Below are 113,099 nucleotides of genomic sequence, written 5' to 3'. Positions count from 1 at the left end.
GTACCCAACCTCCCGCACACGTTTCCTCACCGCGCGCCCGCTTGAGGTTATGGGCAGGCTTGCGAACGACGCCTACCACCTCGTTTACGCGGATGTCTCGCCGATCGAGTTCACCGCGGTTATTGATGCCGCCTGGCCGCTCCTCAGCGAGGGCGGCACGCTGATTCTCGCCGACTCTCTGCTGGACGGTACCGTCAGCGATTCGACACGCAGGGACCGCGAAACCGAGGCAGCACGAGAGGCAGATAGGTACGTGAGCAGCCTCGCCGCCGACCACGGAGCGCTCGTAGCTCGCCTGCCTCTCGACGGTGGCCTGACCATCATTACGAAGCGCTAGCTCTACGTACGCACGAACAAGGCCCGCTCGAACTTCGCTGAGCTTCGAGCGGGCCTTGCCTATGAGTGTCAGTTATTCCTGAACCACCTGATTTTTGCCGACGACCACTACGCCGTTGTCCGAAACAGTGTAGCGTTTGCGGTCCTTTTCAAGGTCGACGCCAATAATTTCACCGTCAGCTACATAGACGTTCTTATCGAGGATGCAGTGGCGGACCACCGCCCCTTTACCGATGCGCACACCTGGCATCAGCACAGAACCTTCAACGGTCGCGCCTTCCTCAACACGCACATCCGTGGAAAGCACTGAATTGCGTACGGTAGCGCCCGAGATAATTGATCCCGACGCCACCATCGACTCCTGTGCGATACCTCCCACGACAAACTTCGCTGGTGGAAGGTTGCCGTCCTCTGTGGAGTGAATCGGCCACGTCGAGTTGTACAAGTTGAACACTGGGTACGAAGAGATGAGGTCCATGTGCGCCTCGTAGAAAGAATCAATCGTACCGACATCTCGCCAGTATCCCTTGTCGCGCTTTGTCGCGCCGGGCACTTCGTTCTGCGAGAAGTCGTACACATTTGCTTCGCCCTTGCGCACGAAGTACGGGATGATGTCGCCACCCATATCGTGATCAGAGTCCTCGTTCTGCTCGTCCTCGAGCAGCGCTTGAATCAGTGGTTCCGTAGAGAATACGTAGTTACCCATCGAAGCGAACGTCATATCCGGATCGTCCGGGGTTCCTGGTGGATCCGCGGGCTTCTCCAAAAACTCGGTGATGGTGCCGTCCTCTTCGGACTGGATGCAGCCGAACGCCGTAGCTTCTGATCGAGGCACGCGGATACCGGCCACCGTTGCAGCCTTGCCTGACTTGATGTGGTTCTCCACCATCTGCGAAGGATCCATCCGGTAGACGTGGTCTGCGCCAAAGACCAGCACGTAATCCGGCTTATCGTCGTAAATGAGGTTGAGCGACTGCACAATCGCGTCTGCAGAGCCGTTGTACCAGCGCTTGCCACGACGTTGCTGCGCCGGCACCGATGCGATGTACTGCGGAGTCGGGCCAGATACGTTCCAAGCCGTCGCCACGTGCCGGTCCAGCGAGTGCGACTTGTACTGTGTCAACACTGCGATTCGCATGTACCCAGCGTTGACCAAGTTCGACAGAACAAAATCAATTAATCGATAGTTGCCTCCAAAAGGAACGGCCGGTTTAGCTCGGTCCGCGGTCAACGGAAACAGGCGCTTCCCTTCGCCACCGGCAAGGACAATTGCAAGTACTCTAGGCTGACTTCTCACGCTTCCGAGCCTATTGAAAACTTCGTGACCTTGCAGCCTTTTGCCTCCTAAAGTGGGCAGCGCTACATTTCAGTTTTTGCTTTCCTGCACCGACGTGAATTCGTCACTATGCTCGGGCGGTATGAGAGTCGGAATGATGACCAAAGAGTATCCTCCCGAGATTTACGGGGGAGCCGGAGTCCACGTCACAGAGCTCACTCGCTTTATGCGGGAGATCGTTGACGTCGATGTTCACTGCATGGGCACTCCCCGCGACATGAAGGACGTTTACGTCCACGGGGTTGACCCTGCCCTTGAAAACGCGAACGGTGCCATCAAGACCTTATCGACGGGCCTTCGGATCGCCCACGCCGCCAACAATGTTGACGTGGCTCACTCCCATACGTGGTACGCCGGGCTCGGTGGCCACCTCACAGGCCTTCTCTACGACATTCCGCACGTTGTCACTGCGCACTCTCTCGAGCCTGACCGCCCTTGGAAGCGCGAGCAGCTCGGCGGTGGCTACAACGTTTCCTCGTGGAGCGAGAAGAACGCTTTCGAGAATGCGGACGCAGTCATTGCCGTTTCCGCGGGTATGAAAGAAGCCATCCTTCGTGCCTACCCGAGCATCCCGGCGGACAAGATTCACGTCGTACTCAACGGCATCGATCCGGCAAAGTGGTACCCCACCGAGGGAACCGTCCTGACAGACCTCGGTGTAGACCCGGCGAAGCCGATCGTCGCGTTCGTCGGTCGAATCACGCGCCAAAAGGGCGTCGCGCACCTCCTCAAGGCGGCGTCGCACTTTGAGGAAGACGTCCAGCTCGTGCTGTGCGCAGGTGCGCCTGATACACCGGAGATCGCCGCAGAGACGAAGGGGCTCGTCGAAAAGCTACAATCTGAGCGCGATGGTGTGTTCTGGGTACAGGACATGTTGCCGGCAGAAAGATCCGCGAGGTCTACTCCAGAGCCGACGTCTTTGTGTGCCCGTCAATCTACGAGCCGCTTGGCATCGTGAACTTGGAGGCCATGGCGTGCGAAACCGCTGTCGTGGCATCTCGCGTGGGTGGTATCCCGGAGGTCGTCGTGGATGGTGAGACGGGTGTGCTCGTTGACTACGACAAAACGCAGCCGGAAGCCTTCGAGCGCAATCTCGCCGAGGCAGTGAACCGGGTGGCTGGTGACAAGGATCTCTCCCGAAGGCTGGGCCAAGCTGGCCTGACGCGCGCCCGCAATGACTTCTCTTGGAAGACAATTGCGCAAGACACCGTCAAGATCTACGAACAACTCACGAAATAACGCAGGGGTGAACACCACTTAACGATGAGTACTTTCCGACCAGAACTTCACGTCACCGCAGACAGTGGCATCCTCGAGGGGCCAGCTGGTGTCATTTTCGACGGGCGCGAAGGAGAAAACAATTGGCATATTTTCTACCAATACCGCCCCACACCCGAAGCCCCGAGCCGCTGGGGCCACAACGTCAGCGACGGCGACCCGTTTAGCTGGGTCGAATGCAACGATGCCATTGTCCCCGCCGGTGGCGAATCCGCGGTTCGAGCAGGTGCCGTAATTGGTGCGCCGGAAGGCATCTACCTGTATTTCACTTCAGCAACTGCTGCCGGCAACACCATCCAGCTCGCCCACGCGCCTGAGCTGGAAGGGCTGTGCGATGAACTCCTCGAAGATACAAACGCCACACCTGGCGTGCAGCGACTTGGCGATATCGTCGAGGACACGCCTGAGTACAACAACTTCCGCTCGCCCTGCGTCGTTCCTGACTGGAAAGATGACGAGCGCGAGGAGCACGATGGCTGGCTCATGCTGGCGATCACGGGCAGCGTCGATACGCCGAAGCCAGTCGTGCTTCGCTCTATCGATGGCGTTGAGTGGCGCTTCGAAGGACCTCTCACTTTTGATGGCGACCCCGGAATCGACCTCGATGAGACGCTAGTAGCGCCACGTATTTGCAGGCTCCGCGATGAAGTTGATTCCAAGATCTACGACGTCTTCTTCTTCACGCTTGAGCGCGGTGGCAAAGACCGTTCGGCCTACATCATCGGCAAGCTGGAGAACAACACGTTCCGGGTAACCACACCTGCACAGGCGCTCGATTTCGGGCACGATTTCACTCGCCCCCGCAACACCAACTACCTCCCGGTTGCGATGGACCCGGCGCAGCGCTACCAAGGCACCTATCTCTTTGGCTTTATGACGCCCTCTGGCCGCCAAGGGTCCCCGACGAAAGAGCCGAACTGGGAAACCGAAGGCTGGGCAAATACGCTCACACTGCCACGCTATGTCACGCTCCAGGATGGTCACCTGTACCAGGTACCTGCGCCAGGGCTCCCCGAGGCGGTGAGCACGACGCGCGGCGCCCATTTGTGGACTGCGCTATGCGAGATCTCCGCAGGTGGCAGTGTCGTCGCTGAGATTGTCGACGGTAATGGTGAGGTCGCAGCTCGGGTCACCCATGCTGGCGACAAGCTCACCGTCGATCGATTCGATGGCCAAGTTGCGGAAGCCGAAATCGGCGAGGACGAGGAAGATACCATCACGGTTATCGTGGACGGTTCGACGCTCGAGGTCTATGCCGACGGCGGTGCAGTAGTGATGTCCTCGCGCATCTGGCCGGAGAACGGATGCATCGGCATCCGCTCCCGCGCAAAGGGCGACGCCAGCATCTTGAACGAGTGGCGTCGTAGTCGCTAGGTGCTTCCTGAGCGGAACGGCTTACGCCTTGCGCAGGCGCACGAGCTGTGCATGCGCGGTTACGGTCATGTGATCCGGCAGGGCGTCAAGACGACGCGCCAACTCGCCCCGCTCAATGTGGCGGGCGGATGGGCTCATTCCGACCTGGGCCGCGATAGATTCGCGGTCCAAACGCATCGGGAAGACAAGTTCCTTTGGGTCTTCGGCCAGCTCCAGGTGGCCCTCTGACTGCTCGACGAGGCGGTCCAGCTTGCCGGGCTCGACGCCTAAGATACCGAGGGGTTCACGCAGCTCATCGAGGTGGCCTTGATCCGCAATGAGCGCTACAACCTGGCCGTCATCCGCAAGCACGCGAGCGAATTCTGCTGGGTTACGCGGGGCAAACACCACGGTAATCGCGTGGATGCTCCCGGTCGCAATTGGAAGCTGTTGCCACACATCGGCCACAATCGAGCCGATTCGCGGATGTGCCTTTGCAAGATACTTCGCAGCTGGAACCGAGATATCAAGTCCGACGCCGCGCGCGCCAACCACGGAGTCCAGGGTGTGCGACAGGTAGTAGCCGGTCCCCGCGCCAACCTCGAGGATCGCCGGGTGGTCTTCCTCAGGCGCGCTGAGGTCAAGCACGTGTTCTACGTGCTCCGTCATCGCTTCAACGAACGGGGCGAAGTGCCCCTGCGACAAAAATGACTCGCGGGAGAGGACCATCTCCAACGAGTCACCGACATGTTGCAGACCTTTTCCGCTCGCCAGCGTAACGTAGCCCTGCTTCGCCACATCGTACGAGTGGCCACTTTCGGAAACGAGGCGTGAAAACTCCTCTTCACCACAAAGAGGAGTAAGGTCTATAGGATCTGCCAGCACATCAATTATGTCTTTGAGCATGCTGGATATATTACCTTAAGTTTAGAGAATTCTTATCCTACGGCTTCAATCAGCAGATTTCCGAGCTCAGTTGCCTCTTCCTTGCTCATCTCGATGACCAGGCGGCCGCCCCCGTCGGACGGAATTCTCATGACAATCTTCCGGCTTTCTTCTGCGGCTTCCATTGGTCCATTACCGGTGCGCGGCTTCATTGCTGCCATCTGTCGCTTCTCCTTCAGTCAAAACGTTTGTATCCAATACTACGCTGTTTTCGGTTAGCTGACTGATAGTCGGAGCAAAGCCGTACTTTTCACCGAGTGCGGTAAGCAGGTCATCGACCTGGTCCATCCGGTAGCCACGGTGCACCACTTCAAGGTGCACGTCTCCAATGTTGCCCTCCTCAACTGCGAGCCGGTTCGCGGACTTGACGTCCTCGGTCTCCATCATGGGTGGCAGCTGTTCGCCGCGCCCAAACAGCTGGCTAAAGAGCAAGAAACCAAGCACGCAAAAAACGGCAATGGCGATAATCAGGATGATCCAAGAAAGCATGTCATCATACTAGCGTTCAGCGCTCAGAATTTCGCACCAGGGCGGCCGTTGCCTCGTCTTCTGTTCGGAACCTAGCTGTCCGGATACCAACGCCCTGTCGAGAATTGTCGACGCCACCACGTCCGCCATCGGCCCCAGCTCCTCAAGCGGGCGGTTGCGGTGTACGCGAGTTCCAAGATCCGCTTCCGCAATAGCATTGCGTCCATACCTGGCGAAGGTGTCGATGAGCAGCCCCGACTCAACGCCGTATCCCGCCACGAACGGCAGGCGCAGCGCTGTATCTCGCCGTATTGCATATTCGCCGGCCAGTGGCTGACCAATATCACTCAATGCTGGGAAAAACCGTCGTAGCAAAGGCTTTGCAGTCAGTTCCGTGACACGCCCGCCGCCAGAAGGCCGCCCGTCCAGGGATCTTTTGTAACGAGCTTTCACAAGGTGGATCTCCGGGGTCTTGAAGGGCTCGATGAGTGCATCAATCCACCACGGCTCGAGGGAGGTGACGTCGGCGTCGATAAACACGACGAACTCTCCGCGCGCGGCCTTCACACCGCGCCACAGTGCTTCGCCCTTGCCTTCCTGCGGTTCAATCGCGCTGACCTCGCGCCAGTTCACCACACGAGCCCCCGCCCTGGCGGCAAGCGTCGCGGTGTCGTCGTGTGAATCCGAGTCGATGACCAGTACTTCCCCATCGCGCCGAACTGCATCTGCAACGCAGCAGCGTCGCACAACGTGTCCGACGGTTGCGGCCTCGTTCAGCGCCGGGATGACCACACTGACGCGCACTACGCAAGCCCCCGCACGGTATTGATCGGTGGCATATGTCCCTGGATGGCGGCGGTCATTCGGATCACGTCGAGGGTTTCGGCGACTTCGTGGACGCGAAAGGCTGCGACACCGCGTGCGGCGGACCACGCTGTCGCTGCGAGCGTCCCTGCGACTCGCTCGCCAACTGCACGGTCGAGCGTCTCGCCGACGAAGTCTTTGTTGCTCAGCGCCATGAGCACTGGCCACCCTGTTGCGACGAGCTCGTCGACTCGGCGCAGCAACTCCAGTCCGTGGAAGGTGTTCTTGCCGAAGTCGTGCGTTGGGTCGATCATCACGAGATCTTCGGGCACACCGCAAGCAACGGCGCGCTCGGCGAGCGCTGTGGTTTCCCGGATGACGTCGGCGACGACATCGTCGTAGTGGACGCGGTGTGGGCGTGTGCGAGGTACCGCACCGCCGGTGTGGGAGCAGACGTACCCAACGCGATGCGCCCCGGCGACCTCGACAAGCTCGGGATCGTAGCCAGCCCAGGTGTCGTTGATTAGGTCCGCACCCGCCTCGATTGCAGTCTGTGCGACGTCGGCGCGCCAGGTGTCCACGCTGATGCGTATTGACGGGTGCCGGAGGCGGATGCCCCGGATGACAGGGACGACGCGTTCGATCTCCTCTGCGGGGTCGACTTCGTCGCCGGGACCTGCTTTTACCCCGCCGACGTCGACAATCAACGCTCCCTGCGCGATCACCGTATCGGCTCGATCCAGCGCTTGCTCTATCGCGAACGTTGCTCCTTTGTCGTAAAACGAATCTGGCGTCCGGTTGATGATCGCCATAACCTCTGCGATGCGGCCAGGCATCTCTTAGACGTCCTCGTTGTGAGCATCTCGCAGGCGCGCGTCTGTCATCACCTTATGTGCGTGCACGATGTGCGCGATCGCGTCGTCGACGGAGTCGGTGACGTAGAACAGGGATTCATCGCCCGGCGAGATGAGGCCGCGGCCAAGCAGCTGCTCCTCAATCCACGCAACCAGGCCGGACCAGAACTCGGTACCCATGAGCACTATCGGGAAGTTGGTAACCTTTTGGGTTTGCACCATCACGAGCGTTTCGAACAGCTCGTCCATGGTCCCGTACCCGCCCGGCAGCGCGATGAACGCCTGCGAGTACTTCAAGAACATTGTCTTGCGCGCGAAGAAGTAGCGGAAGTTCAGGCCGAGGTCGACCCAATCGTTAAGCGTTTGCTCGAACGGCAACTCAATGCCGAGCCCCACCGAGATGCCGTCGGCATCGTGGGCACCGCGGTTCGGCCCCTCCATCAAGCCTGGACCGCCACCAGTGATGACCGCGTATCCCGCCTCGACGAGCGCCTTGCCTACCTCGCATGACAGCGCATACTCTTCCGTGCCTTCGTTGAGGCGTGCGGAGCCAAACACAGTGACCGCCTTCGGCAAGTCGCTCAGTGCGTCGAAGCCTGCGACAAACTCAGACTGGATTCGCATCACACGCCACGGGTCCGCGTGCTTCCAGTCGTGATCGCTGTAGCCCAAGGACTCCAGGAGGCGACGGTCGTGCGTCGTCGGCTGTTCGGTGTCCTCGCTTCGCAACATGATTGGGCCGCGCAGTTTTCGCTCCTTGTCCGGTCGCGGTGACTTGTGAGGTGCCATGGGTCCTTCCTTCCTCAAAACACGTTGAGTTCGACTCTGCCAAAAACTTATATGCTAGGCCAACCCCTCCCCCGCTTGTCGTCCGAGTCCGGCCCTTTGTGACTGTGCGTTTAAGATGACAAGCATGTTACAAGGAGCGCAGGCCACAGGTATTGCCAATATTTCGCTGGACGGTACGGTACTCGACACCTGGTACCCTTCCCCTTCACTTATCGACGACCCCTCCGGCCTCACTTCCGGATCCCGCAGAGTCAGCGCGCACGAACTTGGGGACGCATTCCTCAGCCTGGTGGGCATGGACTCGGACCGGCTCGTCGAGCACGTGCCGGTGCGCACCACAATCGCGGACCTGTCCCAACCCCCTGTGGATGCCCACGACGTATACCTTCGGCTCCACCTGCTCTCCCACCGCCTGGTGCGCCCCTTCGAAGTCAACATGGAAGACTGCCTCGAACACCTCGAGCCGGTGGTATGGACGAATAAGGGTCCATGCTTGGCGGATAACTTCGAATTCGTGCGAACTCGCCTGCGTAGCAGGGGCAACATCCATGTCTACGGTATCGAACGGCTTCCCCGCATGGTCGACTACGTGGTGCCGACTGGGGTCTCAATCTCTGAGGCGGAGCGCGTCCGCCTCGGGGCCTACTTGGCTCCAGGAACGTCCGTGATCCGTGAGGGCTACGTCTCGCACAACTCCGGAGCTCTTGGACCGGCAAAGATTGAGGGGCGGCTCTCCTCCGCTGTCACGGTTGGTGAAGGTACCGAGGTTGCGTTGTCGGCGGTGCTGATGGCTGCGCGCGGCAGCGGACATAACCGGATCCCGCTACGAGTCGGACACAATTGCACGCTTCACCCCGCATCGGGTGTAATCGGGGTGGATCTCGGGGACAACTGCGAGATCGGTGTCAATGTGATGCTGGAGCCGTCGACAATTATCTACGACACAAGAAATGAGACACACATTCCAGCAAGTGAGATTGCTGGTCAGAGTGATATCAGCATCCACCAAGAGCCGGCAAGCACCACGCCCGTACTGCGCGCGCGAAACAGCTAACGCTCTACTTTTACGGGCCGAATTCGCAGAGCACGGGGCGACACAACTGCGAATGATAGGCATGAAAGTACATGAGTGTTTAAGGTAATTGCCATGTCTTTGAAAGCTTCACCGGTTGTGGCCCCAACTCGGGCGTCGACATCGTTACAGCGCGGACTGAAGACCCGGCACCTGACCATGATGGGCCTCGGCTCAGCAATTGGCGCCGGGCTCTTCCTTGGCACTGGTGTGGGTATCGCCGCAGCAGGCCCCGCTGTCATCATTGCGTACATGATCGCTGGCGCAATCACCGTGTGCATCATGCAGATGCTCGCGGAGATGGTTGCCGCGCGCCCTTCTTCGGGCACGTTTTCTACCTACGCGGAGCAGGCCTTCGGTCCGTGGGCAGGCTTTGCCATCGGCTGGCTCTACTGGTTCATGATGATCATGATCATGGCCGTCGAGATCACCGGCGCTTCCGCCATCATCGCATCATGGCTCGCGGTGTCTCCGTGGATCCCGGCGCTGACAGCGATTGTTATCTTCACGGCGATTAACTTCGCCGCAGTGCGAAACCTCGGCGAATTCGAGTTCTGGTTTGCCCTGATTAAGGTCACCGTGATTTGTCTCTTCCTCGCCCTCGGCGTGGCGCTGTGGCTGGGGCTCCTGCCGGGAACGTCGTTCGTCGGCACAACGAACATTGCCGAGTTCGGGTTCATGCCGAACGGCTGGGGTGGCGTCGCCACGGCACTGCTCGCAGTTGCGTTCGCATTCGGCGGTATTGAGCTGGTCACCATCGCGGCGGCCGAATCTGAAGACCCCGAGGTTGCCGTGCACTCTGCGATCCGCTCCATCATCTGGAGAATCGGCGTCTTCTACATCGGATCCGTGTTGCTCATCGTCTTGCTGTTGCCATACGAAGACATCGGTGGGGCGAACGACGCTTCCGAGTCCCCGTTTACCGCCGTGCTGCACTTGGCAAACATTCCGGGCGCCGTAGGCATTATGGAAGCCGTCATCGTCATCGCGCTGCTCTCCGCGTGCAACACACAGATCTACGGCTCTTCCAGGTTCCTCCACAACCTGGCCCTGCGCGGCGACGCCCCCGAGGCTTTCGCACGCACCGACCACCGCGGCGTACCGATGCGCGCCGTCGTGCTCTCCGTGTTCTTCGGCTTCGTAGCTGTCGCACTACAGTACTGGAATCCCCCTGGACTGCTCGCATTCCTGCTCAACGCGGTAGGCGGCTGCCTGATCGTGTTGTGGTTCGCCATCACATTCTCGTTCCTGCGCATTCACCCGCAGCTCGTGAAGCGCAACGAGATCACGCACGTTCGCATGTGGGCTCCAGGAGTCTTGCCGTGGGCAACGGTTGTACTGGCGGGAGCCATCGTGGTGCTCATGCTGACCAACCCTGACGGCCGCTTCCAAATGTTCGCGGTAGCAGTCGTCGTGGGCATCATTTCAATCGCTGGCGTCCTCTGGACCCGCACCGACACTTTCCAACAACGCGCTAAGGACGCCGCCGAGAGGAACATCCGATGACAACTCAACGCAACACTGAATCCGACGACGCCACGCTGGGCACCGGCCTCAAATCGCGTCACCTGACCCTGATGGGTCTGGGCATGGCGGTAGGCGCCGGTCTCTTTCTCGGAGTGGGCGTCGGCATCCGGGCCGCAGGCCCCGCCATCTTGGTCGCATACGCGATCGCAGGCCTGATTGTTATCTCGGTTATGCGCATGCTCGGCGAGATGGCTGCAGCCCGCCCGTCTTCCGGCTCGTTCGCGACGTACGGGCGCCAGGCGTTCGGCCACTGGGCCGGCTTCCTGTTGGGCTGGCTCTACTGGTTCCTCCTCATCATGGTTGGTGGCGCCGAGATCACCGGCGCAGCCGCAATTATGTCTGGCTGGTTTGGCGTCCCCCAATGGGTTCCAGCGCTGGTCACAGTGGTATTCTTCGCTGTCATCAACCTCGCGCAGGTGAAAGGCTTTGGCGAGTTTGAGTACTGGTTCGCCATGATTAAGGTCGCCGTCATTATCCTCTTCTTGGCCATCGGCGCCGCGCTCTTCCTCGGCATCCTCCCCGGCCACGACTTCGTCGGCCTGGACAACGTCCGAGAGTCGGGCTTCATGCCGAACGGCTTCGCCGGCGTCGCCGCTGGGCTGCTCGCCGTGGCGTTCGCCTTCGGCGGTATCGAGGTTGTCACCATCGCGGCGGCAGAGTCGGAGAACCCCGCGCAGGCCGTCAAGCGCGCGGTCAACTCCATTATCTGGCGCATCGCACTCTTCTACATCGGAAGCATCATCGTCATCATCTTGCTGATCCCATACGCACAGATCGACGGTGCCGACTCCGCTGCAGATTCACCATTCACCCAGGTGCTCAGCATGGCAAACATCCCAGGCGTCGTCGGGTTCATGGAGGCCGTCATCGTCCTGGCGCTGCTCTCCGCGTTCAATGCCCAGATTTACGGCACGTCTCGCCTCGCCTACCAACAGGCGCTCGAAGGCGACGCGCCGCGCTGGCTTCGCGCCACGAACAAGAACGCCGTCCCAATGAACTCCGTATTGGTGTCGATGTTCTTCGCCTTCGCCGCAGTCGGCCTGCAGTGGTGGAACCCACCAGGGCTGCTCGACTTCCTCATGAACGCCGTCGGCGGCTGCCTCATGGTCACGTGGGTAATGATCACGCTGAGCTACATCCGACTGCACCCGCAGATCAAGAACTCCGCAGTGCAGGTACGCGGAGCGACCTGGGTTCCGTGGGCAACGCTGATTGCCCTCGTGGGACTCACCATCCTCATGCTTTTCGACGCCTCCACTAGAGGCCAAATTATCGCGGTCCTCATCGTCTCCGCGGTATTGATCGGCGCATCTTTCCTGGTGCGCCCATCCAAGGAAAGCGTCTAACAGGCAAGCAAAACTAGGAAGACGCGGACGTTTTCGGAGCTGCTTTCGGCTTCGAAAACGTCCAAATTTTATTAATGATGTAGTTCACCGGTGTCGCGATCAGCGTCGCCAGGCCCTGCGACCAGTAGGACTTCGTGCGAAGACCGGTGGAGTCGTCGAAAATGCTGTCCGGCAAACCAATTGGGGAGTTCGGGTTCATAAACAACGTCAAGAACACCAGCGAAACAACGAATGCCATCACGCCGGTGGTGAGGAACGGGAAAAACCCGCGGATCCACGAACGCCGCTGCGGGCCCCGGAAGGTCCACGACCTGTTGAGCTGGTAGTTCCATGTGTTCGCCACGAGAAACGCCACGGTAGCAAGCACGTGATACCAGCGGACGTTAAAGCGGGTGCCGAAAAGGTTGAAGAAGATGTCGCCCTCATGCAGATTGAAGCCGACTTCGATCGCTTTCTTGGTGAGGTAGAACACCAAAAGATTGACCAGGACGCCGGAGCCTCCCACAATGCCGAAGCGCAAAAACTCGCGCAGGCTTCGAAGCGCACGCATCCCACGATGCTCTGTTGGAGTGGTCACGTGTTACTCCGAGAGTCGCTGTGCGGCCTCAGCGATGGCCTCGTCGGAAGCCGTGAGGCCAACTCGAACATGCTGCGAGCCGCCAGGGCCGTAAAAGTCCCCTGGCGCAACGAGGATTCCACGCTGCGCGAACCAGTCGAGCGTCTGGCGGGCATCTGCGCCTTCCCTGCGTGTCCACAGGTACAGCCCGGCCTCGGAATGCTCAACGCTGCACCCTGCCGCGAGCAGCGCGCGCAAGAGTGTCACCCGACGGTTGGCGTAGCGAAGCCGCTGGAGTGTTTCGTGCTGATCGTCGCGGAGTGCAGCCAGCGTTGCTGCTTGGATTGGTCCTGGCACCATCATTCCGGTGTGCTTGCGCAACAGCAGAAGTTCTTGCACCAGCTTCTCGTCACCAGCGATGAAACCGACTCTGTAAGAGGCCATATTCGATGTCTTTGACAGCGAATGCAAGACCAAGAGGTTGGTGTTGTCACCACCGCTGACCGCCGGGTCAAGCAGCGATACCGGCCTGCGGTCCTCATCCCAGGCAAGGCCCATGTAACACTCGTCTGAGGCGATGATCGCGCCGGTTTCCCGCGCGTAGTCAACCCATACGCGCATCTCCTCTGCGGAGAGGACGCGACCGGTTGGGTTGCTCGGGGTGTTTAAGAATACTAGCGACGCACCATCGACTGGAACGTCAGATCGCACGACCTTGCATCCCGCTATGATCGCGGCCACCTCGTAGGTTGGGTACGCGATCTCCGGGATCACCACTATGCCACCGCGCAGGTTGAGCAGGGTTGGAAGCCACGCGACAGCCTCCTTTGTGCCGATGACGGGAAGCACAGCGTCTGTGTGCAGGCCCTGAATGTTGTATCGGCGCTCCAGCGAGTCGGCAATCGCTTGGCGTAGTTCCGCCGACCCCTGCGTCGGCGGGTAGCCAGGCGCAGCGGCATGCTCAGCCAGGGCAAGCTGGATGGAAGGGTCGACTGAATCTACCGGTGTCCCGACCGAGAGGTCAATGAGTCCGCCGGGATGGCTGGCTGCCTTCTGCTTGACATCGAGGATGGTATCCCAAGGGAACTCCGGTAGCTGCTCCTCTAAGTCGGCGCGATGGTGCGTGCTCATGCAGGTTTAACCGTCCTGGTTCTGCGGTGGTAGCGCCTCCACGAATGGGTGGTCGAAATCCTGTGGCCCAAGCTTTGTCGCCCCGCCTGGCGATCCGAGCTCGTCGAAAAAGCCGACGTTTGCGTCGTAGTACTCGGCCCATTCCTCCGGGGTGTCATCCTCGTAAAAGATGGCCTCTACCGGGCAAGCTGGCTCACATGCACCGCAGTCGACGCACTCGTCTGGGTGAATGTAGAGCATGCGCTTGCCCTCATAGATGCAGTCGACTGGGCATTCTTCGACGCAGCTGCGGTCCATTACGTCCACGCATGGTTGAGCAATCACATAAGTCATGCGTTCCAGTATGTCACTTTCGACCGAAAAGGGGCCAAACGCCCCCACCCAAACCCGCAAAAAGGAGCAGCAGCGTCAGCGGGCTCGCGGGGAGCACGACCGCTCCCCGCGCCGGGAGAGCGATAAGCAGAACAAAGAAACCTACCACCCAAACAATGAGTGGAACGAGCTTGACCAGCAGATGATCTGACCACAGCGCCGCAGTCTTCGTGAGCACCGCATTAAAGAGCGCAGCGATGACTACCGTAAACGGCACCGCGATTCCAACAATACGTGTGTCCAAGTTGACAGCTTCTAACAAAAGTGAAATGAGCGCGCCGACAGAAAGCCAGATGAGACCTGCTGCTTTCTCGCCGCGGGCAATGTCCGCCTTGAAACGGGTTTCAGTCATCGCTCAAGTCCGCTGAGCACATCCGACGTGTCGACGACCGCTTCGCCACCGCCCAGTTGGAAATGCTCCCACGGCTGAATCGGCTGCACAATCAAGTTGGACAGCGCGTAGTACATGACTGGCCCCTTGCCCAGCACCGCGTGCGGGTTCGTCGCGCTGGTCCGCCCGTCCGCAACCCAGATTTGTGTCGCATGCGCCGCCATCGCAGCGATTTTGGCGCTGTACGCCTCAACGTCCAGGCGCACCGAAACATCGACGCTGTCCACGCCGTCGAGCTCGCCAGGCTTTGGCAAGCGCCAGCCTTCAGGCGCGACCTCAGGCAAAAGTGCGTCGGTTTCCTCCCTCCTGCGCACTGCCCACAGGATGCGCGGGATATCAAACTCCTCAGCGGCCTCGTGCACGATCTCGTGCGCACGAATATGATCCGGGTGCCCGTACCCACCGTCGGGGCCGTAGGTCAAAACGAGGTGTGGACGCTCCCGGCGCAGTACTTCCAGCAGCGCGTCGACTGCGCGACGCCCGCTATTGACAAATGCACGTGGGTTCTTGCTGGCCTCCGATCCCGCCATCCCACTGTCACGGAAGCAACCAGCGCCACCAAGGAACTCACCGCGGACGCCGATCGCCTGGAGCGCGCCGTGCAGCTCCGCAATGCGGAACCCGCCTAGCTGATCACCATGGTCATTCGTCAGCAGTTGATATGGCTCTCCAATGACCTCGCCTTCCTCCCCTAACGTGCAGGTCACCACTAATACGTCTGCGCCGCGTCGCGCGAGGTCAAACAGCGTTCCGGCCATGGTGATGGACTCGTCGTCGGGGTGCGCGTGCACGGCGAGCACCCGGTAGCCCTGTAGGTCACGGGAGTTGTGCATGATTAATCCGATCTCCTTCGTTTCGTTTCGGTTGCAGGCGCCACGAAGCGGCCGTCGATAAGCCTGCTTTCCAGTTATTCAAATCTGCATCCGGCCCGATGATGCCCTCCCCGAGGGCGATAATACGACGCTCGCGCGCAATCGGCATCCATAGTGCCTCTTGCTCGAGCACCTCATTGACCGCCTCGGTGGCCTGCTTAAGCCCGTACGAACCGGCCAAGATTTCTTTCGCAAGCCCCACCGACTGAGGTTCACAAAAACCGGCGAGGTTGCCTGCACGAGGGGCGCCAGCGACGCAGTCCAAGCGACTCGCAGCATCCGGCAAATTTTCCGGATCGTGTTGCCACGCCACCAAAACATCAACGGTATTTTCCTCGAGACCTGAGCGAATCAGCGAACCGAAATCCGTCGCGACAACTCGTGCCGACACTCCACGATCGTGCAGCATGTCCGCCATCGATCGAGCCGCTGCTACCGCTGCAGGATCTGCAAGATCGGCACCAATGCGTATCGCACCGTGAGCCGCAACGTGTTGATACACCGCGTGCGGCTCATGCGTGCTCACTTGACCGTGCTTTGCAACCGAAACATCAGCCGTGCGGTCCAACGCAATGCTTGCAAGCAGCGGAACGTCGATCAGCGAACGAAGCTCCGAACGAACCTCAGGCGACATCCCAGACGTCGCAGAAAGCACAGCGCCTAGCACCCGTGGCGTATCGAGCATCCGCGTCTGCACACCCGGTACCAGGCTGAGCACGCGCCCGGTCGTCTCGCTAGGAACCCGATCCACAAACACCAGCTGGCCGGTGCGCAGCTGATCTGCAATCTGGGTGGTCCCGCGTACCGCGTGCAGCGTCAAAATATCTATCTTGGCAGGATTCGCCGCCCAAAACCGATCATTGCGGTTCAGCGTAATCGTTCCACGACCACGGTCTACCCCGCGCACCATGTACCGGCCAGCAGAAACCGGAATCGTGTCGCGCAGCGCCACCCCGAAATCAGAGCCGTCGGCTGCAAACACATGCGCCGGCAGCAAGTGGTCGAAAAGGCCACGCCAATCCGCAACCGGCTCAGCGAAGTCAACGTCGACGACCTTGCCCGTCGCGCCACTGACACGCACGGCATCGATCGCGCGATACCCGGCCGGATTTCGCACTCCTGGCGTGTCCCGCATCCCCCGCCACAGGTACACAAAGTCCGCACCGGTCACCGGCGTGCCATCAGACCATTGCGCGGTCTCGCGAATGATGTAGCGCACCGTCATTGCACGCGGCGATTCTGAGAGCACCGTCGCCCCATTGAGCAGTGCGGAATTTCTCACCCCATCATGAAATGCGCTGGGAAGCACCAGATTCGCCACACTCTTCACAACCGCAGATTCATCAGCGATAAGGTGCGGGTTCAGCCCGTTTCGGAGCGAATCCACACCAACCTCCACCTGGGAGCGCACGCGAGTCTTGCCCTCCGGTCGAGCGGAAGTAGTCGTGGAATCCTCTTGCTCGTACATCTCACGAGCAGCAACATCGTTCGGATCAACGAGAGGCGGCGGGCCAGGCGACGCGGCACATGCAGAAAGCGCAACCACGCCAGAGCACGCAAACAGCGCCACGCCGACTCGCAGTGATCGCGAGCGACGTGGCGCTGAAAAGATGTGCGGATTCATCGCAGTAGATACTACCGCACCAGTGCGTAACTACTTATTGCGCTGCTTTGCACGTGAACGGGCACGGCCACGCTCCGTGGAGTCGAGGATGATCTTGCGCACGCGCATCGCCTCCGGAGCGACCTCAACGCACTCATCCTCGTCGCAGAACTCAATTGCCTCATCCAAGGACAGCGTACGGGCCTTCGCCAACGTGACGGTCGCGTCGGCGGTTGCGGAGCGCATGTTCGTCAGCTTCTTTTCCTTCGTGATGTTGATGTCCATATCCTCATCACGGTTGTTCGCACCAACGACCATGCCCTCGTAGGTCTCTGCACCAGGCTCCACGAAGAAATCGCCACGGTCCGCGAGTTGCGTCAGCGCGTACGCGGTGACCTGGCCAGAGCGGTCAGCGACCAGCGAACCGGTCGGACGGCCCTTGATCTCGCCCGCCCATGGGCGGTGCTCAATCGAGTAGGAGTTCGCAATGCCAGCGCCACGGGTCTCGGTCAGAAACGTCGTACGGAAGCCAATCAGGCCACGAGCCGGAACATCGAACTCCATGCGAACCCAATCGCCGGAGCCCGTGTTGCCCATTGCCGTCATCTGGCCCTTGCGGGCCGCCATCAGCTGGGTAACAGCACCCTGGTGTTCGGAGGGGACGTCGATAACCATGTGATCGTACGGCTCGTACACCTTGCCGTCGATCTCCTTGGTCACGACCTGTGGCTTACCAACGGTCAGCTCAAAGCCTTCACGACGCATCGTCTCGATCAACACGGTCAGGGCCATCTCACCGCGTCCTTGCACCTCCCAGGTATCCGGACGCTCGGTCGGCAACACCTTGATGGAGACGTTACCGATAAGCTCCTGGTCAAGGCGCGCCTTGACCATGCGGGCGGTCAGCTTATCGCCACCGTTGCGACCAGCCATCGGCGAGGTGTTCACGCCGATGGTCATCGAAATTGCAGGGTCATCGATCTTGATACGCTCCAGCGGCTCAATGTGGTCGACATCGCACAGCGTGTCACCAATCATGATTTCGTCGATGCCGGAAACAGCGGCAATATCGCCAGCAACTACGCCGTCCTTCGCCGGAACTCGGTCGAGCCCCTCGGTGACCAGCAGCTCGGCAATCTTCACGTTCTTCACGTGCTGCTCACCCTCGGCGTCATAGTGCACCCAAGCAACAGTGTCGCCCTTCTTGACGGTGCCCTTGTACACGCGAATCAGCGCGATACGGCCCAGGAACGAAGAGGAGTCAAGGTTCGTGACCTGCGCCTGCAGCGGTGCATCGATCTCAGCGGAAGGCTCCGGCAGCACGTCGTAGATGACGTTGAACAACGGGAGCAGATCATCATTGTCAGGCAGATTACCGTTGCCTGGGTTCTCGAGCGAAGCCCGGCCAGCGCGACCCGACGTGTACAGCACAGGGAGCTCGAGCAGGTTCTCCGCGGCCTCTGCTGCCTCCGGATCCTCCAGCCCCGCACCAAGCTCGAGCAGCAGGTCCTGGGCCTCTTCAACGACTTCGTCAATGCGGGCATCCGGGCGGTCGGTCTTGTTTACACAGATGATGACCGGCTTCTTCGCTTCCAACGCCTTGCCCAGCACGAAACGAGTCTGCGGCAGCGGGCCTTCGGAGGCGTCGATAAGCAAGACAACGCCGTCAACCATGGACAGGCCACGCTCGACCTCACCACCGAAGTCGGCGTGACCCGGCGTATCGATCACATTAATAACAAGGTCTGTACCGTTCTTGCCCTTCCCCTTGCGGCGGATAGCGGTATTCTTCGCCAAAATGGTGATGCCACGCTCGGACTCGAGCTCGCCGGAATCCATCACGCGGTCACCGTGTTCGCCGTGGTCAGAGAATACGCCGGACTGCTCCAGCATTGCGTTGACCAATGTAGTCTTGCCGTGGTCAACGTGAGCGACAATCGCTACGTTTCGAAATTCAGGATGCGACACTGAAACCGGTGCTCCTTCGCATAGGTGGAAATAACGGTTAAATGCTACTCGCAAAGCACAAAACATGCACCTTGTAGCCCGCTCCCCACTTGCCCCTGTTACAAAAGTGACTATTGTGACTAGGGTTATGGCTTTTCGACGGCCACCCTACCTGTCATGCGAAGGAAAGTTAGGTCACCACGTGCGCCCCTCCCACTTCACGCGTCGCGCCGCGATCCGCCTTACTACGCTCTGCGCTGCGTGCGCCCTCGTTACTGCACCACTCGCGAGCGCTCAACAGCCCAGCATCCCGTCATCTCTCTCATCCGCGGTTGATGGACTCGGACGCCCCACGAACAACACCGTTGCTCGCGTCAACCAATTCGCAGATCAACCCTTCGTACCGCCACAGGTAGCTAACGCACTGCGCACCGCCGTAAACTTCTTCGCCGGTACAGGCGAACTTGGCGGCCCGCCACTGCCAAAAGACGCACCGGCGTTTACGCAGTTCTACTGGCCGACGGTCTCTAGTAACTGCATCGGTCCAGGCCTGCACTCCACGGCCTCCGCACTCGTTGTACCTGGACCCGCACCCGCACCAGCCCCAGGCGCCAAAGCTGGGGAAGCCACATTCGTGTTTACCGCCCTCGGTACTCCACCAGCGGCAGAGCGTCAAGGCCTCATGAACGCGTACTGGATCAACCTCAACTCCGGCAAGACCGGTGTAACGCCGCTTGCGAATAATCAGATAAACCCAACAGGACCAACCACCCTGTCCGCAACCGCAAAAACAGGGCCCGGCAAAGTCCTCGCAGTGATCAATGGTGCCGCGCGCACCGAAAACAATGTCTGTCACTTCGCCCCAACAGCAGCACAGTTCAACGTAAGGTAGCCAGCCTATGACCGTCGATCTTCATCCAGTGAAGCAGGAAACCTTCGACATCTCCGCGAAGGTCAACACCGATCCGAAGGGGTTCCTGCGCCAGGTGGATGTCTTCACGACGACCAACTTCGGCCTCTACATGGCCCGAGGCGCAAACCACCCACGGTTTGGATACTTGGAAAGCTGGCTGCTTCCATCGCTTGGTCTCCGCGCAAACATCTTCCACTTCCGCCAAGGCATCGATGTACAACAAGATTTCTACTTCGACGTCGCAGATATCACCGAAACAGATGGCGTCTGGCAGACGCGCGACCTCTACGTCGACCTAGTGTCCCTGACCGGACGTCCGATCGAAGTCCTTGACATCGACGAGCTTGCCGCGGCGACGTCCGCAGGGCTTATCACTGCAGAAGAAGCTGAACGCGCCATGGAAGTGACCCTCAACGCCGTCGAGGGAATTACCCGCCACGGCGACGACGCGATGCGGTGGCTCTCCAGCCTCGGCATCGACCTCACTTGGGCAGAGCGCGTCACGCTCACCCCGGCTGACTAACGCCGCTCAATAGTCACGTCGAAGTAAACGGCACCTCGCCTAGCTCTGTGCTCCTGCTCCTGGGCCGCCCACATATCCCAAAACGGCGCATACCCTGGGTCACGCTGCAACGCCCGCGAACGACGCAGCGACTCTGCCGCCTCTACCCACAGCGTGTTCACACAGCCACGCGCCCGCGCCGCCGCGATCGACGCCTCGGTCACTGCACCAACGCCCTCAATAATAAGGTCGCCTTCTGGGTCAAGGCTGACCCACTCCCCGCGGCGTTGACGCTCCCAGTCCCAACGCCAGTATCCCGGCTCATTGAGCGAAAGTACATCCCGCTCCACAATTCTGGATCCTTCTTCAAGCCCGCTCCAGCCAGGATAAAACTCATCGCAATGCACCACTCGAACGCTGAGCGCAGCACCAATTTGTTCAGCCAATGTGGTTTTGCCGGCGCCGGAGGGGCCGTCGATAAGCAGTGTGTAAGCCATGAGCTACGAGACGCTCCACACTGGCCGGAAGTACCCAGTGGCAACTGAAAGCCCCAGCGCGACGCACGCGACAGCGATGCATACAACCATGACAACCCAATCGCGCCTGGTAAGCCGCGACTCTCGAGCCCACGTACGCTTTTGCGGGCCACCGAATGCGCGAGCCTCCATCGCGGTGGCAAGCTTGCCTGCCCTGCGCAGAGACATCACCAGCAAGCCGAAAGCCAACGAAAACCAATACTTCACGCGTCCCGTATCCGCGATACCTCGGGCACGACGCGCCATCCGCATCGCCTCAACATCCTCACGAAGTAGCGTCAACATACGAAACGCAGCGACTGATCCCAGAACGAAGCGCTCTGGCAGCTTCAACACCTGGGACAGCCCATCGCCAAGATCCGTTGGATCCACGTGCGCAGACAACACAATGACGGGCAGCGCAATGGCAAACACGCGAAGCACCATTGATAATGCGAGCGAAATGGACAGCTCCGTCACATGGATGAGACCCCACTCAAGGTAGGTTTCCCCACCTGACTGGCCGTATAGCGCCATCGGGATACCCGCGAGCGGGGCAACAACAAGAATTGGTAACGCGCGTTTGAAAAACGTCCTAAATGACAGCCCGCACAGCGGCACGACTGCCAGCGTGAACGCAATGGCGACAACTGCAGAAACCCAATCGATCGTCACCATAAGCGGTGTAGTCAGCAACGCCAATCCCAGAATCCGCGTTACCGGATTCACCCCATTGAGCACGTTCATTCCCGCACCCCGCCTTCCGCATTCATCTCGTTGCGCAGCTCCTCCATATGGTCACCCAACGAACTGACGAAGGCCTCATCGTGAGTAATTGAGATGATGGTTTTCCCCTCGTCGGCCAACTCACGGATCAACGAAACTACCTCTACAAAGGTTTTGTCATCCTGCCCAAAGGTCGGCTCATCAAGAATGAGGAGCTCAGGGGCATTCACTAGCGCAGTCGCTACCGAAAGCCTGCGCTTCTCTCCTCCTGAAAGTGTAAAGGGATTTGCTGCTACTACGTGTTCAAGCTTCAGTCGTTGCAACAGCTCATCGACGCGGTGTGCCGACGCACCCGACAACGCAACTTCATCGCGCACATTCGCGGTCACGAACTGATGCTCCGGTTCCTGGAACACATAGCCAATCCGTTGGGCCAAGTCCTTCGACTTCCAGCGGTGCGACGGTGTAGTCAGCCCGCTTCGAATCCGCGGCGAGTACTCCAAAGTGCCACTGAGTGGCGCGACGAGCCCAGCGAGCGCTTGCACTAGCGTCGTCTTTCCAACACCGTTCTTGCCTGTAATCACGGTAGAAAAGCCCTCTGGTACCGCGATGTTGCGGGGTGAACCGAATGCAACCCGGAGATTCTCAGTACGCAGCGCGCTTACCGCGCTGGCAGGGACCTTCAACGCTGGCGGCAACTGCGGTGGCATTGGGAGCTGATCCGGGCCGCTGCGCTGTAGCCCATCCGCGGTGAGGTGGTAGAACGTGTCCACGAAGCCTATCCAGTGTGCAGGTCGGTGCTCCACCACAATCAAGGTCGCCCCTGTGCGGCGACACACGGCATCGACTGCCCGCACAACATCGTCGCGCCCTTCCGGGTCAAGGTTTGCAGTCGGCTCATCCAGCAGAATGATGTCAGCGCCCATGGCCAATACTCCCGCCAATGTGAGTCGCTGCTTCTGCCCACCAGAAAGGTGCGCGGTGTTGTGGTCCAACGGCACATCCAGGCCCACTGCATCCAGCGCAGCGCGCACACGGGGCCAGATTTCCTCTGGCGGAATCCCCATATTCTCGGCACCAAACGCAACGTCGTCGCCAACGCGAGTCAAAATCGTTTGCGCCTCTGGGTCCTGCATCACCATGCCAACCGTGCCGTTGACACTCACGGTGCCAAGAATTTGGCCTTCCTCACCATCTGCCGCCAACCCAGCTAAAACGGCAAGCAGCGTTGACTTGCCAGCGCCAGAGTCTCCCGTGAGCAGCACGCGCTCCCCACGAGAGACGGTTAAGTCCGCCCCGGTAAACGCAGGCTTCGGGCGAGTCGCGTGTTTATAGCCCAGGCCCTGTGCCTGGATGACCTGGTCCCCCGTAGCCACCGAGGCTACACCTCCTGTTGGAACCGCTCGCGTCCTGCACCGAAGCGGTCAAGCGCACCAGTCTTGGCTAGAGCATCAACCAAGAGTTTTGCAACAATACCAGCAAGCAACGCGCCCGATACCAGCATGCAGCTGAGGTAAATCACGTTGAACGCCAGGCCCATCGCGAAGTTGGCGGACAGGAACAGTTCAAGCACGAACGCGCCCACTGCGCTGCCCATACCGGCAAGCACCGCCACAGTCGTCGAAAACTTCTTGTAGGCGAAGATCAGGAACACGATCTCTGCACCGAGCCCCTGTGCCAATCCTGAATACAGCGTCTCGATCCCCCACTGGCTTCCGATGACCGCGGACACAGACGCCGCCAGCACTTCCACGAACACCGCAGCGCCAGGCTTGCGGATTACCAACCCGCCAAGCGTGCCACCGAGGAACCAGATACCGGTGAACAGGCCACCAAGACCCGGGGTGAGCGCATCAAAGGCCTTAAATCCTGCGTACCCGACGCTGTTCCACATCCAAAAAATGAGCCCGCATGCCACCCCCAAAACGGCTGCAGTAACAATATCAATGACACGCCACGAATGGCTTCCACGCGTATTCATACGCTTACATTCCTTCCTAAACGCCGGCATTACCCGGATCAGGTTCAACGGTTCGCTTGTGCATCTCAGCCTTCGCTTTTCTCTCCAACGAAGACACCCGTGTATGAAGTTGTGACAATACTGTACATTCCCTAAACGCTACGCCACAATCGCAGTATTCATCGCTGCGATTGTGGCGTAACGCACGTAACAAATCAGCAGGTGGGACCTACTCTCCTACTCCCAATTCAATGTTGAGACCAGGCACCGAATTAATCAGATTCTGTGTGTACGGATCCTGAGGGTTATCGAAGATGTCATCGGCCCGGCCCTGCTCCACTGCCTTACCCTGCCGCATCACCACGATGTCATCAGCAGTCTGGCGAACCACCGCCAGGTCATGAGTGATGAACAGATATGAAAGGCGCATCTCCTCCTGCAGCTGAGTCAGCAACTGGAGAATCTGGTTTTGAACGAGCACGTCCAACGCCGAAACAGCCTCGTCGAGGACAATCACTTCCGGACCCAATGCCATCGCGCGTGCAATTGCGATGCGCTGGCGCTGGCCACCGGATAGCTCATTCGGGTATCGACGCATCGCCGATCGCGGCATCTGCACCAAATCAAGCAACTCGGCGACTCGCGCCTCGCGCTCCTTTCGGTTACCGACCTTGTGCAGCGTCAACGGTTCCTCAATGCAGCGGTAAATGGAATACATCGGGTCCAGCGAACCATATGGATTCTGGAACACCACCTGCATCTTGCGGCGCATTTCAAACAACTCGCGCCCCTTAAGCTTCGCGATATCTTGTCCTTCAAACAAGACACGGCCACTCGTTGGCTCCAAGAGGCGAAGCGCCATGTTCGCCACCGTGGACTTACCGGAGCCGGACTCACCGACGAGCGCAAGCGTCGTGCCGCGGCGAACATCGAACGTGACGTCGTCTACAGCACGAAGCACCTTCTGCTTGCCCTTCTGCCCACGGACGTCGAACTCTTTCACCAAGTTCTGCACGCTCAGCACCACTTCTTCGGAGTCGTGGTGTCCCGAGGCGAGCTCCTCGCTGGACTCAATGCCCTGAGCTTTCGCGCTCTGGATACGAGCGGATGCCAAGGAAGGTGCGGCAGTAACGAGGCGCTTCGTGTACGGGTGCTGCGGGTTGCGCAGAATCTGCAGGCTCGGGCCTTTTTCAACGATGCGTCCGCGGTGCATGACTAGCAGGTGATCTGCGCGCTCGGCGGCCAGTCCCAAGTCGTGCGTGATGAACAGCAGCGCTGTGCCGAGTTCCTCCGTCAGCGTCTCCAGGTGGTCGAGAATCTTCTTCTGCACCGTCACATCCAACGCGGATGTTGGCTCGTCGGCAATCAACAACTCTGGGCGTGCCGCGAGACCGATAGCGATGAGCGCACGCTGTCGCATACCACCCGAGAACTCGTGCGGGTACTGTTTGGCGCGGCGTTCGGCCTCTGGAAGTCCCGCTTCCTCGAGCAGTTGGACGACGCGTGCGTGACGTTCAGAGCCCTCCACAACATGGTTTGCGCGAAGGGACTCCTCTACCTGTGTGCCAATCCTCCATACTGGATTGAGGTTGCTCATCGGGTCCTGTGGCACCAGACCAATCTTGTTACCCCGGACCTTCTGCCACCCCTTCTCATCAAGCTCGGTGAGCTCTTCACCGTTGAGCTTGATGGAACCATTGGTGACCTTGCCTGTTCCGGGCAACAATCCCAGGATGGACATCGCTGCAGTGGACTTTCCCGACCCGGACTCGCCCACGATAGCGATCGACTGGCCTGGATACACCGTCAGGTCGAAGTCACGCACCGCTTCGACAACACCGGTAGTTGACTCGAATGTAACTTTCAGGTCCGCTATCTCGAGTAGCGGTTGATCTTGTAACTCGCTCATCGTTTCCTCGATTTAGGGTCAAGGGCGTCGCGTACGGCGTCACCCATCATGATGAAGCTCAGCACTGTCAGTGCCAAAGCAATTGCAGGGTAGAACAGCACCATGGGCTGGGTCCTCAGGGATGCCTGTGCGGCAGAAATATCGCCGCCCCACGACACGACTGTCGTCGGCAAACCGATGCCGAGGAACGACAGCGTTGCCTCTGCGACGATGAACGTACCCAGCGCGACGGTAGCGTACACAATGATCGGTGCTGCCGCGTTGGGCAGGATGTGCGAGAAGATAATCCGCACGTCACTCGCTCCGAGCGCGCGTGCCGCGGTGACGAACTCGTCGTTCTTCACACCCATCACCGCGCCTCGCGCGATTCTCGCGATCTGTGTCCAACCGAACATAGAGAGCGCGAACACCACCATCCAGATGGAGCGCTGGTTCTGGAACATGGACATCACCACGATCGCTGCCAGCACGAGTGGTACAGCGAAGAAGATATCCGTCAGGCGAGACAGCAAGGTGTCCCAGATACCGCCGTAGAAACCGGCGATCGCGCCGATCAGCGAACCTAGGACCGTCACGACGATCGTAGTAAGCACACCGACTGTGACCGATGCACGCGCACCATAAATTGTGCGAGCGTAAATGTCGCAGCCTTGACGGTCAAAGCCAAACGGGTGACCGGACTCCGGCGCGCCAAGTGAGCGAGACAACATGCACTCACGCGGGTCCACGCTAGTAAACAGGCCCGGCACCAGGGCAAGCAGAATGGCGAACAAAATCAGGAGTGCGGATACCCAAAACAGAGGACGGCGTCGCAACGCGCGCCAGGCCTCTCCCCACTGACTTGTGGGAGCGGACTCGTCCTGTACTGCGTCAACAGCACCGAGTCCGGTTTCGTCCGTTTCCGCGATGAAATACTCCTGCCCAGCGCGGGCAGCTGCTGTGAGATCTTGAGAGTTATGCATAGCGGATCCTTGGGTCAAGTACTGCGTAGAGCAGGTCAACTATCAGGTTGGCAACGATGTAGATGATCACCAGCACGGTGGTAAAGGACACGACTGTCGCGGGCTCACCTTTAATGATGGCCTGGTAGATCGTGCCACCGACACCGTTGATGCCGAAGATGCCTTCTGTCACAATCGCACCGCCCATGAGCGCGCCGAGGTCAGCGCCCAAGAACGTCACCACTGGAATGAGGGAGTTTCGCAGCACGTGGCGGGACATCACTGTGCCCTTAGACAGACCCTTAGCACGTGCGGTGCGCACATAGTCCGCGCGGAGGTTATCGGTGATGGATTGTCTGGTCAATCGAATCACGTACGCGCACGATAAGGCACCCAACACGACGGCAGGCATCAACAAGGCAATGAAAGACTCATTCCTGCCCACTGTTACGGGGAGCAAGCCCCACCGCACGCCCACGAGGTACTGCAGCACGAAGCCGATGACAAAGGACGGCACTGCGATTACGAACAGGGACACAACCAGCACGGTCGAATCAAAAATTCCACCGCGGCGGATTCCTGCGAAGAATCCGAAGAGAATGCCGAAGAACGCCTCAAACGCGAGTGCCATCAGGCCGAGCTTGATGGTTACCGGAAACGCATTTGCCATCACAGAGGCGACGGGCTGGCCAGAGAAAGTCTTTCCGAAGTCGCCAACCATAATGCCCTTCAGATAGAGCAGGTACTGGACGATGAAAGGTTTATCGAGGTTGTATTCGGCTTCAATGCGCGCTCTCGCGGCCTCGGTCAAGCCACGATCGCCGCCGAGGGCCTGGACAGGATCACCGGGCATGAGGAACACCAGCGCATAGAGCAGCAGCGTGGCCCCAAAGAACACGGGAATCATCTGAAGGAGCCGTCGCCCGATATATCGCAACATGGTTGCAGGCTCTCCTTAATTCTTCGTTTTGAACATGAGCTTATGGACGCACCCAAACCCAACACCCCGCATGCTTGTACGCAGGCGGGGTGGGATGGGTCAGAGCGTAGGGGTTTTGTTACTTCTTGGTGATTTGCGTGTACACCGGAACGGACTTCCAGTTGAACGCGACGTTCTCAACGTTCTCCGAGGAGCCACCGTTGACGTTCGCGTACCACAGTGGAACTGCCGGCAAGTCCTTCAGGAGCTGCTCCTGCACCTTGTTGTAGATAGGTGTAGCGGCTTCAACGTCGCCTGCAGCAGCGGCTTCCTTCAGCAGGTTGTCCACCTCAGGGTTAGCGTAGTCACCGTCGTTGGAACCACCATTGGAGGCGTACAGCGGGCTCAGGAAGTTACCCAGCGATGGGTAGTCTGCCTGCCAGCCGGTACGGAATGCGCCCTTGATGGTCCTATTCGTGACGTCATCACGCAGGGACTTGAAGTCTGGGTATGCGTTGCCAACTGCATCGATGCCAAGGGTGTTGCGGATGGAGTTTGCAACTGCATCGACCCATGCCTGGTGGCCGCCATCAGCGTTGTAGGACAAGGAGAACTCGCCGGTGAATGGTTTGATCTTGTCTGCTTCAGCCCACAGGCGCTTTGCTTCCTCTGGGTTGTACTCGAGTACCTCTGCCCCGTTGAGCGAGTCAGAGTGGCCAGGGATGACTGGCGAGGTGAAGTCGGTCGCCGGGGTGCGGGTGCCCTGGAAGATCGTCTTCGTGATCTCGTCGCGGTCGATCGCCATCGAGATGGCTTGACGACGCAGCTGTCCTTCCTCACCGTTGAAGTGCTCCAGGTTCTCCGGAATGGTGAAGGACTGGAAGATAGCCGACGGCTGGTTTACTGCGCGGTCACCCAACTCCGTTTCGTAGCTTGCGAATGCGGAATCTGGAATAGCGTCGAGGACGTCCAGGTTGCCCGCGAGCAGGTCAGCGTATGCAGCATCCTGCTGTGCGTAGAAGACGAAAGTCACGCCGTCGTTCTGCGGCTTCTTGTCGCCGGCGTACTCCTCATTCGGAACGATGGTTGCGTCCTGGTTGTGGTTCCACTCCGCCAGCTTGTACGGGCCGTTGGAAATTGGGTTCTCACCGTAGGCGTCGATGTCTTCGAACGCCGAAGGGTGCATTGGGAAGAACGCGGAGTAGCCGAGGCGGGTTGGGAAGTCTGCCTCAGGCTGGCTCAGCTCGATGGTAAAGGTCTTGTCGTCGATGACGTTGAGGCCCTCAAGGGTTGGCACGCCCTCTGGGTCGTAGCCCTTGATGGATTCAAAGAAGCTCTCGCCGAGCAGCGAATTCGCAACGATGTAGTTCCATGCGTCAACAAAGTCGTTCGCCGTAACTGGAGTTCCGTCCTGCCACTTCACGCCGTCCTTCAGCGTGACTTTGTAGAGGGTGTCGCCCTCAAGGTCGATGGACTCTGCAAGGTCGTTATGGGTCTTACCCTCAGTGTCGTAGTAGATGAGGCCAGAGAAGATCTCGTCGATGATGCGTCCGCCACCGACCTCATTCGTGTTGCCCGGGATCAGCGGGTTCTGCGGCTCGGTGCCGTATGCCAGTACATAGTTGTCGCCACCGGTCGACTCACCCTGACCGCTTGCGGCCTCGTCGTTGCCGGATCCACCACACGCAGCCAATCCGAGTGTGAGGGTTCCTACCGCCAAGATCGCTGCAGCTTTTACTGTACGCACAGCGCCTCCTTCAGATTGTTGTTAGCTAGCTTCAATTACCTCCACTCAAGTGGACTACATCACACTTGATGAGATGCATTCTATTCCACCACATAAGACTGCGACATTGGTAAATAATTCAGGTTTCTGACATGGTTCTACACTTTTGGGGGTGCTTACTGACAGCCTTTTCACAGCTCCTTCGCCCTTGAGCGCACAAAGGTATCTAGAGAGCGCCGTGTAGACTTTCGGTCGCCCACCGCAACGATTCCTAGGAAGGGAAATACACATGGCCGGAGGTCTCCTCGCCCTCTTTGACGACGTCGCCCTCATTGCCAGAACCGCAGCTTCTTCTGCGGACGATGTGGCTTCCCTCACGGCGAAAACGTCCGCCAAAGCTGCAGGCGTCGTCATCGACGACGCCGCCGTCACGCCCCAATACGTTTCCGGCGTCACCCCGGCGCGCGAACTTCCAATGATCTGGAAGATCACGAAAGGTTCACTACGGAACAAGCTGCTCATCATTTTGCCGATCGCGTTGGCACTCAACGCGTTTGCGCCGTGGGCACTGGTGCCAATTTTGATGATTGGTGGCACATATTTATGTTTCGAGGGCGCCGAGAAGATCGTGCACAAATTGACCAGTGATGTTGAGGCTGACGAAGAGGCGGCCGTACACCGTACTGCTCAGGACGAAGACGCACTGGTGAAAAGCGCAATTCGAACAGACCTCATTTTAAGTGCGGAGATCATGATCATCTCCCTTGACGAGGTGGCGGATCAATCTATTTGGATGGAAGCTGCGGTGCTCATCGCAGTGGGCATTTTTATCACCCTTGCGGTCTACGGTGCAGTGGCACTCCTGGTCAAGATCGATGACATTGGCCGTGCAATGATTCAGCGCGATCGTGCAGCGAGACTGGGCCACGCGATGGTGAAGTCAATGCCCGTTGTGCTTTCGGCGATCGGTGTGATCGGCACCGTGGCGATGTTGTGGGTCGGAGGCCACCTCATCCTTCGGGGCCTCGACGAGGTCTTTGGACTGCATGTGATCCATGAGGTAATCGAACGCGCTGTGAACGCCGTGCATAACGGTGTCCTTGGTTGGTTCGTGGAGACTGGGATTTCTCTGACCGCGGGCCTGGTAGTTGGCCTGATCGTGGTCGGTGTGGTGTCCGCGATTCGGCGCGTCCGGTAAGGGGAAGATTCCATGGCAGCGCGCTCGACCCGTACGTTGGTTCGCCCCATCGGCCTTATCTTCGTTGGGTCCTTGGGTAATCAGGTCTCCGCGTTGCTAGCTGCTTCCCTGTTCGTCGTCGCTAGTACCGTCAGCATCTCAACACTGCGCTTCTTGCTGGGCGCCGTTATTCTTCTCGTACTTTTTCGGCCGAACCCCCGTGAGATGTCGAAAGAGCAGTGGAAGCAGGCATTCATCTTCGGCGCGTCGATCGCGCTGATGAATCAGTTTTTGTACGCAGCTATCGCGCGTATCCCCCTGGGTGCTGCAATCACTATCGATTTCTTGGGCCCGTGCTGCGTGACATTTTTTGGTATTCGGCAATGGTGGATTCGGCTGTGGGCGCTGGTTGCTCTCGCCGGGGTTGTATTGATTGCTGGGCCTTCGTCGGGGCTCAATCCCCTGGGAGTGGTGTTCGCGTTGTGCGGCGCCGCGTTCTGCGCGCTCTACACAATTTTCGCGGAAAAGGTGGGCAAGTCCTCGGGTGGAATGGGAGAGCTTGCAATCGCAATCACGATCGCAGCTCTGCTTACGTTGCCTTTTTCAATTCATGATGCAGTCAAGCTCGATGCGCATAGCTGGATGCTCCTGACGTTGGCGGGCTTCGTTGGCGTCGTCATCCCCTATATGGCGGACACGCTGGCTGCACGGTTTACATCGGCGCAGATTGTCGGCACGTTGTTCGCGATGGAGCCGGTGCTGGGCACGGTTCTCGGCGTGGTGTTTCGCGGTGACGTGCTCACTCCCCATCTGGTGTTAGGTATCTTGTGTGTCACGGTCGCGGGTGTTGTAATCGCATGGTTTGGCGCTGCTCCCCCACCGCCTGTTGAACAGGCCCCGCGGCGCTGGCCGCAGCAATGAGGTTGTGACTTTTTGGATGCAGATAGGAGTATGACGCTGTGGAACTCTCTCTCCCCGTGTACCCGCTTGCGCCATCGACGTGGGGCGCCGGCGAGGAGGTGACTGTCGTTGACGTCGTGCAGTCGCCTTTGTTTGCTGAATTCGGCGGCACGCGCCACACGTCATACGTGCCGGTAGTGCTCGAGCCAAACGCGGTCGAGGAAAACTGGCGGGTACGAAGGCTCGGCGCCGGTGTTCTTGGAGAGGTTGCTCAATTCGACCGCGCCCGTTACGTCGACATGGAGCGAATCCATCAGTCTCAGCTGCTACCGATGACGTTGGCTGCGGTGAAGTTCGATGCTGAGCACGGCAAGTTCGCCGTCGATGTGATTTTGCCACCGCCTCAGCTCGCTGTCCCCCGCAACAATGCGGGTCCTGATTGCCTTGTGCTGCCAAGCGGTGACATGGCGATCATCGATACGGAACGAGGCGAGTTCAGCGCGGAGCAACTCGCAAGCCTGGCGCCGGGCCAGTGGTTTGTTGGACTACAAACCGCGGGTGACGCCGACGTCGTAGTGACGTTGGGTGAGCGCGTGCTCGGCTGCGTCTCGGCAGCTGACCGTGACGATGTTCGTGCCATGCTTCTCGACGCCCCTTCGCCCGACAACGGATGTATAGTCGCCCGCGCATTTTTCTTGGATGGCATGGCGGCCCTCGACATTGCTGATTATTCAGACGCAGCAGACCCGATGTGGCTGCACGTGCCTGACCTCACGCACTCTGGCCCGGACGGTGGGAAACAATTCGAGACGGTTCAGTTCCCCGACGGCTCGTGGGCTGTCACCGTTGATCGTTCCCGTGCCGCAGTTCCTACCCGGCCGCGAACGAACACTCAGGGTGCTGAGCCTGCACCGCTGGTGGACATCGACGTCGTGGAGGACGAAGAGGCGTCGATACTTGCTGAGACAGCTACTGCTGAGCCCCGTAGCAGCGACGACGGCGATTACCTGACCGAGGTTCAAAAAGCACGGCGGCGCCGCAGCCAAGACGCAGGCACCGCAAGCCCTAAAGCGCGCTATGCTGTGGAGTGAAACCGAACCTATTTGCGAGGAGGAATCATGTCCAAGATTTTGCGCACTGACCACGGGCCGAACCCAGTTACGTTCGACATTGAGCAGGCAACGCTTGATAACGATGCATTTCGTGACACTCTGTGGACCGGAAAGCACCTTCAGCTGACGGTCATGAGCATCCCAGCAGGTGGCGAGATTGGCGCAGAGATTCACGACGATCACGACCAGTTCATTCGCGTCGAATCCGGCGAGCTGCGCGCGATGATCGGCCCATCCGAAGATAATCTGACTGTTGACAAGGTCATCGGCGACGATGACGCAGCGTTCGTTCCTGCTGGCCAGTGGCACAACTTCGTGAACGAGTCCGACGCCCCGGCGAAGGTGTACTCAATCTACGCCGCTCCAGAGCATAAGCCTGGCACTGTCCACGAGACGAAGGCCGACGCGGACGCAGACGAGCACGAACACTAGAACAGCCGAACGAGGCTGCTACGTCAGCACTCGAACACCCGCCTCTATCTGGCGGGTGATTCCGCGTGCGTCTAGAAGCTCGAGCAGCGGGATGGCAACGCGGCGGGTTGTCTCGAGCGCCTGGCGCGCGTCCGTCGTGCGGAACGGCTGAGGTAAGTCCCGCAGCCTCGCGGTTGCAAGCGTGATCGCATCTGCGGCAACGACTACGCCGTCGCCGAGCCGTAGAATCCTTCCGGCCCGCTCCGCTGCCGCAAGCTCTTTCGCCCCCAGGCCGAGCTGTTCGAGATCGCGCGCCTCGGGCGCCTTAAATGGATGGGCACGAAGCTGCGCCTCGAGTTTCTGGACCCCTGGCTCCGCCTCCCCAAGATCGACCTCGGCGGTGTTGCAGACGTACCCGTCGCGAGTGTTGAGTTTCGCAGCGGCGACAGCAAGCGGCAACAGCTTCGCGTCTGGCAGATGCAGAGCTTCAACGGCCGCGCCAGTAGCTAACCCAGCCGACAGCGGATGCGCCGCAAGGTGTGCTTGCAATGCCTGCAGCAACGTGTCTTTCCACTCCATTACCTGCTGCGCGCGGATCCAGTACCCAGCGAACGCCACGGTACCTTGCGGGGGCTTATCGCCGACCTCAAATCCAAGGCTTGCCAACAGTTCTGGCCGCACTGCCACCCGTCTGGAGATCTCCACGTTGATATCCGGCAGCGTCTCAAGCTGCGCCGAGCGCTTCCGCCCGTCGCCGCGCCGGGGAAGGGCGGGCGGGTCGACGTCGATAGCCTCTACCCCGCCGAGAATTTGCTGCGCACCGGAGCCTCGCAGCACCAACCGGTCCCCGATGCTCAGCACCAGGTCGTACTCGAGGATGAGCCTGGCGTGCTTTGCACCGAACGGTCGCACTTTCGCGCTGACTCCTGCAGTACCGACGTGCACCACAACCTCCTGCGGCACGTCGTTCAGTGCAGCCCCGTGGGTATGGCGCACATCCACCACAGAGGTCGTGTGCCACTTCTCTGGCGTGCACAGCGCCGCGCCACGCGAAACTTCGTCGACGCTCACTCCGCGAAGGTTGAGCGCGACGCGCATCGTCGGCTTGGCTTCTTCAACTGCGGTGTCCTCCGACTGGATACCACGCACGGTGACTTCGCGTTGACCTGCAGCGGTCTGTAGCGTCAGCGTCTGCCCAGGTTGAATTGTTCCATTGGTGAGCGTCCCCGTAACAACGGTGCCGGCGCCTTTGATGTGAAACGCCCTGTCGACCCACATCCGGATTCGCCCGGCAGGGTCCGCCGTCGGCTGTTGCCGCAGCATCGTCACAAGCGCGCTCCTGAGTTCTTCAACCCCCTCGCCCGTCTTGGCAGAAACTTCGACGACAGGCCAACGCTCCATACTGGTACCAGCGACATTCCGTCGAGTTTCTTCAGCCACAGCTTGTCGACGCCCAGCATCCGCCTTATCCACCCGTGTCATCGCGATAACACCGTGCTGGACGCCGAACGCGTCGATAGCGTCCCGGTGATCCAATGTTTGCTGCATCCAGCCCTCGTCCGCAGCGACGACAAACAAGACATCCGTGACTGGCCCAACACCCGCGAGCATGTTCGCGATGAAGCGCTCGTGCCCGGGGACGTCCACGAACGCGATGTCTTCGCCATCGACGTTGGTCCACACGAACCCGAGGTCGATCGTGAGCCCCCGGTCTTTCTCTTCCTCCCAGCGGTCCGGTTCCATTCCGGTAAGCGCTTTGACCAGGGTGGACTTTCCATGGTCGACGTGGCCAGCTGTCGCAACTACAAACACGTAACACTCAGTCCTTTCCTTGGGCCGCTCGAATCGCGGCTGCGATCTCGTGGTCGCGCTCGGGTGGCACGCAGCGCAGGTCAATCAACAACTCATTCTCGTGGACACGTCCGAGCACAACCGGGGTACCTGCCCGTAGCGGGGCTGCCAACGACTGATCAAGCGCAACAGCCCAACCGGGCAGTGGGAAGCCCGGCGCGCCGCCTCCTCCAACGCGGCCGTCGTGCGGAACCACACTGCCTCCAACCTCCGCTGCAATCGCTACTGCGCGGGCTTTGAGCTGGTCGGAGTTTGCGTGTAGGTAGTCGTGGACTGGTGTGCTGGCGATGTTCAGGCTTGCCTCCAGCGCAGCGAGGCGCAGCTTGTCGATGCGCACTGCGCGCGCCAGCGGGTGCCGCTTCAGCTTCGCAATGGCGTTCTTCGTTCCGACCATAACGCCTGCCTGCGGCCCACCAAGTAGTTTGTCGCCGGAAAACAGCACCACGTCCGCGCCATCGCGCAAAGCTGTGGTGGCATCTGGCTCGTCCGGCAGCAGCGGATCAGGGTGAAGCAGGCCCGAGCCGATGTCAGCGATCAGGGCGCAACCGCGGGGCCGGACAAGCTCGCGAAGCTGCGCGATAGTGGTCTCCGCGGTAAACCCGTGCACCCTGTAGTTCGAGGGATGCACCTTCAGCACCGCTCCCGCGTTGTCGAGCGCCCGCTCATAGTCAAAGGGATGCGTACGGTTTGTCGCGCCGACTTCAACCAAAGACACTCGTGCGCTCTCAATGAGCTCAGGCAGGCGGAACCCCGCCCCAATCTCGATGAGTTCGCCGCGAGAGATAACGACGTCACGCCCCTCGGCGAACGTAGCCACGGCAAGGAGTAACGCCGCTGCGCCATTATTTACTACCAGCGCGTCCTCCGCCGCTGGACATGCAGCCAGGATTGCATCCGTGGCCGCCCTGCCTCTATCGCGGGATCGAACGCCTGCTGCGAGGTCCATCTCTACATCCACATATTGCGCGGCATCCACCATCGCGTCTATTGCCTGCGGGGCAAGCGGTGCTCTGCCGATGTTGGTGTGCACAACCACGCCAGTTGCGTTGAGGACTGGCGTCAGGGACCCGGGGTGGCGTCGACAAGCGTGGAGAAACTCCGGGGTGACCTCTTCAGGGGTGATCTCGCCGTCGCGGGCGCGCTGCTGCAACTTCCCTGCGAGCGCCTTAAGCGCGTGTGGCGCCAACGCGGTGTGCTCCTGCGCTGCAAGCGTAAGCAGTGCGTCTGTGCGAGGGATTCGACGGCGAGGATCATTCATGTGCTTCCCCTTACAACAACACAACGTTTTGGCGGAGACGGACAGGAATCGAACCTGCCAGGCCAAGATGCTCGACCTCACCAGTTTTGAAGACTGGGGTGGCCACCAGGACACGTACGCCTCCGAAAAGCAACGCTACCATGTAGGTATGGCTGCTGATAATTCTAAGATTCGTTTGACCCAGTACGCATCCGGTGGCGGGTGTGCGTGCAAGATTCCACCCGGTGAGCTCGAAGAAGCCGTCCAGGGACTGGTTGGTTTCGCTGACCCGAACGTGATCGTTGGCCTCGACGACGGCGACGACGCCTCCGCGATTCACGTCCGCGACGACCTCGCCGTCATCTCCACAGCCGACTTCTTCACCCCGGTCTGCGATGACGCCTACACCTGGGGCAAGATCGCGGCCGTCAACGCGCTCTCTGACGTCTACGCGATGGGCGGCACCCCAATCACCGCCATCAACCTGCTCGCCTGGCCACGGGATGTCCTCCCCTCAGAGCTCATCCGCGACGTACTGCACGGTGGCATGGACGCCGCCACCGCAGCCGGCATCAGCGTGACCGGCGGGCACTCGATCACCGCACCCGAGCCGATCTACGGCATGGCTGCCACCGGCATCGTGGACCCGGCCAAGCTCATGCGCAACGACGCCGCAGAGGCCGGCCTGCCCATCACCTTGACCAAGCCGATCGGCTCTGGCCTACTGAACAACCGCCACAAGGCAACCGGCGATGTCTTCCCGCAGGCCATCGAAGTAATGACCACGCTGAACAAGGAAGCCTCCGAAAAGGCAGTCGCCGCCGGTGTGAAAGCCGCTACCGACGTCACTGGTTTCGGCCTCCTCGGCCACTTGTTCAAGATGGCACGCGCCTCCGGAATCGACGCCGTCATCGACCACACGAAGGTCCCATTTATCGACGGCGCCCGTGAAACGCTCGAGGCCGGCTACATCCCTGGCGGCTCGAAGCGCAACCTTGACTGGGTACGCCCCAACATCGACTCTGATCTGGACGGCGACGAGCTGCTGCTCCTTGCGGACGCCCAGACTTCCGGGGGGCTGCTCGTCATCGGCGAGATCCCCGGCTACCCAGTCATCGGCGAAACTGTCGCAGGCACCGGTCGCGTTCAGGTGAAGTAGCCGAAATACCAAACTAGAAATACAACACTGCCCCTCCAACACGGTGTGTGAGAGGGGCAGTGTTGTGTGTTAGCTCCAGTCGCAGCTAGGCGGTAGTGATGCCGTCATCAACCTTGCCCGCTTCACGGCGCTTGCGCAGGCGCTCCCGCTGCGGTTCAACGACGTACTTCGGGTCCTCGGTGGACTGCTTACCGGCCTCGAGCACCGCGAAACGAGTCAGGCAGGAACCCGCCATCAACGCGACACCCGAAATACCTGCGAGTACTCGACTCTTTTTACTGAACAGCGCGCCAACGCCACCAACCGCGAGGCAAACCTCGGAAGCCTTGAAAAGCTTGCCTGCCTTGCCCGTGGAAAACGCTTCCTTAGAGACGTCGTCCAGTTGGCTCGTCATGTAGGACGTCGCTGCTACATCGGCGGCTGCGCCCACGACACCGAGTGCTCGCGGCACAGCGGCATTCTCCGTCGAAGTGGTGAGCAAGCCCATGCCGCCCGTCGCTGCGGTCGCAGATGATACGAACACGAACGGTAGGTTCTTTCCCGCCTCCTGCCATGCAGGCACCGACGTGTTGCCGATCAGCACCGCGGTGTACGCCGCGAGCGGCGAGGCAAGCACACCGCCAGCAATACCAGCCGGGGTCGCTGCGAACTCAATAAACGAGCGCAGCGGGCTTGGCAGCGGCAGCTTCTTGCCAGTCAGCTCGTCGAGTTCCGGAAGCATAGCAAGCCCCTGCAACGAGGAGAACGAGCCCAGCAACCAAGAGCCGACACTCATCGGCGACGACAGCTTGAACACGCGGAACATGTTCAGCAAACGCTCCGGGCGACCAAGGTCAAGCACCAGGCAACCGGAGCCCACCGCGGCGGCAGCCATCGAACTAATCCGCATGTTGCGACGCAGCTCCTTGTTGCCTGTCGCGTCAGCTCCCACGGCCAACAAGGAGGAGCCTCCGGCGAGGCCGCCGAGGAAGAAGTAGACACCAATCGGCCACTCCCACGGCGGGAACTTCACAATCGGCTTACCGTAGTAGGAGTCAAAGTGCTCAAAGCTTGCCTCCGGCACCATTAGCTCCTCGCCACGACGCTTCTTCGGGCCCCGTGGGCGCTCGCCTTCCGCTTGATCACGTCGCCGCGGACGACGCGGCTCCTGCGGTGGACGGTAGCTATCAAACTCAGCCATTTACTTCCTACCTCCGATCAGGACCGCGGCTGCAATAGTGCCAACCATTCCGGCTGCGGCAATGACGCCGCGCTTCGCCAGCTCCGGCAAGTTCGCCGTTGGAACCACTGGGTCTGGCGGAAGCCCGTAGACCTCTGGCGCATCCAGCAGCAGGAAGATTGAGCCTGTACCGCCTACACCGTCGTTCTGGTTTGCGCCATACAGGCGAGCTTCCGTCATGCCCTGCGCGTGCAGTTCCTTCACGCGCGCCTTCGCAAGCGCGAGCATTTCGTCGTACGTGCCGTACTTGATCGACGTCGTCGGGCAGGTTTTGGCACATGCTGGCTGCTCGCCGACCTGAAGGCGGTCGAAGCACATGGTGCACTTCTGGGCCACCCCGATGTTCTTAATCGGCGCGCTCTCACCAGGTGTGAAGTCCTCGCCCTTGCCGGAACGCTCGTTGCGCTTGCGAACGCCACCATCGCTACGACGCTCAATGACGCCGAACGGGCAGCCAGCAACGCAGGTACCGCAGCCATTGCAGACGTCATCCTGTACGACGACGGTGCCGTGCTCGGTGCGGAACAACGCACCCGTCGGGCACACGTCCAAGCAACCAGCGTTCGTGCAGTGCTTGCACACGTCGGAGGACATCAGCCAGCGGAAATCCGGTGTATCCGGCAATACCGCGCGGGTGGAAGCCTCTTCGGCAGGCTTGACGCTCGGCATTCCAAGCCCGACGAGCTTTGCACCCTCTTCACGAGCCTGCAGAATCCGGTCCTCGCCTTGCTCAATGAACGCCACGTGGCGCCACGTGTCCGCGTTCAGCGAACCGGTGTTGTCGTAGGAGTTACCAGACAACTTGTAGCCGTCCTGCGGGTTTCGGTTCCATTCTTTACATGCAACCTCACACGCCTTGCAGCCAATACAAATCGACGTATCCGTGAAGAAAGCCTTACGAGCTTCCTTCTCGTACCCGATGTTGGCTGGGGATTCGGTGATCTGATTCTTCGTTTTCATCGTCAAAACCTATCCTTCCCCGTTCGCCATATTCTTCTTCGTCGAGTCGTACTTCGCCGCCTCTGTGTCACCGAGCTGCTCACCAACGATGACGTCTTTCGACTCGTCGGTCAGCTTGGTACCGGTGTCCTCCGTCAGGCGCGCACGGCGCTGGTACTCACGCACCAGCTTCATGCGGTCCTCGCCGCGCGGGCGTCGGCCCGGCCGGATATCAACCGCGGAAACCTTCGACGCCTGGATGTTGACGTTCGGGTCCAGCATGATGCCCAAAAGGTCGTTCGGTCCATCGCCTTCGACCTCGGCGTAGGAACCTGCGCCGAAGTGATACGGCATACCGATCTGTTGGAACTCATGACCGTCGATGACCAGGGTCTTCATGCGCTCCGTGACCAGCACTCGCGCCTCGATGGCGTTGCGCGGCGAGATGATCGTCGCCCAGTCACCGTTCTTCAGCCCAACAGCTTCCGCCAGCTTGTGCGAAACCTCGCAGAACAACTCCGGTTGCAGCTCTGCCAAGAACGGCAGGCTTCGCGTCATCGATCCGGACGTGTACGCCTCGGTCAGGCGGTAGGTGTTCAGCATGTACGGGTACACACCGACACCTGGCTCGCCAAAGTTCGGCGCCGAGAGGTTGTCCTCCCCACGCATCACAATTCGCGACGGCGAACTGCTGCTGCTTGTACAGCGGGTTCGCAAACGGGGACTCCTGTGGTTCGTAGTGCGTCGGCATCGGGCCGTCAACCATTCCGGTTGGCGCGAACAGCCAGGCCTTGCCGTCCGCCTGCATGATGAACGCATCATCACCGGCAAGCGCTGCAGGACCGACCGCGTCGCGCTCTGGCTTGAAACCAGGAGCACGGTTGACTGGGAAGTCCACAACATCGTCGGACTCCCACAGCTCCTTGTCCTCGTTCCACCAGACCAGCTTCTTGCGCTCCGACCATGGCTTGCCATCCGGATCCGCAGAAGCACGGTTGTAGAGCACGCGGCGGTTCATTGGCCATGCCCAGCCCCACTCCAACGCCATCGCGTTCTGCTCCTGGCCTGGGCGCTTGTTCGCCGAACGGTTGACGTCGTCGGCGTACACACCACAGTAAATCCAGCAGCCGGAGGAGGTTGAGCCGTCAGCCTTGAGATCCGCAAACTTGTCTACGAGTTGTCCCTTGCGAGGACCGTCGAGGTAGTAGCCGTTGATCTCCTTCAGCACCGACTCCGGCAGAATCTCACCGTGCTCATCGCACTCGTAGTCCCAGGTGATCTTCTGCAACGGCACGTCGCGCGGGTCGGTCGAGTCCTTGACTCGCTCCTTCAAGCGAAGTCCCAAGTCGTAGAAGAACTCGAGGTCACTCTCGGCATCGCCCGGCGCATCCTTGGCCTTGTAGCGCCACTGCAGCACGCGCGAGGTCTGGGTAAACGTACCTGCCTTCTCAACGTGGTTCGCAGCTGGGAAGAGGAACACCTCAGTGTCGATCTCCTCCGGCGAAATCTCACCGGACTGCACCTCTGGAGAGTCCTTCCAGAACGTTGCCGTTTCGATTTCAGAGAAATCACGTACGACGAGCCACTTCAGCTTGGTCAGCGCCATGCGCTGAATGCGACCGTTCGACTGCGCAACCGCAGGGTTCTGGCCGAAGACGAAGTAGCCGTCGACAAGCCCCTGGTTCATCAGCTGCAGCGTGTGGTACGTCGAGTGCGCACCAGTCAACCTTGGCATGAGGTCCATGCCCCAGTTGTTCTCCTCGGTTGCGGCGTCACCCCAGTAGGCCTTCATCAACGACACAGCGAAGGTGTCGCCGGTCTGCCAGAAGCCCTTCTGATCACGCTTCGACACTGCTGCCAAGTACTCGTCCCACGTCTGGTGCGTGGACTGCGGCATCGGCAGGTAGCCAGGCAGGATGTGGAACAGCGTCGGCACGTCCGTGGAGCCCTGAATCGATGCGTGGCCACGCAGCGCCATGATGCCCGAACCCGGACGGCCGATGTTGCCCATCAGCGTCTGCAGGATCGCACACGTACGGATGAACTGTGCGCCCAACGTGTGCTGAGTCCAGCCAAGCGCGTACGCGAAGCAGGTGGTGCGATCGCGGCCAGAGTTCTCCGCAATCGAGTTCGCGAGGAAGTAGAAGTCCTCCTCGGAAATACCACACGACTCAGCAACAACCTGCGGGGTGTAGCGGGAGTAGTGGCGCTTCAAAATCTGGAAGACTGTTCGCGGATCCTGAAGGGTTTCATCCTTCTCAACGTCCCACGAAGTCTGCGCATCCCACTTCTTGCGCGCCTGCCACGACTCGTTGGAGTAGCCGCCCGTTTCAGGGTCGTATCCAGAGAACAGACCTTCGAGGTCCTCGGTGTCCTGGAACTCCTCACTGATCAACGTCGAAGCGTTGGTGAATGCCTTGACGTACTCCTCGAAGTACAGGTTGTTTTCCAGCACGTAGTTGATGACAGCACCCAACAGGATGATGTCGGTACCACCACGAATCGGGATGTGCTTATGTGCCATCGCCGACGTACGCGTGAATCTAGGGTCGACGTGGATGATTCGTGCACCACGCGCCTTCGCTTCCATGACCCACTGGAACCCAACTGGGTGCGCTTCGGCCATGTTTGACCCTTGGATGACAATGCAGTCCGCATTTGCCATGTCCTGCAGTGGCTGGGTCGCTCCACCGCGTCCAAACGAGGATCCCAAACTGGGAACCGTGGAGGAGTGTCATATACGAGCTTGGTTTTCGACCTGCACCGCGCCCGCTGCAGTCCACAGCTTCTTAATCAGGTAGTTTTCCTCATTGTCCATCGCGGCGCCGCCCAGGCCTGCGATGCCCATGGTTCGACGCACAGGGCGCCCCTTGTCGTCGAAGTCCTGCCAGCCGTTTTCACGGGCTTCGAGGAACCTGTCGACGACCATTTCCATGGCGGTTTCGCGGTCAAGCTTGACCCATTCCTTGGAGCGCGGTGCTCGGTACAGAATGTCGGTCACGCGGTTTTCCGCGTTGACGAGCTGCTCGGAAGCTGCACCCTTCGGGCACAGGCGTCCGCGTGAGTGCGGAGAATCCGGGTCGCCTTCAATTTGAATGACCTTATTGTCTTTTACATATACGCGCTGGCCACAGCCAACAGCGCAGTACGGACACACGCTCTTGACAACGCGGTCCGCTTCTACAATGCGGCCTTCCATTTCTTGGCTGCGCGCAGATTCGGTGTTTTCGCCTCGGGCGAAGGCGTCACCACCGCGTATCTGGCGCACAACCGGCCAATTTAAGGGACTAAAACGAGACATACCGGCAAGGATAGCCCATTTTGCGAAGGTTCCCCATCGACATACCCCCAGGTCATTGATTAGGATACCCTTACTTTTGATGCATTTTTGCCTCGCAGGCGTAAAATAGCGCCGTAACATCAGTTTTCAACTACACCTTCAAAGGAGCTTGACTATGGACAAGAAATTGCAAGATGCAATGAACGAGCAGGTCACTGCGGAATACCAGGCGGCACTGCTGTACCGCCAGCTCGCCTACACCATGGAGGCACAGTCCTTCCCAGGCTTCGCGTCCTGGTTCGCTGAGCAGGCCCACGAGGAGTGCGACCACGCGGAGAAGTTCGCAACCCACCTGATCGACCGGGGTCACGACGTCACCCTGCACACAGTCGCCCTCGACGCACCTTCGATCGATTCCCCACTGGCGGCGTTCCAGGCGGCGCTTGAGCACGAGCGCAAGGTCTCCGCGATGATTCGAAACATCGCTGGCATCGCCGATGAGGTCAAGGACTTCGATTCCCGCTCCCTCATCACGTGGTTCCTCGACGAGCAGATCAGCGAAGAGGCAACGGTTTCCGAGATTGTTGACCAGCTGACACTTGTCGGCAATGATGGTTCTGGACTGCTGCGCCTGGACTCGGGTCTTGGTCAGCGCAACGATTCTTCGAACTAACCCAATATTCGCCCAATAATTATCGACGTCCACTTCCCCACAGCCTGCTGCGGTGAAAGGGGACGTCGAATATTTTGCCTCACGACGTTTCATCCCAGGAGCCCCATGCCTTTGCCGCCTTTGACCCGAATTATCGCCTGTGCCACTACTCTTGCTCTTGCTGCGACGGGGATTTCGGTTCCCTGCGCGCAGGCGCAAACCAACTCGATTTTGCCCGCGTGGCCTACTGTTCGTCCTAATGGACCCGAAGACCTTCCATCGAAGCCAAAGCAAAAACCGATGAAGATGCCAGATGGCACCGTCGTCCAAATCATGGGTGATGTGCTCGGCCCGTGGGCCGCGCACGTCGGTATCGGGGCTGGCGATCTAGGTACGATGACCCCGCTCAACGGTGATGAGTTCGCGATGATCTTCGGTGATTCGTTCCGCGGTAAGAAGTTCGGCGAGGGTGATTGGATCAGCCCTGTTGGCGTAGTTGCGCGAATGAACAACGGACAGATCGAAATCCTTCGCCCGCTCAAGGGGCACCGTGACGCATACGGCCTGATCAACTACTACCGGAAAGAAGGCGACAACCTGACCCTCATCCCGTCCGATGTGATCAACATCAACGGCACGCTCTACATGCAAGGCATGTGGAACCGCGGCATCGGCAATGTGCTCGAGACACAGACATGGAAGTCCACAGACGAGGGGAAAACCTGGAAGAGCATCGGGCGCACCCCTAACTACTACCTCAATGGCCTTGGCCAGCTCATCTCTTGGGAAAAAGGGCCAGACGGCTACATCTACGCAGTGATGTCCGGCTTCCAGCGCGAGCACCCGGTGTACCTGGCTCGCTTTACCGAGGAGCAGATTGGCAGTCAAGAGAGTTGGGAGCTATATAATCCCAACACCGACGAGTGGGGCAACGAAGCTGGCGCGATCCTGCACGGTAACAAGATCAAGGCCGGCGAGATGAACCTGCGATACATCGACAACCACTGGGTGTTCGTGATGTTCAACGAGGCCACGCTCGCCGTCGAGGTCCGCATTTCGGATACGCTGCCACAAAGCTGGAACGACGTGCCTGTCGCGACAATCGCCAAGAATGGCTACTGGGACTTTCAGCAGACGCCGATGAATTTCTCCCAACCTTACGGTGGGTACATCGTACCGGGTTCCACGATCGCGAACCTCGACGTCGTCATTTCGCAGTGGAACACGAACACCAACGAACGCTACATGTCGACGCAGTTCAACGTGAAAGGCCTGGACACGTTCTTCGGTATTGACCCTGAATCGATGCGCCCGCACGACCAAAACGATGTCGACGTCAACGTCACACCAAACCCACCGCAGACCGACGACATGGACGCCGAAGATAACCTGATGTCCTCGGAGGGCAGTTCCAAGACGAAGGCGGCACTCATCACGGTTGGTGTGCTCGCCGGGCTGGGCTTAATCGCTGCGGTGACGTGGCCTACCATCCGCGAGTACCTACCACCGCAGTTACAGCAGCTTGTGGGTTAGCGCAGTTCTTCCTTGACGTAATCCTCGACGTTTTCCATGAATGTTTTCGGCGGTGCAAAGAAGTTGCACCCGGTGAGTGCCGTGGAAAAGTCGAGGATTCTGTCATAGTTGCCAACTGGCTCGCCGATGAACATGCGTCGCAGCATCCGCTCGGTGATGGCGACGTCCTTCGCGTAGCTCATAAAGAATGTGCCCTGCTGGCCGGCTGCGTCACCGAAGGTGAGGTTGTTGCGGACGATCTCCAACGATTCGCCGTCTTCATCTTCGATCGAGTTCACAGCAACGTGACTGTTGGCCGGTTTCGCGTCGTCGTCGAACTCGATGTCCTCGTGCTTCGTGCGGCCGATGACACGCTCCTGCTCCTCGACGGGTAAATCGTCCCAGGCTTTCAGATCGTGGACGTACTTTTGCAGCACGATGTGGCTGCCACCCGCCCACTTTCCTTCGCGGATAATCGCCGTTGCGATGCCGTCTTGGCCGCGCGGGGACTCAGTGCCGTCGACAAACCCGAGAGGGTCGCGGAAGTCCTGGTACTGGAAAGCGTGCGTCTCATCGAAGTCTTCGATGGCGTCACCGAGCTGTTTCGTGATGCGGCGCGCAAGTTCGAAGGCGACGTCATATTCGTCGGCACGAATGTGGAAGAACAGGTCGCCTGGTGTCGACGGCGCGTGGTGCTTCTCCCCTTGCAGTTCGACGAATTCGTGGAGGCCTTCGGGCTTTTCCACGGTGAAGAGGCGGTCCCACATCGAGGCGCCAATGCCGAGGACCGCACTTAAGTGAGCCTCTGGCCAGCGGAAGCCGACACCGTTGACGAGCCCTGCAAGGCCACCGATGATGTCTACTACGTCGCGCTCGTGCCCTTGTGCGATGGTGAGCGTCAAAAAGATTGCGTCTTTTGACTGCGGGAGGATGACGTTCTGGGAGACTTCTGTCGAATGTATATCGCTCATAGGTGCCATCATATGCCCTATGCTCTTTCGCCACTGGCGACCACCCGGTAGAGTCAGTGCGATGGAGACTCCCCGCAGCACAGGGCCCTGGGCGGCGTTGTGGTCGATGATGGTCGGGTTTTTCGTGATTCTGGTGGACTCGACGATCGTTGCCGTCGCTATTCCTGCGATTTCCACAGCGTTTAACGCCACCTACAGCCAGATTATCTGGGTGAACAGTTCGTACTTGCTGGCGTACGCGGTGCCGCTGCTGATTACGGGGCGGCTCGGAGACAGGATCGGACCGCGGACCGTGTACCTGTGTGGCTTGAGCCTGTTCACGGTCGCCTCGCTGGCGTGCGGCTTGGCAACCTCAATCGAGGCACTGATTCTTGCCCGGGCTGTGCAGGGCTTTGGCGGTGCCCTAGTGACACCGCAGACGATGTCGGTGATGCTGCGCACGTTCGCACCGCAGCAGCGGGGTGGCGCCATGGGCGTCTGGGGCGCAACGGCAGGGGTAGCGACAATCGTTGGGCCGCTGCTCGGTGGCCTCCTCGTCGACGCCTGGGGCTGGGCGTGGATCTTCATCATCAACGTCCCGGTGGGCATTGTTGGCATCGCATTGGCGTGGGTCTTCGTGCCGAGGCTCGAGCAAAATGCACGGACATTTGACTGGGTTGGCGTCGCTCTGTCGGCTTCGGGCATGTTCTGCCTGGTGTTCGGCATCCAGGAAGGACAGACATTTTCGTGGAGCTTCGCCATCGTTGCACTCATTTGCACCGGCGCCGTGTTGCTGTCGCTCTTCGTATGGTGGCAAACAAAAACCACCCGGGATCCATTGGTGCCGTTGGAGCTGTTTTCTGACCGAAACTTTTCCCTCGCCTGCGTAGCAATTTCTACGGTTGGGTTTGCAATCTCCACCTACGTCATTCCGTGGATGATCTACGTGCAAAACGTGCAACACTACTCGCCAACCCAAGCAGCGCTGCTCCTGCTTCCCGCGGGATTGATTTCTGGATGCTTCTCGCCTTGGGTCGGCAAGCTCACCAACACGCATCAGCCCAAGCCGTTCGCGATCGCAGGGCTCTCGCTCGTCGCGGTCGCGATTGGTGCCGCGGCCTTCATTACCGACCCGAGTGTCTCCCCAATGTGGTTACTCGCGGTCTCCGTGATCAACGGGTTTGGCAACTCCATGGTGTGGGGGCCATTGTCCATGATCGCGACACGAAACCTCGATCCCCGCCTGGCCGGGGCGGGTTCCAGCGTGTATAACACCGTGCGACAGCTCGGCGCGGTCATTGGCTCGGCGGGGATCGCGGCAATGATGTCGCAGCAGCTCACGCGCCAGCTCGGGCCAGCAGCTGCCGACTTTTCCGGCGGCGGGAGCGCCCAAGCGCTCCCCGACGTGCTTCACCAACCATTCGCGCAGGCGATGTCCACGTCTATGCTTCTGCCGTTGAGCGTCGTCATCGTTGGCGTACTTGTTTCCACCAGATTTGTGCGCACCCAGTCTTGGAACGATTAATCTTCCAGGGAAATCATGTACACAGGTGGCTCAATCTTGAAGTAGCCGAGGTGCTCCCAGAAAGCACGCCCTGCGTCATTTCCTTCCGCCACCATCAGGTGCACTGCGGGGGCCTTGCGCTCGCGCAGCCAGTCCACGCAGCCGTCGGAAAGCAGGCGCCCAACGCCGCCTCCCCGTGCGTTAGGACGCACACCGGTCATGTGGATCCACCCGCGGTGGCCGTCGAAACCTACGATGGTCGCGCCGTCGACGACACCTTGGGGGGACTCCGCTACGAGTACTGTGCTGCCGGGGCTTTCCATCGCAAGATCGAAGTCAGTCGGCGGGTCGTTCCATTCCTGGGTAATGCCAGATTCGTCCCAAACATCCACGACCGCCTGGCGGTCTTCGGGGCGGGCTTCACGCAATGTGTACATAACAGGTAAGAATAAACGCTGAAAGGTAGAGCATGAAATGCGACGCAAACCCCGCACCCAAAAGAAATCCATTACGGGAACATTCCCCGTAGACACCGGCAGAGCGACCATCATCGCCGACAAACTTCGCGACGGCGGCTACACCCTCGAACTCAACCGCGTCCCCAGCTCCTACGTTGTACTCGGTGCGCCGGAGGTGCTGACGTTCGACTACATGCAGTGGATCACGGGATTCATCCGCCCCGGCGACACCGTGCCCTCGGATTTCCGCGCAGTCCACCTCGGCGGGGCCGCGTGCACGCTGCCTGCATACTTCGCACACCGTTACCCCCAAAGCCACCAGACGGCAGTGGAGATCGACCGGGAACTCGCACAACTCGTACGCTGGGCATTTCAGGAGAACCTCGAGCCGGTCACAATCCGCTGCGCCGAAGCACGTGCTTTCACTCATGCCTGCCAACCACGCAGCCTTGACCTCATCGTTCGCGACGTTTTCAGCGGCCCCTCCACCCCTCGCCCGCTGACCACCGTCGAGTTTTTCCGCGCGTGCACCGTGGCACTGCGCCCGGGAGGCATCTACATCGCAAACATCGGCGATAGGCAGCAGCTTCCAAACACTCGCGCGGAGATAGCCGGGCTCCTCGAAGTGTTCTCTTACGCGGTGGCCGTCGCGCCGCCAGCAATGCTCGACGGCCACGAGTACGGCAACGTCATCGTCGCCGCGAGCAACGCACCCTTACTTTTCGACGCCACCTCCGACCCCACCGTGGCCGTGAAAGACGGTACGGCCCTGCTCACGGGCGTTTCCACTGACAGCCTTGCCCGGCGCGACTAGGCTAACTGCTGCGCTTCCGGCACCCAAAGCTTGCGGGCCCCGCGGAACGTTGCGCTCACTCCGAACAGCACCAACAATGTGAACACCGGCACAGAAACAAAACCGTAGCCGTAGGAGCCGAAGTAGTCTTTCACCCACCCCCAGACAGCCGCACCAATTGAAAGCCCAATTGGGTAGGCCATCCCCAGCGTGCCCCAAATCTTCGAGAACTCTTTCTGGCCAAACGAATGCTCTGCGATCAGTGGTGGGGCGACGGTGCCGCTTGCAGTACCGAGGAAGATGAAGATCACGAAGAACACGTAAGGCAGGAGCGTGGTCATGTATGCCCACGCCGCGGTCGCGCCGGCCGCAATCAGCAGCACGATCCACAGGGCCCGCTCCAGGCCGATTTTATCGATGAACCAGCCAAGAAACGGTTTGAACACGATCAGACAAATCGTTGCCGTGATAATGATTGTTGAAATTTCCTCTGGGCGAAGCTCCACACCCCACGGCTTGCCAGAAAGATAGTTCACGAAGTGTTGCGTCATCCCGTAGATCGCGCCCAACAACAGCAATGAGGCCGCCAATACGTAGAACCAGATGCTGCCAAAAGCCTCCCGCTGCGTCATTCCCGGCTCGTTACCAGTTTTCGTGGTCACTTCATCTGCCGGTGCCACCTCCGCACCGTACGGGCGTAGGCCGAGATCCTCAGGATTGCTGCGGATCAGGAACAACGCCGGTCCCGTTGTCAGCACAACCATTGCGACGGCCATAATCACCATCGAGGTCCTCCATCCAACGGTTCTCAGCAGGATCGGCACTACTACGCCGAGGATCACACCGCCCACTCCTGTTCCCGCCAGGACGATGCCCAACACGGTTCCTCGTTTAGCCACAAACCAGCGATTGATAACGACGATCGGGACGTACTGCAGCGAAAGCCCCACGCCGATACCAATGACGATTCCGGCTGCATAAAACCACCACAGAGATTGTGCGGCGGAAAAGACAACCAAGCCACCCGCAGCAATGAGACCACCAAGGACCAACAAGCCAGGCGCCTTGATTCGGTCAATGAGCATGCCAGCCACCGGCATTGACGCCGCGGAAGCGAAGCCATACAAAGTGAAATAAATCATGAACGCACCTGCACGGGTCCCAGGAAAGTCCCCGAGCACCGCCGGTGTAAAGAAACTCAGACCAGTCAGCGTTATTGAAAACGCCACCTCTACCAGCAAGGCACCGATAATGACCATCAGGTGACGTGCCGGGATTTTCCCAGCGGATTGAATATGCCCTTCAGTCGCAGCCATGTCCGCTACTCCCTCGCAGTCAAAAGAGAATTTGAATGGACTTAGTGTGCGTCCGCCTCCGACACAATTGGCGTTTTTGGGTTCTGTGACAGAGGGCTGGCAGAGGGCTAAGGTAACAACTCTGTTACTTCCGGGAGAAAGGGCTGATCTTTGAACCATTTTCGCGCCATGTTCACGATGGCACCCGCACGCCGGGACCATATCCCTGCCTTCCGCACAGCCGCCGGAGTAGCCATCCCACTCCTACTCCTGCTCTGGATCGGCCGCTTCGACCTTGCCATCTACGCCAACTTTGGCGCGTTTACGGGTGTTTATGGACGCCACGAAACCCGACAGGATAGGGCACGCCACCAGCTCCTTGCAGGTACCGCCATCGTGGTCGCGATCGCAATCGGCGCGACAATGTCTTGGACCCACGCAAACCAGTGGCTCATTATGCTCATCTCTGCCATCGCGTCCTCGGTGTGGGCGACCATCGCGCTGTGGTCAGGTACACGCCCAACCGGGTCCGTCTTCGTACTCTTCGCAATCGCCGCGGTGGGGTCCCTTGCCCACCCGGCACACCCACTGATCGCTACAGCAGTCGCTGCTGCGACGGCCGGTCTTTGCTTTGGGCTCGGGAGAATATCGCACCTCATAGGGGAAGGTCCCAATGTGCGTGAACCGCGAGGGGAGGAAGTGGGCGTCGATAAGCAGGCGCTGAAGCGAGAGGCAGCGCGATTCTTCCTCGCTCCCCTGCTCGCTGGAACGATCGGCATCATCTCCGTCGCTCTCATTGACCCGCTGTCGCACTTCTACTGGGCGATGGTCGCTGCGGTAGTGCCGCTGGTCAACAATCGCTACCGCGTGCAGTACTTTCGTGCCTTGCAACGTATGCTCGGCACCCTTTCCGGCATTCTCGTCGCCGGGTTCCTCCTCTCGCACCACATGCAGGAATGGCAGTTCGTGATATGGATCATCATCCTGCAGTTCTTGACCGAAACCTATGTCACCCGCAACTACACGCTGGCAGCGAGCTTCATCACCCCGACCGCCCTGCTGATGATCCAAGCCGTCGAACCTGCCCCCGTCGCGCCAATGCTCCTTGCGCGCAGTGCGGAAACCATCCTCGGTGCTGCCTCAGCGCTCGTAATTATCGCCATCGAATATACCAGAACCAACCCGCACTTGGTACGCCAACGCCTCAAGGCTGCCACCCCTAAAGCCTAAGGCCTAAACCTCAAACCGATACTCGGAGCCATACCGCGGCTGGTACAGCGCCGCATACTCCACATCCACAGCCCTGAAGTGTGGCGATGTCACTTCAGCAAGTGCCTGGATATAGTCCCCTACGATCGCCTTCGGCAGGCGCAGCCCCATCGTTAGGTGCGGAATCCACCGAGCACCACGGCCATCGGGATTGAGCTCGTTGAGCTCCCGCGCTGCTCGCTCAAGCTCGTCCGGGCCCTGCAGCAGCCACGCCACCGTCTGCTTCGACTTCGTCCCGAACACCACCGTGCCTACCCTGTCCAGACGCGCAGGCAATAACTGGGGCAGGAGTTCCCCTGCTCGGGCGATCACCTTTCGAGCCATCTGAGGAGCGAACGTCACTGACACGTGCGGGCGCTGCTGCTGAACGGGAAATCCGCGCTGCGCCAGCTCCTCATAAATCTTGCGAATCTCCTGCTCCTGCGTCTTCGGCAAGCGCAGCAAAATGTTCTCCGGGGACATACGACCTCACTCGTTGATGTCTTTCAGGTCCACGATAACGTCGGGGTTGCCGAACGCCTTGCGGACACGCTCGAGGGCATCGGGAAGGCTCAGCCCGTCGGCGGCAGCGCTTAAGATCACGTCTTGTAGGTCGCCTCCTCAGCCCCAATCTTTGTAGTCATCAAACCCATATCCAGTGCCGGTGAGCACTTTGTCATCGTTGAACTTCAGCGCCATGACACCGTTTCCAAACCGCCACATCCACCCCGTCCCTGGGCACGGCTCACTGGTTTTCGCTTTGCAACATGGCGTCGGAATCATCTCGAGACCCATGTACCGGTAGCGATCATCACTGTCATTGCTTGCCATGTTCGTCGAGCGCCTCCACCCTCAAGTGATTGTCTGCCACGTCTCAACGTACCAAACCGCCAGAAAGTTCGTTCATTTGTTCGAATCGTGCCGATCTGTGTCGGCGGGGGGTTGATAGGGTGAGAGCAACTCACGAAAGGAGGGGGCATGACCAGCACAATCACCCGATGCGTCAACGGTATTTCGGCAGCGCTGCGCACGTTAAGTGAGCTTTTCGCCGACCCCTCCGCCCTCACATTCAGTGATATCCGGCACGAAATGGAACGCCTCGAGGAGCAATTCAAAAAGAAGGCAACTATCGACGCCGCGTTCGCCTTCATCGCCGAGCGCGAAGAAGCTGGCCGAATTGTCGGCGCTAACTACCCCAACGCGTACCTCCAGCAGTGCCTCGACCTGTCAAAGGGCGAAGCCTACAACCGCCTTGAACGCGGCCGACTCCTCTTCGGCCAGCCGCCAGCACCTAGCACTCCCCCGGCCAGCGAGGAAAGCACCGAGGAGCTTTTCGCTCGCACCCATGAAGTGGAGCAGCAGCAGGCAACTGCCAGAAGAACGTCTTCCCAGGTTAGTGCAGAGAAGCAAAACATCATCCGGCGCGAACTCGACAAGTTGCTCAAAGCTGGCGTGGACGAACGCACCCGCATCTACTCCGCAGCCATGACCGAGGGCTTACGTCGCAACCCCGAAGACCTCCGGCAGTTCGTTCGCCGCGCAGTCAGCGACGTCAACCGGAAACACGCCCCACATACCAACCCTAATGCCGGGTATGAAAATCGTGGCATGTCCATTGGTCGTCGCAAATCGGATGGCACTGTAGACATCTACATCAACGCTACGGCTGGAGATGCCGCCCTGATCAAAGCGCACACAGACAAGGGCCTCGCGCCAAACTCCAACCTTCCAGCAGCGATGCACGACGAAGTGGACTCCCGCACCCGGCAGCAACGTCGGTTCGACCAGTTCTTCGCCATTTTCAAACAACACGAGCAATCGCACCAGAAGGCGAACGGCGGCGCTGCCTCGGTGGTCATTGCACTTACTCTCGACGACCTCGCCGACGGCGATGCTTCCATGCTTTACGGCACCAACACCGGCATCGAAGTCGACTGTTTCGATCTTGTACGCCTCGGCATGGACGGAACTACAGACTTCCTCCTCCAAGTGGACGGCGTCACCTCAGTACCACTGTGGATGGGGAGAACCACCCGGCTCGCATCGGTCGAACAGCGAATCGCAATGTTCGCCATCCAAGGAGTATGCTCCTGGCTCGACTGCACCACCCCTATGTCAGAATGTGAGGCACATCATATCCTCGCCTGGATAAAGGGCGGACACACCGATATTGAAAACCTCACTGGTCTTTGCCGCGAGCACCACAGATGCAACAACGACAACAGAGACGGCTCCTTTAACAAGGGCTACATGGATTTCGACCCGCAAACAGGCAAAGCGGGATACCGAAAGCACCCGTCCGATCCAATGAAACTCAACCAATCGGTGCCTGCGAAACACTCGGCAGTCAGCAGAATCTACGCCGCAAAAGGCAGGTGCAACTGCGTACGGACCGGAGAGCGTGACCCCGCCTTGTATCCGCCAGGCCTCTCACCTCCCGTTACGGCTCCACTATCTCAAAGCGCCTAGGGTCGGAGGCATGAAGATCTTTACCGTCGGCCATTCAAACCTCGAGTTTGACCAATTCGTGGGCATGCTCGAGGCTTCCGGCGTGCGTGCAGTCGTGGACGTGCGCAAGCTTCCCGGCTCCAGGAAGTACCCCTGGTTCAACGACGATCAACTTGCCCAACACTTACCTGGGCACGGCATCGAATACTCCCGAAACGAAGGGCTCACCGGGCGGCGCAACGTGTCCAAAACAGTCCCCTTCGAGGTGAACGGCAACTGGCGCAACCGAAGCTTTCACAACTACGCGGACCACGCCCTTGGCGACGAATTCGCACAGTCACTCCAAGCGCTCAGGGAACAAGCCAGGACATGCCCAACAGTAATCATGTGCTCAGAGGCAGTCTGGTGGCGTTGCCACCGACGCATCATCGCCGACCACCTCCTGGCCCACGGCGACAACGTGCAGCACATCATGGGAATGACGCAGCATGGCCCCACCCTAAGTGCAGCGAAGCTTAACGACGGAGCTGTCGTCGGCGAGGATAAGAAAGTACGCTACCCGGAGCAAGAGACCAAGTAGCACGTTTCAACTACCCACCGCTGCCCCTGTTCCCATTTCCGCAGTACGCGCCCATTTTTAGCTAGAGGGGCGCTAACCTCTCAAAAGCCTCCCAAAATGCATTGATTGAACAGGTGGCAAACTCTTCGCTTCAATGTCAGTTCAGTGCGTTTGAAATAGTTCAGTATTGACTGTATAGTTCAGCGCATGCTGACTATTGCTTCGCGCCTCGATGTCATGAACCGGCTCGGCCGGGCCATGGCGGATCCGACGCGCTCCAGAATCCTGATGACCCTACTCGACGGCCCGAGCTACCCGGCTGTGCTTTCGCGCGACCTGGACTTGACCCGCTCGAACGTCTCGAACCACCTGACCTGCTTGCGTGACTGCGGCATCGTCGTCGCCGAGCCGGAGGGCCGCAAGACACGCTACGAAATCGCCGATCCGCACCTCGCGACAGCGCTCAACGCGCTAGTGAACGCGACGTTGGCTGTCGACGAGAATGCCCCGTGCATCGACCCTGAGTGCTCGGTGCCCGGCTGCGACGAGAAAGGAACGGACGCATGAGTTCAGCGTGTGGATGCGAACACGAACCAACCACGGAAATCGAAGATCTCGATCGGCCATGGTGGAAGGACCCCGAGTTGCTACTGCCGATCTTCTCCGGCGTAGCCCTCTGCATAGGTCTGGCGCTGGGCTGGTCCGGGCTAGAGGCACCCGCGACAGTACTGTTCTGGGTCGGCCTACTGTTGGGGGCGTATACGTTCGCGCCCGGCGCTACCCGGAACCTTGTCACGAAGCGCAAGCTCGGCATTGGCTTGCTGATGACAATCAGCGCGGTCGGCGCGGTAATCCTCGGTTACGTCGGAGAGGCCGCGGCGCTAGCGTTCCTGTACTCGATCGCCGAGGCGCTGGAGGACAAGGCGATGGACCGGGCCCAGAGTGGACTGCGAGCACTGTTGAAATTGGTACCACAGACCGCGACGGTGCAGCGCGACGGTACGGCGGTCGAAGTCGCAGCGAAGGACCTCGTGGTTGGCGAGCTGATGCTCGTTCGCCCCGGGGAGCGGATCGCCACGGACGGCATCATTCGTTCCGGACGCTCCAGCCTTGACACCTCAGCGATCACCGGAGAATCCATTCCGGAGGAGGTCGCACCGGGCGACGAGGTGCCCGCGGGAGCGATCAACTCCGCCGGTGTGTTGGAGGTCGAGACGACCGCAGCTGGAACTGACAACTCGCTGACCACACTCGTGGACCTGGTCGAGCAGGCACAGGCGGAAAAGGGCGACCGCGCCCGGATCGCCGACCGGATTGCCCGACCCCTAGTGCCCGGGGTGATGATCCTGGCGGTGCTGGTCGGCGTGATTGGCTCGCTGCTGGGCGACCCCGAGACGTGGATCACCCGTGCGTTGGTGGTTCTGGTCGCAGCGTCGCCGTGCGCGTTGGCAATCTCCGTGCCGCTGACGGTCGTGGCCGCGATCGGCGCGGCCAGCCAGTTCGGCGTGGTCATCAAGTCCGGCGCGGCGTTCGAGCGGCTCGGCGGCATCCGTCACCTGGCGGTGGACAAGACCGGAACCCTTACCCGCAACCAGCCCGAGGTTACCGGGGTGGTCCCGGCGGACAGATTCGATCGGGCCCAGGTGCTTTCCTTCGCAGCGGCAGTTGAGCAGCAATCGACGCACCCCCTCGCCGCGGCGATCGCGGCAGCGGCGCCCGAAGCACCCGCTGCCTCGGACATCAGCGAGGAAGCCGGTCATGGCATCGGCGGCACCGTCGAAGGTCGACGGGTGCTGGTGGGCAGCCCCCGGTGGATCGACGCCGGGCCACTGAAGGCAGACGTTGAGCGCATGGAGTCCGAAGGTCAGACCTGCGTCCTGGTCACCGTCGATGACACCCTCGCCGGAGCGATCGGGGTCCGCGACGAGCTGCGTCCCGAGGTTCCCGAAGCTGTGCAGACCCTGCACGCTAACGACGTGAAGGTGAGCATGCTCACCGGCGACAACACTCGCACCGCCCGGGCGCTGGCTGAGATCGCCGGGATCGACGATGTGCGCGCCGAGCTACGCCCAGAGGACAAGGCAAGCATCGTCGCCGAACTCTCCTCCAAGACACCGACGGCCATGATCGGCGACGGCATCAACGATGCTCCGGCACTGGCGGGCGCAACGGTGGGTATAGCGATGGGAGCGACCGGCTCTGACGCCGCGATCGAGTCCGCTGACGTCGCCTTCACCGGCCACGACCTCCGGCTGATCCCTCAGGCACTGCAACACGCCCGCCGAGGCAGCAGGATCATCAACCAGAACATCGTGCTGTCTCTGGCTATCATCATCGTGTTGATGCCGCTGGCGATCAGCGGCGTGCTGGGCTTGGCCGCCGTCGTATTGGTTCACGAGGTCGCCGAAGTCATCGTGATCTTGAACGGCCTGCGGGCTGCACAAGCGAAGCGCTGAGCCACACTTTCGTCCAGCGCGCTGGCTCCCCAACGCGGATCTTAGAAGGATCGTTCTGCTCAGGGACCAAGCGTCATCTCAAAACTTTTGATGCCGAGCTTTATCGACACGGCCCGCAACAACCTGGGCAGTGTGTTTGGCAAAAGGCCCCACACCCATCAGCGTTGCCGAGCCGTCGCCGGTCCAGTTGCCATAACCGACTAGATGCAGATTCTTCACCGCGGCTTCGCGGCCGCGCATGAGGTGGCGGAATGGACCGAGGGTTGGGCGAAAACCAGTGCACCAGATCAGGTGGTCGTGGTCCAGCTCGTTCAAGCTATCGAAGATGGGGGTAGCGGTGAGCTGACCGGAGTTGCGGAGCTCACGTAGATGAGGCAATGCGACAATGTCCCCGAGGTTCGGGTCGGCATCGCCACCGAGAATCCGGCGGCGGCTGCGGAGAAAGAGATCGCGACCATCGACATCATCAGGCATCCAGCGCGGTTGCTCACGTGTGAACCATGTGACCTCCGACGTCCCGATGAGGTCCGCGGCGATCTGAGCACCCGAGTTCGCCCCACCGACCACCGCAACTTTCGCATCGCGGAATGGTTCGGGACCAGGGTAGGTCGACGAGTGCCACTGGCGTCCGCCGAAGGTGCCGGGATAGTAGGGCACGAAGGGCGCGGACCACGTGCCTGTGGCTGCGACAACGTGTTCCGCCGTGAATTGACCGGCGGTCGTACTGAGGTAGAACATCCCTTCCTCATGGGACACGCTGTGGACATGCACTGGGCGCCTGACCGGAAGGTCGTAGCGTTTTTCGTAGCTTTCCAGATAGTCGATGACATGACTTACAGGCGGGTACCCCGGGTAGTGCGGCATGGGCCAGCCGGGCAGGTTGGAGAACTCCGCGGCGGAGAAAAGCGTCAATGACGGCCACGTATGCAACCACGCTCCGCCGGGTTCCTCTTGGTTGTCTAGAACCAAGAAGTCCACTTCGAAGCGCCGCAGGTAGTACGACGTGGCTAGGCCGGACTGGCCACCACCGACGACGATTGCCGTGTGGTGCTCAGACAATTGATCATCCCTCCAGAATCTCCCGGAAGCGCCACTCAGTGTCGTTTCTCATCGGGCACATGCCCGGCCAGGTGTGTCTCCGCGAGCTCACCAACGGGAGAGCTTGTCAATGGTAATCAACGATCTCCACCTTAATGCCCCGCGTTACACGTTGAACTTGAACTCGACCGAGTTTCAGTCGAAAGCTACCTGCCTTTTCGCACCATCAAGCGTAGTAAAATCCTCACCACGGTGCGCACGTATAAGTGGGAGCTGCGCGCCGCGGAGAACTGCGTGACCGAACGTGTGTCGGTGAACGTTGAAGGCGACGGATGGGGCGAAGCCTCGAGCTGTTTAGGTCCGAGCAAGGCGTGGGGTCGGTGGAAACCAATGAAGAGGGCGCCCAGCCTGAAGATCTGCCCTCCCCCGGTATCGTCCAGTCAGCCGACCTGAAAGCCGCACTCGATTGCGATCTCGGTCTGTGTCCTCTCACCATCACAATGCCTATTCGTCGCTTGACGCTGCTTGAGACTCAGGTTCCGAAAACGCAGCTGATCATGACTTGGATTGATATACCGTCCCTCCAGGTGATCGCATCAGACCAGTACTACAGCTCCGTCGATGCTGAAACTGTCCGATACGAAAGCGGAACACGGGGAGTCGACGTCGAGTTGGAGGTCGACGGTGACTGAGTGGTCGTACATTACCCTGATCTCGCACGTCGGGTCTGATCCGGAAACAACTCTAACTACGCTGGGCGGTATGAACGATCTGACCATCGCGCCCGGACCGGGGATCCCCGGTGGCCTCGTCGTCGCCGCGGCGGACCTGTCGGAGCGGTTCGCGAAGGCATCGGGCCCGGGCGGCCAGGGCGTCAACACCACCGACAGTAAGGTGCAGCTGTCCATCGACATCGCGGAATGCGCATCGCTTTCCGACACCCAACGCCGCCGCGCTCTCCACAACCTCGAACACCGCCTGGACGGCACGGTGCTCACCGTGAGCGCATCGACGCAGCGGTCGCAGGTCCGCAACCGTGCCGAGGCGCGGGAACGCATGGCCATCTTGTTGCGCGAGGCGCTCGCCCCACCGCCTCCCCCGCGGCGGAAAACGAAGCCGACGCGCGGCTCGGTGCGGCGCCGTCTCGAAGCGAAAAAGCGGCGCTCGGAGCTCAAGTCCACGCGACGGCGTCCCCAAATTCCCTAGTTCGAACCATCCGCGTGCATATCCTCACGCTGACGGACCTGGTTCGGGTAACTGCTACGCCGAGACAGCGTGAACCGGCTGAATCCTCTCGATCTCGGCGAGGATTTTGTCTTCTGCCACATCCAGGTCGTACTGGGTCTGTAACCCGAGCCAGAACTGGGGGCTCATTCCGAAGAACTTAGCCAAGCGAAGAGCAGTGTCCGCGGTTACAGCGCGCTTACCGTGAACAATTTCGTTGATCCGGCGGGGCGGAACGCCGATGGAGACTGCGAGCTTGTGCTGGGTGATCCCCATTTCCTTGAGAAAGTCCTCCATGAGGATCTCACCGGGGTGAATCGGAGGGAGCTTGTCAGTGGTAGTCAACGATCTCAACCTCCTCTGGCCCCGCGGCAGACCACCGAAAACAGATCCGCCACTGGTCGTTGATTCGAATGCTGAACTGACCCCGCCGATCACCTTTCAACGCCTCAAGCCGGTTCCCCGGGGGAATCCGTAACTCATCAACAGTCTGCGCGTACCCAAGCTGGCGAAGCTTGCGCAGCGCTACTGAGTGAATGCGGGAATCGATCGAGCGAACCCGCTCTCGATTCCACAAACGCTCAGTGTCTTTGTCAGCGAACGACTGGATCACGCTTCACCCTATCTCCCATAACGCGAAGCGTCAATAACGCTACACGTTAAATTTGAACTCGACGGCGTGTCGGCGCAAAGAAACCTTTTCGCGAAAGACAGTAAGTAAATCCAGAGAAGTACCGCAGGATGCGGTCATGGCGCTATCGCTCCCGGTGCCGTTTTGGTGTAGTTGGTACGGGGTGTCTGCGTAGTTGGTACTGGTTTTCCGTGTAGTTGGTACTGCTTTGGGGCAGGTTGGATTTCGGCGGCATCGCAATTCGGTGGTGCCGTGTCTGACCTGTTTTGAAGGAGGACGGCTAGATGGCCGACTTCAGAGTGTCAGCGCTCTTTGAAAAGTAGCCCAAAATGTTGCGACCGGCTATTTGGTAGCGGTGTGGTGACTTTCGGGTAGCGGTTTAGTGGGTATCCGGTAGCGGGGTTGGCGGTGGCGGGTGATGCTTTCGGGTGGTTGCACCACAGGGGTGTAGCCGGTTACCGGAAGGAGTCCGCTGATGACGGATTACCGGACGGTGATGAAGCTGCTTGTGCAGCAGCGTTCGTACCGCCAGATTGAACAACAGCTCGGGTGCTCGCACCGCGCGATTTCCCGGTCGAACCAGGTGCTTCGATCCCTCGGGATTCGCACCGTCGACCAGGTTTTGGCGCTGACGGATGATGAGCTCGACGAGTTATTCGTCGATGGGCGCAGCACCGGCCAGGGCGAATTCGTCCCCATCGATTTCGATGCGGTGGTCAAAGCCCGCACGGGGCGTGACAAGCAGACACTGCAAGTGCTGTGGGCGCGCTACACCACCACACCTGCTTTACCCGGCCAGCTCCATTACAGCTACGACCGGTTTCGCCAGTTGGTGGCGTCCCATGTCGACGCGGCCGGTTTGACCGCACGCATCACCCACACTCCGGGGCACACCATGCAGGTGGATTGGGCAGGCACCAAGATGCGCCTGTTCGACCCTGACGGCACACCGGGGATCAAGGTCAGCGTGTTTGTCGCCTCAATGCCGTATTCCGGGATGATTTTTGCCCTCGCGTGTCCGGATGAGCGCCAGCATTCCTGGCTTGATGCCCACCACCACGCGTTCGCCTACTTCGGGGGCGTGCCTGAGGTTGTGGTGCCGGATAATGCCTCGACTGCGTCGAACGCGATCAGCGCGGCGGATCGAAACCGCAAGGTCAACGACACCTACGAGCAGTTTTTGGAGCATTACAACGCCGCAGCACTGCCCACGAGGTCGAGACGGCCGAAAGACAAAGCCAATGTCGAAGCTGCAGTCAAGATCGTCACCCACAAGGTCATCCACGCACTCGATGGCCACCAGTGCGTCGATCTAGACGAGCTCAACTCGCGCATTAAACAGCTGGTTGACCAGATCAACCAGGCGGTGCCGTTTCGTCACCAGCAGTCAAGCCGCAGAGACATTTTTGATGCGCATGAAAAGCACCTTTTGACATCACTTCCCGATACCCCGTGGGTTGCGTCCCTTAGTGTGGTGTAACGCTTGCTGATGGTGGGCTTCGGAAATAGTGGGGCGGCCACCGTCAGTCAACCTTTCGACTCAACTACCACATCTCACCGAAAGGCACATGACGATGACCGCTGCACCGCATTCTATCGACCCAGCAACCTACTTGGACGATCTACTCGCCCAAGCCTCCCCTGACCTGATGCGGCAGATGCTGCAAGGGTTTATCAACCAGATCCTCTCCGCCCAGGCCGACACCGTCTGCAGCGCCGAATACGGCGTGGCTTCTGAACAGCGGGTCAACCACCGCAACGGGTACCGCCACCGCGAGCTCGACACCCGTGTCGGCACGATCGATGTGGCAGTACCGAAGCTGCGGCAGGGCGCCCGTGAGGGGCATCGACCAGATGATGAGGATCAGGCGCCCGGGGAGCCTCCCGTCCGGCACGTCCACGACTCGGCGTAGCGGCCGCCCTTCGCCAGCAATTCATCGTGCGTGCCCCGTTCTGCGACCGTCCCATCCTCCGAAAGCACGACGATGAGGTCGGCATCGCGGATGGTGTGCAGGCGATGGGCGACGACGATCACGGTGCGATCGCCGCGCAACGCTTCCATCGTGCCGACGATCGCCCGCTCAGTGGCCGCATCCAGCGAGGACGTCGGCTCGTCGAGAAGCACCACCGGGGAATCCTTCAGAAGCGCCCGGGCGATGGCGACGCGCTGCCGCTCGCCTCCCGACAGCAGCGTCCCCTCCTCCCCCACCGGGGTATCCCACCCGGAAGGCAGCAGCTCCACGATGCGGTCCACCCCGGATTGCCGGGCGGCCTCGCGCAAGCGGTCTCCGTCACCGGGCCTGGAACCGAATCCGGGGTCGGCGAAGACCACGTTGTCCCGCACGGACGCGTCGAAAAGGAACGTCTCCTGGAACACCGGGGTCACCAGCGAGTTCACGCCGTCGGTGCCGATCCGAGGCAAGGGCACCCCGCCGATGAGGATCTCCCCCGAGTCCGGATCATGAAAACGCGACAGCAGCCGCATGACCGTCGTCTTGCCCGCCCCCGACGGTCCCACTATGGCGACCAGCGCTCCCTGAGGTGCACGGAAGCTGACGCCGTCGAGAACCTTCTTATCCCCGTACCCGAAGCTCACGCCGCGGAACTCCACGTCATGCCCGTCGGGCAGCTCCGGTGCGGCAGGTTCGGGAAGGGCGGGGATTGCCCGCAGGTCACGCAACGCAGTCAACGTGTTGCGGCCCGCACCGAAACCGCCGGACAACGCTCCCGCGGTGGTGATCGGTTCGGTGAACTGGACGACCACGATGAGTATCGGCGTCAAATGCGCCGGCGCCATCCCGCCCGTCGCGGCGACTGCCACGGCGACGATCACCGCCGCCGTGAACACCGCATGGACGACCGAGCCCAACCGTCCGATGGCCGCGCCTTGCGTCGACGTCGCCTTCGCGAACGCATCGTGTTGGGCCTGGATCGCCTCATCCACCATCGCGTCCGCCGCCGAACCGTCGCCCGCGGCGCGAATCGCCTGCTGGCCGCGGGTGAACTCGATCAGCCTGCCGGAGACGGCAGCGACGGCGTCAGCATGCGCTTCGTCCGACTCCCCGCCGACCCGGCCAATGGCCCGGTAGGCGAAGAAGATCACCGGCGCCGACGCGACAAGAACCAAACCGACGCGCCAATCCACCGCCAGAATTCCGAGAGCGATGACGGTCGGCGTAACCACAGCGGCGATGACGGGCCGCAGGATCACGTGCGGCACGGACGCCGCGAACGCGATACCCGACGACGCCATCTCCGAGAAGCGGCCGGCCGTGGACTTGGTGACGTACCCGAGTGGCAACGTCAGCACGCGTTCGCCCAGGGAACGCAACAGGGACGACAGCACCGCTGCGGAATTCGCCCTGCCGACCGTCCCCGCGGCGAGGGACAACACCGCATGGGCGGCCGCGAGGCCGGCGATGACGCCGGTGAAACGCCACGCCGTCGCATCATCTCCCTCGGCCAGAGCCGACAGCAGCGGCAGCAGCGCGACGAACGCCGCTCCCTGGGCCAGCGCGGCAAGCGCGGCCAACGCAATGAGCCACACCAGCGTCATTCTCGAGCGCCGATCCGTCATCGACCACAAGTCCCGAATCATCGATTCCCCGCCTTTTCATCGTCTGCTTCAGTGCCCCGCGGGGCGGATGGTTCGTCGTCGAGCGCGAACGCGCGCCACAAATCCCGGTAGCGGCCACCGCGCGCAAGCAACTCGTCGTGGGTACCCGCCTCCGCGACCGCTCCCCCATCGAGAACGAGGATGCGGTCGGCGTTGCGGATCGTGCTCAATCTGTGCGCGATCACGATCACCGTCCGCGAACGGGCCAAACGCTCGATTGCGGACTGGATGAGGGCCTCGGAAGCCGGATCCGCGTAAGCGGTTGCCTCGTCGAAGATGAGCACCGGCGCGTCCGTAACAATCGACCTCGCGATGGCCACGCGCTGCGCCTCACCACCGGAAAAGGTTACGTCGACGTTGACCACCGAATCCAGGCCCTTCGGCAGCGCCGCGATGACCGTATCGAGGTTCGCGAGCTTCGCGGCCGCCATGATTTCGTCGTCGGTGGCGTCTCTCCTGGCCAGCCGGATGTTCTCCCGCAACGGCAGCGTGAACAACTGCGGATCTTGGAACACCACCGACACCGAGCGGTGCACGTCGCGCACGGCGATGTCGCGAAGATCGGCGCCGCCCAGCAGCACCGAGCCTTCAACGGGGTCGTGGAAACGCGCCAACAGCCGGGCGACGGTGGACTTTCCGGAACCGGAGGACCCCACCAGCGCAGTGAGGGTCCCTGGTTCGAACGTCGCGGACATCCCGTCGAGGACCCGCGGCCCATCCCCGTAGGAGAAGACCAGGTTCCGGACCTCGAGCGCGCCTCCGTGCACGGGCACCGGATCGGCGGGCTCGGCGATCGGCGGCGTGCCCAGCACCTCCGCGATGGACTTCAGGGCGGCGATCCCCGCGATGATGGGTTCGGAGTTCATAGCCACCCTCACGATCGCCGCGGAGAGTCCAAGGCCGAGAACCAGCCCGGCGACGAGACCCTCCGGTATGCCGCCCGCGGCGTCCCTCAAAGCGAGGCCGGCCCCGCACACCACTGCGAGGACTGTGGTCGGGGACGTCACCACGTCGATGAGCCCGAGATAGATGTTCGACTGCCGGGACCAGGCGGACCACGCGCGGACGAACGACAACGCCGCGGCATCGTAGCGACCCGCGCCCTGGCTGGCGCGTCCGAAGGACTTCATCACCGGGATACCGCGCACCAACTCGATGACCGCGGCCGTCACTCCTTCGGAGGCTCGCTCGTAGTCGCGCTGAAGACCGGCTCCGCGCGAAATCATCACGCCCATCAGGGCGAAGGTGACCAGCACCGGGACGACCGCCACCGCCGCGATCCGCCAATCCACCGCGACGAGCGCGATGAGGGAAAGCAGGGGAACCAGCACCGCCACCACGGTCTCACCGACGGTGTGGCCCATGAGCTGGTGGACAGCCGCGACGTCCTTCTCAACCGACTCGATGATTCCCGACGAGCGCCGGGCGTCCAGCCAGCCCAGCGGCAACTTCCGGATTTGGGCGACCAGCCGGCGCCGGAGGTGGAGCTGCAGGTCGTTATCCGCCCGGTGCGAGAGCATGCCGGCGGCGCCGTCCGCGGCCATGCGCACCGTTGCGGCGACGACGATGACAGCCACGGCCAACCACGTCCGATGCACCGGGGCCTCCGGGTACGTCATCGCGATGTCGATGATGCCGACCAGCGAAGCGACGGTAGCCACCGACGACAGGACGGATAACGCGACCACCGCACGCATCCGGGTCCGAATCGGGGCGAGCAGCGACCACGGGCCTACGGTCCCGTCCACGGCGCTCACTTCCCCGCCTCCCCGATCGCGCTCACTTCCCCGCCTCCCCGATCGCGCTCACTTCCCCGCCTCCCCGATCGCGCTTTTCTTCGCGAGAGTGCAGAAATACACCATGCCGGCGCGTGAGGCTCCGTCCAGCTTCAGCCCGTTGGCTTCGGTGAGGTCCTCGAGCTCGCTGCCCCGGAACACCCGGTGGCCCATCTTCGCCATGACGGCCATGTCGACCCGCTCGTTCACGTCGGGATCCTCGACGAACGTCTGCACGTAAGCGATGCCGCCGTCGGCGAGCAGCCCGGAGACCCTGCCGAGCGCGGCTCCCGCATCCTTCATTTGGTGGAGCGCGCCACACACCCAGATTTCACAGGCCCCGCCGGGCTCTCCCGCGAGCGGCGTGAGGATGTCGGCAACGTGGAATTCCGTCCGGGCCCCAAGCCCGTCGGCGGCGGCGCGTTCGCGGGCGATGCGGATCGCATTGGGCGACAGGTCGTAGCCGACGATGTTCGCCCTGCGATAGCGAGACTCAGCGGCGAGCGTGCGGGCGAGCCACCCGGTTCCGCAACCGAGGTCGAGGACCCGGGCCGGCGCATCCGGCCCGGGATCCAGCGCACGGAGCTTCCGGTACACGGCGGCGGCGTCCATCGGTTCGCGCGCATAGCGGCTTAGGAACCTCGGCTGGACCTTGTCCTCGTAGGCCGCGAGGAGCCTGCGGTTGTTCTGGACGATCTGGGCGATCGACTTCATCTGGTTCTGTCTCCGGGTGTGTGGGCCGCGTCCACGCGGCGGTTTCGGGTTAGATGCTCGGATTCGCGGGCCGTCATGCAGACTCCCCCGGCCTCGTTTTCACGGCGATGCCCCACGCCGCGAGCACGGCGATGCCTAAGAACCAGGCCGCGCAGACCACCAGACCCGCAGCCCCGGTACCGTTGACGGCCTCACCGGCCGCGGATACGGGGGTGTGCCCGGCGATTCCGCGCAGGAGGGGACGGAAGTGGTCGGCGGGCATGAGCACCGTATTGACGAACATCGCAACGATTATCAACGGGATAAGGGCCACGGATCCCTGGGGGCTGGTGATGGAGAACGCGATGTACGTGCCGGTGCATGCGGCCGCCGCGGCAACCATCGCGCCGGTCACCGTGATCCTCCACCACCAGGACACCTCCGGTGGGCCGTCGGAAAGCAAGGCGGCCACCGCCGCGACGACGGCCGTCATCGCCATGATCCGGATGAACTCGGCAATGATCCGTGCGGCCGGCACGGCCGCGTACGGCGCCGGCATGGTGATCAACCGCTCGTGGAAGCCATTGCTGCGTTCAACGAACACGGTGGATGATCCCGTGATGGCCAGGATGAACGCCCACGCCGTCACGACCAGGATGACCGCGTTCCGGAGTTCGAACTCTCCGGTGAGCTGCCTGACCAGGCCACCGAACATGCGGTTGACGATGAACAGGTACACGAGCGGAGCAATGAACGTCATGAACCAGAAGTCGGGGCGCCGCAGCCAAATGTGGGCGATGCGCCGCAGATGCACGAAGATGGCGCCAATCATGATTCGCTCCTCGAGGTGAACCGGCGGATGAACAGGACGATTCCGGCGACCGCCGCGACACCGAGCCACAGGGCGGCCTCTTCCCCGGCGCGATCCGGGAAGGCGTCCGGGGACGCCGCCCTAATCACCTCGATCACCGGCGAAAAAGGCATGTGGCGCACGACGTCGCGAAGGGAGCCGTCCAAAGCGGTCGCCGGAATGAACGCGGTGGAGAACATGAGCAGCAGCATTTCCAGCGCCTGGATCGATGAGGCCGTCGACACCGGGGCGGGCACCATCAGGATCACCCCGTCCGTGACCAGGGACAGGACCGCCGCGGCGAGCAGCGACCACAGGACAGTCCACGCGACGTCACCGACAGCCATGTCGAGGCCGCAGGCCCACGCGACGACCAGCAGCGCCGCGATCGACGCGGACATCCGCAGCACATCGGTGACGAGCCTGCCGGCGACATAGCCGCCTGTAGCCCCGGGCAACACGCGCACGCGGTCAACGAGCCCGGATTCGACGTCCTGTCCCACCGCCATCGCCGACGCCGCGGCGGTGAACATCGCCGCCTGGAACAGGCAGCCGCCGAGCACGAAACGCAGGTACCCGAAGCCGGATTGCTCCGCCGAGTACCCGAACACCGCGTACAGGCACAGCAGGAAGAGGGGCGGAACCACGAACATGGAGATCAGCGACGCGGTGTTGCGTCGCAACAGCAGCAGATCCCGACGGAGAAACGCCGCGACCGACGTCGCACTCATCGCGCCGCACCCCCTGCGTTCATCGATATGAACACCTCGTTGAGGGTGGGCGGCGACACGCTCAGCGAATCCGGCAACGCTTCCGAGGCCTCCATCGCCTGCGCCACCGCCTCGAGGACCCGCGGTCCGGGGTCGACGTCGAGGGACACCGACTTCCCCGCGACGCGGGCGCCGTCCAGGCACGTTCCCCCGAGGCAGCGGGCGAACGCCTCCGCCTCGGCGGCGGTGGCGAAGGACACGCGGAGCACGTGCGACCCGAAGGCGCGGCGCAATTCCTCCGGCGTTCCGCTGGCGACGATGCGGCGATCCTTGAGTAGATGGACGTGGTCTGCCAGCGCCTCCGCCTCTTCCAGGTACTGGGTGGTCAGCACCAGGGTCATTCCGTCGTCCCGCAGTTGCCGGATGAAGCCCCACAGCTCTTCGCGGCTGACCGGGTCCAGCCCCGTCGTGGGTTCGTCGAGGAACAGCAGCCTGGGCACGACGCACAGCGACGCGGCGATGTCGAGGCGGCGCCGCATGCCACCCGAATAGGCCGACGCCAGCGTCGAGGCACTGTCTGCGAGCGAGAATTGCGCGAGCAGTTCCGTCGCGCGGGCGGCCGCGGCGGCGCGGTCGAGTCCACGCAGCCGCCCGAAGAACTCCAGGTTCTCCCGGCCGGTGAGGTTCTCGTCGATCGCCGCGAATTGGCCGGTGGTGGCAATGTCAGCGCGCACGCCCGCCGGGTCCTCTTTCACGTCGCGCGAGAAGATGCTCACCTCGCCGGAGTCGGCGGTGATGAGCGTCGACAGGATTCGGATGAGGGTGGTCTTGCCTGCACCGTTGTGGCCGAGGAACGACACGATCGCCCCGGTGGGCACGGTGAAACTCACGCCGTCGAGCACATGCTTGCGCATCCGGGCACCGCGCTTTCCCTTGCGCCCGCCGTCCGGCGGGGCACCTGCCCCGCCTTCGGGCGGGGTGCCCGCTTTGCCCGCAATCGGGTAGCTCTTCGTGAGGTCGCGGACGACGATCGCCGCACCTCGTTCAGCTTGATCCGTCATCGTTTCCCCTTTTCTTTGGTATCGCAGTGGGCCGCTGTCGGCAGCGGCCCCGTGGTCGGGTTGTCATGTGGCACCTCGATATGGATGCCCGCATCGCGGGCGAAGGCGAGGACCGGTTCGAGGAGCCGGGGGTGGCCGACGAGATCCCGGCACCCCGGCGCGACCGGCTTCCCCGCGACCGCCACAACGGTGGCGGCAGCGTGTTGTCCTCTCAGACGATGACAGTCATTCTTACGTTAGGTTAGCCTAACCTCGCATGTGGGTCAAGTCCCGTCTCGTGCGTTTGATGGACATTGCTGAAACCGAGATCGCGCAAAACCAGCACACCATTGAGTGGCGAGTGGACGAAGACCAAGGATGGGCGTAAGAATCCGCAGGCGTTGTTAACAATCTTCTCGGTGAATCAGCCTGTAAATCCGGGGAGTCCCCGTACTCAGGGGACGATCACTATCCCGCTGGAGTGGGAGCAGAAGGCTTCTCCGGATAAGCGCTCTGGTAATGGCTCGAAACCGAAGGTGCGTGCTGAGCACCCCTCCATCGTCTTCGCGGCGCACGTGGAAACCGCTGTGGGCCTCGAGTTGCCCGCCGACTTTATTTCCCAGCTGGCCAGCGCCGTTCACGAGGTTGGCGGCCTGATGGTCCTCGACTGCGTTGCAGCCGGCACCAAGTGGACCTCCATCTCCGAGGGCTACGTCGACGGCACCGTCGCGCAGTTCTCCGAGGCGCTGGACAAGGTTGTCTCTGCCTAGCCGAAGGTCAACGAATACAGTTTCACGCCTGCCGTGGGCCGGATGCGCAGCACTCCCTCGGTGGGCGTGTCGCCTTTCACAAGGTCGAGGGTTCCATCTGCGACCGGGAACGACTTTTTCGCACCGTCCGGAAACTCGACCTCAATCTCGCCTTCACCCGAAACCACGAGCTGGACCCACTTGGCGAAGACGTTGATGTCCAGGTGTCCTCCACTGGTGGTCTGCACCGATTCCTCCTCGAGAATCCACGTCCCGTTCAGAGTGAACATGCCGCGCTCCGGGGCGGCCGGTTCACCGAAGTCGTGCTCGCCGTCGGTGTAACCGGGCTGCTTCGTGTACTCGGCGCGCGCAGTGCCGAGATAAGTTTCCGGGTTGCGGCCCTTTGTACCGCCTCCTGCTTCGCCGCCTTCGACCGGTTCGGGAAGGTCGACGTCGGGGTTGGCGTCGATAAGCAATTCACGCACGAGCTTTTCTGTCTCGGCGTAGCTTCCCTCCCCTTCCACGATCTGCCGGACGTTGCCGTGCTTGTCCACCAGGTAGCGGGCTGGCCAGTAGCGGTTGTTGAAATTCCTCCACGTAGCGAAGTCATTGTCCTGCGCCACCGGGTAGTGGATACCCTCCTTTTCTACGGCGTTGCGGACATTGCCCAGCTCGTGCTCGAAAGCGTACTCAGGGGAATGGACGCCGACGACGGTGAGACCGGAATCGCGATAAGTGTCGTAAAGCTTGGTGATGTGCTCCCCCGCACGCTGACAATTGATGCAGGCGTACGCCCAGAAATCAACGAGCATGACACCACCGTCCTGCGGGCTCAGCGGCTGGTCGGCGTTGATCCAGTTCGTCAGCCCCGCGAATTCCGGTGCCGGGCCACAATCCTGCAGCTGCGCGGGGTCGGCGCGGCGGCACGACTGCAGTGAACCGCTCCCAGTTGGGCCGACCTTGTTGAGAGCGTCATTGGCCAAGTCCGAATTCTCAAAACGGTTCGACAGCGACGACGTCCAATTCGGCAGCGCACGCTGGATCGTCGCCGGCGCGTCGAGAGCCAACGCCACAGTGAAGACCAAGATGAGCACGCCGATGGCCTTACGGTGGTGCCGCACCGCGTCTACCTTGTCACCGATCTTGTTGCCCGCCAGGGCGAACACGAACAGCGGCAGCGCGGACCCAATCGCGAACGCGACAGTGAGCACCACCGTGTTCCAACCGATCTGCCCAGTCGAGCCCGCCACCGTCACCGCTGCAAGCACCGGGCCCGCGCACGGAACGTACACCGCGCCAAGGGCCAGACCGATGAGAAAACCTCCCTTGCCGCGCGTTTTCTCCTGCAATGCCGTGGGGCGCGGAAGCGCGTCAAAGGGCTTCTGCAACACCTCCCCCACCGGCGGAAAAATCATTCCCAACCCCACCCATGCCAGCAACACCACTCCCGCCCAGCGCAACACCGACTGCGGCAAATGCAGCGCACTAAGCAGCAACGTACCCAGCAGCGCGATCGCGGCGAAGCTCACGACCAAACCTGCCACCACGTGCGACGGTTTACGCCCGACGCTGACACCCAGCACCACCGGCAACACCGGCAAAATGCACGGCGACAAAGCCGTGATCACACCTCCGATGAATCCGACAAGAATCACGCTGATCATGAGTTTCCTCTACTTTCCGGTTGCCTTTCCCACACCCAGCACTACGGAGTGAGCACCCGCACCGGATTGGTCCAATCCGCATCAGCCCGCGGCTCCGTAGTACTCAATAACGGGCCAGAAACACTGCGCCTGCGAACCGAAAAAGTGAAGGAGACACTATGTCTATCAACCGCGCAATCGCCAGCGTCAGCGCAATCGTCATCGCCGCCACCGGCCTCGTCGCATGCAACGACTCCGAGGAGAAGATGGAGGACAAGATGGACGGCTCCATGGCCCCGTCTTCCGAGGCGATGATGAGCGATTCCATGGCCCCGTCCTCCGAAGCCATGATGAGCGATTCCATGGCCCCGTCTTCCGGGGCGATGATGAGCGATTCCATGGCCCCGTCCTCCGATGCCATGATGAGCGATTCCATGGCACCGTCCTCCGATGCCATGATGAGCGAAGACAAGATGATGGAAGAATCCAAGTAGCACATGACCCTGGTGTTAGATTTGGAATCTGTGGATCCTGACCGTCTCTTAGAAAGCGTGCGCGCGGGCGATAAAGTCGCCTTCGCCGAGCTTTACGACGTTCTGGCCCCACAGGTTCTCGGTCTCACCACCCACATCTTGCGTGACCGGGCCCAAGCGGAAGAGGTCACCCAAGAAGTCTTCGTGGAGGTATGGCAGAGCGCCCACACCTTCGACCCACACCGTGGCAGCGCCAAGTCATGGGTACTGCGGCTCGCCAAATCGCGAGCCATCGATCGGCTGCGGAGCTGGCGCAGCTCCCAAGCCCGCGACACCGACGATTTCAACAGTCAACTGACCAGATGGGTCGCTGCCGCTGAGGACGAAGCTCAACAGCGACTAGAGTCTGAGGAACTTCAAGAACTCATTGATTCAATCGGAGAGCCCCATCGAAGTGCGCTCATGCTCGCGTATTTTGGGGAACTCACCCATCAAGAAATCGCCGATGCCACTGGCGTCGCTCTCGGAACAGCCAAAACCCGGGTACGCGACGGGTTGCAAAAGCTTCGCAAGGCCGTGTCGTTGAAAGGAGGCCTGTGATGGATAAAGATATTGAGGACCTCTTCAATTCCGCGGCCACACCGGTCACCCCGCCACCGGAGCTCAAACGCTCAATCATGGAGCGTATCGACGCCACCGACCAGGTCGCTGACTTCGACACCGCGCGGAAGAACCGCTCCGGGCGACGTCTCACAACCGCCGCAGCAGCCGCCGTTGTGCTAATCGCCGGTGGCGGGTTCGCGGTCACCCAAATCACTGTCGACGAGTCACGCGAATCCGTGACAGCCCAAGGCGTCGAAGAAATGCACGCAATCATGGAGGCCGACGACGCGCGTCAAGGTCAGGCCGACGCGATGGGCGCGAGCCTCGACATCGTGATCAGCTCTGACATGGGCAAGGGCGGCGCCATGGTCAACGGCCAGCCAGCTCTCGACGACGGCATGGGGGCACAAGTGTGGGCAGTCATGGATGACGGCGCCGTGGAATCGGCTGGAGTCATCAGCCAGGAACCCCACGACGACGTGTGGATGCCGCTGCCCGGTGGAACTGCTTCAGTCCTCGTAACCGAGGAAGTCGCCGCCGGCGCGGCGCAACCCACCGGCGCGGTGCTGGCCAACGTGACGTTCTAGTCCCGGTTCCCTCCCTTGGCGCGCTTCAGCGCCGAGCACCGGGCGAGAGCGAAGTTCACAGCACAATCTAGCCGACCAGGGCCGCGCCGACGACGACCGCCCACGGCGGGACCTTCCACGAGGTGAGCGCGGCGTAGCAGACCACGGCGATGGACAGAGTGATCACGCCGGAAACCCCGGCGGTGAACACCGGGGTGTACAGCGCTGCGCCGAGAATGCCGACCACCGCGGCATTCGCTCCAGCCTGGGCGGCACCTGCGCGTGGCATCTGACGGATGCGCTCCCAGAACGGTATCGCGCCAAGTACCAAAAGCGCAGCGGGCAGGAAGATCGCGATGGTACTGGAGAGATTCACACAAGAAGGGTTCCAGTGACGGCACAGCGTTTACTCCAGCAAGAGTTGGAAGGATTACTGCTCCGTTTCTAACCCCACTGCGGGTTGTCCACGTCCACGCCTTCGGTCGCCGCGTGGGCGGTGACCAGCTCGAGCAGGTAGTCCTGCGCGCCGCCGTAGGCTTCGTGGAAGCGCGCGTCGTCAACGTACATGCGCGCGAGGATGAGCTGGCGAGCCGGGGTCGCCTCGTACCACTGGGCGATGCTTGCGCGGTGGCGCTCCACCAGTGCTTCGGCTTCCTCGGAGCCGGGGTCCACGCCGGAATCGCGTGCGGCGATCAGATCCGCGGCGAGCGCGTCCTGTTCTTCCTGCAGGCGTTTGAAGTCACCTTCGCCCATTTGGGCGAGCTTTTTCTGGGACTGCGCCCACTCCGGGGTATCACCCCAGCGCTGCTCAGCCTCCTCCTGGTAGGCGGGCATATCTTCGCCGAGGTACTTCTTCATTGCGTCCATGTCGATCGATCCTTTCGTTGCGTTGTCAATGAGGTGCTGGACAGATTTGAGTTGGGCGTCGAGCGTGCGCCGTCGAGACGCGAGTGCTTCTTGGTGGTGCTTGAGGGCGCGGGTGAGGGCGGCTCCGGAGGCGTCGAGAAGCTGCGCGATCTGCGCAAGCGGCACGCCGACTCCGCGGTAGAGGGCGATGGCCGCGCCGCGCTCGAGGTCCGCCTCGCTGTAAACACGGTGGCCGGCCCACGTGCGCGCGGGTGCGATGAGGCCGAGCGCCTCCCAGTGACGCAGCGCCTTGGTGGAAACGCCGAGGGCTTCTGCGGCCTCGCTGATTGTGTATTCGATACCATCTGCCATGGCTGCGATTGAACAGCTTGCCGCAAGGGCAAGTGCAAGTTGGGAGCGATAATGGACGAAATCCGCGTGGGCGACGCCGAGCGCTCGGACGCGCTGGACCGGCTGGGCACACTGCTCGCAGACGGCTACCTTGATGTGGCAGAGTTCGAAGAACGCACAGGTCAAGCCGCGGTTGCGCGCACTCGCGGGGAGCTTTCAATGCTTTTCGACGACCTCCCGGCCGAACCGGTCGCATTGGAAAAGCGGATCCCGTCCGAGGTCGAGCTGGATGAGAAACTCGCAGCGAAGCGGAAGATGGACACCGCAATCTACACCACCCTCATAGGCGGCTTAGCGGTATTTTTCGTGCTGCAGCTTGGGTTCGACCTGGACTACGCCTGGGTGGTGTATCCCGTGGTGGGCATACTCGTATTCGCTTGGTACGCCGTCTTCGACATCTCCGACGAGGAAGACAAGATCCTCGAGGAACTGCTGGAGAAGGAACGTTCCGATCGCGCCGAGCGGCTGAAACTCGCGGCCGAGCGCCGCAAAGAGCTTGGGAAATAGCAGGGAATTCCTGTGCCCGCCGGTTAGAGTGGGGGGCGCGGATGTGGAGTCTGCGGAGGTTGTTCGGCAGCGGCTACAACGAAAACGCGACAACCAGCACGCGAACCGGTGGCGATAGCCCCAAATCCCGTCGGTGACTCGCGTCGCCGCGTGGCGACCGCAGTCCACGACGAAGGCTGGGACGGCGTTCTTTGGGACGCTGCCACAGTCGAGGTTGAGTTTGTCGACGAGCTGCTCGCCCTCTTCCGCCGCCTCCACCTCGGATGTCGAGCTCGCCACGAGGCACCGGGACTCACTTGGGCCGTTACGCGAAATCCCGAAGACCCCGGGTTTTGGCAGTCCCGAGGCGTGACTACACGTTGAACTTGAACTCCACCACGTCTCCGTCTTCCATGACATAGTCCTTACCTTCTTGACGCACCTTGCCGTTGGCGCGTGCTTCGGCCATGGACCCAAACTTGTCGAGGTCTTCGAAGCTGACGATTTCGGCCTTGATGAAGCCTTTCTCAAAGTCGGTGTGGATGACGCCCGCAGCCTTCGGTGCGGTATCGCCCTGGTGGATCGTCCAGGCTCGGGCCTCCTTCGGCCCAGCAGTAAGGTAGGTCTGCAAGCCGAGGGTTGCGAAGCCTGCCTTCGCGAGCGTTTCCAGTCCAGGTTCGTCCTGTCCAACGGAGGCGAGGAGTTCCGACGCGTCCTCTTCATCTAGTTCGAGCAGCTCGGTCTCTGTTTGCGCGTCCAGGAAGACTGCCTCTGCCGGTGCGACAAGTTCTCGCAGCTCTTGTTTCCGGCCTTCGTCGGTGAGCACGGCTTCGTCGGAGTTGAATACGTAGAGGAATGGTTTCGCCGTCATGAGGTGCAGGTGGTGGAGCAAATCGAGGTCGATGTCCCCTGACTTTGCCGCGGCGAAGAGGGTGCGGTCGTCCTCAAGCACTGCCTGCGCCTTCTTGGCCTCCTCGGCCTCTGCTGCCACGTCCTTGCTCTTGCGGCCTTCCTTCTCCAGGCGCGGCAACGCTTTCTCGATCGTCTGCAGGTCAGCCAGGATCAGCTCGGTGTTAATGACTGCGATGTCAGATGCGGGATCGACTTTCCCGTCGACGTGAATGACATTGTCGTCAGCGAAGGCGCGAACGACTTGGCAAATGGCGTCTGCTTCACGAATGTTGGCAAGGAAGGCGTTGCCCATACCTTCGCCCTCGGACGCCCCCTTGACGATGCCAGCGATGTCAACGAACGACACCGTCGCGGGCAGGATGCGTTCGGATTCAAAGATCTCAGCTAAGCGCTTCAGGCGCGGGTCTGGCAGTTCAACCAACCCCACGTTCGGCTCGATGGTTGCGAACGGGTAGTTCGCAGCGAGCACATCATTCCGCGTCAACGCATTAAAAAGGGTTGACTTTCCGACATTGGGCAAACCGACGATTCCAAGTGTAAGACTCACGCTGGCCAATCCTAGCCCACCCATCGCGTTGCCGTCGAAAAGTTTGCAGCTCGCGGTCGGGTTACGTTTCTTTCTCCCTCGGATGGGGCACAATAGGTCGCGTGAGCACTCAGAAACCTCTCGACTACGACGCCAATCCGATTGATCGCGGCATTGTCTACCGCGCGTGGATCAAGTCCGCCGCGACGTTGACGCTGCGAGTCCTCATTGTCGCAGTGTTTTTGGCCGCGCTTGGCAAAGTGATCGGGATGTTTTGGGCAGGCATTCTTCCGGTTGTTCTTGCGCTCATCATCTGCACTGTGCTCGCGCCCGTTGCGGGCTGGCTGCGCCAGCATGGCATACCAGCTGGATTTGCGGCGCTCTTGACGTTGCTTGGCTTCTTTGGATTTCTCGGCTTTCTCGTCTCGTTGATTGCCCCGGACATTGCGGCGCACTCGAGGTTGCTCTATCTGCAAGCGCTCGAAGGTGTGCAGCGATTGCAGCTCTGGCTGCAGGGTCCACCGCTCAATGTCAACCCCGATGATCTTGATGAGGGCGTGAACGAGATTGCGCAGTGGCTCCAGAAGCAGGCCGGGGCAATCGCTGGCGGTGTATTCACGGGTATTGGCACTGCCGCAGGCCTGATTGTCACACTGTTTGTGGTGCTTGTCTTGACGTTCTTCTTTTTGAAGGATGGCCACAAGTTTTTGCCTTGGCTTCGCAGTGCTACCGGGGGTCGCGCAGGCCTTCATTTCACTGAGCTCTTCACTCGAGCGTGGGACACGCTTGGTGGTTTTATTCGCGCCCAAGCTGTTGTCTCGCTTGTCGACGCCATCTTCATCGGACTCGGCATTTACTTCGTGGGCGTCCCGATGGCGTTCACGCTCGCTGTGCTGACGTTCATCGCGGGGTTCATCCCGATTGTGGGTGCGGTTGTGGCAGGCGCGCTTGCCATTTTGGTCGCGTTGGTGTCGCTTGGCGTAACCCAAGCGTTGATTGTGTTTGCCATCGTCATTGTTGTCCAACAGCTGGAAGGCAATGTGCTCTCCCCGATGCTGCAGTCCCGTGCAATGAACTTGCATCCAGTGATCGTGCTGGTCTCCGTGACCGTAGGTGGTGGACTCTTCAACCTGATTGGTGCCTTCTTGGCAGTCCCCGTAGCTGCGATGATCGCGGTTTGCTACCGCTACGCGCTCGATATTGTGCGCATCCACTCAGGGGAAGTACGCCCGGAAGATCTTTCTTTCATCACCGAGGAAGGTCGTGCGATTGCTGAGCTGGAAAGCATCGAAAGCCAGCACAAGCGCGATGCGCTGCGCGAGGAAGATGAATGGGCAGCCACTGTCCCCTCGGAGGCTGCACAGGGAGAGTCCGCGGAGGAGGATCTTGATCAACCCGATCGCCGCTTCCGTCCACGGTACAAGCCCGACAAGTTAAAACAGGTGTTCGATCGACTGCGTCCTAACGCCTAGTTTTGTCCCGCTCATGTGCTCTACTAATGCACATGGACGCATCGACCGCACTGCTATTGATCTTTACGGGCCTCCTCGTTGGGGCCATCCTGGGCTTTTTTGGCGGCACGTTTTGGATGCAGCGTACCAACCCCCAACAGCACCCGCCTACTGATCTACGCCCGCTGGCACAGGCACTTCGTGACCTACAGGTTCGTCTCGAAGACATCGATAAAGAGCAAGCAGTAGCGCAGTCTGCCTTGGCAGGCCAAGTACAAGCAATTGCGCGCACCTCATCCAGGCTCGGGGACCGGACTGATCAGCTCATCACTGCACTGCGCTCACCGCAGGTCCGAGGCAGATGGGGCGAGGTGCAGCTGCAGCGCGTGGTAGAGCTGGGTGGGATGGTAGAGCACGTCGACTTTGACGCTCAGGCGTACATGCGTTTCGACGGCGCCTCGCTACGCCCGGACATGGTTATCCGGCTCACCCAGGATCGAAACATAATCGTCGACGCCAAGGTTCCGTTTTCTTCATACCTCGATGCGCTCAACACGGAAGACCCGGAAGAAAAGCAAGGCTACCTGCGTAGACACGCGCACCTGCTGCGAAGCCACGTCGATACGCTGTCCTCAAAGTCATACATAAAGGCATTTCAGCCCAGCCCGGAATTCGTCGTGATGTTTGTCCCAGCTGACCCATTCTTGGACGCCGGTCTCGCTATCGACCCGGAGCTGCTCGACTACGCTTTTGCCCGCAACGTCGTCATCGCGACCCCCACGACGCTGTTCGCACTGCTGCGCACGGTTGAACTTGGGTGGAGGCAAGATTCCATGAATCGGGAGGCGCAGACCATCCAGCGTCTTGGCGAAGAGCTGTACCGGCGTCTCGGCACGCTGACAGAGCACTACAACCGCGTCGGGAGCAGTCTTGAGAAGGCGGTCGAGTCGTACAACGCAACACTGGCGTCGCTCGACAGTCGGGTGATGGTCACCGCTCGTAAGCTCGAGGAACTAGGTGCAGCTGGGCACTCGTCGAGCGCGCCGGAGCTTCACCCTATCGATGCGCGACCGAGACTCCGCGACTCAGATTCGTCGAATTGTTAGCCCCTGGAGCGGGTCAAACTGGCAAGACTCGGGGGTAGGCCGGGTAGAATGCCCAGCGTGTCTCAAAACTCTCTCCGATCCCCGCGCTCTGGTACCGCCACCTTCCACGGTTTGCCTACCGTTTCCAGCATCGGCATTATCTTTGCTGCGCTGCTGACCGGCGTCGTCATCGCAACGTCGGCGGGATACATCGGATGGCCTCTGCTCGTACTGTTCAGCGTCGCGGTCATCGCCGTGACGACGCTGGTAGACCCGCGGGGTTTGTTCCTTACCGTCGCGGCTACCCCGCTTTTGTTCGTCATTGCGCTGCTTGGATTTGGACTGATTTCAGCACGCAATCAGCTCGGGGCCGCTGGTGCAGGCGGGAAAACCGCTATCCTTATGGTGCTTTACCCAGTAATCGAGCACTTCCCTATTCTCTTCACGGTGACTGCTGGTGCCCTGGTGATCGCCATCGTGCGCTACTGGCTGATCCAACGCCATAACGATGAAGTCCTGCGCCGGGAGCGAGCGCAGCGCCGCCGCATGAGCCAGTCGAACCGCAGGACCAATAGCGAGGGCCGTCGGGCCCGTGAGCGCAGCCAGGGTGGCATCACGGTCGATGAGCTGTTGAAGCGAACGAAGGCAGAACGCAGTCAGGCCCGCCCCCGTGGGGAGCGGGCCCGGCGAGTTGCCTCTCGCCTTGGCGAGGACCTGTACAAAAACGAAGATCGCTAGGCGAAGGCTAGACGAGCACTAGCTGCTACGGCGCGGCTGACGCAGATCCCGCGGCAGCGCGAACGTGATCGTCTCTACCGTAGTGGTGACTTCCTCTACATCGGTGTAACCGCGCGTCGCAAGCTCCGCGAGCAGCTCCTGAACCAGAATTTCCGGCACCGAAGCTCCCGATGTTACGCCAACGGTGTTGACGCCCTCGAACCATTCGTCTTGTACTTGGTGGGCGTAGTCGATGAGGTATGCGTTGTTGGCACCAGCGTCGAGCGCTACTTCCACCAGGCGCTTCGAATTGGAAGAATTTTGCGAGCCGACCACAATAACGAGTTCCGTCTGCGGTGCGATCTTCTTCACTGCTACCTGACGGTTTTGCGTTGCGTAGCAGATGTCGTCGCTAGGCGGGTTTTCTAGATCTGGGTAGCGCTCGCGCAGCTTTTCAACGATCAGCATCGTTTCATCAACAGACAGGGTGGTCTGGGATAGCCACACTAGCTTCGTCCCCTCTGGGAAGTCGGGAAGGGCGTCGACACCCTCGACCCCGTCAACGAGGTGGGTGACCTCCGGGGCCTCACCTGCGGTACCTTCGACTTCCTCGTGGCCCTCGTGGCCGACAAGCAAGATCTGGTATCCGTGCTTGGCAAACCGCTTCACCTCGTTGTGCACCTTGGTCACGAGCGGGCACGAGGCGTCGAGCGCCAGCAAGTTGCGCCCGTCCGCTGCTTCGCGGACCGCGGGGGAAACTCCGTGCGCGGAAAAGACAAGGTGCGAGCCTTCGGGGACCTCGTCGGTTTCGTCAACGAATATGACGCCGCGCTTCTCTAGTGTTTCCACTACGTACTTGTTGTGGACGATCTCTTTTCGCACATAAATTGGGGCTCCGTATTTTTCCAGCGCCTTTTCTACAGTGACAACTGCACGATCCACACCTGCGCAGTAACCGCGAGGTGCTGCCAGAAGAACTTTTTTACCCTGATTTGTCATGGAACCGACCCTACCGAATCAACGTCTAAAACAGTAGGTACACATTCTTGTGGTGATCTATCTATGAAACAATGACAGCGTATTCCATCGACACGCTGGGAAAGGAGCGGTGTTGACACAAGCACAAGGTGAGCGTTCAGCCTCACCAAGTAGCCCTGAACAGCCATGGCCAGTGGCAAAGTTGAATAAGTCGGTCAAGGGGTGGATTAACCGTCTGGGCCACTTGTGGGTTGAAGGCCAGCTCACGCAGGTGAATTACAAGCCGAGCTGGAAATTCTCCTATCTCACCCTCCGCGACACGCAGCAGGAAACGAGCGTGCAGCTTACGGTTTCCTCGGACTACTTAAGGAGCTTGCCGACGCCACCAAAGGACGGTGACCGCGTCGTCATCTACGGCAAGCCGGCCTTCTACGAGGGCCGCGGCTCCTTTTCGATGTGGACGACGCAGATTCGCCACGTCGGTATCGGTGAATTGCTCGCGAAGATTGAGCAGCTTCGGAAACAGCTTGCAAGTGAGGGTCTCTTTGACCGCGCCCGCAAACGGCCGATTCCCCTGCTCCCGAACACGATTGGCCTCATTACTGGTCGCGGCTCAGCCGCCGAGCGCGACGTGCTTTCCGTGGCGCAGAGCCGTTGGCCCGCGGTCCAATTCCGCGTGATCAACACCGCGGTACAGGGACCGAACGCGGTGCCTGAGGTCATTCAAGCCCTGCAGACGCTTGACGCGGACCCCAATGTTGAGGTCATCATCATTGCCCGTGGCGGAGGCTCGGTCGAGGACCTCCTTCCGTTTTCTGAGGAGGCGCTGCAGCGCGCTGTGGCTGCGGCGGGAACGCCGGTGGTATCCGCCATTGGGCACGAACCAGACAACCCGGTGCTCGACAACGTCGCTGACTTACGCGCGGCCACTCCAACCGACGCCGCTAAACGCGTCGTCATCGATGCCACCCAGGAGCTTGCGTTTCTGTCTGAGGCGCGCGCACGCAGCGCGCAGGCGCTGCGCACCTGGGTTTCCACCAAATCGGAAGAGATCCAGTACTGGCGCTCGCGTCCGGTGATGCAGAACCCGTTACTGGCAATTGAGCGTCGAAGCGAAGAGGTCTCACAGCAGGTTGCTTCGATGCGACGAGAGATCAGCCACCTGTTGGCGCGAGAAACGCAGCAGGTCGCTGCGCTCCGCTCACAAGTTTCGGCGTTAGGGCCAGCAGCAACTCTCGCGCGCGGATATTCCGTAGTACAAGTCCTCCCCCGCGACCATTCCGATCCTGAGGTTGTCACCAGCATCGAACAATCACCCCCCGGATCGCAGCTGCGCATCCGCGTCGCGGACGGTTCCATCACCGCAGCAGCAATGGGGACCACCCCCGCCGATTAAATCCACACAGCAATTTCACTAGCATCTAGCATCAAGGAGACAATCCATGTCCGAAAACACGTATGGCAATGGCCAACCCACCGACGCCGCATTCCCCGACCCCGCAACGCTTTCGTTCGAGCAAGCTAGGCAGCAACTCGTAGAAACAGTGAGGGTCCTCGAGCTCGGGCAAATGAGCCTTGACGAATCACTGAAGTATTGGGAGTACGGCGAGGGGCTCGCGAAGCGCTGCGAGCAGCTACTCGAGGGAGCATCAAAACGTGTCGAGGCCGCTATTCAGCAGCGCGACGCGACTGAGCAAACACCACAGTCGGAATAGCCTGCTGCCACGGCGTCTACTGCGCTGACAGCGGCTCGGTCGCGAGCGCAGTACGTATCAGTTCCTCAAACTCGGCGTCTGTTCCGGCACCTGTGACGGCGAATCGTGCGTCGCCAGCATCGATAACCCACAGTGGGCGAGTTTTCGCCTCGGTACCCTTGAATATCTCAATGCTGTGGCCATCGATCGTGTCCTGGCGGTCAAGCGTGCGCTGCTTTCCGTCGACCTCGGACTGGACCGTTTTGCTGTCCGCACCCGTTTGCGTCAGCTGGATGAAGCCACCATCGGGCGTGACCCACCCTACGACTGGAGCTGGCTGCTGAGCGATCATGCTTCGCCGCGCGGAGTTCGTCACCCAACCTGTTGGCATTTGAGGGTAGCGCACCGGAAAATCGACTCCGCGAGCCTCAAGGCCAAGGAACGTCTTCGCATCGACTTCTTGCACAGGCCCATTTTCGGGCTTACCGGGATTGAACGTGCACAGCCCGGTCGCACCAACGGCAATGATCATGACGACCACGATCAAGATGACGTTGATGAGCATGTCTCTGCCGTCTTGGAAAATGCGAGGTTTGTTTTCTTGAGCCACGCGCTCCAGTATGACATGGATTCCTGATACCCCCGAATTTGTCTTTTACCCCCGCGCGTTGGCTTTTTACGCAGGAAGTCCCCAGTTCAGACACCACTATTCGCAGCATTGCCCTATTTTAGGTGTAGAAACGACGGTTCATGTCTGGCAAAAGTGCCATGATAGAGGTGTGCCAGACCGCAGTGGTATGGCTTTGCAACGCGGCATGATGTCGATGTTGTCACAACTAAAACTAGTTTGCCGCAGGAGGGCACTGTTTCATGTCTGAACAAACTTCTGAAAACTTCCCTGACCGTAACCTTGCAATGGAGCTCGTGCGCGTTACCGAGGCTGCTGCGCTTGCCTCTGGCCGCTGGGTAGGTCGCGGGATGAAAAATGAAGGTGACGGCGCCGCAGTCGACGCCATGCGCAAGATGATCAACTCCGTCACGATGGACGGCGTCATCGTCATTGGCGAGGGCGAAAAGGACGAGGCGCCGATGTTGTTTAACGGCGAAAGTGTCGGCAACGGTTTTGGCGCACAGGTTGATCTGGCGGTTGACCCAGTCGACGGCACGCGCCTGATGGCGGAAGGTCGCCCGAATGCTATTTCGGTTATCGCGGCTGCCGACCGTGGTTCCATGTTCAACCCGCAGGACGCGTTCTACATGAACAAGATTGCAGTCGGCCCTGAGGCTGTCGGGGTCATCGATATTACGAAGTCCGTCGAGTTCAACATTAAGGCAGTGGCAGAAGCCAAGGGAGTCGGCGTTGGTAACGTGACTGTGGTGGTACTCGACCGCCCACGTCACAACAAGCTGGTTGCGGAGATTCGCAAGGCTGGTGCCAAGGTACGTTTCATTATGGACGGAGACGTTGCTGGTGCCATCGCTGCTGCCCAGAACACCAACTCCATTGACATGGCGATGGGCATCGGTGGCACACCGGAGGGGGTTATCACGGCGTGTGCATTGAAGTGCCTTGGTGGTGAGATCCAGGGCCAGCTCGCACCGCAGTCCGATGAAGAGCGCGAACGCGTGCTGGCAGCGGGCCACGATCTCGACCGTGTGCTTGGCCTCGACGACTTGGTGGCCTCCGATAACTGCTACTTCGCGGCTACCGGTGTCACCAACGGCGACATGCTGCGCGGCGTCTCCTACCGTAAGAATGGCGCTACCACCCGTTCGTTGGTAATGCGCTCGAAGTCTGGCACCGTCCGCTACGTGGAGTCCCTCCACCAGCTGCCGAAGCTTCAGGAGTACTCGGTGATCGATTACTCCGGCCCGATCAAGTAATTCAAAGCGTCGATTTTCTGTAAGTATCAAGTAAAGGAAAGATTGAATGGCCGATAAGCAGTACCGTATCGAGCACGACACCATGGGTGAGGTCAAAGTACCTGTTGATGCACTGTGGCGTGCTCAAACTCAACGTGCTGTAGAGAACTTCCCGATCTCTGGCCGGGGCCTCGAGAACCAGCAGATCCGCGCCCTTGGGCTCCTCAAGGCCGCGTGTGCGCAGGTCAACAAGGATTCGGGCAAGCTCGATGCGGAAAAGGCTGACGCGATCATCGCTGCGGCGAAGGAAATCGCAGACGGCAAGCACAACGACCAGTTCCCAATTGACGTTTTCCAGACGGGTTCTGGCACTTCCTCGAACATGAACACTAATGAGGTCATTGCTTCGATCGCGCACGCAAACGGCGTGGAAGTCCACCCGAACGACCACGTCAACATGGGACAGTCCTCGAACGACACCTTCCCAACTGCAACGCACATTGCTGCCACCGAAGCTGCCGTCGAAGTGCTGGTCCCGGCCCTGCAGGTGCTGCAGAAGTCACTGGCTGCGAAGGCTGAGCAATGGCACGAGGTAGTGAAGTCGGGCCGCACTCACCTGATGGACGCGACCCCGCTCACGCTTGGTCAGGAGTTCTCCGGCTACGCGCGTCAGATCGAGCTCGGCATCGAGCGCGTTGAGGCAACTGTTGGCCGCCTCGGCGAGCTCGCCATTGGCGGCACCGCGGTTGGCACCGGCATCAACACCCCAGCAGACTTTGGCGCAAAGGTGACCGCAGAGCTGGTGAAGCTCACCGGACTGACACAGCTGTCGGAGGCAAAGAACCACTTCGAGGCCCAGGCCGCACGCGACGCTCTGGTGGAATTCTCCGGTGCGATGCGCACTGTTGCAGTCTCGTTGTACAAGATTGCAAATGACATCCGGCTGATGGGTTCGGGCCCACTCGCAGGGTTCGCGGAGATTCACCTCCCAGATCTGCAGCCAGGCTCGTCGATCATGCCTGGCAAGGTGAACCCTGTCCTGTGCGAGGCGGCAACCCAGGTCTCAGCCCAGGTGATCGGCAACGATGCCGCAGTGGCATTCGGCGGCTCGCAAGGCCAGTTCGAGCTCAACGTGTTCATCCCGATGATGGCGCGCAACGTGCTGGAGTCCGCTCGCCTGCTGGCGAACGTCTCTCGACAGTTCGCTACCCGCTTGGTTGACGGTATCGAGGCGAACGAGGCCCGCATGAAGCAGCTCGCGGAGTCTTCACCATCAATCGTCACCCCTCTGAACAGTGCAATCGGCTACGAGAACGCTGCGAAAGTGGCAAAGCATGCGGTGAAGGAGGGCATCACGATCCGCCAGGCTGTGATTGACCTCGGCTTCGTGGACGGCGAAACGTTGACTGAGGAGGAGCTCGACAAGCGTTTGAACGTCCTGTCGATGGCTCATACCGAACGCAACTAGTCTTCGCTACAATCATCCCTGCTACTGCCCATGTTCATGAGCACGACCAGGGATGATTTTTATGTCTGATTCTTTTTCGCAGCTTCGTACAGCTGGGGGCTCAAATAAGCCATGGGTTATTGGCGGTGTCTTAGCTCTGGTGGTCTCGCTTATCGGGATAGCGCTCGCCGCAGCGTACTGGTCCGCTCAGCCAAAGCCGGAGCCTAACGGGGTGCCTACAGTTGTGACGGTGACTGCGTTTCCTGAAGCTCCGCAAGTGCGTGACGACGCCCCCTCTGGAACATTCCAAGGCACCCTCCAATCGCACAGCCCTGATGCTGCCGTAGCGGCGTGGCCGGCGGTGTTCTCCCTCCATGAAGGACAAGGGATGGTCAGCTATCCTCTGAGCGGTTGCGTGGCGCTTATCGCGCATGATGGCAGTGCTTCCGCTCTGACGAAACAGTGCCCTCCAACTACTGATGATGGTTTCTGGAGCTTCTCCAGCCCGGAGCCGGGAATCGTTGAGGCACAGTTTTTCGAGCGCCGCGGTGATAGCTCTCCAAACGTGGAAGGCTCACTATCGCTCCTGGTTGAATAGGTTTCTTTGATATTTTTGCACGGAGTGTAAGATTGCACTCCGTGAATTTTCCCGATCAGTCAGAAGGTCTCCGGCAGCGAAAGCGCCGCGAAACACGGCAGCGAATCTTCGATACAGCTGCATCGCTTGTGGCACGCGACGGCTATGACAATGTCACAGTCGAGGAGATCTGCCAAGGTGCAGGCATTTCACGGCGGACGTTCTTCAACTACATGGACTCAAAAGATGACGCTGTGCTTGGTCCCTTCCCTCTCGAGTTCACCAGCGAGAGCTTTGCACGCATTGCTGATGAGTCGTCCACGAACATGTTGTCCCTGGTAATCGATGCAATGGAAGAATCAGGTGCCGAAGATCGAGCCGAGGATGCCTGCCGAATCCAGCGGCTCATGCAGGACAACCCATCGTTGGCAAACGCGATGCTGGCCCGCAAACGCGATACGCTACGACACCTCGAGCAGGCTGTGCGTGAGCATTTTGCGAGCCACCCCGAAGACCGCCGTCTAGATGTCACCATAGAGGCAGAAGCCCGAATCGTTGTGGAACTTTTTCGGACAACGCTTGTGCTTTATGCGCGAAGCCTTCATTTCCAAGAGGAGGGTTCGCCGAAGGAGCAGGCTCGTAGCGTAGCTGCCGTCGTCACGAAGTATGCAAAGGAGTTGCAGTGGTAAACAACACTAAGCCACACGTTGGCCTGATCTTTGGAGCGCTACTCATCACGATGCTGATGAGCTCATTGGGCCAGATGATTTTCTCCACTGCCCTGCCGACGATTGTCGGTGAGCTTGGTGGCGTAGATCACATGAGCTGGGTGATTTCGTCGTTCCTGGTCACGATGACAATCGCGATGCCAATTAATGGCAAGCTCGGTGACAGGGTCGGACGCAAGTGGCCTTATATTGGCTCGATTGGCCTGTTCGTCATTGGTTCCACCTTGGGTGGGCTTGCACAGTCAATGCAGCTGCTCATTATCGGGCGCGCCGTCCAAGGCTTTGGCGCTGGCGGCATGATGGTCAACTCCCAGGCAATCATCGCGGAGGTGGTTCCAGCTCGTAGCCGTGGCAAGTACATGGGTGTGATGGGGGCAGTATTCGGCGTTTCTTCCGTGCTTGGCCCCGTGTTGGGCGGCTGGTTTACGGATGGCCCCGGCTGGCGTTGGGGCCTTTGGATGAACATCCCGCTGGGGCTTCTCGCGATGACGGTCTGCACAATCGTGCTCCACCTACGCAAGGGGTCGCGGTCAGCACAGAGCATCGACTGGCTGGGCACCGTGCTCATGGCGGTTGCCACGACTTCTCTTATTTTGACCACAACGTGGGGTGGCACTCAGTATGAGTGGTCCTCGCCTATCATTTTGGGTATTTCCTCGCTTGCGGTTGTCGCTGCAGCGCTGTTCGTCTTCGTTGAGCTGCGCGTACCGAACCCGCTCATCCCCATGCACTTGTTCCGCAATCGCAACATGGTCTTGACGACGGCCTCCGGAACCGTGCTGGGACTGGCTATGACCGGTGCGCTTGCTTACCTGCCTACCTACCTGCAGATGGTGCACGAACTCACGCCAACGAACGCGGGGCTGATGATGCTGCCAATGGTCATCGGCATATTGGGCACTGGCACTACCGTGGGGTTCATTATCGCGAAAACGGGCCGCTACAAGGTCTACCCGATCATCGGTATGGCCATCGTTTCGGTCGGACTCTTCCTCTTCTCGCAGCTCGAAGTGTCCACACCGCTGACCACGCTGGGTATCTACATGTTCATTTTTGGGTTCGGACTCGGCTTAGTCATGCAGGTACTGGTACTTATTGTCCAGAACTCGTTCCCACTAGCAATGGTCGGTACTGCAACAGCGACGAACAACTTCTTCCGACAGATCGGCTCCGCGATCGGTGCGTCGCTTATTGGTTCGCTGTTCATTCACAATATGACGGAGGAGCTCGCGGAACGCCTGCCAAAAGCATTGGCCTCGATGGCCCCTAGCGAGGCAGCCCCTTACGCCGAGCAATTCTCGAGCGCCGGTGGGCACAACTCCCTCACCCCGCACGCGGTTGCACAACTGCCTGACGTACTGCGCGACGCCGTCCTTAATAGTTACAACGACGGCCTGACCCCAGTGTTCTTACTGATGGTCCCATTGGCCGCCGTTGCGTTGGTGCTGCTCTTCCCGGTCCGGGAAGACCCGCTGAAAGAGACGCTGGACTAGGAACGATGAGGCGTGACTAGACCTGGCTTTTGCCTGGTTTCTTTTCTCCCGGCTTCGGCAACAGCAGCTCGTAGATGTCCGAGTCACGCCACTGGCCTTCCCGCTCACCGTAGGACATTTTCGCCATGTGATGGAAGGTGCCAACTTTCTCAAACCCGCGCGACTTGTGCAGCCCTGCCGATCCTTCGTTTTCCGGGAAGATCCACGAGTGAATCGACCACTTATCAAGTTCGATGCACGTCGCGATGAGCTTGTCTAGCAGCGCACCGGATACCCCCATGCCGCGCGCATCCGGATGCACGTAGATGGAGTCTTCAACTACTCCATGGAACACGCTTCTCGACGACGCCTTCGCCGCAGCTACCCATCCGAGCACACGCGAGTCATCGTGTTCATCAACGGCAACAAACACCGTTTCCATGATCTTCGCCCTGGAAAACTGCTCCCATGTCAAGCCGCGCGTCTCGTAAGTTGCGTTTCCGGTACTCAGACCCATCTCGTAGATGCTACGCACCTGCGGGTAGTCTTCTGGCCGGATTGGTCGAATGGTAAACCCTTTTTTGGTCATAAAAAACATTGTCCCCATTGGTCACACATCGTGCAACCAACGGGGACAAAAGCCGTTGTAGAGCTACAAATTACTTCTCGATGATGTTTGCAGCGAACGCGCCGGTGTCGTTGTTTTCACGAGTCCACTCGATGGTGCCGTGCTCGAACTCCTGGAACCAGCCAGATTCATTTGGAAGTGGGGTCTCGGCTGCGGTTGGGAAGCCAACCTTGTCCATAACGCCTTCATTCGTCAGCCACACGTTAGCAATTTGGCCCCAGATCGGAGCGCCACCGGTGTTTTCATTCCAGGCGACGTGGTGGTCATTGTCAAAGTCAACGATCCAGCTGCCATCGTGCTCCGTAACCTTCATCGGCTCGCCCCACTCCGAGTCAGCGTACTGGCCGATTGCCTGGACCAGACCGGTTGGAACCTTGACCTCTTCACCGTCTGCGGTAGTCAAGGAGACAGACTCCGTAGAGCCCTCTGCACCATTAGCGTCGGTGGCGGTCTCAGCAGCAGTCTCCGTCTCGGCTGCCTCTGTAGCTGTCTCGATGTTGGTCACCGTTGCGGTGCCGGAAGCACCATCCGCAGCGGTGGTAGCAGTGCTATCGGCGCCCTCTCCGTCAGAGCAAGCAACCAAGCCTGCGGCCAGAGCGGTAGCAGCAACGGCGGAAGTAAAAACCTTCTTGTAATTCATCAAAATTTCCTTTCGTTGTTGAATTTGTCTGGTTTCCATTATGCAAATTTCACTTTCGCCGCCTCCGTTTCACCCCCGTTCGGGGTGTTTTCCCGGCCGCACCCTTGCGCTTTTTCCCACGTTTCGTATATAAGCGTTTGCCCTGCGCAGCACGGGAGTCTGACACCTGTTTGCGCCGCCTCGTCCCAGCAGTCGGCTCACTCCCCCTCGACGAGCGAGCGGTGCGCCCTTTTGCGACGCCCACAAAGTCCTGGATCTCGTCACCGTCGTCGGCTTTCCGCCACACCAATGCAATCTCAGTTTCAACCAGCGGAGCGTGCCAAACTTCCAAACACGCGATCTGTTTCTTCGAGAGCACCTTCAACAACGGCAACGGGGCCAATGCCACGCCAACGTTTGCCGCAACGACCTGCAATGCACCACGAAGCTCTTCAAGTGACGCCTCCGGCTGGTAGACCCAGTTGATGATTTCGCCTTCGAGGTCCGCGTAATCGACGCGCTCCCCAAGCCCTGCAAACAAAGAGTCCTTGGGCACGGCAACGCCGGGAGCCTCGGTATAGAGACGGACCACGTGAAATTCATCGGTAATACGGTCATCGGGCAGGCGCATCAGCGCCAGCGATGTAGAAGTCGTCTCGTCCAGGAGATCAGCGAAGGGGTCGTCGACACCTTGCGTATCGAGCGAGTGCGGTGTGGACTGTGCGAAGCGTTTAAACCACTTCCCTGGCTCTGTGCCGGTGACGAAAGCAAGCGATAGCATGGCACAATGCTACCGTTTGGTGTATGACTACACAGAAGCCATCCGGAACCGCGATGAAGGCCGCGACCGCCGCGAAGAAACTCGGGATCTACCTGCCAGCGACGCCGCAGGAGTTCCAAGACAATGCCGTGACGCACGCGCAACTGCGCGAATTACAGAACAATCCCCCAGAGTGGCTGCAGGAACTGCGCCGCAATGGGCCACACCCCCGCCCCGAGGTGGCGCGCAAACTCGGGATCTCAATCACCGCACTCAAAGCAAACGACATGGACAAGCCGCTCACCACTGAGGAGATCAACGAGCTGTTGAAAAACCAGCCGGAATGGTTGAGCTCGGCCCGCACCACTCATTCAGAGCAGCGCCAGGCCGAGCAGCAGCAGTAGCTCTTAGAGCATCTTCCAATCTTCGAGGCCCGGGTAGAGCGGGAACCGCTCCGCCAGCGCGTCTACGCGGGCGTGCAGGGCGTCGACGTCGGCGTTCTCACCCTGGATGAGCGCCTCGGCGATAATTTCCGCGACTTCCTCGAACTCTTCCTTGCCGAAGCCGCGGGTCGCCAGCGCCGGGGTGCCAATACGCAGCCCCGACGTCACGGCTGGCGGACGCGGATCGAAAGGAACGGCGTTGCGGTTCACCGTAATGCCAGCCTTATGCAGCAAATCCTCTGCCTGCTGACCATCCATCGCGGAGTTACGCAGGTCTACTAGCACAAGGTGGACATCGGTGCCGCCGGAGACGACATCGATGCCGGCTTCCTTGGCGTCTGGCTGGGTCAAGCGCTCGGCGAGAATCTTTGCGCCCTCGAGCGTGCGCTCCTGGCGGTTACGGAAAGCCTCCGTCGCGGCGAGCTTGAAGGCGGTAGCCTTCGCAGCGATCACGTGCACCAGCGGGCCACCCTGCTGGCCTGGGAACACTGCGGAGTTGAGTTTCTTGTGCAGCTCGAGATCGTTGGTCAGGATGAAGCCGGAGCGTGGTCCACCAATCGTCTTGTGCACCGTGGAGGACACAACGTGTGCATGAGGCACCGGCGACGGGTGCAGACCAGCAGCAACCAAGCCAGCGAAGTGCGCCATATCGACCCACAAGTACGCACCAACCTCGTCTGCGATCGAGCGGAACTCAGCAAAGTCCTCGTGGCGAGGGTACGCGGACCAACCCGCGATGATCACCTTCGGCTTGACCTCGCGCGCCTGTTCACGCAGCTTCTCCATGTCGATGGTGCACGTGTCTTTTTCAACCTCGTACGCAGCAACGTTGTACAGCTTGCCGGAGAAGTTGATCTTCATACCGTGCGTCAGGTGGCCACCGTGAGCGAGGCTGAGGCCCAAGATGGTGTCGCCCGGCTCGCACAGCGCCATCAACACAGCCGCATTCGCCTGCGCACCGGAGTGTGGTTGCACGTTCGCGTATTTCGCGCCGAAGAGCTCCTTCGCGCGGTCGCGCGCCAGGTCTTCAACGAATATCGGCGTGCTCGCAGCCACCGTAGTAGCGACGACCTGGGTAGCCTTCGGCGTATTTGTTCGTAAACACCGAACCCTGTGCTTGCAGCACTGCTCGCGGGACGAAGTTCTCGGAGGCAATCATCTCCAGCGTGTTTCGCTGGCGCGACAGTTCCTGAACGATCGCTTCGTGAACTTCGGGGTCAAAAGTAGCGAGATCCTGGTAGCGGAGGTCTTCAGACACGTGCACCGGGTCCTTTCAAGATCAGACAGTCAATCATGTTTTAGCTCATGTCCAGGCACACCTATGCCTGGCACTGCTAAGCAGTATAAGCATCAGCGCTACGAAAGAAGTCCACTTTATTCAGGAACTTCAGAAGTATCTGCACCTGAGTTCCCCGACACGAAACAACAAATGTAACAATGTTACGCATGGCGAAATCTCCCCGCACTTCGGATTCGAGCCCTTATTTGGACTTTCACCGCGACGATTGGCGGCACCGACGTGCGCAAATGCCACAAGTCTTGACGGAGGACGAAGTAGCCAAGCTCAGTGGTATCGGCGAGAACCTCGATATGCAGGAAGTTGAAGACATTTACCTTCCGATCTCTCGCCTGATTCACCTCCAGGTACGGGCCAGACAAAAACTTACGAAGGCTACAGAGACGTTTATCGGTGATGACCCAGGCCACGTGCCATTCATTATCGGGATTGCGGGGTCGGTGGCCGTCGGCAAGTCAACGACTGCCCGTGTACTGCAGGTGTTGCTACAGCGTTGGGACTCTCATCCTCGAGTGGACCTCATCACCACCGACGGGTTCCTCTATCCCAGCAAAGTGCTCAAAGAGCGCAACCTGATGGACCGCAAAGGATTCCCGGAATCCTACAACCGGCGCGACCTCATGCGCTTTGTCACCGAGGTCAAGTCGGGTCAACCACTGGTCAAAGCGCCGATATATTCTCACTTCGCCTACGACATCATCCCAGGCGAGTTCATTGAGGTCCGCCAGCCGGACATCATCATTCTCGAAGGGCTCAACGTCCTCCAAACCGGCCCGACCCTCATGGTGTCCGACCTCTTCGACTTCTCAATTTATGTCGACGCCCTCACCACCGATATTGAACGCTGGTACATCGACCGCTTCATGAAGCTTCGCAACACCGCGTTTCGAGAGCCCGGCGCGCACTTTGCGCACTATGCCGACATCGATGAGGCGCAGGCCCGTCACAAGGCACGCGATATTTGGCAGTCCATCAACCTGCCGAACCTAGTGGAAAACATTGCCCCCACCCGTATCCGTGCCTCGCTCGTGCTACGCAAAGGCGCCGACCATTCAGTGCAGTGGGTCCGCATGCGCAAAATGTAGCGCCAGGTAGCTGCCTACTTGCCGAAGCGACGGGAGCGCTGCGAGTACTCGCGCAACGCGCGAAGGAAGTCAATCTTGCGGAACGCGGGCCAGTACGTGTCCGTAAACCAGATCTCGGAGTACGCCGCCTGCCACAGTAGGAAGCCGGAGAGGCGCTGCTCCCCCGACGTCCGGATCACTAAGTCTGGATCGGGCTGACCTGAGGTGTACAGGTGCTGCGACACGGACTCAACGGTCACTGCGTTGACCAGTTCGTCCACGCTGCAGCCGCTGGCAGCGGCGTCGCTAATGAGGCTGCGAACGGCGTCGACAATTTCTTGCCTGCCGCCGTACCCCACCGCAATGTTGACGGTCAGGCCAGCTTTGCCTGTGGTGGTGTCGGCAGATCGGCGCATCCTTTCTGCAACCTCATCCGGCAAGAGCTCCAGGTGCCCTACGAGCCGAACCTTGCAGGAGTAAGACTGCGTCGCAAGGTCCTCGATCACCTCGGAAATAATGTCGAACAGCAGCTCAACTTCTTCCGAAGTCCGTTGCAAATTCTCCGTTGATAACAGGTAGATCGTAACGACGTCCACGTCCATTTCCGCCGACCACCGCACAAGTTCGCCGATCTTCGCCCCACCCACCCGGTGGCCATGAGAAACATCGGTGAACCCAGCCTCACGGGCCCACCGTCGGTTGCCGTCCGCCATGACCGCGATGTGCTTCGGGCGTTTCTTGCCCTTCAGCTCACGCTTCAGGCGCGCTTCATACAGCGGATACAGAATTTTTTGGAGGCTACTCACGGACCCAACCTTACTCACCAATCAACGGTATGTATGTTAGCTGCCTTAGATCCAACGCTTCTTCCGGCGATCAAGCACACCCGCCTCCGCCATGGCCTTATCCAGCGCCTCCTGATCAAACGGGTCGATGCCGTGCTTCTCAGCGAAGAGGCTGCGTCGGCGGAACCGCGAGTACCGGCGATGGAACGCAAACCCCAGAGACAAAATGACCACAGCCAGCATCACCAACAGCAACAGGCCGAATGGCGAAGCCTTGCCAAAGTCCGGCCCCACCGGGTTTTCCTTCGGCGCCTGCGCCACCAAGTAAGCAGAGGTGTTGATAATCGCTGCGTGTGCTGTCGTCATCATGTGTATTTCGTCTTCCTTGTGCTGAAAATGTTAGCGCTCTTGCCCGAAACCTTCAGCGAGCGCGTCCGCGGTCTTCGGGCCAATACCGGCGAAGAGATCATCTTCCGGCAACGTTGATGCTACGCGAGTTCTGGCCAACTCAAACTCTTCTGTCGGCCATACCTCCTGCTGGTCCTCAACTGGGCTCGCCAAAAACGCGCCCGCCGGATCAATCTGTGTCGCATGTGCGGTCAGCGCTGCTGCACGCTGGGGGAAGTACTCCGCGCACTCCACCCTTGTGGTCACGCGACTCATCACATCCGCTTTGTTTTCTTCCCACCGCTGAATCATCAGCTCGTACGGGCTCTTCTTTCCCTGCGCGTACAAGCGGTCCTGCAGAAGACGCATCCGCTGCAGGATAAATCCATGGCTGTAGTACAGCTTCAATGGCGTCCACGCCTGCCCTGCTTCGGGAGCAAAGGATGGATCTCCCGCCTTGTCCCAGGCCAGCATCGAGATTTCGTGGACCATCAAGTGGTCGGGGTGCGGGTAGCCACCGTTTTCGTCGTAGGTAATGATGACATGCGGCCTGAACTCTCGAATCGACTCGACGAGATGCGCCGTCACTGCCTCCGGGTCTTGGGTCGCGAACGAGCCTTCCGGCAGCGGGGGCAGCGGGTCGCCTTGTGGCAGACCCGAGTCTTCGTACCCCATCCACTGATGTTCCACGCCGAGGGCCTCCGCGGCCTCCGCCATCTCCTGCTCCCGGACCTCGAGGATGTTCTCCAGCACGCCCGGCCAATCCATCGCAGGGTTCAAGATGTCGCCTCGTCGCCCGTCAGTACACGTGACGACGAGCACCCGGTTCCCCTCCGATGCGTATTTTGCCATCGTTGCTGCACCTTTAGAGGACTCGTCGTCTGGGTGTGCGTGGATCGCCATCAAGCGCAAGCCGGCCACTATTCCTCCTAGAACTTCTTCGGGGCCTGATTCCGTAACTTCGCGCCATCTTAGTACATTGGAACGGATTGCAGCTACAGCGTCATCCAGCGTCATTCAGCGAGGTAGGTAACCGTGACTTCTCCCAGTCGCCCAACATCCCGATACGGCTCCAGCACCACCCCGACAGCCACGAAACGCAGCAACGCCGCTGGCCGGATCGTCGCGCTGATCGCCATCGGCCTCGTCGTCGTGCTGCTTTACAGCGTCTTTGACTACTTCAAGAAGCAGGAGTCTCGCACCGTCACTGCGGATTTCATCTCGCTCGAAGCTGTCGACGACAACACCACACGCATGTGGATCGATGTATCACGCAAAGACGTCGAGGCCCCTTCGTACTGCATCGTCACTGCGGTCAACTACGCGCATGCCGAAGTTGGGCGTCGAGAAGTAGTACTCCCCGCAGGCGGGCAGGAGCTCGAGCGGGTCGCCGTCGAACTACCGGTGCGCGAGCCGGCAGTCTCAGGACGTGTCTACGGCTGCTCAGACAATCTGCCGTTCTACATGGACCCCACCAGCACCTTTTACGACGCCCGCTAAGCCTCACCAGTGCACCACCTGCGCGGCAGCTGTGCTATTATCCGCCTGGTAAAGTTGCCCGCCAACCGGCGGGCTCGTTTGACATATATAGGGAAGGTTTTTACCTGATGGCGCAAACTCAGCAGCAGTACATCACCCCGGAGATGAAGGCCAAGCTTGAAGCTGAGCTTCAGCAGCTCATCGACAATCGCCCTGTCATCGCAGCCGAAATTAACGAACGCCGTGAAGAAGGCGACCTCAAGGAAAACGCTGGCTACGACGCCGCGCGTGAGCAGCAGGACCAGGAAGAAGCTCGCATTAAGCAGATTTCCGAACTGCTGGCTAACTCCACCACGGAGCGCTCCGGCATCGTCGAGGGTGTAGCCCACGTAGGTTCCGTCGTGCACGTCTACTACAACAATGACGAAAATGATAAGGAAACGTTCCTGATCGGTACCCGCGCGGCTTCGACGGACAACGAGGACCTGGAGACCTACTCGGAGAACTCTCCGCTCGGCGCAGCCGTAGTCGGTGCTTCCGAGGGTGAAACCCGCACCTACAACGCCCCAAATGGCCGAGAGATTTCGGTAACAATCGTCTCCGCAGAACCGTATGATTCTGTTAAGGCTTCCACGCCACGGGCGAAGTAGCCTGTCTACGCCATCGGCGTTATCCGTGATCGCTGACATTGAAGGAATTCCTGTGAATAAGTTCTTTTCCCGCAAGCTAGTACTCACCAGCGTGGTCGCACTCGGTGCTGTGGGCTTGACTGCCTGCCACCCACCACACCAAAACCCGTCGGACCTGAAGGTTGATACGGCACAAAGCCAGGACCCAACTTCGCTTCCTGGTGAGCGCGCGAAGGCAACCCCGACGAACGTAACCGATGCAGCAGGCGCTACCTCTGAGGCTGCAGTCACCGAGACTGTCACCGCTATGGGTGCTTCGGACAAGACCCCACTGGTCAATAACTGCGGCAGCGTCGGCCTTGAGCGTCCAGCTTCGCTGACTCTCAACTGCAGCGACCAGAACGATTTCCTCCAGGACATCGTGTGGGATACCTGGTCTGAGCAGCTCGCGCAGGGCACCGCTACCCGCACCACGGTCAATCCGAACCGCGAAATCGAAGATGTGCAGGTTGTCCTGGGCAACCCAGACATCGTAGATGGTGTGCTCGTGTTTAAAACCATCACCGTTGACGGCACGTCTATCAACCCTGAGGGTGCACGCTAAGTACGCTGAATACAGCAATTAGCTCCCTGCCCCGGCCCAGCGATGTTGTTGGCCGGGGCGCTTTTGAGCGCAACTAGACAAAAATACCCGGCCTCACAGTCGTGGGGCCGGGTATTTATTGCAGTGAGCGCGTGCGCTATCGCTGTTGGAAGTAAGACAGCAGGCGCAGGATCTCGGTGTAGAGCCACACCAGAGTCACTGCCAGGCCAAGTGCAACGCCCCAGGCCGCCTGCGATGGGGCGCCCATGCGCACCAACTTATCGGCGACGTCAAAGTCCTGCAGGAACGCAAGTGCGCCCAGCACGATGCAGACCAGGCTAAACACGATGGCGATGGTGCCACCACCGCGAAGCGGATTCATGCCTGTAAAGATGCTCAACAAGAGGTTGCCGACAACCAGGATGAGCACGCCGAAAATGGCTGCGGTGAGGATCCGATTAAACCGCGGGGTAACGCGAATGGCACCGGTGCGATAGACCACAAGCATGCCCGCGAAGACACCGAAGGTGCCCAAGATCGCCTGGAAGATTAACGCGCCTGCGTCCGCGCCGGCGACACTGAACTGCCCGGTGATGGCGAATGAGAACCCACCAAGGAACAGGCCCTCAGCAGCCGCGTACGCCAGGGTAATAACTGGGGAACCGTACTTTTTGCCAAATGCGTGAATCATCACGAGGACGAAACCGGCGACGGCACCGACCAGCGTCAGAATGCTGGCAATGGAGCCGTACCCACCGAGGTACAGTCCGAAGTTAATTACTGCAAAGGCGACAATTACGGCAAGGGTAATGCCGGTTTTAGTGACAACGTCGTCAACCGTCATTGGACGGTCCTCAGACACGGTGCCCGCCGATGCACCCATGGGTGCTTGCTCGTACGGGTTCGCGGCACCGTACCCCTGGTACCCAGTGCCACGTTGGGAATCTACTCCCTGCAGAGTTTTCAATACAGGGTTGTTGCTACTCACGGACCCCTGATCCTTTCTTTTGAGAACAATCGTTCACCTACTCCAACGCACTGGGTGTTGTTTTAGTTCCATGCGCCCAAAGAATTTGTCCGGATCACGCCACTGAGCGTGGCCTCTGCAGCAATCTGCACCACAATTCATGTCCATCTTTCTGGCAGCGCTATACTTCTGTACGTTTGTCGCACTCCAGGAAGGTCGCCATCCCATGCCGCCCCCAATATCAGGTTCTCACCGCTATGTCCCCGCCCTCGACGGGATCCGAACGCTAGCGGTCATGCTGGTTATCGCGTACCACCTCAACCTCCCTGGGTTCAGCGGTGGCCTGCTAGGCGTGGGCGTGTTCTTCACCCTCTCGGGGTACTTGATCACGCTTAACCTCATGCGTGGGCACTACCGGGATAACTCGCTGCACCTGAAGACGTTTTGGGTCAGGCGTTTCCGCCGTCTCATACCTGCGATGCTGACCACAGTGTTGGCAGTCGTGATTCTTTCCGTCGCGTTCGATGCGGGCAACCTTCGTGACCGCTCGTTTGAAGCGTTGAGCTCCATTTTCTACGTGAACAACTGGCATAACATCGCCGTCGGTTCATCGTACTTCGATCAGTTCAATGGCCCCGGTCCGCTGGACCATATATGGTCACTGGCGATCGAGGAACAATTTTATCTCTTGTGGCCGCTGTTGCTGTGGGTGCTGCTGAGGGTGTTCCGTCGTGGGTGGATTGTCGCCGTCGTGACCACGGTGCTCGCCGGAGCTTCCTTTATCTGGATGTGGGTGCTCGCTGATCCTTCTATCGACGCGACTCGCGTCTACGAGGGCACCGATACCCGCGCGGGCGGGCTGCTCCTCGGCGCGGTCTTAGCAATCGTGGTTTCCTCACGGAAGCACGCCGGTAAGAACATTGGTTCCTCCCCTGTTCTGAGCACCGTTGTTGGCACCCTCGGCTTCGGCGGCATCTTCGCGCTGAGCATGCTCGTCGCGCAGGAAAACATGTTCTTGTACAAGGGTGGGATCCTGCTTCTGAACCTTGCGTCAGTTGCTGCTATCTACTCAGTCATTGGGGCGCGCGGCCCCTGGACGACCATTTTCAGCTGGGAGCCGCTTCGCTGGATCGGCGAACGCTCCTACGGTATTTACCTGTGGCACATGCCGGTGATTTACTTCATGCCGGATGCGTGGTTGCAGGATCACCGCGTGTGGTCCTCCATCCTCGTGTTTGTGCTTTCGACTGCACTTGCTGCGCTGAGCTGGACCATGTTTGAGAACCCAATCCGTCGCAATGGCGTGTTCGGGCCCCTGAAGCAATTCCGCGCACACCCGTTGGAGGCACTCCGCCCGATCACGCTTGGTTCGACGATTACGCTCGCCGCAATCATTGCAATAGGCATCCCGGCTGTGTTCGCCATGGATACCTCGAAGCCGAACACCACCATGTCCCTGCCTCAGGATGCGCAACGCGGAGGCACGCGCGACCATCGCGAGGGAAAGGACAAAGCCAAGGAAACTGAGGAAAGCTTGACGACGTCCGCCTCTGAGAAAGCTTCATGGGAGGACCAGCCTTCGGACGTGAAGATGAGCTGCGAGAAGGTCATCCACGTCGGCGATTCCACCTCGATTGGCATGTTCGATATCAACCAGCTTCCTGAAGGCGCGGTCACTGCGATTGACCGATACTTGGACGCTGGCGCAAGCGAGGTAGATACGAGCGTGTTTGGCGCTCGCGCGACGAATCAGGGATTCAACGGCAACGGAGAGAACTACCCGTCTGCGATTGAGTCCGTGCAGCAACTGCTCGCCCAGGGTGCAGCTGACGATGGCACCTGCTGGGTCATCGCCACCGGCGTGAACGACGCCGCCAACGCAGACGCTGCCCGCTCCTACGGCTACGACCCCACGGGTGAGTTGGAGGCAAACATCCGCAAGATGCTTGACCTGTTGGAGGGCTACCGCGTGATGTGGCCGACAGCCGCAACGGGTAACCCGTCGAATGGCTACTACGCCAACGAGAACATGGACGAGTTCAATGTTGCATTGCGCAAGGTTGCGAAGGAGCGTCGAGACGTAGTCGTCTACGACTGGGCGAGCGAGGCGCGCTCCAACTTGGATTGGTTCCTCGCAGGCGACGAGGTGCACTACAACGCCACCGGCAATGACATCCGTGGCAAGCACTTTGCTGCCGCACTTGCTCACGCGTTCCCGAAGGATATCCCGGTAGACGCCATCCCAACGGACGCGGAGGTGACTTCCAAGGGGCCGAAGCTATAGTTTTGGGCATGGCCACTTGGAAAGAAATTGTCGCTGCAAACCCTGACCACTCCGAGAATTACGCCCAGCGGTGGCGCAACTTCGTGCAACAGGGCAAAGATATCGACGGGGAGGCCCGGCTTATCGACGCCCTCTCCGCCCGCCACTCCCGCATCCTCGATGCAGGGTGCGGGACTGGTCGCCTTGGCGGCTATCTGGCAAAGCGTGGACATATCGTCTTCGGTGTGGACATCGACCCGGTGCTGATCGGGTACGCGAAGCAAGACTTCCCCGAAGCAACTTGGGTAGTTGGCGACCTTTCCGCCGATCCGATCGAGGTCCGCGATATCGATATTGCGGTCTCGGCAGGCAACGTGATGGGGTTCCTCGCCGTCGACGGTCGCAGGCCCGCGCTTGAGAACATCTTCCGAACGCTACGTCCGGGCGGACGGTTCGTCGTCGGCTTCGGGCGTGGGCGCGGATGGGAGTTCGACGACTTCCTCACCATGTGCCACGAAGTCGGGTTCCAGCCACAGCACCAGTTTGCGAGCTGGGACTTGGAGCCGTTCACGGAGCAGTCCGGGTTCTTGGTTGCTGTGTTGCAAAAGCCAAAGGTTGATGAGCAGGCCGTTCGCTCGTTAACGAACCTACTCTAATAGTTCGCTGGCCCGACCTTACTGAACAAGGTTGACGCGATTCGCCATCCGTTGGCTACCGCCAGACGTGTAGAAGTGCACCGAGTTGTTCTCGTCTTCGGGGTGATCGCACCACATGTCACGGCCATCGCTGCCCATCTTGCACACCATCGGGTAGGTTTCGCCGGTGACGGGACTCGTCACCGAGATATCAGCCCGCGGCACCGCGTTCACGTTGGGGTTCGCCGCTACGTAGCGCCAGGTTGCGGCGTAGGCGACGTCGAAGATCTCAGCTGCAAATTCGCACGATGTTGCGGGTCCCGCCTTGATTCGGTCGCCGAACTCAGTGGTGCCACACTCCCCTCCTACTTGACCAGTGTTGATGGAGTGGCGCGTTGAAAATGTATGAGTCTCGGTATCCTCGGAGGCGCTGGTTGGGGCGGCGGTGTCCTCCGCGTGTGAATCTGTGGTGGTGATTGTTTGGGTGATCGTGGCCGGGGCTGCATCGTTGCTGCTGGAGCTCGAACCACTGTCACCGGAACAACCCACAACGCCCAAACAAGCGACTGCGATCATCCCGACTGCTGCGTATTGCTTCATTGCTTCCTCAAGGTCTTCGGAGAAAAGGGGTGCCCACAGCATAGCCGATAGGAACACAAAAGGTCCCGCTACCTGTAGGTATGCGGGACGTTGCGTTGTGCCCCCAGTGGGACTCGAACCCACACTGAATTGATTTTAAGTCAACTGCCTCTGCCGATTGGGCTATAGGGGCGCACGGGCCCATAGTACAGGCAGCACCGGGAAAACTCCCAATAGGCACCACCGGACAAAGCCCGGTAGAAACCGCTACTGGCTCACACTGATGATGCGTTTCTTTTTCCTGCCACCGTCGCCATCGGACTCACCAGTAACGGAGATCTTCTCGGCATCGAAAATGTCCGCGATGAAGTCGGCGACCCACTGCAGCAGCTCCATGTCGCGCAGGTTTGGCTGGTTGATGCCTTTGCCTTCACGTGGCATTGGTACCTGCAGTGTCTTTGCCGCAGCACGGTAATTCGCTCCCGAGTACAGGCGCTTCAACCTGACTTGCTTCGAGTCTGGCAACTCCACGGGGTGGAACTTGATCCTCGTGCCTTGAGTCAAGATATCCGAGATTCCAGCAGTTCGAGCCAAGTGGCGCACGCGTGCAACCGCGAAGAGGCGCAAGACCTCGGTCGGAAGTGGTCCGAAGCGGTCGATCATTTCCTCGGCAACCTTGCGCAGGTCCTGCTCATCGCGGGCCTCGGCAAGTTTTCGGTACACGTCCAGGCGCAGGCGCTCGGCGTTGATGTAGCTTTCGGGGATGTGGGCGTCGACAGGCAGATCCACTCGGATCTCCTTCGGGCCCTGGTCTGTCGCGTCGACGACTTCGCCGGTCATGAGCGCCTTGTACGTTTCGACGGCCTCCCCGACCAGCCGGACGTACATGTCGAAGCCAACACCTGCAATGTGGCCGGACTGCTCCGCGCCGAGCACGTTGCCGGCACCGCGCATCTCCAGGTCCTTCTGCGCGACAGCAATGCCGGCGCCGAGGTCGTTGTTCTGTGCGATGGTCGCAAGTCGGTCGTAGGACGTTTCGGTGAGTGTCTTCTCTTTCGGGTACAGGAAGTACGCGTAGCCGCGTTCGCGGGAACGCCCGACGCGCCCGCGCAGCTGGTGCAGCTGGCTCAGACCCATGTTCTGTGCGTTCTCCACGATCAGGGTGTTAGCGTTGGCGATGTCCAGGCCGGTCTCCACGATGGTGGTGCAGACAAGCACGTCGAATTCGCGGTTCCAAAACCCTTGGACTGTCTGCTCAAGCTGCTGCTCACCCATCTGCCCATGCGCGACCACGACGCGGGCCTCGGGTACGAGTTGCCGCAGGGAGCGCGCCGTCTTCTCAATATCGGAAACGCGGTTGTGGATATAAAACACCTGGCCGTCGCGGAGCAGTTCGCGTCGAATAGCTGCCGCAACCTGCTTCTCTTCCTGCGGGCCAACGTAGGTCAGCACCGGGTGGCGGTCCTCCGGAGGAGTCGTGATCGAGGTCATCTCGCGGATGCCCGTCAGGCTCATCTCCAGGGTCCGCGGGATTGGCGTCGCGGTCATCGTGAGCACGTCGACGTGACTCTTCAGGGCCTTGATGTGCTCCTTGTGCTCTACGCCGAAGCGCTGCTCCTCATCCACAATGATGAGGCCAAGCTGCTTCCAGAACACGCCCGTCTGCAGCAGACGGTGTGTGCCGATCACAACGTCGACGGAACCATCCGCCAACCCTGCCATAATCTCCTTAGCTTCCTTCGCTGAAGTAAAGCGCGACAGCTCGCGAACGGTGACCCCGAAGCCGTCCATGCGCTCGTTGAACGTGGAGTAATGCTGCTGGGCAAGAAGCGTCGTCGGCACAAGCACCGCCACCTGCTGTCCGTCTTGCACTGCCTTGAACGCGGCGCGAACAGCAACCTCGGTCTTTCCGAATCCCACGTCACCGACGATCACGCGGTCCATCGGTGTCGGCTTCTCCATGTCCTCCTTGACCGCCTCAATGGCAGCGAGCTGGTCCTCCGTTTCTACGAACGGGAACGCGTCCTCCATCTCGTGTTGCCACGGCGTGTCTGGGCCGAAAGCGTGGCCCGGCGCGGCCTGACGCTTAGCGTAAAGCTCAATGAGTTCGCCGGCGATCTCACGTACGGCGGCGCGCGCCTTGCGCTTGGTGTTCTTCCAGTCGGAGCCGCCCATCTTGGACAGCGAAGGCTTCTCGCCGCCGGTGTATTTGCTCAGCAGGTCGAGGGATTCCATCGGCACCCAGAGCTGATCGCCGGGCTGGCCGCGCTTAGCTGGTTGGTATTCCAACACGATGTACTCGCGCCGGGAGGCTTCGTCACCGGTTTTGATGGTGCGCTCGGCCATCTTGATGAACTTGCCGATGCCATGCGTGTCATGCACAACAAAATCACCGGGAGTCAGCGCGAGTGGGTCCACCCGGTTCCGGCGCCGCGGGCGGCGCCGCTTCGCGCCAGCGATGTCGCCGACGCGGTTGCCGGTCACGTCGGTTTCTGTCACTACCACGAGGTTGGGTCCGGGGAACACGAGACCTGCATGTGAAAGGGACTGGTAGACCGTGACCGCGCCATCGACGGGTTCCAACCCAGGGGTGGCGATGCGCGCCGAGATACCGTGCTCCCTCAGTCGCTCCGCCATGCGCTCAACGGTGCCCTTCGCTGGCGCCACGAACGCTACCTTGCCCCCGTTGGTTTGCACGTGCAGTTTCAACGTCGCGTAGAGCTGCTCAATTGCTTTGGGCTCGCCCTTCGGTGCGGGTGCAGCCTCGAATTCCAGCGGCAGCGTCATCGCATCATCGGCGGCAAACATGCCTGGAGGTGCGAATGTCCACCACGCGTTGCCCGCGTTGCGTGCCGACACTTCCAACGACTCGAACGAACGGAACGAGGACGCCGATACGTCCAGCCCCTCCACAGCAAGCGGGCCCTCCGCACCCATCGCCGCGGCCTCCCACCCAGCTTCCAAGAATTCCTGGTCCGTGGCTTCGAGGTCCGCGATACGGGTGCGCACCTTTTCAGGCCCAGAGACGAACACAATGCTGCCCTTCGGCATGAGCTCCGGCAGCACCGAGTACTTCGCGTCGCTGAGCACCGGGATGAGTACCTCTTCCCCATCGGCGTGGGTGTGCTCAGAGATCCGCGTGAGCAGCTGCACCAGCGTGGTATTCGACGGGTTCGTGCGGGCAAGCTCATCGGCGCGTTTGGCCACGCTGGCGTCGATAATTAACTGGCGCGCCGGAAAAAGCTCGACGGATGTGAGCTCCTCGATGGTGCGCTGGTCGGCGACGGCGAAGCTTCGGATGTCGGTGACTTCGTCGCCCCAGAACTCGAGGCGCACTGGGTACTCGGCGGTGGTCGGAAAGATATCGATGATGCCACCGCGCGTGGCGAACTCCCCGCGCTTTGCCACCATGTCGACGTGCTCGTAGGCGAAGTTGACGGCTTGTTCGGTCAGCTCCGTGAAGTCCCACTCGGTATCGACTTTCACTGTAATCGGCTCCACCGCGGGCAACACTGGCTGGCAGAAGGCGCGCGCCGAGGCGATGATGACCTGGGGCATCTCCCACAGCACCTTCGCACGGGCACCCACGACATCAGGCGCCGGCGACAACCTCTCGTGAGGCAGCGTCTCAAAAGCGGGGAAGTTGGCGACCTTGCCCTTTCCGAGCATCGCCTGCAGTTCAGCAGTCAGATCCTCCGCCTCGTGGCTCGTTGCGGTCACCAACAGCACCGGAACCTGGCGAGCCAGCGCACCCGTAGCCCACGAACGAACCTGGTCAATTCCAGTCACGTGCAACGAGTCGACGCCGATGTTGCCCACCAAGCCCTTAAGCTTCGGGTCGGTAAGCGCCATAGTGAGCAAACCACCCAACGCAGGCGCCTGAGCTGTCTGTTCTTCCACTACTGTTCCTCCACTTCGTTCGTCATGATGCGGGGCTGTGCCTCCAACCCGCTCAACCCGTTCCAGCACAGGTTCGAAATGTGCGCCGCGACCGTCGCCTTATCCAACCGCGTATCGACGCCCCGTTGGTCCAACCACCACAACGCCGTATTCGACACGGTCCCAACCAGCGCCTGCCCGTACAGTGCCGCCACCGAAGCATCGAGGCCGCGGTGCTCAAACGCACGCTCAAGCAGGTAGGACACCTCCGCAGTTACGCGGTTCAGCACTGTCGAGTACGTTCGTTCACGTCCGAGGATCCTACCGTGCACCAGGATGATAAACCCATCAGTTTCCTCATCGATGTACGTCAGCAGCGCCAACACGCCATTATCAATGCGCTCTCGCCAGCGTCCGTTTTGGATCACTTCGACAATTGTGCGCTCAAACCGCGCCATCTCCTGCGAAACGACGGCGTCGTACAACCCGGTCTTACTGCCAAAGTGTTCGTACACGACGGGCTTCGACACATCTGCACGCAGCGCAATCTCCTCCATGGAGATTCCATCAAATCCACGTTCTGCAAAGGCAGCACGGCCAATTGCGAGCAACTGGTCCCTGCGCTGCGTTCTTGTCATTCGCTGCCGAGCCATGCGTTCTAGCTTAGAGCCCACCCCGGACACAACCCCGACAGCCCGCAAACTGCCAGCTCATCACACTTTTTAACATTTCATTGGGTATCGGTTACACTAGGTCGAGCAGTTCCCCATGGTGTAATCGGCAACACTACGGTTTTTGGTACCGTCATTCTAGGTTCGAGTCCTGGTGGGGAAGCTTTTTCATTACCCCCGCTACCTGGCGTTTTGCCTGGGTTGGGGGTGTTTTTCGTTTTCCAGCGGGGTGAACTGTGGGTTAAGGGTCAAAATGTGTGTCTGGCTCGGCGTGTCGCGGGGGTTAGATTTGGCCTTTTTGAATGCCGATTGAGTGGGTGTAGTCGGTGTCGATAGCGTTGTCGTAGAGGGCTGGGCGTCCTGTTTCGTGGTCGGCTTGGTTCTCGGTTTGGGTCAGGGTGGATACTTTGGCGAGTTGGCCCTGGCCCCAGTCGGACTGCCTGGCGATTCGTACTGGATCGTCAGGCAGTTCCGTTTTTAAGTAGAGCCACCAATCCAGCATGCGGCGTTGTCGTTCGCCTGATCTGCCGCGGTGGGTTCTGGCGAGCAGTTTGAGCTGGGCGTTGATGCCGCCTTCTAAGCTGTTGGTGGTGGATTTGATCCGCTCGGGCGCAAGGACTCCTGCTGGCGGGTTGAGGTAGACAAACAGCATCTCGGACCGCCAAAGATGGTTGAGGCTGTTGTAGGCCTTGCGCACGTTGTGGTGGGTCCACACGCGGGTCCATGCACCTGTTTTGGGGTCTTTGATCATGGTTTTCTCGTTCATCCATTCCCGGTAGATCGTTGAAAACTCGTGCAGTTGCACACCCCACGCGGCGGCTTCATCCAGTGTGGTGATCCGGGTCAGTTTCAGCGCAAGTCGGTAGATGGTGCGCCCGGCATCGGTGCGTGGGTTGGTGGTGGTGTAGCGGCGGACCACGCGTTGGGCGTGGACGAGGCAGCGTTGAATTTTCGTAGTCGGCCAGCACTTTTTGATTGCGCTGTATGCGCCTTGGCCGCCGTCGATGACGGCGATGAGTGGGGCTTCGATGCGTTCAAGCAGCAGTTGGTAGTCGCGGGTGGTTTCGTGTTTGCACCAGTGCCAGGCGATCACGTGGTCGATGGTCGCCGCGACGATCAGGCAGCCACCGGCGGTGTAGGTGCCATCGAGAAATACCTGGTCGTAGATCCGCTTGTGGTGGCCGGCGGTGGGGTCAGGCACATCAACGAGCCAGCACCACTTGAAGCGCCGCTTCATGGTGGCGCGGCTAACACCGTTTCGTTTGGCTAGGTCGTCGAGTGATATTGCGGTGGTGCAATGCTCGATGAACTGGGTGAACACTGCCGCGTTGGTGATGTCGTTTCGACGTTTGACGCTGGAGGCGCCGCATTGTTTGCAGCGCCATCTGGTGGTGCCTTTGCTGGTGGTGCCGTTGCGTTTCATTTCACCGCCGCAGTGGCAGCGTGGTTGGTTCTTCGACATTGCGACACCACACCACGCCGCGCATAGCACATCACGGCTGCCACACCGAGGATTTCCCGTCGGGGGCTAGATATATGCTTCCGGAGCATATACTTTCCGGAAACCTACAGGTCAATCCGTGAAAATCCGCGATTCCGGACACACTTTTTGACCCTTAACCCTGAACTGTGGGGCGTTTGAGGGCGTTTGTGGGGGTTTATGTAGTCAAAATGTAGTCACGAAACTGCACGATTGACTCCGTTTACCGGAAAAGCTATATTGAAATTGCAGTGGCGGCGCTGAAACACGCGTACCGCGCTAATTCCGGCGGCCAGAGCAAAGCATTGTTCTGGCCGCTGAGCTATCTCGAAGGAACCGCCATGCTCATAGCCTACCTCGATGAATTCGGACACCAGGGCCCCTACATCCGACATGACCATAAAAAGTTTAATACACACCCAGTATTTGGTTATGCCGGGTATTTGATACCGTCGCACAGCGTTCGGCAATTTGGTGGCTATTTTGAGTACGTAAAAGAACAGCTTCTTGACTGGGAAATTACGCAAGCTAATGCGCATCCAAGACGGTGGGAAAAGAAGGGATCAGCACTCTTTACCACCGCGAATATCCGCGAGTACAAGGATGAAATCAACCCAGCGACTAAGAGGCTGTACCGAAAACTGGGAAATCTTGGTGGTCAACTCTTCTTCTTTGGACAAGAGAAGCCAATTGGCCCAGTCAGCGTCACTAAAGAGACTTCTCAAGAGCGCGAGGAACATTGTTTGATCCAAGCCATCAATAGGCTTGGCAGGATAGCGACGAAAGCCAATGAAGAGCTGCTGGTCATCATGGATGCAACTGATACGGACAACCGTGAACGTGCGGTCGCAACACTTGGCAAAACTATTTACAGCAAAACCAACAAAGATAACCGCAGCATCATTGAAGTTCCGATTCAGGCCGACAGTCACTTATACGGAACTATCCAGTTTGCTGACTGGACGTGTGCGTTGCTCGGACGGCTCACAGACTACCACTTCGCAGAACGGTCACAATTTGCTTGGTCGGTCGACCTCTGTAGAGATGTGTTCAAGCGCTGTTCGCCCTCCAGCAACTCGATTATTTGGAGCAATTCAACCGATCACTCATTGAAGTGCTCTCCAAAGCATCTAATAAACACGACAAAGTTTTGGGAAATCGCTGCGGAGCACGAAGCCAGAAACAAATGCTGCAGCGCATCGTCTCGGCAGGTTCCCCTGACTTACAACGGAAGTTAGACGCCATTCGCGGAGGCAAAGCTTCCAAGTAATTCTTAAACCTTTTCAGGTCGTGGTCTTCCTGGAACTTAGCCTAGTGGTGATGCCCCTCCGGCATCGGCCGCAGGTTCGCCTTCTGCCCAGGCTCAACCATGACGAACTGCCCCATCATCCCTTCATCTTCGTGGAAGAGCATGTGGCAGTGGTACATGTACGCCAAGGTCGGATCCGGGTGCCAGCCGAACTCCACAATGAGGGTGACGGTTGACAGTGGCGGTACATAGATTGTGTCGTGCCAGCCTTCGGTGAATGCGACGTCGCCGTTGTCCACCTTGTCCACCAGGAACCTGGCGTTGTGGACGTGGAAGTTGTGCGGCCAGTCGGAGTTCTCGTTGGTGACGTGCCAGACTTCGGGGCCATTGTGGTCGATGACAAAGTCGACGCGTTCCATATCCATGGATTGCTCGTTGATTTGGAAGCCGTTAAGCCGGAACTCGCGCTCCGGTGCTCCGCTGACATCAGGACGCACCACGGGGACGAGCTGTGCCGGTAGCGCGTCGAGTGCGGTGTCGTGTTCCGGCGCTGCGATCTCGAGCAGGTCGAAGGTGTCTTGCAGGCCAAACCCGTTGGCGACTTCCTCGTCAGGCAGGCCTCCCCCATTGGGGATGCCGTCGCTGCGCAGCATCAGGTCCTTGCCCGCCTCAAGGTCGACGATGATCTCTACCCGCTCGCCAGGGCTCAGCAGTACCGCGTCGGCTTCGATGGGGGCGTCGAGAAGCCCCTGATCTGTCGCGATGATGTTGAACGGCACGCCGAGGCTGAGATGGTGGAAGCGCATCGTTGCACCGTTGAAGATGCGAAGTCGAACACGGCTTGTCGACGCCTCAAAGCGCGGCTTCGTGATACCGTTCACCAGCGGCGTTGTCCCGAGGAGACCATAGGTTGGGTCGATGGTTTCGTCGAGTTGGCCATCCTCAGTGAATTTCGCATCGGTGATGATGACGGGGATGTCGTCGACACCGTATTCCTGCGGCAGGCCGAGCGCGTCGGACGCGTCGTCGGCAACGACAATGCCCCCGGCGAGGCCGCGGTACGCGTGCAGCGCGGAAATCTCGTGCGGGTGCGGGTGGTACCAGCAGGTAGACGCCGCCTGTTCGACCTGCCAGGTCGGTTCCCAGCTCGCGCCAGGATCAAAGATGAGGGCCGGACCGCCATCAGCCGCCGCGGGCAGGTGGAGACCGTGCCAGTGGACCACCGTCGGCTCGTCGAGCTCGTTGTTCACCTTCATCTCGATCGTTTCACCTTGGCGCATGTAGAGCGTGGGCCCAAGCCATGGGCCATTGAAGCCCCAGGTCTTCGTCATGGTGCCGGGTACGATTTCGTACTCGCCTTGCTGCGCGGTGAGTTCAAAGCTGCGCGTGGTGCCGTTAAGCGTGCCCTGTTCCAGCGGCGGGATGGGCAGCGGGCGGGACTCGGCGTCAGCACCCGCGGGCGTCGCCTGCCCGGAGCGCACCCCGCCCGGACCTTCCCCGGCGCACGCTGCCAGCACTGCTACCTGCGTTAACAGTGCCCCTTTGAAGAATGTCCTTCTGCTGATGACGTTGCGGTTGGCACGTGCCGAAGCCATTGGTTCTCCTCATCCGAATGTATAAAGTCTGCTGCCGACCCTACTATCTTTGGTATGACGTCTCACGAGGAGTACAACGCACGCCGATTCGTATGGGCCAACGGTCTACAGGGCATCGGTGACCAAATCGTCGCCGCGAAGACGGTCCTGCCGTGGCTATTCACGGCTGCCGGGGTTCCGGCCCTATTCACAGCGTTCTTGGTGCCGATCCGCGAATCGGGCTCAATGCTGCCGCAAGCCGCGTTGAGCCCCTGGGTCACATCACAGAGGTCGCGAAAGTGGGTGTGGTTGGTTGGTTCGTGGGGCCAGGCCGCATCAGCAGGGCTGATCGCGCTCTCTGCGGCGCTGCTCAGTGGCGCTGCCTTGGGCGTTGCGGTTGTCATCTTGCTTGCGGCGCTGTCTATCTTCCGCGCGCTGTGCTCAATCGCAGGCAAGGACGTACAAGGACGAACCGTGTCGAAAGGCCGGCGTGGCCTCATCACAGGCCAAGCGACCGCGCTGTCTGGCGCCGTCACCCTCGCGATCGGTGTGCTGTTCGCAATTCTCCCGAATGACCTACCCCGATGGGTCCTGGTGACGCTTCTTGCGGCGGGCGCCTCCACGTGGGCGTTCGCCTCCCTGGTTTTCCGCACCATTAAGGAGCCTGAAGAGGAACCCTCGGAGGCCTCCAGCAAGGGGTGGGCACGCCAAACGTGGGACCTGATCAAGGACGACAGGGACCTGCAGAAGTTCCTCATCGTTCGCTCCCTCATGCTGGTCACCGCCTTATCGACGCCATTTATTGTCGTGCTGGCCCAGCAACAGGGCACGAACCTTTCCTCACTCGGCGGCTTCATCCTGGCATCGGGTGGCGCAGCACTCGTTGGTGGAAAGGTCTCCGGTATGTGGGCGGATAAGTCGTCGAAAAACGCGATGGCGTGGGCTGCTGGCACCGCATCCGTCGTGCTCGTGCTCTTGGTGATGTCCGGACACTGGCTTGCTCCCGAGGCCAACCGCTGGATCATGCCAATCGGGTTTTTCCTGGTCAACTTGGCGCACACGACGGTGCGCGTGGGCCGAAAGACCTACCTCGTGGACATGGCGGAGGGTGATCGACGCACGATGATCACCGGCGCCGCGAACACAGCGATGGGGATCGTCCTGCTGATCGTCGGTGCGATTTCATCGGCGGTTTCGACCCTTGGACCTGAGGCAACGCTGCTGTTCCTGGCCGCAGTCGGCGCGGTGGGTGTGTGGCGCGCGGCAGGTTTGAAGGATGTGTCTGCAAACTCGCGCGCATAGCGCGTTATGCTGTTGTGCAGTTGGTTTTATACCTCATTCACCGATGAATTAAGGAGTACCCGTTCAGTGGTAAATCATCCTGAATGCGCCGTCGTAGTCCTCGCCGCAGGTGCGGGCACGCGCATGAAGTCCAGCATCCAGAAAACACTGCATAAGATCGGCGGACGCAGCCTGCTCGCGCACTCGCTGCACGCAGCCAACGCGGTGGGGCCACAGGAGCTCGTCGCTGTCGTCGGCCACCAACGCGATCAAGTCTCCCCCGCTGTTGATGCCATCGCCGAAGAGATGGGCCGCAGCATCAAGCAGGCAGTGCAGGAGGAGCAAAACGGCACGGGCCACGCGGTACAGTGCGGGCTTGAGGTCATCCCTGACTTCGAGGGCACTGTCGTTGTTACGAACGGCGATGTGCCGCTCCTGCAGCCATCAACAATCACCGAGCTTATCGACGCCCACAAGGCCACCAGTGCCGCCGTCACCGTGCTGTCGCTCGAGTTCGACAACCCAACTGGCTACGGCCGCATCATCCGCGACGCTTCCGGCAACGTGCTGGAAATCGTGGAGGAAAAGGACGCCAACGAGGAGCAAAAGAAGGTCCGCGAGGTCAACTCCGGCGTGTTCGCCTTCGATGCCGCGGTCCTGCGCGATGCACTGACCCGCATCGACGCCAACAACGCGCAGGGAGAGCTCTACATCACCGACGTACTCGGCATCGCGCGCGGCGACGGCAAGGCCGTCAGCGCCTACGTCGCGAAGGACCCTCGCGAGTTGGCCGGCGTGAACGACCGCGTACAGCTCGCCGAGGCCGGCAAGGAACTCAACCGCCGCTTGGTCGAGCGCGCCATGCGCGCTGGCGCCACTGTCGTCGACCCTGCTACGACCTGGATCGGCGTGGATGTTGAGATCGGCCAGGACGTCATCATTCAGCCAAACACGCAGCTGTGGGGCTCAACCGTGATTGGCAACGGCGCGACCATCGGCCCAGACACCACCTTGACGGACATGGAGGTCGGCGAGGGCGCACAGGTTGTCCGCACGCAGGGCTCCCTCTCCGTCATCGGCGCGAACGCGAATGTCGGCCCATTCACGTTCATCCGCCCAGGCACCGAACTTGGCGCGAATGGCAAGCTCGGCGGATTCGTCGAAGCCAAGAACGCAAAGATTGGCGAAGGCTCAAAGGTGCCACACCTGACCTACATTGGCGACGCCACCGTTGGCCGCGAGTCCAACATCGGCGCATCGTCTGTGTTCGCCAACTACGACGGCGTCCAGAAGCACCACACCACGATTGGCGACTACTGCCGAACTGGCTCGGACACGATGTTCGTAGCGCCAGTAACCGTAGGCGATGGCGCGTACACTGGCGCAGGTACGGTGGTAACAAAGGATGTGCCGGCGGGTGCGCTGGCCATCAAGGAGGGCCATCAGCGCAACATCGAAGGTTGGGTTGAGGCCAACCGCCCGGGTACGGACGCAGCGAATGCTGCAAAGAAAGCACGCGAGAACTAAAGGATCACCATGACTGGATATTCCACGGAAAGCCAAAAAGACCTCAAGCTATTTACTGGACGCGCCCACCCTGAGCTTGCGGAGGCCGTCGCAAAGTGTCTGAACATCGAGTTGGTACCGACCACCGCGCGCGATTTTGCGAATGGTGAAATCTTTGTCCGCTTCGAAGAGTCCGTGCGTGGCTCGGACTGCTTTGTGATGCAGTCGCACGCGCAGCCGCTGAATAAGTGGCTGATGGAGCAGCTCATCATGATTGATGCACTCAAGCGTGGTTCCGCAAAGCGCATCACCGCGATTCTGCCGTTCTACCCGTACGCCCGCCAGGACAAGAAGCACCGTGGCCGCGAGCCTATCTCCGCCCGCCTGGTTGCTGACCTGCTCACCGCTGCCGGCGCAGACCGCATCGTGTCCGTGGATCTGCACACGGATCAGATCCAGGGCTTCTTCGATGGCCCGGTCGACCACATGCACGCTCAGCCAATCCTGGTGGACTACATCAAGTCCAAGTACCCGATGGACAACCTCGTGGTGGTCTCCCCTGACGCTGGCCGCGTGAAGTCGGCTGAGAAGTGGGCCAATATGTTGGGTGATGCCCCGATGGCGTTCGTGCACAAGACTCGAGACATCGACGCCGCGAACAAGGTTGTCTCCAACCGCGTTGTCGGCGACGTCGACGGCAAAGACTGCATCCTGATGGACGACATGATTGATACCGGTGGCACCATCGCAGGTGCGGTTGGCGTGCTGAAGAAGGCCGGCGCGAAGTCGGTCGTCATCGCGTGTACCCACGGTGTTTTCTCTGACCCGGCACGTGAGCGTCTGAGCGACTGTGGCGCGGAGGAAGTGATCACGACCGACACGCTTCCGCAGAGCACCGAAGGCTGGAAGAACCTCACCGTGCTTTCCATCGCTCCGCTGCTGGCAAAGACCATTCACGAGATTTTCGAAAATGGCTCGGTAACGACGCTCTTCGAGGGACAAGCATAGCCTTACGCCTCACTTTCGGGATCTCCCCCCTTGCGCGCTTCCCCGCGAAGCGGCGTCAAGGGGGTTCTTTGTACACACCCAACGGTTGTCTGACACACGCAATTGATTAATGTGTGAGGGAGCCTCCGGCTATCCGGCAACTTTTATCGCAAGGAGTACGCCAATGAGCGGCGATGAACAACACCAAGCCACCAGCGATGGTGGTCTGCAGCGCAAGGTGAAAAACCGTCAGCTGCAGATGATCGCATTCGGTTCCTGTATCGGAACTGGCCTGTTTC

111 protein-coding genes, 2 tRNA genes and 4 pseudogenes (2 of these 117 cut by a window edge) are annotated in these 113,099 nt (G+C 60.2%); 55 read left to right on the top strand and 62 right to left on the bottom strand.

Annotation, left to right across the window (positions count from 1 at the left end; genetic code table 11):
* Positions 1–337: the end of an O-methyltransferase gene (locus tag R0V12_RS10720; protein WP_070363543.1), read on the top strand. It extends 356 nt beyond the left edge of the window; only the last 337 of its 693 coding nucleotides appear in the window; its start codon lies beyond the left edge, outside the window; it ends in the stop codon at positions 335–337.
* Between the two features lie 72 nt (positions 338–409).
* On the opposite strand, the gene glgC is transcribed toward R0V12_RS10720, so the two are convergent.
* Complete coding sequence (gene glgC, locus R0V12_RS10715; RefSeq protein WP_070479448.1) at positions 410–1,633, bottom strand: glucose-1-phosphate adenylyltransferase; 1,224 nt, start codon at positions 1,631–1,633, stop codon at positions 410–412.
* Positions 1,634–1,754: 121 nt separating this feature from the next.
* Here glgC and glgA point away from each other — a divergent pair.
* Both glgA and R0V12_RS10705 read left to right on the top strand, forming a co-directional pair.
* A pseudogene (gene glgA, locus R0V12_RS10710) lies at positions 1,755–2,911 on the top strand (glycogen synthase).
* Positions 2,912–2,935: 24 nt separating this feature from the next.
* Positions 2,936–4,324: a GH32 C-terminal domain-containing protein gene (locus tag R0V12_RS10705; protein ID WP_070479446.1), complete on the top strand. Its 1,389-nt coding sequence runs from the start codon at positions 2,936–2,938 to the stop codon at positions 4,322–4,324.
* Between the two features lie 21 nt (positions 4,325–4,345).
* Here the strand turns inward: R0V12_RS10705 and R0V12_RS10700 are convergent, their stop codons facing one another.
* From R0V12_RS10700 to R0V12_RS10675, 6 genes are read right to left on the bottom strand one after another with little or no spacing between them, the layout of a single operon-like run.
* Complete coding sequence (locus tag R0V12_RS10700) at positions 4,346–5,209, bottom strand: methyltransferase domain-containing protein (RefSeq protein WP_070362680.1); 864 nt, start codon at positions 5,207–5,209, stop codon at positions 4,346–4,348.
* Between the two features lie 32 nt (positions 5,210–5,241).
* Positions 5,242–5,409 (bottom strand): DUF3117 domain-containing protein, encoded by a 168-nt coding sequence (locus R0V12_RS10695; RefSeq protein ID WP_070362681.1) that lies wholly within the window; start codon positions 5,407–5,409, stop codon positions 5,242–5,244.
* Positions 5,381–5,737 (bottom strand): hypothetical protein, encoded by a 357-nt coding sequence (locus tag R0V12_RS10690; protein ID WP_070362682.1) that lies wholly within the window; start codon positions 5,735–5,737, stop codon positions 5,381–5,383. Before R0V12_RS10690 ends, R0V12_RS10695 begins: the two co-directional genes overlap by 29 nt.
* A gap of 9 nt (positions 5,738–5,746) precedes the next feature.
* Entirely contained in the window at positions 5,747–6,520 is a 774-nt protein-coding gene (locus tag R0V12_RS10685) for a glucosyl-3-phosphoglycerate synthase (RefSeq protein WP_070479444.1), read from the bottom strand.
* The gene (gene folP, locus R0V12_RS10680; RefSeq protein ID WP_320072604.1) at positions 6,520–7,356 is read right to left on the bottom strand and encodes a dihydropteroate synthase; all 837 of its coding nucleotides are present in this window, start codon (positions 7,354–7,356) and stop codon (positions 6,520–6,522) included. The genes R0V12_RS10685 and folP overlap by 1 nt, the downstream gene beginning before the upstream one ends.
* A 3-nt stretch (positions 7,357–7,359) precedes the next feature.
* Positions 7,360–8,163, bottom strand: coding sequence for an LOG family protein (locus R0V12_RS10675; RefSeq protein WP_070362685.1), 804 nt, complete (start codon positions 8,161–8,163; stop codon positions 7,360–7,362).
* 115 nt (positions 8,164–8,278) lie between these two features.
* Between R0V12_RS10675 and R0V12_RS10670 the strand changes: the two genes are divergently transcribed.
* The 3 genes from R0V12_RS10670 to R0V12_RS10660 all read left to right on the top strand — a co-directional run bounded on the left by R0V12_RS10670 (position 8,279) and on the right by R0V12_RS10660 (position 12,108).
* Positions 8,279–9,217 carry a 2,3,4,5-tetrahydropyridine-2,6-dicarboxylate N-succinyltransferase gene (locus tag R0V12_RS10670; RefSeq protein WP_252931066.1) on the top strand — a complete coding sequence of 313 codons (939 nt, stop codon included), beginning with the start codon at positions 8,279–8,281 and terminating at the stop codon, positions 9,215–9,217.
* 93 nt (positions 9,218–9,310) lie between these two features.
* Entirely contained in the window at positions 9,311–10,741 is a 1,431-nt protein-coding gene (locus tag R0V12_RS10665) for an amino acid permease (RefSeq protein ID WP_083329502.1), read from the top strand.
* On the top strand, positions 10,738–12,108 hold the full coding sequence (locus tag R0V12_RS10660; RefSeq protein ID WP_070362688.1) for an amino acid permease: 1,371 nt from the start codon (positions 10,738–10,740) through the stop codon (positions 12,106–12,108). Before R0V12_RS10665 ends, R0V12_RS10660 begins: the two co-directional genes overlap by 4 nt.
* A gap of 13 nt (positions 12,109–12,121) precedes the next feature.
* On the opposite strand, the gene R0V12_RS10655 is transcribed toward R0V12_RS10660, so the two are convergent.
* Genes R0V12_RS10655 through typA form a run of 7 tightly spaced genes read right to left on the bottom strand, consistent with a single transcriptional unit; the run spans position 12,122 to position 19,001 of the window.
* Complete coding sequence (locus R0V12_RS10655; RefSeq protein WP_288857871.1) at positions 12,122–12,658, bottom strand: GtrA family protein; 537 nt, start codon at positions 12,656–12,658, stop codon at positions 12,122–12,124.
* Positions 12,659–12,688: 30 nt separating this feature from the next.
* The gene (dapC, locus tag R0V12_RS10650) at positions 12,689–13,795 is read right to left on the bottom strand and encodes a succinyldiaminopimelate transaminase (RefSeq protein ID WP_320072603.1); all 1,107 of its coding nucleotides are present in this window, start codon (positions 13,793–13,795) and stop codon (positions 12,689–12,691) included.
* 6 nt (positions 13,796–13,801) lie between these two features.
* The gene (fdxA, locus tag R0V12_RS10645) at positions 13,802–14,128 is read right to left on the bottom strand and encodes a ferredoxin (protein WP_070362691.1); all 327 of its coding nucleotides are present in this window, start codon (positions 14,126–14,128) and stop codon (positions 13,802–13,804) included.
* A gap of 13 nt (positions 14,129–14,141) precedes the next feature.
* Positions 14,142–14,519 (bottom strand): hypothetical protein, encoded by a 378-nt coding sequence (locus R0V12_RS10640; protein ID WP_256000416.1) that lies wholly within the window; start codon positions 14,517–14,519, stop codon positions 14,142–14,144.
* Complete coding sequence (gene mshB / locus R0V12_RS10635) at positions 14,516–15,391, bottom strand: N-acetyl-1-D-myo-inositol-2-amino-2-deoxy-alpha-D-glucopyranoside deacetylase (protein ID WP_305083150.1); 876 nt, start codon at positions 15,389–15,391, stop codon at positions 14,516–14,518. Before mshB ends, R0V12_RS10640 begins: the two co-directional genes overlap by 4 nt.
* Positions 15,375–17,054, bottom strand: coding sequence for an ABC transporter family substrate-binding protein (locus R0V12_RS10630; protein WP_070479431.1), 1,680 nt, complete (start codon positions 17,052–17,054; stop codon positions 15,375–15,377). The genes mshB and R0V12_RS10630 overlap by 17 nt, the downstream gene beginning before the upstream one ends.
* 30 nt (positions 17,055–17,084) lie before the next feature.
* Positions 17,085–19,001, bottom strand: coding sequence for a translational GTPase TypA (typA, locus tag R0V12_RS10625; protein ID WP_070362695.1), 1,917 nt, complete (start codon positions 18,999–19,001; stop codon positions 17,085–17,087).
* Positions 19,002–19,182: 181 nt separating this feature from the next.
* Here typA and R0V12_RS10620 point away from each other — a divergent pair, with 181 nt between their 5' ends.
* Both R0V12_RS10620 and R0V12_RS10615 read left to right on the top strand, forming a co-directional pair.
* Positions 19,183–19,872, top strand: coding sequence for an Rv1157c family protein (locus R0V12_RS10620; protein ID WP_070362696.1), 690 nt, complete (start codon positions 19,183–19,185; stop codon positions 19,870–19,872).
* Positions 19,873–19,879: 7 nt separating this feature from the next.
* Complete coding sequence (locus R0V12_RS10615; RefSeq protein WP_070362697.1) at positions 19,880–20,416, top strand: ribonuclease FAU-1 family protein; 537 nt, start codon at positions 19,880–19,882, stop codon at positions 20,414–20,416.
* Here the strand turns inward: R0V12_RS10615 and R0V12_RS10610 are convergent.
* From R0V12_RS10610 to R0V12_RS10575, 8 genes are all read right to left on the bottom strand, one after another.
* Positions 20,413–20,892, bottom strand: a complete 480-nt coding sequence (locus R0V12_RS10610; protein ID WP_071573335.1) for a nucleoside/nucleotide kinase family protein — start codon at positions 20,890–20,892, stop codon at positions 20,413–20,415. The two genes, R0V12_RS10615 and R0V12_RS10610, sit on opposite strands and share 4 nt — an antisense overlap.
* Before the next feature lie 3 nt (positions 20,893–20,895).
* On the bottom strand, positions 20,896–21,657 hold the full coding sequence (locus tag R0V12_RS10605) for an energy-coupling factor transporter transmembrane component T family protein (RefSeq protein WP_070362699.1): 762 nt from the start codon (positions 21,655–21,657) through the stop codon (positions 20,896–20,898).
* Positions 21,654–23,012 carry an ABC transporter ATP-binding protein gene (locus R0V12_RS10600; RefSeq protein ID WP_288791902.1) on the bottom strand — a complete coding sequence of 453 codons (1,359 nt, stop codon included), beginning with the start codon at positions 23,010–23,012 and terminating at the stop codon, positions 21,654–21,656. The genes R0V12_RS10605 and R0V12_RS10600 overlap by 4 nt, the downstream gene beginning before the upstream one ends.
* A 5-nt stretch (positions 23,013–23,017) precedes the next feature.
* Complete coding sequence (locus R0V12_RS10595; protein ID WP_070362701.1) at positions 23,018–23,617, bottom strand: ECF transporter S component; 600 nt, start codon at positions 23,615–23,617, stop codon at positions 23,018–23,020.
* 208 nt (positions 23,618–23,825) lie between these two features.
* A complete protein-coding gene (locus tag R0V12_RS10590; protein WP_070479428.1) occupies positions 23,826–25,505 on the bottom strand; it encodes a dipeptide ABC transporter ATP-binding protein in 1,680 nt (559 codons plus the stop codon).
* On the bottom strand, positions 25,502–26,467 hold the full coding sequence (locus R0V12_RS10585; RefSeq protein ID WP_083290976.1) for an ABC transporter permease: 966 nt from the start codon (positions 26,465–26,467) through the stop codon (positions 25,502–25,504). The genes R0V12_RS10590 and R0V12_RS10585 overlap by 4 nt, the downstream gene beginning before the upstream one ends.
* A complete protein-coding gene (locus R0V12_RS10580; protein WP_288857847.1) occupies positions 26,460–27,386 on the bottom strand; it encodes an ABC transporter permease in 927 nt (308 codons plus the stop codon). The genes R0V12_RS10585 and R0V12_RS10580 overlap by 8 nt, the downstream gene beginning before the upstream one ends.
* A gap of 118 nt (positions 27,387–27,504) precedes the next feature.
* On the bottom strand, positions 27,505–29,112 hold the full coding sequence (locus R0V12_RS10575; RefSeq protein WP_070479424.1) for a peptide ABC transporter substrate-binding protein: 1,608 nt from the start codon (positions 29,110–29,112) through the stop codon (positions 27,505–27,507).
* 268 nt (positions 29,113–29,380) lie between these two features.
* On the opposite strand from R0V12_RS10575, the gene R0V12_RS10570 reads away from it, so the two are divergent.
* From R0V12_RS10570 to R0V12_RS10555, 4 genes are read left to right on the top strand one after another with little or no spacing between them, the layout of a single operon-like run.
* Complete coding sequence (locus R0V12_RS10570; RefSeq protein ID WP_070479422.1) at positions 29,381–30,289, top strand: DUF808 domain-containing protein; 909 nt, start codon at positions 29,381–29,383, stop codon at positions 30,287–30,289.
* Between the two features lie 12 nt (positions 30,290–30,301).
* Positions 30,302–31,189 carry an EamA family transporter gene (locus R0V12_RS10565; RefSeq protein ID WP_070479420.1) on the top strand — a complete coding sequence of 296 codons (888 nt, stop codon included), beginning with the start codon at positions 30,302–30,304 and terminating at the stop codon, positions 31,187–31,189.
* 38 nt (positions 31,190–31,227) lie between these two features.
* Positions 31,228–32,259, top strand: coding sequence for a hypothetical protein (locus R0V12_RS10560; RefSeq protein WP_320072602.1), 1,032 nt, complete (start codon positions 31,228–31,230; stop codon positions 32,257–32,259).
* A 27-nt stretch (positions 32,260–32,286) separates the two neighbouring features.
* Positions 32,287–32,712 carry a cupin domain-containing protein gene (locus R0V12_RS10555; protein ID WP_070479414.1) on the top strand — a complete coding sequence of 142 codons (426 nt, stop codon included), beginning with the start codon at positions 32,287–32,289 and terminating at the stop codon, positions 32,710–32,712.
* An 18-nt stretch (positions 32,713–32,730) separates the two neighbouring features.
* On the opposite strand, the gene selB is transcribed toward R0V12_RS10555, so the two are convergent.
* The 3 genes from selB to R0V12_RS10540 all read right to left on the bottom strand — a co-directional run bounded on the left by selB (position 32,731) and on the right by R0V12_RS10540 (position 35,924).
* Positions 32,731–34,503 (bottom strand): selenocysteine-specific translation elongation factor, encoded by a 1,773-nt coding sequence (gene selB / locus R0V12_RS10550; protein ID WP_320072601.1) that lies wholly within the window; start codon positions 34,501–34,503, stop codon positions 32,731–32,733.
* Between the two features lie 7 nt (positions 34,504–34,510).
* Positions 34,511–35,800, bottom strand: a complete 1,290-nt coding sequence (gene selA / locus R0V12_RS10545; protein ID WP_070479411.1) for an L-seryl-tRNA(Sec) selenium transferase — start codon at positions 35,798–35,800, stop codon at positions 34,511–34,513.
* Positions 35,801–35,829: 29 nt separating this feature from the next.
* Positions 35,830–35,924: transfer RNA gene (locus tag R0V12_RS10540), tRNA-Sec, on the bottom strand.
* Positions 35,925–35,948: 24 nt separating this feature from the next.
* Between R0V12_RS10540 and selD the strand changes: the two genes are divergently transcribed.
* Positions 35,949–36,938 (top strand): selenide, water dikinase SelD, encoded by a 990-nt coding sequence (selD, locus tag R0V12_RS10535; RefSeq protein ID WP_256059991.1) that lies wholly within the window; start codon positions 35,949–35,951, stop codon positions 36,936–36,938.
* An 85-nt stretch (positions 36,939–37,023) separates the two neighbouring features.
* On the opposite strand, the gene nrfD is transcribed toward selD, so the two are convergent.
* The 3 genes and pseudogenes from nrfD to fdnG all read right to left on the bottom strand — a co-directional run bounded on the left by nrfD (position 37,024) and on the right by fdnG (position 42,397).
* Positions 37,024–38,118: an NrfD/PsrC family molybdoenzyme membrane anchor subunit gene (gene nrfD, locus R0V12_RS10530; RefSeq protein ID WP_256007830.1), complete on the bottom strand. Its 1,095-nt coding sequence runs from the start codon at positions 38,116–38,118 to the stop codon at positions 37,024–37,026.
* Positions 38,119–39,117, bottom strand: coding sequence for a 4Fe-4S dicluster domain-containing protein (locus R0V12_RS10525; protein WP_070362714.1), 999 nt, complete (start codon positions 39,115–39,117; stop codon positions 38,119–38,121).
* Positions 39,118–39,126: 9 nt separating this feature from the next.
* Positions 39,127–42,397 (bottom strand): annotated as a pseudogene (gene fdnG / locus R0V12_RS10520) (formate dehydrogenase-N subunit alpha).
* 154 nt (positions 42,398–42,551) lie between these two features.
* Here fdnG and R0V12_RS10515 point away from each other — a divergent pair.
* A complete protein-coding gene (locus tag R0V12_RS10515) occupies positions 42,552–43,049 on the top strand; it encodes a ferritin (RefSeq protein ID WP_320072600.1) in 498 nt (165 codons plus the stop codon).
* Between the two features lie 279 nt (positions 43,050–43,328).
* A complete protein-coding gene (locus R0V12_RS10510) occupies positions 43,329–44,561 on the top strand; it encodes a DUF4185 domain-containing protein (protein ID WP_320072599.1) in 1,233 nt (410 codons plus the stop codon).
* On the opposite strand, the gene R0V12_RS10505 is transcribed toward R0V12_RS10510, so the two are convergent.
* Positions 44,558–45,511, bottom strand: a complete 954-nt coding sequence (locus tag R0V12_RS10505; protein ID WP_256000409.1) for a Dyp-type peroxidase — start codon at positions 45,509–45,511, stop codon at positions 44,558–44,560. The two genes, R0V12_RS10510 and R0V12_RS10505, sit on opposite strands and share 4 nt — an antisense overlap.
* Before the next feature lie 61 nt (positions 45,512–45,572).
* Between R0V12_RS10505 and R0V12_RS10500 the strand changes: the two genes are divergently transcribed.
* Positions 45,573–47,015 carry a DHA2 family efflux MFS transporter permease subunit gene (locus R0V12_RS10500; protein ID WP_320072598.1) on the top strand — a complete coding sequence of 481 codons (1,443 nt, stop codon included), beginning with the start codon at positions 45,573–45,575 and terminating at the stop codon, positions 47,013–47,015.
* On the opposite strand, the gene R0V12_RS10495 is transcribed toward R0V12_RS10500, so the two are convergent.
* Positions 47,012–47,431, bottom strand: a complete 420-nt coding sequence (locus R0V12_RS10495) for a GNAT family N-acetyltransferase (protein WP_070362721.1) — start codon at positions 47,429–47,431, stop codon at positions 47,012–47,014. The two genes, R0V12_RS10500 and R0V12_RS10495, sit on opposite strands and share 4 nt — an antisense overlap.
* A gap of 37 nt (positions 47,432–47,468) precedes the next feature.
* Here R0V12_RS10495 and R0V12_RS10490 point away from each other — a divergent pair, with 37 nt between their 5' ends.
* Positions 47,469–48,266 carry a spermidine synthase gene (locus R0V12_RS10490; RefSeq protein WP_320072597.1) on the top strand — a complete coding sequence of 266 codons (798 nt, stop codon included), beginning with the start codon at positions 47,469–47,471 and terminating at the stop codon, positions 48,264–48,266.
* On the opposite strand, the gene R0V12_RS10485 is transcribed toward R0V12_RS10490, so the two are convergent.
* Positions 48,263–49,561 (bottom strand): MFS transporter, encoded by a 1,299-nt coding sequence (locus R0V12_RS10485; RefSeq protein ID WP_320072596.1) that lies wholly within the window; start codon positions 49,559–49,561, stop codon positions 48,263–48,265. The genes R0V12_RS10490 and R0V12_RS10485 overlap by 4 nt on opposite strands.
* Positions 49,562–49,729: 168 nt before the next feature.
* On the opposite strand from R0V12_RS10485, the gene R0V12_RS10480 reads away from it, so the two are divergent.
* The gene (locus tag R0V12_RS10480; RefSeq protein ID WP_320072595.1) at positions 49,730–50,770 is read left to right on the top strand and encodes an FUSC family protein; all 1,041 of its coding nucleotides are present in this window, start codon (positions 49,730–49,732) and stop codon (positions 50,768–50,770) included.
* A gap of 3 nt (positions 50,771–50,773) precedes the next feature.
* On the opposite strand, the gene R0V12_RS10475 is transcribed toward R0V12_RS10480, so the two are convergent.
* On the bottom strand, positions 50,774–51,271 hold the full coding sequence (locus R0V12_RS10475) for a 2'-5' RNA ligase family protein (protein ID WP_070362725.1): 498 nt from the start codon (positions 51,269–51,271) through the stop codon (positions 50,774–50,776).
* 138 nt (positions 51,272–51,409) lie between these two features.
* The gene (locus tag R0V12_RS10470) at positions 51,410–51,619 is read right to left on the bottom strand and encodes a hypothetical protein (RefSeq protein WP_256021206.1); all 210 of its coding nucleotides are present in this window, start codon (positions 51,617–51,619) and stop codon (positions 51,410–51,412) included.
* Between the two features lie 147 nt (positions 51,620–51,766).
* Between R0V12_RS10470 and R0V12_RS10465 the strand changes: the two genes are divergently transcribed.
* The 4 genes from R0V12_RS10465 to R0V12_RS10450 all read left to right on the top strand — a co-directional run bounded on the left by R0V12_RS10465 (position 51,767) and on the right by R0V12_RS10450 (position 56,251).
* Positions 51,767–53,257 carry an HNH endonuclease signature motif containing protein gene (locus tag R0V12_RS10465; RefSeq protein WP_320072594.1) on the top strand — a complete coding sequence of 497 codons (1,491 nt, stop codon included), beginning with the start codon at positions 51,767–51,769 and terminating at the stop codon, positions 53,255–53,257.
* A gap of 10 nt (positions 53,258–53,267) precedes the next feature.
* Positions 53,268–53,816: a DUF488 domain-containing protein gene (locus R0V12_RS10460; RefSeq protein ID WP_284805197.1), complete on the top strand. Its 549-nt coding sequence runs from the start codon at positions 53,268–53,270 to the stop codon at positions 53,814–53,816.
* A 186-nt stretch (positions 53,817–54,002) separates the two neighbouring features.
* On the top strand, positions 54,003–54,362 hold the full coding sequence (gene cmtR / locus R0V12_RS10455) for a Cd(II)/Pb(II)-sensing metalloregulatory transcriptional regulator CmtR (RefSeq protein WP_070362728.1): 360 nt from the start codon (positions 54,003–54,005) through the stop codon (positions 54,360–54,362).
* Complete coding sequence (locus tag R0V12_RS10450; RefSeq protein ID WP_320072593.1) at positions 54,359–56,251, top strand: heavy metal translocating P-type ATPase; 1,893 nt, start codon at positions 54,359–54,361, stop codon at positions 56,249–56,251. The genes cmtR and R0V12_RS10450 overlap by 4 nt, the downstream gene beginning before the upstream one ends.
* Positions 56,252–56,329: 78 nt before the next feature.
* On the opposite strand, the gene R0V12_RS10445 is transcribed toward R0V12_RS10450, so the two are convergent.
* Positions 56,330–57,310, bottom strand: a complete 981-nt coding sequence (locus tag R0V12_RS10445; RefSeq protein WP_320072592.1) for an NAD(P)-binding domain-containing protein — start codon at positions 57,308–57,310, stop codon at positions 56,330–56,332.
* Positions 57,311–57,669: 359 nt separating this feature from the next.
* Here R0V12_RS10445 and R0V12_RS10440 point away from each other — a divergent pair, with 359 nt between their 5' ends.
* Both R0V12_RS10440 and arfB read left to right on the top strand, forming a co-directional pair.
* Positions 57,670–57,981, top strand: coding sequence for a putative glycolipid-binding domain-containing protein (locus tag R0V12_RS10440; RefSeq protein WP_288857842.1), 312 nt, complete (start codon positions 57,670–57,672; stop codon positions 57,979–57,981).
* A gap of 70 nt (positions 57,982–58,051) precedes the next feature.
* Positions 58,052–58,495, top strand: a complete 444-nt coding sequence (gene arfB, locus R0V12_RS10435) for an alternative ribosome rescue aminoacyl-tRNA hydrolase ArfB (protein WP_070362731.1) — start codon at positions 58,052–58,054, stop codon at positions 58,493–58,495.
* A gap of 54 nt (positions 58,496–58,549) precedes the next feature.
* Here arfB and R0V12_RS10430 read toward each other — a convergent pair whose 3' ends face one another.
* On the bottom strand, positions 58,550–58,810 hold the full coding sequence (locus R0V12_RS10430; protein ID WP_070363545.1) for a HigA family addiction module antitoxin: 261 nt from the start codon (positions 58,808–58,810) through the stop codon (positions 58,550–58,552).
* Between the two features lie 34 nt (positions 58,811–58,844).
* Positions 58,845–59,126 (bottom strand): type II toxin-antitoxin system RelE/ParE family toxin, encoded by a 282-nt coding sequence (locus R0V12_RS10425; RefSeq protein ID WP_070362732.1) that lies wholly within the window; start codon positions 59,124–59,126, stop codon positions 58,845–58,847.
* Between the two features lie 493 nt (positions 59,127–59,619).
* On the opposite strand from R0V12_RS10425, the gene istA reads away from it, so the two are divergent.
* Both istA and R0V12_RS10415 read left to right on the top strand, forming a co-directional pair.
* A complete protein-coding gene (gene istA, locus R0V12_RS10420; RefSeq protein WP_070362733.1) occupies positions 59,620–60,624 on the top strand; it encodes an IS21 family transposase in 1,005 nt (334 codons plus the stop codon).
* Between the two features lie 94 nt (positions 60,625–60,718).
* Positions 60,719–60,976 (top strand): annotated as a pseudogene (locus R0V12_RS10415) (transposase); the annotation flags it as partial.
* A 32-nt stretch (positions 60,977–61,008) separates the two neighbouring features.
* Here the strand turns inward: R0V12_RS10415 and R0V12_RS10410 are convergent.
* The 6 genes from R0V12_RS10410 to R0V12_RS10385 form a co-directional block, all read right to left on the bottom strand.
* A complete protein-coding gene (locus R0V12_RS10410) occupies positions 61,009–62,742 on the bottom strand; it encodes an ABC transporter ATP-binding protein (protein WP_320072591.1) in 1,734 nt (577 codons plus the stop codon).
* On the bottom strand, positions 62,739–64,517 hold the full coding sequence (locus tag R0V12_RS10405) for an ABC transporter ATP-binding protein (protein ID WP_070362736.1): 1,779 nt from the start codon (positions 64,515–64,517) through the stop codon (positions 62,739–62,741). Before R0V12_RS10405 ends, R0V12_RS10410 begins: the two co-directional genes overlap by 4 nt.
* A 48-nt stretch (positions 64,518–64,565) precedes the next feature.
* Positions 64,566–65,249, bottom strand: coding sequence for a class I SAM-dependent methyltransferase (locus R0V12_RS10400; protein WP_320072590.1), 684 nt, complete (start codon positions 65,247–65,249; stop codon positions 64,566–64,568).
* Positions 65,250–65,322: 73 nt separating this feature from the next.
* Positions 65,323–66,129 (bottom strand): ABC transporter permease, encoded by an 807-nt coding sequence (locus R0V12_RS10395; RefSeq protein ID WP_240492724.1) that lies wholly within the window; start codon positions 66,127–66,129, stop codon positions 65,323–65,325.
* A complete protein-coding gene (locus tag R0V12_RS10390) occupies positions 66,057–66,809 on the bottom strand; it encodes an ABC transporter permease (protein ID WP_034666004.1) in 753 nt (250 codons plus the stop codon). The genes R0V12_RS10395 and R0V12_RS10390 overlap by 73 nt, the downstream gene beginning before the upstream one ends.
* Positions 66,806–67,849 (bottom strand): ABC transporter ATP-binding protein, encoded by a 1,044-nt coding sequence (locus R0V12_RS10385; RefSeq protein ID WP_034666007.1) that lies wholly within the window; start codon positions 67,847–67,849, stop codon positions 66,806–66,808. The genes R0V12_RS10390 and R0V12_RS10385 overlap by 4 nt, the downstream gene beginning before the upstream one ends.
* Positions 67,850–67,875: 26 nt before the next feature.
* Here R0V12_RS10385 and R0V12_RS10380 point away from each other — a divergent pair, with 26 nt between their 5' ends.
* Complete coding sequence (locus R0V12_RS10380; protein WP_256007838.1) at positions 67,876–68,094, top strand: hypothetical protein; 219 nt, start codon at positions 67,876–67,878, stop codon at positions 68,092–68,094.
* Between the two features lie 153 nt (positions 68,095–68,247).
* Positions 68,248–68,598: a hypothetical protein gene (locus tag R0V12_RS10375; RefSeq protein ID WP_143110583.1), complete on the top strand. Its 351-nt coding sequence runs from the start codon at positions 68,248–68,250 to the stop codon at positions 68,596–68,598.
* Here the strand turns inward: R0V12_RS10375 and R0V12_RS10370 are convergent.
* Positions 68,595–70,241, bottom strand: a complete 1,647-nt coding sequence (locus R0V12_RS10370) for a cytochrome c biogenesis protein CcdA (protein ID WP_071573313.1) — start codon at positions 70,239–70,241, stop codon at positions 68,595–68,597. The two genes, R0V12_RS10375 and R0V12_RS10370, sit on opposite strands and share 4 nt — an antisense overlap.
* A gap of 158 nt (positions 70,242–70,399) precedes the next feature.
* Between R0V12_RS10370 and R0V12_RS10365 the strand changes: the two genes are divergently transcribed.
* The 3 genes from R0V12_RS10365 to R0V12_RS10355 are packed head-to-tail and all read left to right on the top strand — an operon-like array spanning position 70,400 to position 71,883.
* Positions 70,400–70,714 (top strand): hypothetical protein, encoded by a 315-nt coding sequence (locus tag R0V12_RS10365; RefSeq protein WP_143110582.1) that lies wholly within the window; start codon positions 70,400–70,402, stop codon positions 70,712–70,714.
* Positions 70,715–70,717: 3 nt separating this feature from the next.
* Positions 70,718–71,293 carry a sigma-70 family RNA polymerase sigma factor gene (locus tag R0V12_RS10360; RefSeq protein ID WP_070362741.1) on the top strand — a complete coding sequence of 192 codons (576 nt, stop codon included), beginning with the start codon at positions 70,718–70,720 and terminating at the stop codon, positions 71,291–71,293.
* Positions 71,293–71,883, top strand: a complete 591-nt coding sequence (locus R0V12_RS10355; protein WP_070362742.1) for an anti-sigma factor — start codon at positions 71,293–71,295, stop codon at positions 71,881–71,883. The genes R0V12_RS10360 and R0V12_RS10355 overlap by 1 nt, the downstream gene beginning before the upstream one ends.
* 67 nt (positions 71,884–71,950) lie before the next feature.
* Here R0V12_RS10355 and R0V12_RS10350 read toward each other — a convergent pair whose 3' ends face one another.
* Both R0V12_RS10350 and R0V12_RS10345 read right to left on the bottom strand, forming a co-directional pair.
* A complete protein-coding gene (locus R0V12_RS10350; protein ID WP_070362743.1) occupies positions 71,951–72,238 on the bottom strand; it encodes a chromate transporter in 288 nt (95 codons plus the stop codon).
* A gap of 68 nt (positions 72,239–72,306) precedes the next feature.
* Entirely contained in the window at positions 72,307–73,080 is a 774-nt protein-coding gene (locus R0V12_RS10345; RefSeq protein ID WP_070362744.1) for a MerR family transcriptional regulator, read from the bottom strand.
* A 51-nt stretch (positions 73,081–73,131) separates the two neighbouring features.
* Here R0V12_RS10345 and R0V12_RS10340 point away from each other — a divergent pair, with 51 nt between their 5' ends.
* The gene (locus tag R0V12_RS10340) at positions 73,132–73,626 is read left to right on the top strand and encodes a DUF1707 SHOCT-like domain-containing protein (RefSeq protein ID WP_070362745.1); all 495 of its coding nucleotides are present in this window, start codon (positions 73,132–73,134) and stop codon (positions 73,624–73,626) included.
* Positions 73,627–73,734: 108 nt separating this feature from the next.
* Positions 73,735–73,989: a hypothetical protein gene (locus R0V12_RS10335; protein ID WP_145945254.1), complete on the top strand. Its 255-nt coding sequence runs from the start codon at positions 73,735–73,737 to the stop codon at positions 73,987–73,989.
* On the opposite strand, the gene ychF is transcribed toward R0V12_RS10335, so the two are convergent.
* Positions 73,979–75,064 (bottom strand): redox-regulated ATPase YchF, encoded by a 1,086-nt coding sequence (gene ychF, locus R0V12_RS10330; RefSeq protein WP_256059874.1) that lies wholly within the window; start codon positions 75,062–75,064, stop codon positions 73,979–73,981. The two genes, R0V12_RS10335 and ychF, sit on opposite strands and share 11 nt — an antisense overlap.
* A 101-nt stretch (positions 75,065–75,165) precedes the next feature.
* On the opposite strand from ychF, the gene R0V12_RS10325 reads away from it, so the two are divergent.
* The 3 genes from R0V12_RS10325 to R0V12_RS10315 are packed head-to-tail and all read left to right on the top strand — an operon-like array spanning position 75,166 to position 78,317.
* Entirely contained in the window at positions 75,166–76,515 is a 1,350-nt protein-coding gene (locus tag R0V12_RS10325) for an AI-2E family transporter (protein ID WP_070362747.1), read from the top strand.
* A gap of 32 nt (positions 76,516–76,547) precedes the next feature.
* On the top strand, positions 76,548–77,600 hold the full coding sequence (locus tag R0V12_RS10320; protein ID WP_070976198.1) for a DNA recombination protein RmuC: 1,053 nt from the start codon (positions 76,548–76,550) through the stop codon (positions 77,598–77,600).
* A gap of 57 nt (positions 77,601–77,657) precedes the next feature.
* On the top strand, positions 77,658–78,317 hold the full coding sequence (locus R0V12_RS10315; RefSeq protein WP_176754833.1) for a DUF6542 domain-containing protein: 660 nt from the start codon (positions 77,658–77,660) through the stop codon (positions 78,315–78,317).
* An 18-nt stretch (positions 78,318–78,335) separates the two neighbouring features.
* Here the strand turns inward: R0V12_RS10315 and R0V12_RS10310 are convergent, their stop codons facing one another.
* On the bottom strand, positions 78,336–79,295 hold the full coding sequence (locus tag R0V12_RS10310) for a 4-hydroxy-3-methylbut-2-enyl diphosphate reductase (RefSeq protein ID WP_070362749.1): 960 nt from the start codon (positions 79,293–79,295) through the stop codon (positions 78,336–78,338).
* A gap of 112 nt (positions 79,296–79,407) precedes the next feature.
* Here R0V12_RS10310 and xseA point away from each other — a divergent pair, with 112 nt between their 5' ends.
* Together xseA and R0V12_RS10300 are read left to right on the top strand one after the other, a co-directional pair.
* The gene (gene xseA, locus R0V12_RS10305) at positions 79,408–80,670 is read left to right on the top strand and encodes an exodeoxyribonuclease VII large subunit (RefSeq protein WP_070362750.1); all 1,263 of its coding nucleotides are present in this window, start codon (positions 79,408–79,410) and stop codon (positions 80,668–80,670) included.
* 46 nt (positions 80,671–80,716) lie between these two features.
* Positions 80,717–80,989: an exodeoxyribonuclease VII small subunit gene (locus R0V12_RS10300; protein ID WP_070362751.1), complete on the top strand. Its 273-nt coding sequence runs from the start codon at positions 80,717–80,719 to the stop codon at positions 80,987–80,989.
* 16 nt (positions 80,990–81,005) lie between these two features.
* On the opposite strand, the gene R0V12_RS10295 is transcribed toward R0V12_RS10300, so the two are convergent.
* Positions 81,006–81,578: a DUF4245 domain-containing protein gene (locus R0V12_RS10295; RefSeq protein ID WP_070362752.1), complete on the bottom strand. Its 573-nt coding sequence runs from the start codon at positions 81,576–81,578 to the stop codon at positions 81,006–81,008.
* A 260-nt stretch (positions 81,579–81,838) separates the two neighbouring features.
* Here R0V12_RS10295 and glpX point away from each other — a divergent pair, with 260 nt between their 5' ends.
* The 5 genes from glpX to R0V12_RS10270 all read left to right on the top strand — a co-directional run bounded on the left by glpX (position 81,839) and on the right by R0V12_RS10270 (position 87,076).
* Positions 81,839–82,852, top strand: a complete 1,014-nt coding sequence (gene glpX / locus R0V12_RS10290) for a class II fructose-bisphosphatase (protein WP_070362753.1) — start codon at positions 81,839–81,841, stop codon at positions 82,850–82,852.
* Positions 82,853–82,898: 46 nt separating this feature from the next.
* Positions 82,899–84,299, top strand: coding sequence for a class II fumarate hydratase (locus R0V12_RS10285; protein ID WP_070479330.1), 1,401 nt, complete (start codon positions 82,899–82,901; stop codon positions 84,297–84,299).
* A gap of 61 nt (positions 84,300–84,360) precedes the next feature.
* The gene (locus R0V12_RS10280; RefSeq protein WP_141742272.1) at positions 84,361–84,876 is read left to right on the top strand and encodes a hypothetical protein; all 516 of its coding nucleotides are present in this window, start codon (positions 84,361–84,363) and stop codon (positions 84,874–84,876) included.
* A gap of 41 nt (positions 84,877–84,917) precedes the next feature.
* Positions 84,918–85,544 carry a TetR/AcrR family transcriptional regulator gene (locus R0V12_RS10275; RefSeq protein WP_168161642.1) on the top strand — a complete coding sequence of 209 codons (627 nt, stop codon included), beginning with the start codon at positions 84,918–84,920 and terminating at the stop codon, positions 85,542–85,544.
* A gap of 50 nt (positions 85,545–85,594) precedes the next feature.
* Positions 85,595–87,076 carry an MDR family MFS transporter gene (locus tag R0V12_RS10270; RefSeq protein WP_240492822.1) on the top strand — a complete coding sequence of 494 codons (1,482 nt, stop codon included), beginning with the start codon at positions 85,595–85,597 and terminating at the stop codon, positions 87,074–87,076.
* Positions 87,077–87,092: 16 nt separating this feature from the next.
* On the opposite strand, the gene R0V12_RS10265 is transcribed toward R0V12_RS10270, so the two are convergent.
* The 3 genes from R0V12_RS10265 to R0V12_RS10255 all read right to left on the bottom strand — a co-directional run bounded on the left by R0V12_RS10265 (position 87,093) and on the right by R0V12_RS10255 (position 89,083).
* The gene (locus R0V12_RS10265; protein ID WP_070479325.1) at positions 87,093–87,644 is read right to left on the bottom strand and encodes a GNAT family N-acetyltransferase; all 552 of its coding nucleotides are present in this window, start codon (positions 87,642–87,644) and stop codon (positions 87,093–87,095) included.
* A gap of 70 nt (positions 87,645–87,714) precedes the next feature.
* Positions 87,715–88,323, bottom strand: coding sequence for an LGFP repeat-containing protein (locus R0V12_RS10260; RefSeq protein ID WP_070362758.1), 609 nt, complete (start codon positions 88,321–88,323; stop codon positions 87,715–87,717).
* Between the two features lie 49 nt (positions 88,324–88,372).
* Positions 88,373–89,083 carry a LysR family transcriptional regulator substrate-binding protein gene (locus tag R0V12_RS10255; protein WP_320072589.1) on the bottom strand — a complete coding sequence of 237 codons (711 nt, stop codon included), beginning with the start codon at positions 89,081–89,083 and terminating at the stop codon, positions 88,373–88,375.
* A gap of 23 nt (positions 89,084–89,106) precedes the next feature.
* Here R0V12_RS10255 and R0V12_RS10250 point away from each other — a divergent pair, with 23 nt between their 5' ends.
* Complete coding sequence (locus R0V12_RS10250) at positions 89,107–89,466, top strand: DUF5997 family protein (protein ID WP_070362760.1); 360 nt, start codon at positions 89,107–89,109, stop codon at positions 89,464–89,466.
* 3 nt (positions 89,467–89,469) lie between these two features.
* On the opposite strand, the pseudogene glyA reads toward R0V12_RS10250, so the two are convergent.
* Positions 89,470–90,763: pseudogene (gene glyA, locus R0V12_RS10245) on the bottom strand (serine hydroxymethyltransferase).
* A 188-nt stretch (positions 90,764–90,951) separates the two neighbouring features.
* Here glyA and coaA point away from each other — a divergent pair.
* On the top strand, positions 90,952–91,887 hold the full coding sequence (coaA, locus tag R0V12_RS10240) for a type I pantothenate kinase (protein WP_070362761.1): 936 nt from the start codon (positions 90,952–90,954) through the stop codon (positions 91,885–91,887).
* A 14-nt stretch (positions 91,888–91,901) separates the two neighbouring features.
* On the opposite strand, the gene R0V12_RS10235 is transcribed toward coaA, so the two are convergent.
* Genes R0V12_RS10235 through mca form a run of 3 tightly spaced genes read right to left on the bottom strand, consistent with a single transcriptional unit; the run spans position 91,902 to position 93,959 of the window.
* The gene (locus R0V12_RS10235; RefSeq protein ID WP_070363549.1) at positions 91,902–92,672 is read right to left on the bottom strand and encodes an isoprenyl transferase; all 771 of its coding nucleotides are present in this window, start codon (positions 92,670–92,672) and stop codon (positions 91,902–91,904) included.
* Between the two features lie 45 nt (positions 92,673–92,717).
* Entirely contained in the window at positions 92,718–93,020 is a 303-nt protein-coding gene (locus R0V12_RS10230) for a hypothetical protein (RefSeq protein ID WP_141742271.1), read from the bottom strand.
* Between the two features lie 30 nt (positions 93,021–93,050).
* Positions 93,051–93,959 carry a mycothiol conjugate amidase Mca gene (gene mca, locus R0V12_RS10225; protein WP_320072588.1) on the bottom strand — a complete coding sequence of 303 codons (909 nt, stop codon included), beginning with the start codon at positions 93,957–93,959 and terminating at the stop codon, positions 93,051–93,053.
* Between the two features lie 114 nt (positions 93,960–94,073).
* Between mca and R0V12_RS10220 the strand changes: the two genes are divergently transcribed.
* The 3 genes from R0V12_RS10220 (at position 94,074) to R0V12_RS10210 (ending at position 95,750) form a co-directional block, all read left to right on the top strand.
* Positions 94,074–94,538, top strand: a complete 465-nt coding sequence (locus R0V12_RS10220; RefSeq protein WP_070362763.1) for a DUF4307 domain-containing protein — start codon at positions 94,074–94,076, stop codon at positions 94,536–94,538.
* 107 nt (positions 94,539–94,645) lie between these two features.
* Positions 94,646–95,167, top strand: coding sequence for a transcription elongation factor GreA (greA, locus tag R0V12_RS10215; protein ID WP_070362764.1), 522 nt, complete (start codon positions 94,646–94,648; stop codon positions 95,165–95,167).
* Between the two features lie 52 nt (positions 95,168–95,219).
* Entirely contained in the window at positions 95,220–95,750 is a 531-nt protein-coding gene (locus R0V12_RS10210; protein WP_070362765.1) for a hypothetical protein, read from the top strand.
* A 136-nt stretch (positions 95,751–95,886) separates the two neighbouring features.
* Here R0V12_RS10210 and R0V12_RS10205 read toward each other — a convergent pair whose 3' ends face one another.
* Positions 95,887–96,717, bottom strand: coding sequence for a Bax inhibitor-1/YccA family protein (locus tag R0V12_RS10205; RefSeq protein WP_070362766.1), 831 nt, complete (start codon positions 96,715–96,717; stop codon positions 95,887–95,889).
* A gap of 274 nt (positions 96,718–96,991) precedes the next feature.
* On the opposite strand from R0V12_RS10205, the gene R0V12_RS10200 reads away from it, so the two are divergent.
* A complete protein-coding gene (locus tag R0V12_RS10200; RefSeq protein WP_413774856.1) occupies positions 96,992–98,980 on the top strand; it encodes an acyltransferase family protein in 1,989 nt (662 codons plus the stop codon).
* An 8-nt stretch (positions 98,981–98,988) separates the two neighbouring features.
* Positions 98,989–99,615 (top strand): class I SAM-dependent methyltransferase, encoded by a 627-nt coding sequence (locus tag R0V12_RS10195; RefSeq protein WP_070362768.1) that lies wholly within the window; start codon positions 98,989–98,991, stop codon positions 99,613–99,615.
* Between the two features lie 18 nt (positions 99,616–99,633).
* Here R0V12_RS10195 and R0V12_RS10190 read toward each other — a convergent pair whose 3' ends face one another.
* The 5 genes from R0V12_RS10190 to R0V12_RS10170 all read right to left on the bottom strand — a co-directional run bounded on the left by R0V12_RS10190 (position 99,634) and on the right by R0V12_RS10170 (position 106,185).
* Positions 99,634–100,194, bottom strand: a complete 561-nt coding sequence (locus R0V12_RS10190; protein WP_141742270.1) for a hypothetical protein — start codon at positions 100,192–100,194, stop codon at positions 99,634–99,636.
* 98 nt (positions 100,195–100,292) lie between these two features.
* Positions 100,293–100,366, bottom strand: a tRNA-Leu gene (locus tag R0V12_RS10185).
* Positions 100,367–100,440: 74 nt separating this feature from the next.
* Positions 100,441–104,025, bottom strand: a complete 3,585-nt coding sequence (mfd, locus tag R0V12_RS10180; RefSeq protein WP_320073025.1) for a transcription-repair coupling factor — start codon at positions 104,023–104,025, stop codon at positions 100,441–100,443.
* 47 nt (positions 104,026–104,072) lie between these two features.
* Complete coding sequence (locus tag R0V12_RS10175) at positions 104,073–104,705, bottom strand: TetR/AcrR family transcriptional regulator (protein ID WP_070362771.1); 633 nt, start codon at positions 104,703–104,705, stop codon at positions 104,073–104,075.
* A gap of 301 nt (positions 104,706–105,006) precedes the next feature.
* Complete coding sequence (locus R0V12_RS10170; protein WP_005323424.1) at positions 105,007–106,185, bottom strand: IS256-like element IS1249 family transposase; 1,179 nt, start codon at positions 106,183–106,185, stop codon at positions 105,007–105,009.
* 269 nt (positions 106,186–106,454) lie between these two features.
* Here R0V12_RS10170 and R0V12_RS10165 point away from each other — a divergent pair, with 269 nt between their 5' ends.
* The gene (locus R0V12_RS10165; protein WP_256041791.1) at positions 106,455–107,441 is read left to right on the top strand and encodes a DUF3800 domain-containing protein; all 987 of its coding nucleotides are present in this window, start codon (positions 106,455–106,457) and stop codon (positions 107,439–107,441) included.
* Positions 107,442–107,514: 73 nt separating this feature from the next.
* On the opposite strand, the gene R0V12_RS10160 is transcribed toward R0V12_RS10165, so the two are convergent.
* Positions 107,515–109,047, bottom strand: a complete 1,533-nt coding sequence (locus R0V12_RS10160) for a multicopper oxidase family protein (RefSeq protein WP_320072586.1) — start codon at positions 109,045–109,047, stop codon at positions 107,515–107,517.
* A 54-nt stretch (positions 109,048–109,101) separates the two neighbouring features.
* Here R0V12_RS10160 and R0V12_RS10155 point away from each other — a divergent pair, with 54 nt between their 5' ends.
* The 4 genes from R0V12_RS10155 to R0V12_RS10140 form a co-directional block, all read left to right on the top strand.
* Positions 109,102–110,328 carry an MFS transporter gene (locus R0V12_RS10155; protein WP_320072585.1) on the top strand — a complete coding sequence of 409 codons (1,227 nt, stop codon included), beginning with the start codon at positions 109,102–109,104 and terminating at the stop codon, positions 110,326–110,328.
* Positions 110,329–110,451: 123 nt separating this feature from the next.
* Positions 110,452–111,834, top strand: a complete 1,383-nt coding sequence (gene glmU, locus R0V12_RS10150; protein ID WP_413774881.1) for a bifunctional UDP-N-acetylglucosamine diphosphorylase/glucosamine-1-phosphate N-acetyltransferase GlmU — start codon at positions 110,452–110,454, stop codon at positions 111,832–111,834.
* A 9-nt stretch (positions 111,835–111,843) separates the two neighbouring features.
* Complete coding sequence (locus tag R0V12_RS10145; RefSeq protein WP_070362775.1) at positions 111,844–112,821, top strand: ribose-phosphate diphosphokinase; 978 nt, start codon at positions 111,844–111,846, stop codon at positions 112,819–112,821.
* A gap of 163 nt (positions 112,822–112,984) precedes the next feature.
* Positions 112,985–113,099: the beginning of an amino acid permease gene (locus R0V12_RS10140; protein ID WP_320072583.1), read on the top strand. The gene runs 1,244 nt beyond the window's last position; only the first 115 of its 1,359 coding nucleotides appear in the window; its start codon is at positions 112,985–112,987; the stop codon falls past the right edge of the window.

This window comes from Corynebacterium sp. UMB2355A (assembly GCF_033877495.1).
Taxonomy (GTDB): domain Bacteria; phylum Actinomycetota; class Actinomycetes; order Mycobacteriales; family Mycobacteriaceae; genus Corynebacterium; species Corynebacterium pseudogenitalium.
The sequence above is the reverse complement of the archived record's forward strand: the minus strand, read 5'-3'. Positions and strand labels throughout refer to the sequence as shown.

Bases quoted from the DNA above. Each gene is read 5' to 3' on its own strand.
- R0V12_RS10460 (WP_284805197.1), top strand. From the start codon at position 53,268: ATGAAGATCTTTACCGTCGGCCATTCAAACCTCGAGTTTGACCAATTC.
- R0V12_RS10320 (WP_070976198.1), top strand. From the start codon at position 76,548: ATGGACGCATCGACCGCACTGCTATTGATCTTTACGGGCCTCCTCGTT.
- R0V12_RS10480 (WP_320072595.1), top strand. From the start codon at position 49,730: ATGTTCACGATGGCACCCGCACGCCGGGACCATATCCCTGCCTTCCGC.
- R0V12_RS10695 (WP_070362681.1), bottom strand. From the start codon at position 5,409: ATGGCAGCAATGAAGCCGCGCACCGGTAATGGACCAATGGAAGCCGCA.
- R0V12_RS10475 (WP_070362725.1), bottom strand. From the start codon at position 51,271: ATGTCCCCGGAGAACATTTTGCTGCGCTTGCCGAAGACGCAGGAGCAG.
- R0V12_RS10230 (WP_141742271.1), bottom strand. From the start codon at position 93,020: ATGATGACGACAGCACACGCAGCGATTATCAACACCTCTGCTTACTTG.
- R0V12_RS10265 (WP_070479325.1), bottom strand. From the start codon at position 87,644: ATGACCAAAAAAGGGTTTACCATTCGACCAATCCGGCCAGAAGACTAC.
- R0V12_RS10160 (WP_320072586.1), bottom strand. From the start codon at position 109,047: ATGGCTTCGGCACGTGCCAACCGCAACGTCATCAGCAGAAGGACATTC.
- R0V12_RS10345 (WP_070362744.1), bottom strand. From the start codon at position 73,080: ATGGCAGATGGTATCGAATACACAATCAGCGAGGCCGCAGAAGCCCTC.
- R0V12_RS10145 (WP_070362775.1), top strand. From the start codon at position 111,844: ATGACTGGATATTCCACGGAAAGCCAAAAAGACCTCAAGCTATTTACT.
- R0V12_RS10370 (WP_071573313.1), bottom strand. From the start codon at position 70,241: ATGATCAGCGTGATTCTTGTCGGATTCATCGGAGGTGTGATCACGGCT.
- R0V12_RS10605 (WP_070362699.1), bottom strand. From the start codon at position 21,657: ATGAACGTGCTCAATGGGGTGAATCCGGTAACGCGGATTCTGGGATTG.
- R0V12_RS10705 (WP_070479446.1), top strand. From the start codon at position 2,936: ATGAGTACTTTCCGACCAGAACTTCACGTCACCGCAGACAGTGGCATC.
- folP (WP_320072604.1), bottom strand. From the start codon at position 7,356: ATGCCTGGCCGCATCGCAGAGGTTATGGCGATCATCAACCGGACGCCA.
- cmtR (WP_070362728.1), top strand. From the start codon at position 54,003: ATGCTGACTATTGCTTCGCGCCTCGATGTCATGAACCGGCTCGGCCGG.
- R0V12_RS10610 (WP_071573335.1), bottom strand. From the start codon at position 20,892: ATGGCTTACACACTGCTTATCGACGGCCCCTCCGGCGCCGGCAAAACC.
- R0V12_RS10280 (WP_141742272.1), top strand. From the start codon at position 84,361: ATGTCTGATTCTTTTTCGCAGCTTCGTACAGCTGGGGGCTCAAATAAG.
- R0V12_RS10360 (WP_070362741.1), top strand. From the start codon at position 70,718: ATGACCCTGGTGTTAGATTTGGAATCTGTGGATCCTGACCGTCTCTTA.
- R0V12_RS10365 (WP_143110582.1), top strand. From the start codon at position 70,400: ATGTCTATCAACCGCGCAATCGCCAGCGTCAGCGCAATCGTCATCGCC.
- R0V12_RS10310 (WP_070362749.1), bottom strand. From the start codon at position 79,295: ATGACAAATCAGGGTAAAAAAGTTCTTCTGGCAGCACCTCGCGGTTAC.
- R0V12_RS10615 (WP_070362697.1), top strand. From the start codon at position 19,880: ATGACCGTCGATCTTCATCCAGTGAAGCAGGAAACCTTCGACATCTCC.
- R0V12_RS10510 (WP_320072599.1), top strand. From the start codon at position 43,329: ATGAAGATGCCAGATGGCACCGTCGTCCAAATCATGGGTGATGTGCTC.
- R0V12_RS10595 (WP_070362701.1), bottom strand. From the start codon at position 23,617: ATGAATACGCGTGGAAGCCATTCGTGGCGTGTCATTGATATTGTTACT.
- glmU (WP_413774881.1), top strand. From the start codon at position 110,452: ATGAAGTCCAGCATCCAGAAAACACTGCATAAGATCGGCGGACGCAGC.
- R0V12_RS10590 (WP_070479428.1), bottom strand. From the start codon at position 25,505: ATGAGCGAGTTACAAGATCAACCGCTACTCGAGATAGCGGACCTGAAA.
- mfd (WP_320073025.1), bottom strand. From the start codon at position 104,025: ATGGCGCTTACCGACCCGAAGCTTAAGGGCTTGGTGGGCAACATCGGC.
- R0V12_RS10485 (WP_320072596.1), bottom strand. From the start codon at position 49,561: ATGGCTGCGACTGAAGGGCATATTCAATCCGCTGGGAAAATCCCGGCA.
- R0V12_RS10285 (WP_070479330.1), top strand. From the start codon at position 82,899: ATGGCCGATAAGCAGTACCGTATCGAGCACGACACCATGGGTGAGGTC.
- selA (WP_070479411.1), bottom strand. From the start codon at position 35,800: ATGAATGATCCTCGCCGTCGAATCCCTCGCACAGACGCACTGCTTACG.
- R0V12_RS10665 (WP_083329502.1), top strand. From the start codon at position 9,311: ATGTCTTTGAAAGCTTCACCGGTTGTGGCCCCAACTCGGGCGTCGACA.
- R0V12_RS10465 (WP_320072594.1), top strand. From the start codon at position 51,767: ATGACCAGCACAATCACCCGATGCGTCAACGGTATTTCGGCAGCGCTG.
- R0V12_RS10525 (WP_070362714.1), bottom strand. From the start codon at position 39,117: ATGAAAACGAAGAATCAGATCACCGAATCCCCAGCCAACATCGGGTAC.
- R0V12_RS10450 (WP_320072593.1), top strand. From the start codon at position 54,359: ATGAGTTCAGCGTGTGGATGCGAACACGAACCAACCACGGAAATCGAA.
- R0V12_RS10570 (WP_070479422.1), top strand. From the start codon at position 29,381: ATGGCCGGAGGTCTCCTCGCCCTCTTTGACGACGTCGCCCTCATTGCC.
- R0V12_RS10190 (WP_141742270.1), bottom strand. From the start codon at position 100,194: ATGAAGCAATACGCAGCAGTCGGGATGATCGCAGTCGCTTGTTTGGGC.
- R0V12_RS10515 (WP_320072600.1), top strand. From the start codon at position 42,552: ATGGACAAGAAATTGCAAGATGCAATGAACGAGCAGGTCACTGCGGAA.
- R0V12_RS10195 (WP_070362768.1), top strand. From the start codon at position 98,989: ATGGCCACTTGGAAAGAAATTGTCGCTGCAAACCCTGACCACTCCGAG.
- istA (WP_070362733.1), top strand. From the start codon at position 59,620: ATGACGGATTACCGGACGGTGATGAAGCTGCTTGTGCAGCAGCGTTCG.
- R0V12_RS10470 (WP_256021206.1), bottom strand. From the start codon at position 51,619: ATGGCAAGCAATGACAGTGATGATCGCTACCGGTACATGGGTCTCGAG.
- coaA (WP_070362761.1), top strand. From the start codon at position 90,952: ATGGCGAAATCTCCCCGCACTTCGGATTCGAGCCCTTATTTGGACTTT.
- greA (WP_070362764.1), top strand. From the start codon at position 94,646: ATGGCGCAAACTCAGCAGCAGTACATCACCCCGGAGATGAAGGCCAAG.
- R0V12_RS10390 (WP_034666004.1), bottom strand. From the start codon at position 66,809: ATGAGTGCGACGTCGGTCGCGGCGTTTCTCCGTCGGGATCTGCTGCTG.
- dapC (WP_320072603.1), bottom strand. From the start codon at position 13,795: ATGAGCACGCACCATCGCGCCGACTTAGAGGAGCAGCTACCGGAGTTC.
- selD (WP_256059991.1), top strand. From the start codon at position 35,949: ATGGCTGCTGATAATTCTAAGATTCGTTTGACCCAGTACGCATCCGGT.
- R0V12_RS10655 (WP_288857871.1), bottom strand. From the start codon at position 12,658: ATGCGTGCGCTTCGAAGCCTGCGCGAGTTTTTGCGCTTCGGCATTGTG.
- R0V12_RS10490 (WP_320072597.1), top strand. From the start codon at position 47,469: ATGCGACGCAAACCCCGCACCCAAAAGAAATCCATTACGGGAACATTC.
- R0V12_RS10355 (WP_070362742.1), top strand. From the start codon at position 71,293: ATGGATAAAGATATTGAGGACCTCTTCAATTCCGCGGCCACACCGGTC.
- R0V12_RS10690 (WP_070362682.1), bottom strand. From the start codon at position 5,737: ATGCTTTCTTGGATCATCCTGATTATCGCCATTGCCGTTTTTTGCGTG.
- R0V12_RS10170 (WP_005323424.1), bottom strand. From the start codon at position 106,185: ATGTCGAAGAACCAACCACGCTGCCACTGCGGCGGTGAAATGAAACGC.
- R0V12_RS10300 (WP_070362751.1), top strand. From the start codon at position 80,717: ATGTCCGAAAACACGTATGGCAATGGCCAACCCACCGACGCCGCATTC.
- R0V12_RS10505 (WP_256000409.1), bottom strand. From the start codon at position 45,511: ATGAGCGATATACATTCGACAGAAGTCTCCCAGAACGTCATCCTCCCG.
- R0V12_RS10340 (WP_070362745.1), top strand. From the start codon at position 73,132: ATGGACGAAATCCGCGTGGGCGACGCCGAGCGCTCGGACGCGCTGGAC.
- R0V12_RS10585 (WP_083290976.1), bottom strand. From the start codon at position 26,467: ATGCATAACTCTCAAGATCTCACAGCAGCTGCCCGCGCTGGGCAGGAG.
- R0V12_RS10675 (WP_070362685.1), bottom strand. From the start codon at position 8,163: ATGGCACCTCACAAGTCACCGCGACCGGACAAGGAGCGAAAACTGCGC.
- nrfD (WP_256007830.1), bottom strand. From the start codon at position 38,118: ATGGCTGAGTTTGATAGCTACCGTCCACCGCAGGAGCCGCGTCGTCCG.
- R0V12_RS10700 (WP_070362680.1), bottom strand. From the start codon at position 5,209: ATGCTCAAAGACATAATTGATGTGCTGGCAGATCCTATAGACCTTACT.
- R0V12_RS10155 (WP_320072585.1), top strand. From the start codon at position 109,102: ATGACGTCTCACGAGGAGTACAACGCACGCCGATTCGTATGGGCCAAC.
- R0V12_RS10250 (WP_070362760.1), top strand. From the start codon at position 89,107: ATGACTACACAGAAGCCATCCGGAACCGCGATGAAGGCCGCGACCGCC.
- R0V12_RS10495 (WP_070362721.1), bottom strand. From the start codon at position 47,431: ATGTACACATTGCGTGAAGCCCGCCCCGAAGACCGCCAGGCGGTCGTG.
- R0V12_RS10670 (WP_252931066.1), top strand. From the start codon at position 8,279: ATGACAAGCATGTTACAAGGAGCGCAGGCCACAGGTATTGCCAATATT.
- R0V12_RS10400 (WP_320072590.1), bottom strand. From the start codon at position 65,249: ATGAAGTCGATCGCCCAGATCGTCCAGAACAACCGCAGGCTCCTCGCG.
- R0V12_RS10640 (WP_256000416.1), bottom strand. From the start codon at position 14,519: ATGACTGAAACCCGTTTCAAGGCGGACATTGCCCGCGGCGAGAAAGCA.
- R0V12_RS10500 (WP_320072598.1), top strand. From the start codon at position 45,573: ATGGAGACTCCCCGCAGCACAGGGCCCTGGGCGGCGTTGTGGTCGATG.
- R0V12_RS10270 (WP_240492822.1), top strand. From the start codon at position 85,595: ATGCTGATGAGCTCATTGGGCCAGATGATTTTCTCCACTGCCCTGCCG.
- fdxA (WP_070362691.1), bottom strand. From the start codon at position 14,128: ATGACTTATGTGATTGCTCAACCATGCGTGGACGTAATGGACCGCAGC.
- R0V12_RS10580 (WP_288857847.1), bottom strand. From the start codon at position 27,386: ATGTTGCGATATATCGGGCGACGGCTCCTTCAGATGATTCCCGTGTTC.
- R0V12_RS10630 (WP_070479431.1), bottom strand. From the start codon at position 17,054: ATGAATCCGCACATCTTTTCAGCGCCACGTCGCTCGCGATCACTGCGA.
- R0V12_RS10260 (WP_070362758.1), bottom strand. From the start codon at position 88,323: ATGAATTACAAGAAGGTTTTTACTTCCGCCGTTGCTGCTACCGCTCTG.
- R0V12_RS10385 (WP_034666007.1), bottom strand. From the start codon at position 67,849: ATGACGGATCAAGCTGAACGAGGTGCGGCGATCGTCGTCCGCGACCTC.
- glpX (WP_070362753.1), top strand. From the start codon at position 81,839: ATGTCTGAACAAACTTCTGAAAACTTCCCTGACCGTAACCTTGCAATG.
- R0V12_RS10660 (WP_070362688.1), top strand. From the start codon at position 10,738: ATGACAACTCAACGCAACACTGAATCCGACGACGCCACGCTGGGCACC.
- R0V12_RS10175 (WP_070362771.1), bottom strand. From the start codon at position 104,705: ATGGCTCGGCAGCGAATGACAAGAACGCAGCGCAGGGACCAGTTGCTC.
- R0V12_RS10255 (WP_320072589.1), bottom strand. From the start codon at position 89,083: ATGCTATCGCTTGCTTTCGTCACCGGCACAGAGCCAGGGAAGTGGTTT.
- R0V12_RS10555 (WP_070479414.1), top strand. From the start codon at position 32,287: ATGTCCAAGATTTTGCGCACTGACCACGGGCCGAACCCAGTTACGTTC.
- R0V12_RS10565 (WP_070479420.1), top strand. From the start codon at position 30,302: ATGGCAGCGCGCTCGACCCGTACGTTGGTTCGCCCCATCGGCCTTATC.
- arfB (WP_070362731.1), top strand. From the start codon at position 58,052: ATGAACGATCTGACCATCGCGCCCGGACCGGGGATCCCCGGTGGCCTC.
- mshB (WP_305083150.1), bottom strand. From the start codon at position 15,391: ATGCACAACTCCCGTGACCTACAGGGCTACCGGGTGCTCGCCGTGCAC.
- R0V12_RS10410 (WP_320072591.1), bottom strand. From the start codon at position 62,742: ATGATTCGGGACTTGTGGTCGATGACGGATCGGCGCTCGAGAATGACG.
- R0V12_RS10430 (WP_070363545.1), bottom strand. From the start codon at position 58,810: ATGGAGGACTTTCTCAAGGAAATGGGGATCACCCAGCACAAGCTCGCA.
- R0V12_RS10200 (WP_413774856.1), top strand. From the start codon at position 96,992: ATGCTGGTTATCGCGTACCACCTCAACCTCCCTGGGTTCAGCGGTGGC.